This is a genomic window from Streptomyces graminofaciens (genome assembly GCF_030294945.1).
Classification (GTDB): Bacteria; Actinomycetota; Actinomycetes; order Streptomycetales; family Streptomycetaceae; genus Streptomyces; species Streptomyces graminofaciens.
This window is the reverse complement of record NZ_AP018448.1, coordinates 6,945,204-7,060,546: the sequence shown is the minus strand read 5'-3', so window position 1 is coordinate 7,060,546 and position 115,343 is coordinate 6,945,204. Positions and strand designations below refer to the sequence as shown.

The following is a 115,343-nucleotide window of genomic DNA, read 5'->3' as shown; positions in this document are numbered from 1 at the left end:
GGCCGAAGGACGCGCGTCCTCCGGCCCAATGGGAAAGCCCCAGGTCTCCGACCTGGGGCTTCCGTGTGAAGGACGACCGATCCGGCGTACTACTTGGCAGCCGTCACATCCGTCAGCTTCCAGCGCTGGTTGTAGCCCGAGTTGGGCCACCACACGCCCACACCCGCGCCGTCGTTCGTCGACTGGCCGTAGACGTCCGGGAGTTGGCCGGTGGCCGCGTTGACCAGGGTCCATGTGCCGTCACCCGTCGTGGACAGGATCCACTGGGTGGCCTTGTCGCGGGTGCCCTCGTCGGGCTCGGCCACCAGCGCGCCGTTGCGGAGCGCCAGGCGCTTGTCGGACGCCGTGTTGATGAAGGCGTACCGCGTGCGGTTGCCCGTGGCGCCCTTGCCGATGCGGTCCACGGTCCACTGCTGGGCAGTGGCGGAGGCGTCGGTCGTCTTGATGACCAGGCTCTTGCCGTCCGCCGCGATGGCCAGGTTCTTGCCGCTCTGGAAGCCGGTCAGGCTGTACGTGTGGGCGTCCTGCACCTCCGCCTTGCCCTTCGCCACACCGGAGACGCCCGCCACCAGGAAGGAGGTGACCGACTGGGCGGGGACGGTGATCGTGGCCTTGGCGCCCTTGACGCGGACCGCCTTCTTCTTCAGCAGCTTGCCCTTGGCGTCCGTCACCACCGGGGTCACCGTGGCGTGGGACGAGACCTTGCCGAACCTCGACAGGTCCAGGGTGACGTTGCGGGCCTCGGTCGTGCTGTTGACGTGGACGACCGTCGCCTTCTCGCCCTTGCGGGAGACCGCGGCCGTGCTGGACTCGTCGTCGGTCTTGATCAGACGGTCGCCGGGCTTGATGTAGTGCGTGAAGTTACGAGCCGTGTCGAACTTGGTGTTCGTGTAGATCGGGCACGACTTGAGGGTGTCCTTGGAGGTGCAGCTGAACGGGAGCTGGATCGAGCCCCAGTTGCCGCCCTTCGCGGACTCGCCGCCGGGCTTCATGTTGTCGTAGTCCTCGACCGGCTGCCAGAACACCCAGGCCTTGGGCTCCAGTTCGCGCAGGTCGTCGACCATGCGCTGGGCGAGGCCCAGGCCGGGACGCATGTCCGTGAAGCTCTGGCCGTCGCCCCAGTCGCCCTCGACCTCGCTCATCCACAGCGGCTTGCCGGCGCCCTTGGCCAGGTCGCGCACGGTGGTGCGCTGGCTGGTGCCGTATGTGTGGACGTTCATCTGGCCGACGTAGTCGCGCACGTCCTGGGGGTAGGAGTTCCAGTTCGTGGCGAAGGTGCCCGGGTTGGTCTCGTCCATCGCGGAGATCTCCGCGTTCGTCCTGGACTTGGCGAGGGCCGGGCCGAGTGCCTTGATCACCTTCTGCTGGAGCTCGGGGCCGATGTGGGCGCCCTCCTGGCGGCCGCCGGTCGGCTGGCCGTCCGCGCCGAGCTTGGTGCCCCAGTAGTTGGTGTTCGGCTCGTTGAACGGGTCGACGGTATCGACCTTGATGCCCTGCGCCTTCTCCAGCCGCTCGGTGGCGCCCACCAGGTACGCGGCGAAGTCGTCGACCGAGTCGGCCTTGAGCTGGTCCTTCGAGGAGTCGAAGCCGCCGGAGACGTAGCCGCTCTCCGTCATGAACCACGGCGGGGAGTTGCTGAACGTCTCCCAGTGGTCGATGTCGTTCTTGATGCGGTCCACCCACCAGCGCTGGGTGGCGTCGGCCTTCTTGTTCCAGTCCTTGGGGTCGTCGGCGCTCCACCAGTCGACGTCCTCGCGGGTGGTGCCCGCCGGGGCCTTCCACCAGCCCTCGACCGCGCCGCCGGGCCGCAGGTAGTCCTTGACGTCGGGGGCGTTGCCGCCGCCGATGTTGTAGCGGGCGATGTTGAGGTTGAGGCCCTTGTCACCGAAGAGGAGCTTGGCGAGCTTCTCACGTATCGGCTTCGGGTAGTCGCCGGTCGCGTTGGCGAACCAGACCAGGCTGGTGCCCCAGCCCTCGAAGCTCTGACCCTTGTAGGAGGGGTCGGGCCGTACGGTGACCGAGGCGGTGGCGGTGGTCGCGTCGGCGAACGCGATCGGCATGGACGTGGCGGCCATGACGGTTCCGGTCGCGAGGGCGGTCACGCCGATGGCCCCGAGGAGCCGTCTCGTGCGGGTGGGGTGTGCCATCTCGAGTACTCCAACTCTCCTGTGTGCCGCGTCCCGGCGAGACACAGAGATCGGGGCCCGCGTGGTGCGGTTCGTTGCGATTTGTTGCGCTCTCGTATGGTTCGTGTCAGGTGATGTTTACGTAAACATTCCCAGGCGCGATGTCTACACTGTCCGAATCTCGGCGGTCAAGGAGTCGTTCCGGACCGGCACTTGTCAGTCATGCGACCCCAGGGGACAAACGGTGGACGAGGTGGACACAGCCGACGGCCGTACCGACGGCGGTGCCGACACAGGCGCCGAAAGAGGTGCGGACGGTCGTACCCACGGCGGTGCCGACGGCCGTACGAGGAGGCGCGGCGGGCGGCCCCGGCAGGGCGGCGCCTCCATGGCCGACGTCGCCCGGCTCGCCGGTGTCTCCTCGCAGACCGTCTCCCGCGTCTCCAACGGGTTCCCCGGCGTGACCGAGGAGACCCGGCGGCAGGTCCTGGCCGCGATGCGGGAGCTGCACTACCGGCCCAACAGTGCCGCGCGGGCGCTGCGCCGGGGCGAGTTCCGCACCCTCGGCGTGATCACCTTCTCCCTCGCCACGATGGGCAACATCCGGACGCTGGAGGCGATCGCCACGTCCGCCGCCCAGCAGGGCTACGCCGTCACCCTCCTGCCCGTCGCCGTGCCCACCCAGGACGAGGTGAACGGGGCCTTCTCCCGTCTCGGGGAACTCGCCGTGGACGCCGTGATCGTCATCATGGAGGTCCATCTGCTCGACGCGGCGACCGTCTCACTGCCGCCCGGGGTGCAGGTCGTGGTCGCCGACTCGGACGCCGGTGACCGCTACACCGTCGTCGACACCGATCAGGCGGGGGGCGCGCGGGACGCCGTACGGCATCTGCTGTCGCTCGGGCACGAGACGGTGTGGCATCTGGCCGGGCCCGAGGATTCGTTCGCGGCGCAGCGGCGGGCGAACGCGTGGCGTGCCACGCTGGTCGAGGCGGGGCGGGTGCCGCCCGCGCCGGTGCGGGGTGACTGGTCGGCGGAGTCCGGGTATCGGGCCGGGTTGCGGATCGCCGAGCAGGCGGGGTGTACGGCGGTGTTCGTCGCCAATGATCAGATGGCGCTGGGGTTGCTGCGGGCGTTGCACGAGCGGGGGCTCCGGGTGCCCGAGGACGTGAGTGTCGTGGGATTCGACGACATCCCCGAGGCCGCGTCCTTCCTGCCGCCGCTCACCACGATTCGGCAGGACTTCGCCGAGGTGGGGCGGTTGTGTGTCGAGGGGGTCGTGGGAGAGATGCGGCGGGGTGGGGCGGGGCATGGGACGACGATCGTGCCCACGGTGCTCGTGCGGCGGGAGAGTACGGCTCCGCCGCCGGTCGCTCCGTAGTCGCGGAGGGCGTTCTTCGCGCAGGTCCGCGCGCCCGCCCCTGAAAGGCGGGGCCGCGGCCGTGTGTCACGTTCCTGGCGGCCGGGTCGTCCTGGCGCTGACACCGTCCAGCTCCCAGGGCAGAGGAGAGACCCCATGTCGGCAGCGGGGGCGACGAACCACGCAGCGACACAGCCGCCGTTGCGCCGTTCGACGCGGCCGGCACCGGGGCGGAGTCGACACGGCCGGGGCTCACGCGAGCCGGGGCTTACCCGGGCCGGGGCCGGCGCGGCAGTCGGCCCCCTCGCGGACCGACAGCCTCGACGTGCCGTTGTCAGTACCTCGGGCTAGTCTCCGCGCAACTGCCCCTTTGCCCCGTTCAGGGAGGTTTTCCGTGGCCTCGCGACTCAATCCGTACATCAGCTTCGCCGGTGACGCCCGGCAGGCGATGGAGTTCTACAAGGAAGTCTTCGGCGGCACGCTGGCGCTCAACACATACGGCGAGTACGGCGACTCCGACGCCCCGGAGGCCGCCAACATCATGCACGGCATGCTGGAGACCCCCGCCGGCTTCACCCTGATGGGCGCCGACTCCCCGCCCGGTATGGCGAGCACCCCCGGCACCAACATCTCCGTGAGCGTGAGCGGCGACGACGAGTCCGAGCTGCGCGGCTACTGGGAGAAGCTGTCCGCCGACGGCTCCGTGTCCGTGCCCCTGGAGAGACAGATGTGGGGCGACGTGTTCGGCATGTGCACGGACCGGTTCGGCATTGCGTGGATGGTGAACATCAGGGGGCAGCAGGGCTGAGCCCGCCGCGCCGACCGGAGCGCCCCGACGCCGGTGACGGCGGCCGGGGCGCGCGAGGCCGGGCGGTCGTCCCGGGGCGCTCTCCGGCTCCGGCTCAGCCGAACATGCCGGGCTGGTAGTCGCCCGCGGGCTGCTGGACGATGACGTTGAGGCGGTTGTAGGCGTTGATGAGGGCGATGATCGACACCAGCGCCATGAGCTGGTCCTCGTCGTAGTGCTTGGCGGCGTTCGCCCAGGCCTCGTCCGTGACGCCCCCGGCCCCGTCGGCGATACGGGTGCCCTGCTCGGCCAGTTCCAGCGCGGCGCGCTCGGCGTCGGTGAACACCTTGGCCTCCCGCCAGGCCGCGACCATGTGGAGGCGCTGCGCGGTCTCCCCCGCCTTCGCGGCGTCCTTGGTGTGCATGTCGAGGCAGAACCCGCAGCCATTGAGCTGGCTGGCGCGGATCTTCACCAGCTCCTGCGTCGCGGCGGGCAGCGTCGAGTCCGAGATGACCTTGCCCGCCGAGTTGATGTGCCGCAGGAACTTCGCCGCGACGGGGTTGCCGAAGGCGTTCAGTCGAGCGTCCATGGTGAGCTCCCGTGTGTTGTGGACGGTTACACCTCTCTGACAGAACGGGCCCGCGGAATGTGACAGGGCTGGGGTGTGGCGCGCGTCTCATCGGCCGACAGGACGGGAGGCGATGGACGGCCCTGCGCCGTATCGCCCAGCGCCCCGGCGACGAGGCGCGGCGCCCGCGCCGCTCGTCGGCGATCACGGCGGCCTGGGGCCTGCTGGTCTGCAGCCAGTTGCTCGGCGTCGTCGCGATGATCGCCGGTACGCTGACGAGCATGACCTGCGCCGCCACGGCGACCACCGCCGCCGCTCTGGCGGCCTACCCGCTGGGCCTGCTCGCCCTGATCACCCTGGCCTGGTGCCTGATCACCGTGGTCGCGCCCCGGGCGGCGGCGAGGCGATGACCGACCCCGTCGTCCGCGTCGACACGACCGGCCCGGTACCGCCGTACGAGCAGATCCGCGCCCAGCTCGCCGCCCTGATCCTCACCGGCCGGCTGTCCGAGGGCGAACGCCTGCCGACCGTACGGCAGCTCGCCGCGGACCTCGGTCTGGCCCCGGGCACCGTGGCCCGCGCGTACCGCGAGCTGGAGAGCGCCGAGCTGATCCGCACCAGACGCGGCGCGGGCACGCGGGTGGCGGCGCCACCGGCCGAGCCGAAGCGCCCGGACCCGTCCACACTGGCCACACTCGCCCGGGACTTCACGTCATCGGCCCGTGCGCTGGGCGCCGACACGGAGGCGATCCTGGCGGCGGTGCGCGAAGCGCTGTAGGCGTGCCGTGCGCGTGGCCCACCGAGGGGGGCGGCCCCTTCACCGATCTCTCACCCGCAACTCACCCACACCGCGCAACCGTTCGAACACCCCAGAAGTCACTTGCGTGAACGGATCTCCAATCTGAGGTGAAGAGGGAAGACGTGCGAAAGAGACTTCTGGCAACCGCGGTGGCGGCCACGATGGCCGCGGCCGGCCTGGCCCTTCCTCTCGCCGGCCCGGCGTCCGCCGCCCCCGCCACCGCGGACGACTTCAACGGCGACGGCTACAAGGACCTGGTGGTCGCCACGCCCAGGGCCACGGTGAAGGGCCTGAAGGAGGCGGGACAGGTGACCGTCCTGTACGGCTCGAAGTCCGGTGTCTCGACAAGCCGTTCCGCCACGATCACCCAGAACACCGCGGGTGTGCCGGGCGCGGCGGAGGCGTGGGACGGTTTCGGCGCCTCCTACACCACCGGGGACCTCGACGGCGACGGCTACACGGACCTGGCCGTAGGAGTGCCGAGCGAGAGGTCGACCGCTTCGCGCGACATCGGCATCGTCCAGATCCTGTGGGGCGGTTCCAAGGGCCTGGTGAACGGCGCGCTGACGGTGTACGGGCCGCCGGAGGGCACGCACGGCGCCTACCGGTTCGGCTCCGGCCTCGCGGTCGGCGACTTCGACGGCGACGGCAAGGACCAGCTGGTGGTGACGGGATACGCGGGCGGCCAGGTGTTCGCCGACGGATTCACCCGCTCCAAGGTCCCCGCGCGGACCTCTCTCTCCATGGGCCCGGACGACGCGTACCACGGCACCGGAATGGTCATGGCCGGCGACTTCGACGGCGACGGCGACGACGATCTGACCGTCGCCGGCACCAACGACATCGACGACGACGAGTACAGCGGCATCTGGCTCGGCTACTACACGGCGAGCGCGAAGGGCCTGAAGCTCACCGAGAACCCCTCGACGGTGGCGTCGAACGCCAGGTACCTCCGGGCCGCGGACGACATCGACAAGGACGGCTACGCCGACCTGATCACGTACAACACGGTCTCTTCGGGAGCGGGCGCGATCACCGTCCACTACGGCGCCCCCGGCGGCATCCCGAAGACCAGCCGCACCCAGGTCGTCGACCAGGACACGGAGGGCGTCCCGGGCACGAACGAGTCGGGCGACTCGTTCGGCACGGCCGTCTCCGTCGGCGACGTCGACGGCGACGGCTACGCGGACGTGGCGGTCGGCGCGCCGAGCCAGGACGTAGGCACTCTGGCGGGCGCCGGCTCGATCTGGCTCCTCAAGGGCTCGTCCTCCGGCCTGACCACGACGGGCGCCCAGTCCTTCACTCAGGACACGACCGGCGTCCCCGGCGCCGCCGAAGCCAACGACTGGTGGGGCTCGGCCCTGCGCCTCCAGGACCTCAACGCCGACAACCGCGCGGACCTCACCATCGCCGCGTCCGGCGAGGACATCTTCGACAACGGCGTGACGGAACGCGACGGCGCGGACTGGATCCTGCGGGGAAGCGCGTCGGGCCTGACGACGACGGGCGCGGTGTCCTTCAACGAGAAGGCGTTCGGCCTGACGTACCGGAGCAAGTCGTTCGGGTCGGTGCTGGGCGGCTGAGTGGGCCGAGGAGGTGGGGGCTCAAAATGCACTGCCCTCAGAACACCATGAACAAAAGAAAAAAATAAAGAAGACATAAGCCTTTGGCGCGAGTTCTCCGAATTATCAGAATCGGATCAGAGATATGGGGAGATCGCGTGCACGACATAGGCCGCCACCGATGGGTGGCGCTACGGTGAACTGGCCGACGGAGAAAGGAACTTCGGGACGGACGATCAATCCGAAGTTCAATGTCGCATCCGGTCCGGCTTTCACGCGAAATAAGGAGTAAGTAAATGAACACCATGGCGAGGAAGGCTCTTGTGGCGACGGCCCTTGCCGGTGCCGTCGCGTTCGGCGCGAGCGGTGTCGCGGTCGCGGCCGGCGTGGGCGCCGAGGTGACCGGCCGTGGCCACGCCTCGCAGGAGGGCGTGGCGTACACGATCGCGCGGGACGCCGCGCGGGACCAGTGCCCCAACCGCAACGACGTGGCCCTGGTCGACCGGTCCACCTGGCAGGAGAACGGCGGCTGGAGCGCTGAGGTCAAGCTTCGCTGCAACTGACAACCAGCGGCGACGGCGCCTGAAACAGTCCTCCGAAGCCCATCCACGCCACGGGATCCCAAGGCATCAAGAGCCGCATCCGCGCGTCATTCGACGCCAGCCACGAGGGCCTGATTGTGCTGCGCACGTCAGGCCCTTGGGTCATGCCCCGATCAAGCCGTTTCTTTGGCATGGACATAGCCTCGTGCGGCTTTCCTGACCGCCCTTCAATTCCTTTGATCCAATCGCTTCCAGGGCGTCGGAATCTCTCGGAGTTGGTGGCTCGTGTAACCTCCGAGAAACCAACGAAAGACGACCGGGGAATCACCGGGAATGAATTGACGTGACCATCATTCAGCAAGGCTGAAAAACGCTAATTCATGGCTGGAAAGGCTCAGTTCAGTCCCGGCGTTCGTCGCGGACCGGGACGGACGCGGGATTCTCGGGCTCTCCCCGGGGAGCGGGCAGGCGGGAAGCCGTCAGCTTCCCGCCTGCCGCCTGCCCGCAACAGATGTTGACCGATCCGGACAGGTCAGTCCGGACAGGTCAGTACAGAGCCACCCTCGGATGCACCGTCCCCCGCGCCTCCGGGTTCGTCACCGTGATCCGGTAGGCCTGCGTCAGCGTCTCGCTCTTGTGCAGCGTGCGCTGTGCGGTCGAGAGGTCCGTGAAGAGCGTGCCGGTCTGGGTGCCGAGTTGGACCGTCTCCCAGCAGCCGCTCGCCGTGCGGCGTTCGACCTTGATGTCCGACGGGGTCAGGAACGGCCCCTCGTCCGGGGACTCCACCAGGAGCTGAGGGGCGACCGTCCGGTCCGCCCCGGAGTCGTTGCGGTAGGCGATCTGGATCGTGTGCTGCTTCGCGTCGGCCGCCAGGGGCTTCGTGGGAAGGTCCACGAAGTCGATGGGTATGGCGGTCTCGGTCGCGGTGGCGACCTGCGAGGACGCGGTGGTGTGCGGTGCGGCCGCCGCGGCGGGGCCCGCCACGGCCAGACCGGTGACCGTCACGGCCAGAGCCACCAACGCGACCCTGAGACGACGGCTGTACTTGGAAGACACGTGCTGATCCTTCGCGTTCAGGTGGGGGAGCCGGTCTGCCACCTCAGCGGCCGCCGGCCAGTGAACACCGCCAGTATCGCCCAGCCCTTGGGGGAAGCGGAGGGCGGGCTTCTACCGGCGGGTAGCGGGGGTTGGCCGTCGTCCGGTCGTGAAGAGCTGTCGTAGAAAAGCGGCCACGCTGTCATCCGCCTCGCTATTCCCTCGCGTTTCAGCTAGACAGTCTCCCGACGCGACCCTCGAACTCGCCTTGACCAGTGGGTTCTTGGGTTCCTGGGTTCTTGCAGACACATCAGTCCCTACATCAGTTCCAGGGGGGAACGCCTCAGTGACCACACCACCTTCAGCCCGCCCGCCCCGGAGACGCTCCGCGCGGCTGAGAATCGCCGCCGCCGCGCTCACCGCCCTCTTCGTGGCCGGATCCGCTGCCACCCCGGCCCTCGCCGACGACCGGACCGCCTCCACCGACACGCCACCCGTCCCCACCCTCTCCTGGACCGAGTGCCAGGGCGGCGGCGGCTTCGAGTGTGCGAGTGCCGCCGTGCCGCTCGACTACCGGGAACCGCAGGGCCAGACGATCACCCTCGCCGTGGTCCGCAAGAAGGCCGCCGACCAGACGAAGCGCAAGGGCACCCTCTTCATGCAGCCCGGCGGACCGGGCAACTCGGGCGTGGACTTCGTCCGCAACAACTACGCCTCCCTGCCGTCCGCGCTCCGCGAGTCGTTCGACGTGTTCGGGTACGACGTACGCGGCGTGGGCCGTAGCTCCGCGCTCCAGTGCTGGGACGACGCCCGGTACACCCAGGCCGTCACCGACGCCAAGGGTGTTCCCAGCGGGCCGGACCTCTTCGGCGCCGCCATGAGCCAGGCCGCCGACTTCGACCAGGCCTGCGTGGACAACGCGGGCGCGCTGCTGCCGTACATCGGCACCGAGTACGTCGCCCGGGACATCGATCTGCTGCGTCAGGCTCTGGGGGAGGAGCAACTGACGTACTACGGGCGGTCCTTCGGTACGTACATCGGCACCGTCTACGCCGCCATGTTCCCGGAGCGGGTGCGGGCCCTCGCGCTGGACGGGGCGTACGACCCGGTGCACTACGCGAACCGGCCGTACGCCTACGACCGGCCCCAGTACCTGGCGCTCGACCGGTCCATGAGCCACTTCCTCGACTGGTGTGCCGCGGACCAGGCCATCTGCGGCTTCGGGGACGGGGACCCGCGGGGCGCGTTCGAGAAGCTCAAGGGTGACCTGGACGCCGAGCCGGTGACCACCGCGAGCGGCGGCAAGGCCAACGGCTACACCCTGGTCTACCGCCTGATGTTCAACCTCAACGAGGGCAAGGTCATCTGGCCCTCCCTCGGCGCAGCCCTGCGCAAGGCCCAGCTGCGCGACAACACCTCGTTCCTGCTGCGGCCGCCGTCCCCGGCGAGCTTCGACTTCCTCGGCCCGAACGTGGCCGTCGAGTGCGTCGACCGGGACTACCCGCAGAGCCGTCACCTGCTGAAGTGGAACGTCAAGGCCAACGCCGAGGCCGCACCGCTGCTCGGCCCGGCCATGGCGTACGGCCCGCCGACGTACGACCACCAGCACGCCACCGCCTGTGTCCAGTGGCCCGGCGAGCACGTCAGCCGCTACGACGGTTCCTACCGGGCCAGGGGTTCGGAGCCGATCCTCGTCATCGGCACCACCGGTGACCCGGACACCCCGTACCAGGACGCCGTGGCCCTCTCGCGGCGGCTCGACAACGCCGAGCTGCTCACGTTCGACGCCGAGGGGCACACCGCCTTCGGCCGCAGTGCCTGTGCGACGGACGCGGTCGTCGGGTATCTGGTCGATCTGAAGGTCCCCGCCAAGGGCACCACCTGCACCGACGAGACCCAGCCGCCGTCCTCCACCCCCAAGGTGGCCCCGCCCGGCACCACTCTCACCGAGATCCGCAACGGCGTGAACGAGCGCCAGGACCGGATCGGCAGCGTCAGCTGACGCATCGCCGACAGCGGCCCGCAACCGAACTTCCGGTTGCGGGCCGCTGTCACGTACGCGCCCGATCAGCCGCCGAACGTCACGACCAGTCGGCCGTCCGACGCGAACGACCAGTGCAGGCCCCCGGCGTACGACGAGCAGCGCGAACCGTTCGTGCCGGACCAGAACTGGTTGGTGCTGTTGGAGTCACCGATGATCCGGTCGTTCGTGCCGCTGCCGCTGCGGCAGGACGTGTTGTCGCGGAAGACCGACGTACCGCCGTCGAAGTTGAAGTTGCGCTCGGCGTTGTCGATGCTCACGTTGCCGGACACGGCCATCGTGCCGGGGTTGCTGTTCCACGTGAAACCATGCTTGCCGTTGTCGTAGGCGATGCTGCGCCGGACGATGTGGTTGACGGCGATGTCGTCGCCGCCGAGCTTGTAGCCGTTGCGGTCGCCGTTGCCGGCCTGGGAGCCGTCGGTGAGCGTGCCGTTCTCGTAGGCGAGGGAGTCCTCGATGGTCACCGGGCCGATGGCTCCGGTGTCCGTCTTGGTGTAGAGGTCCCAGCCGTCGTCGATGTTGTTGTGCGACACCGCGTAGCGGAAGACGTTGCCCGATCCTGTGGTGAGCTTTGCCGCGAAGCCGTCCGCGTCCTCACCGTCCGAGTCGGCGTTGTCGTGCGACTCGGCGCTCAGGATCAGGTTGTTGGCCGGCCAGTCGGCGGCCGGGGTGGTGGAGGCGATGCGGCCGAGCTGGAGGCCCGTGTCGCGGTTGAAGCGGGTCACCGTGCGCTCGACGACGTTGTTGCTGCCGCCGACGTAGATGCCGTTGTCACCGGCCCGCTCGACGACGAGGCCCTTGATGTGCCAGTAGTTGGCGTTCAGCTGGAGGCCTCGGTTCGACGAACTCTCGCTCTGGGCCGAGAAGTTGAGGACCGGGGTCTCGCCCGGGTAGGCGGACAGGGTCGTGCGGGCGGAGGCGGTGCCGTTTTTGCCGACCGGGATGGTCACTGTCGAGGAGTGGTTGTACGTGCCGCCGCGCAGATAGATCGTGCCGCCTGCGGTGATGCGGCTGATCGCCGAGGTGAGGGTGGTCGGGGCGGACTGGGTGCCGGCCGCGCCGTCGGTGCCGGACGGGGAGACGTAGAGCGCGGAGGACGAGGGGGGTGTGGTGCCGCCGTCCGGCGTGGTCGCGTCCAGGTAGTCGACGTTGGGGAGGCCCGCGGCGGCGGTGGGGGTGAGCCGGACGGTGTTGCTGCCCGCGACCACCGGCACGGTCAGCGTCTTCGTGGTCCAGCCCGTCCAGGTGCTGGTGCCCTCGAAGGAGACCGTGCTCACCGCGGTGCCGTTGACGACGACGCTCGCGGGGCGGGCGGTGGTGGTGCCGTTGGCGAAGCGGATCGCCAGGGTGGCCGTGCCGGCGGCGCCCGAGGTCACGGTGAACTGGGCATAGCCACTGGTCGAGTTGGCACCGTTGCAGAAACCGCTGCCCGAGTAGCCGGTCCAGTCGGAGTCGATCGTGCCGGAGCAGACGGCCGGGGAACTCTCGGCCTCGTAGCGCGCGGTCGCGGCCTGCGCGGTGGTGGCGCCGGTCAGCGCGACCAGGGTGCCGGACAGCAGGCCGGCTGCGGCCATGAGGGGTCTGAGACGCATCGTGCTCTCCCAACTGCGGAACTTCTGCGGGTACGCGGAGGGATGCGAAGGCCGTTCGGAAACGGGTTCGCAAGCGGGTTCGGAAAGCGCTTTCTCCGGCAAGGTAGGGAGGTGATCCGGACACGTCAAGGGTCTCGTACATGATTCATATTCATGTAGGTGAACGAAATGGCGCCCCAGCCGGTGGCTGGAGCGCCAGGAATCGGGGCCTTCGACCCTGCTGGTTCGACCTTGGGCCTGCTAGTCCCCCTTCGCGAACTCCGCCTCCATGAACGCCTTGCCGTCGAGCGTCTTGGTCGTGCCGTCTGCGAAGGTGAGGGTGAGGGTGCCGGTCAGCAGGCCGTCGGGGTCGCCCTGCGGCCACCAGGCGGACCACCAGCCGTTCTCGATCGTGGCCTGGACGGTGTGGCCGTGGTCGCGTACGACGATCTTCTCGACGTCGGACCCGACCCACCCGAGCACGTGGTTGACCTGGCCCGAGCCCTCGCCGCGCGCGCCGAGCGTGTCCAGCGCGATCTCCTTCGCGGGGACCTTCTCCGGCGCCGAGACGGCCATCGTCGAGCTGGAACCGTCCGAACCGGCCAGGCAGAGCGTCGAGTTGCCCGCCCGGGTGACGATCATGGAGGCGACGGTGCCGCGGATGTCGGCGTTGCTGATCTTGGCGGGCGCGTCGCCGTCGGAGCTCTGCTTCGTCGCGTCCAGGCACTGCTTCACGGCGGCGTCCCCCTCGGCGCCGGCGCTGCTCAGGCTGCTGGGCGTGCCGGTCCAACTCGCGAGCTGGGACGACGAGAGGGGGCCGCTGCCTCCGTCGAGGAGGTCGGTCGTGACGGCCAGGGCGGCCACGGCGGTCGCTCCGGCGACGAGCGCGCCGGTGAGGGTGAAGGCGAGGCGGCGTACGAGCGGGCGGCGGAACGCGGCGCCGATCGTACGGCCGGGCTTGGTGTCGTCCCGCAGGATCGAGCGCAGCAGGGTCTCCTCGCGGTCGATCTCGGAGGCGGAGGGCTCGGTGCGGGGTGCGGCGTCGAGTTCGGCGAGGCGGGACAGCACGTCGTTGTTCACAAGGACTCCTGAGGGGTGGCGATTCGTGCGGGGCATCGCGTACGGGTTCGCGTGTGGATTCGCATGCGGGCTCGCGTACGGGTTCGCGTACGGGTTCGCGTACGGGTTCGCGTACGGGTTCGCATGCGGGTCAGAGCGTCGCCGCGAGGGCGGGTGCGGCGGCGGCCGAGTGGCCGAGGCGGCCGGCGAGGCGTCGCTTGGCGCGGGTGAGGCGCATGGCGTAGGCGGCGCGGGTGCAGCCCATGACCTTCGCGGCGTCCTTGGCGATGAGCCCCTCCCACACGTGCAGGGCGAGGACTTCCTGGTCGGCCGGGGTGAGCTCCTGCCAGGCGGCGACGAGTTCCATCCGGCTGTCGATCTGGGCCGTCGGGTCGGTCGACAGGGCGTGCGGCGCGGTGGCGTCGTAGGACTGCTGGACGCGTACGGCGAGCGCTGACTGGCGGCGCATGCCACGGCCCGCGTTCAGCATCGCCTTGCGGGCCGTGCCGAAGAGCCAGGGCCGCGCGTCGTCGGGCAGCTCACTCCGTCGGCGCCACGCGGTGAGGAACGTCTCGCCGACGATGTCGTCGACGTTCATCGGGTGCGCCCGACGCCGTACGAACCTCAACACGTCCTCGTAGTGAGCCCTGTACACATCCGTGAACTGGGCCTCGGTATCGATGGGCATGGCTTCCTTCCGTAGCGTCTGCCCTTACGTGTCCGGCTGGGGGGTGGGTGCAACAGGCCTTGTTCACACGGCGGCCGTCAGCGTTCGAGGGCCGAGAAGAGCCTCGCGGCGATCTGAAGTTGCTCCATGCCCGCCTCGGGTCGGCCGGTCAGCGCGTAGAGCTGACCAAGATTCGCGTGGGCGTAAGCGGCGTCGATCGAGTCGGGGGTGCCCTGGACGGCTTCCAGGGCCTCCCTCAGGCGTTCCTCCGCCGGCTCGTACTCCAGCCTCGCCATATGAATCAGCCCGGCCTGGTTCAGGGCACGCGCCTGGCCGACCCGGTCGTCCGTCAGCACATGCAGTGCCACGGACTCGTTCACGGCGAGGACCGCTTCGTCGAGTCGACCCGCGCCCCGTAGCGAGTTGGCCAGGTTGTTGAGCGCGTGGGCCGCTTCGTTGAGCAGGCGGAGCTTCTTCAGGGCCGCGACGGATTCCTCGTGTGCCGTCACGGCGTCCGCGTATCTGCCCATGTCGTGCAAGGTGTTGCCCAGATGGGTGGAGATTCGGGCGGCGGTTTCCACGGCGCCGCGCTCCTTGCATTCCGCGATGGCCTTCTCGTGTCGCTGGAGAGCCTCGTCGAGAATTCCGAGTTCGCGGAGCGCACTGGCCGAGTTGTCGATGGCCCGGGCGAATCCGAGATGGTCGCCGTGTCGCTGGAAGATGTCGGCCGCCTCGTCGTGCGCGGCGAGGGCCTCGTCGTACGAGCGGAGTTGGAAGAGCGCGAGCCCCATGTTGTTCAGAAAGCGCGCGAGGAGTCTCTCGTCGCCCGACTCCCTGGCCTGCGCGACGGCTCGGCGATGGTGGTCGACGGAGTCGGCGTATCTGTGCAGCTCCCTGGCGACCATTCCCAGGCTGTCCAGCGCTCCGGCCTCGAACTCCACATACCCAGAGCCGTCGAGAATCGCGTGCGAGATCCGCATCGTCGCCTCCCAGTCGGTGAAGAGACGCCGTAGATCCAGATAGCGTGCGAGCCGGTGCGGGAGTTCTGCCGCGTAGTCGAGGAAATCCTCTTCATGGGCCAGGAAGACACTGGCGACCAGGCTCTCGCGCTCGGCGTCGAACCAGTCGAGGGCCGAGTCGCGCGTGGAGAACACTTCTCCGAACCGGCCGCTGATGATGGCTGTCGCGGCATTTCTGGAGAAGTGCCGGTAGAAGTCGAACAATCGCTCAAGAGCCGCCTGCCGCTCCGCCTGATCCTCGATCTTCTCGCGGGCGTAGAGGCGTACGAGATCGTGCATCCGCCAGCGGCCCCACACCTGCCCGGGCTCGACGAGATGGGCGTCGGCCAAGTGCTGGAGAAGCTCCTCCGCCCGGTCCGGGTCCGTGTCCGACAGGTGGCTCGCAGCCACGGAGGACACGTCCGGGCCGGGGTGGAGCGACAGCAGCCGGAACAGCCGTTCGTGCTCGTCGTCGAGCAGTTGGTACGACAGGTCGAACGCCGCGCGCACCGCTCGGTCGGCGCGGCTCAACTTGTCCAGCCGGCTGTGCTCGGCCCGCAGGGTGCCGGCGAGCGAGGCGACGGGGCGTGCGGGCGAGGCCGCCAGGAGGGCGGCGGCGATCCGCAATGCCAGCGGCAGTCCCGCGCAGAGTCTCGCGATCTCGCCCGCGGCCACGGGGTCGTCGGTGATCCGGGTGTCGTCGTCGCCGCGGGCGAGGCGCAGCGCCTGGTCGAGCAGGGCGACCGAGGCGGCCTCGTCCAAGGGGTCGAGGTCGTGGAGGCGGGCATCGAGGCCGTCGAGGGTGTGGCGGGAGGTCACCAGGGCCGCGGTCACACCGTCCGTGGGCAGCAGCGGGCGGGCCTGTTCGGCGGAGGAGGCGTTGTCGACGACGACCAGGATGCGTCGGCCTTCCTGCGCGTAGTGGGCCAGTACGGTGCGGTAGAGCCGTTGCCGGTCCTCCAGGGCGGCGGGGATGTGCGCGCCGGGTACGGCGAGGGCGCGGAGCAGGCTCTCCAGGGCGCGCTCGGGCGACAGCCGCAAGGCGGAGTCGTAGCCGAAGAGGTCGATGAACAGCACGCCGCCCGGGAACCAGCCGGGCTGTCGCAGCGCGTGGGTGGCGGCGTGGATCACCAACTCGGTCTTGCCGATACCGCCGAGTCCTGCGACGGCGCTCACCAGGACGGCTCGCTGATGCTGTGTCTGGTCTGGTGTCTGGCCTGGTGTCTGGCCTGGTGTCTGGCCTGGTGTCTGGCCTGGCTGTTCTGGCCTCTGTTCCGGCGTCCGGTCCGGCGTCCGGTCCGGCGTCCGTATCTTCTTCGGCGCGAGGTCCTTCAGGAGCGTGGCGATGTGCTCGTCGCGGCCGGTGAACGCCGGGGAAGGCGCCGGGAGCCCCGACAGAGCCGGGGTGATCCGGGGCGGTAGTTGCACGGTGACATCGCGGCCCTGGATGACGGTGTGGAAGAAGATTCCCCCGGTGATGGTGTTCTCGACATGGCCGTCGGCCTCGCTCATGTCGGTTCCCTCTTCCCGTACCGGTTCAGTAGCCTGCCGTCAACGTAACAAGAGGGGTGGGACGTTGAGCGACGGTCGACTCGGTGTGGTGATGATCCACGGGATCAGGTCCGACGCCAAGGCGTGGGCGCCCTTGCGGAAGCTGATCGCGAAGGACGACAAACTCGGTTTCGTCGAAACGCTGCCGTTCGAGTACGCGACCGGGGTCGCGCGCATCCATCCGCTGCGGGTCTTTCCGACGATCGACACGATCGCCGACAGCCTCAAGGAATTCCTGGTCACGGAGGCCGGCGACTTCGACAGGCTGATGCTCGTCACGCACAGCCAGGGCGGACTGGTGGCCCAGCGCTGTCTGGCCCGCATGCTGGGCGACGGGGCCGGTCACGACCTGGCCCGCATCCGTCGCATGGTGATGCTGGCCTGCCCCAACAACGGTTCCGAACTGCTGCTGTCGCTGCGCCGGAGCTTCCTCGGCCTCGGCCATCCCCAGGAGAAGGACCTGCGGCCGCTGAACGACCTGGTGACCGGGACCCTGCGCACGGTGCTCCGCGACGTTGTCCACGCCACCGCCGTGACCGACCGGACCTGCCCGATCGAGGTCAGCGTCTACGCCGGTGAGAGCGACGGTGTGGTGACTCCCGCGTCGGCGAAGTCGGTGTTCCCCAACAGCGCCGTCCTGCCTGGTGACCACTCCAGCATTCTCAAGGCGGAGACGGCCGACCACCGCACCTTCACCACCTTGCGTCGGCTCATGCTGGACATCCCCGAGCGCGCCGCCGCGCCAGAAGCCCCGTCGGCAGCCGCCGTACCCGAGGCTCCTCCCGCAGCACCTCCGACGGCTCCCCCGGGGACGGTCAACAACACCATCAGCGGGGGTGTCACCAACGGGCCCGTCATTCAGGCCGGTTCGGTGCAGAACGTGTACTACTCGGCGCCGCCTACGCCTCCTGCTGACGAGGAATAGCCCCGGTGCCAGGGCAGGAGGCGGCTCTCGTGCCTCCTGCCTCTTCGTGCTCCCTGCATCTTCGTGCTCCCTGCCTCCTTGCGCCCCTGCCTACTTGCGCCCCTCCCCTCTTGTGTCTCTCACCTCTCCCGCACCTATGAGACAGTGTGTATCGGAGAGGCCGGTGAGCCGACCGTCCCACACAGCCGCTCCGGATGACCGCAAGAGACCGGAAATGGTCAGAAGAGACCGGAAGGCAGGTGCCCGATGTCCCGTACCAGCGCCGATCCGCGCGCGCTGCGCAGCCGTGCCGCCGCCCTGGCCGCCGCCACCGAGCTCCTCGTCGAGGGAGGGCCGGAGCGTGTCACCCATGCCGCCGTCGCCGAGCGGGCCGGGGTCGGCCGGGCCACCGTCTACCGGCACTGGCCCGACCTGCAGACCCTGCTCCTCGACGCGCTGGCATCCGACGCCCGCCCCTTGTTCGCCCTGGACGACGGCCCGGTCCGCGACCAGTTGGTGAGCCAGCTACAGCAGCAGGCCGAGTGGCTCAACCAGCCGGTCTCGGCGTCGGTCATCGCCACGGTCATCGAGCGGGCGGAGCGGGACGAGGGCGTACGGCGTATCCGCGAGGAGATGTTCGGCCGCGCCGACGACCACTTCGCGGGCGTACTCGCCGCCGCCGTCGCACGCGGCGAGCTCCGCCCCGGCGTCGAGGACCACGCGAGAGACCTGGTCTCCCGGTTCCTCGGCCCCCTGATGTTCCAGCGGTTCATGCTCGGCCTGCGGCTGGACGAGGACATGGTGGCCGACTCGGTCGACACCGCGCTCGCGCCCTGGCTGCCGGACGCGTGAGACACCGGGGGAGGGAAGCCCGACGGAAGGCCTGGCCGGAGGAGGCCCTGCCGGAGGAGTGCCGACGGGAGGAGGGCCGGCCGGAGGAGCGCCGACGGGAGGAGGGCCTGGCCGGAGGAGGGCCTGGCCGCTGTCCGGCTCAGTCGCACTCGTTCCCGGCGGGGCGGTCCTTCTTCCGGAACGTCATCAGCGGAGTTCCGTCCTTCTTGAGTTCGTCGGCGATTCCGTCGATGTAATTGCCGTACGAATAGATCCGGCCATATCCACGACCGCGCCAGGAAGTGACGTCGACGACGTCCTCACGCTTTCCGGTGGAATTCCAGGTGTACGACTCGACCTTGAACACCGGATTCACCCGGACCACGCGCTTGGTGGGGCGCGCCTCGATCCACGCGGTCTTCTGCGGGCCGATGTCGATCACGTCGTTGTTGGTGACGGCGACGGAGTCCTCGATGGCCCAGGAGTAGCTGTAGGACGCCTCGGCCGAGACGCCGAACCAGTCGCCGATGGAGGCCTCGACGCTGGTGGAGCCGCCGACGGTGTGGGAGTACGACTTGGAGGTCGCGTACTCGCGGGCCAGCTCCAGGCCGTAGCCGGTGTCGGTGCAGTTGGTGCGGGTCTCGCTGATGGGGCGCCAGACGTCGCGGTAGGTCCAGCTGGAGGCCACGGGGTACTCGCAGCGGCCCTCGAACCGCTCCCAGCCGGGCTGGAGGGTCCACTTGCCGCCGTCCTTGTGCCAGACGGGCTGCTCGCGCCAGGACGAGTGGTCGCGGAGTTCGCCGGTCGTGACGTTGACGTACCAGTCCTCGTAGCCGGTGCCGCCGTCCGTGCCGCAGACCCGGGCGAGCATCTTGTCGGTGTTCCAGGGCTCCTGGCCCCGGATGTTCACGGCGCCGTTCGGGCCGGTGGCCTGGGGAGCGGCCGGGGCGGCCTGGGCCGGCTGCGCGGCGACGAGGCCGGCGACCGCGCCGAGCACGGCCGCGCCGAGCGCCGCCGCCCGCCGGGCGGACGAGACGTATAACCGGGACCGCGAGCGCTTCTTGTTCTCCGTCACGCGCAATGCACCTTTCTGGTCAGCCGGGAATCAACGGGAAGGCTCATCGGAAAATACGAGAGCAGCTTCCTTACCGGCGAGTAAGTCCACTATCGAATTCCGGTGCACCGCCTGTCAAACCTCCAGGATGAAGGTGAACAAGGAGGGGAAAGCGGACGGCAGGATTCCCCATTTGCCCCCGTCTGTCGTACAACCATTCGGCGCGTCAGACCGTCTCAACCGGCATCGACAACGTCACAGAACGACGACCGTGAATGACGTAGGGGGACATGATGCGACGTATCGGAGCGACAGCGGCGGTGCTCGTGCTGGCGGGCGCCACCCTGGGGGCGGCGGCGACCACCGCGGGCGCGGCGACGGCGGAGGCCTCGCGCGCGGCGACGGCCTGCCCGACCGGCTGGGGCAGCGGCGCCAAGGGCGGCGCCGCCCAGGGGGCCGACCACCTGGAGGACATCCGGACCGGAAAGCACGAGTGCTACGACCGCATCGTGTTCGACGTGCCCGGCGGCGGCAACGCGATCGGCTACCACGTGGCCTACGTGGACCGGTTCTACGCGGACCCCTCGGGCGAGTACATACCGGTCACCGGCGGGGCGATCCTGGACATCCGCATCGGCGCGTGGAGCTACGACCTGGAGGCCGGCGAGCCGACCTACCCGGGTGAGGTGGGCGAGACCCTGCCCGGCGTCAGCGTCAGCGGGTACAGCACCTTCCGGGACACCAAGTTCGGCGGCACCTTCGAGGGCCAGACCCAGGTCGGCCTCGGCGTCCGCGCCAGGCTGCCGTTCCGCGTGATCCAGCTGGCGGACCGCGTGGTCGTGGACGTGGCCCACACCTGGTGACGCACGGAGTGACACACCGGGCGCCCACCGAATGACACACCGGGTGCCCCCGATGGAGGAGCGGGTCGGACCGGGCAGGGCCGGTGTCGGACCGGGCAGGGCCGGTGTCAGACCGGGCAGGGCCGGTATCAGACCGGGCAGGGCCGGTACGCGAGGCTGAGCACCCGGACCTCCTCGGGGATCACGCGCGCACGGGTGGTCTCCTTTGGCCTCGTTGCGCATGTCGACCAGGGCCTGTCCGGCTCGCCCGCCCTGTGGGCGCGGTCCGTGGGCCCGTCGGAGTCGGATCACCGGCGTCCCGAGGTCGTTCCACGACCCGCGCCATCGGCCGGGGCTGGGGTGCCGCCCCGGCCTGGGGCCCTTCGGGTCAGTCGCCGATCCGCGGCAGAAGGGAGACGATCTTGCTGCCGTCCCGGGCGACCAGTACGTCCCCGTAGCTCAGGAGCTGGGGCGAGAGCCCGAAGCGGGGCCCCGGATCGGTCGTGCCGGTGTCGACGTGACCGCGCCAGACCTGCTCACCCGTGCGCAGATCGAGGCCGGACAGATCCCCGGCCGGGCTGAAGAAGTACACGACCCCCTGCTCCTCCGACACCACGGGAGGCGAGATGCCCGACACCGTGTCCTCGTCGGGCATCTCGACGCCCACCGGGCCGGTCCACAGCCTCTTTCCCGTGGTCAGCGAGTAGGCCGAGGCCTTGCCCTCCCAGGACACGGAGATCAGACGATCACCGACGACATCCAGGTTGGCCAGCCTCCCCTCGACCCGGTAGGGGTGTGAGGTCCGCTGCCCGGAGCCGCTCACGGTGGTCAGCCGCACGTCCTTGCCGGCCACGTCCTTGCCGGCCGCGTCCTTCACTCCCAACAGGACCATCCGGTCCCCCGAGGTCCCGACGAGCGCCTGCGCGCCGGGGAGGGTCATCACCTTCTCGGCACGTCCGGTGGCGGGATCGAGACGGAGGACGTCGGTGTCGCCCGGCTCCTTGGCGTCCCGCAGGCACAGGAGATGGGGCACACCGCTGAGCACCGCCCGTTGGCATGCGATGCCCTTGTCCCAGGTGTGGCGCCACTTCTCCTTGCCGGTCAGCGGATCGAGCGCCGACATCGTGCGCAGCGACGGCGTGTTCGCCAGCACCGCGCCGTCGATGAGCATGGCGGCCTGGCCGGTGCGATCGTCCTGCGGCATCTCGACCGTCCACAGCATCTCGCCGGTGTCGGCGTCCACCGCCATCAGATCGGTGCCGCCGTAGTAGTCCCCGCTCGGCTCGTTCTCCGCGGTGTGATTGCGGTAGGCATAGACCACGCCGTCGCGCACGGCGAACGGGTGGTCGATCCCAGAGCCCTCACGATTGACCTTGACGGTCCACAGCCGCTCACCGGTGTTGGCGTCCAACTTCGCGGCGTCGAACCTGGACCCGCCGCAGTACAGCGCGGAACCGTCCACCAGACAGCCCCGCTCGCTGACGCCCCGGGTGCTGCTCCGCCACGGCTGCCAGCCCTCCGGCGACGCCGCCGGCCGCACGGGTCGGTCCTGTTCGGCCGCACCGCCGCCGCCGAAGCCGAGCACCGCCCCCGCCGTGATCGCGGCAACGGCCACCGCCGTCCCCGCGGCCTGCGAGAAACGGCGCCGGCCGCGCCGCCGCACCACCTTCTCGGCCAGGTCCCCGGGCGCCCGCACCCGGTCCAGGGCGACCGCGCGCAGCGTGTCCCGGACCTTCTCCTCCACCTGCTCCGTCGTCATCCCCGGACCCCCTTCGGTGTGTAGCTGAGCGGCTGGACCTGTTTCGCGGGCCCCTCGGGCCCGAGCTCCGGTACGAGCACCCGGAGCTTGGCGAGCGACCGGTGCGCCGTACTGCGCACCGTGCCGACCGGGCACCCCAGCAGCGCCGCGACCTCGGCCTCCGGCAGGTCCTCGAAGTAGCGCAGTACGACCACGGCCCGCTGCCGCTTCGTCAGACGACCGAGCGCCGCCCACAGCGCGATCCGCAGCTCGGAGTCCGCCCCGGCGTCGGCGTCGCCGCCGGACTCCGGCAGTACGGGCACCGTCGTCTCGGCGCGGTGCCTGCGCAGCCGCCAGCGGTTGACCTGCTGGCGGTACATGACCTGGCGGACATACGCCTCGGGCTGCTCGATGCGCGCCCACCGCCCGTAGGCCTTCATCAACGCGATCTGCAGCAGATCCTCCGCGCCATGTCGGTCCCCGCCGGTGAGCAGCACCGCGAGCCGCAGCAGCGCGGTGGAGCGCATCGCCACGAACTCCCGGAACTCATCCTGACTCGAGGCCTTCATCGACCCTCCCCTTCTCGGCAACCGTCACGACGTGATGAGCCACCCACGGCTATCCCTCGGCAGGCGAGTTTGTGTGTTCACACCAAGTCGGTGGGCGCGCCGCGGTTGCTGCGGGCGGTGGATGAGGTCCGGCCCTTCCCGGAGGTCTGAGCAGACCATGCAGACCCGATCATGCGCGGCCCACAGTGTGCGTGGTGCCGGGTGAGGCCTGGACGGGCCGGCGGCAGTCGGGGGCGGCCGGGGGCGCGGGGTGGCCGTCGAGGACGCGGCACAGGGAGGCGTGCGGGTGCTCGGCGTCGACCAGGGAGAGCACAAGCACGGCGCCCGTGGCGTGCTCCCCCTGCCGGGACAGTCGTAGAGGAACGGCCACTCGGTCGTCGTCGGTACGGTGCACACGACTCCCCGGCGGGCGTTCGACTTGGGGCCCTAGCCTCCTGTCGCCAGCCCCGGCTCCGTCCCCGGCGGTACCCACGGCTCCCCGAGCATCCCCCTCGCCCGCAGCTCAGCCGCATGGCGCTCGTACCTCGTTCGTTCCTCGGTGTCGCGGAACCGGACCTCCTGCCAGCGGGTGGGGTCGTATCCGGGAACGTTCTTCCAGAAACCGGCGATGGCGCAGAGGTGGTTCCATGACTCCCGGATCTGGGTCAGGCGGTGTTCGGCGCGTAGTCGGAGTTCCTCCTCGGACGGTTTTCTGGGGGGCGGGGCGTCGGCGAGTACACGGACCCGGCCGTGGCCCCCGCCTCGGATGGCGTGTTCCAGGGTCAGGGTGAGCGCGGCCACCGATTCGGCGAGGGCCGAGGCGGTGCGGTGCTCCTCGGTGCCGGGGGCGTGGGAGCGTTCGGTGGCCTCCAGGAGGGGGAGGAGGAAGTCCGCTATCGCCCATACGTCGTCGGTGGTCAGCTCGGCGGCCAACCTCGGACCGCCCGCACGGCCCCCGCCACCCCCGCTGCCCTCGCCCCCGCTGCCGCCGTCCCCGCCGTCCGCGACTCCGCCGACTGCCTCCCCCGGTGCTCCGGCCGGTGCTTCGTCCCGTGCTCCGGCCGGTGCTTCGTTCGGTGCTTCGTCCGGTACTTCGTTCGGTGCTTCGTCCGGTACTTCGTCCGGGAGTGCGCTGTTCGTCATGCCGTACGTTCCCTTCGTCCGGGACCGTGAGTAACCGTGAGCCTATTCCCGCCCTGTCGCCGGACGACGCGAGGCCCTGCCGCTCCGGAGGGAGAGGCAGGGCCGTGTCGGTACAGGGGTCAGCCGACCGGGGAGATGAAGGCCAGGGCCGGGCCCGCGCCGACCGGGCTGGAGGCGGTGTCCCAGTTGAACCAGCCGTTCTTCTGGACCTCGTGGCTCTCGTTGCCGCCGACCGTCTGGATCTGCTTGCCGTCGGCGGAGACCGCGACGACGAGGTTCACATGGTCGGCCTCGCCGTCGGTGAGGCTGCCGTCCTTGTCGTAGAGGACGGCGTCGCCGACCTTGGGGGCGCCGGTCCGGTAGGTGCCGTGGGCCAGGCCGTACGTGCGGAAGCTGATGGCGCCCGCGTCGAGCTCGTTCGCGTAGTCGACGTCGTTGCCGGCCCAGATGTACTTGCCGAACTCGGCGCACCAGGCGCGGGCGTAGGTGAAGTCGTAGTCGGAGAAGTCGTTGCCGACCTCGTTGAGCGCGTCGCGGGCGATGTCCTGGCCGAGGGTGTTGACCACCTTGCAGCTGACCGTGCGGGGAGCGGCGGAGAGCAGCGTCTGGGTCCAGCCGGAGGCGTCGACCGGGTCGCTGTTGTGGTACGCGATGTCACTGCCGGAGCCGTCGGAGATGTTGGCGTCCTTGTACCAGTACATACCGCCGGCCGAGGTACGGCCGTAGTAGAAGCCGCCGCCGGGCGAGACGACCTGGTTGAAGCCCGACCAGCCGTCCGCCTTCAGGTTGTCCCGCTTCCAGGCGCCGCCGATGATCTTGTACGAGTAGAGCTGGCCGGCCTCGGTGGTGGCGAGCAGTCTGTCCTGGCCCACGGCGGTGAGGGTCTTGAGGACGAAGCCCGAGTCGATCTCCGTACGCACGCCGATGTGCTGGGAGCCGGCCGGCTTGTCCTCGGTGACGTTGTAGCGGAGCAGCAGCCCGGCCGAGGTGGTGCCGTAGAGGTGGCCCATGCCGTCGTAGGTGAGCTTGTCGTGGGTCCAGCCGCTGTCGGCGATCTTCTTGATGCCCTGCAGTTCGAGGGCGTTGTTGTTGGTGAGGACATCGACGCGGTACAGGGCGCCGGCGGTCGAGGTGACCAGGATCGTGTTGAAGTTCAGGGTGGCCATGGCCTTCGGCTCGAAGCCGAGGTTCGGGCCGATGAGGGTCTTGAGCCGGTTGCCGGATACGGCGTCGATGGCCGTGTAGGTGAGGCGGTTGTCGTCGAGCACACCGTAGACGGAGGCCGTGCCGGAGCAGACCTCGGCGGCCTGCGCGGTCCCGGCGGTCACGGTGAGCATTCCGGCGGAGAGGGCTCCGGCGGCGAGAGCGGTGGCGGCGGTACGCAGGGCCTTGGACGACGTGAACATGCGGAAGTCTCCTGGTGTTTGGCGCGTGGCAGGGCGGCCCGGGGCGTCACCGGGCGGAAGTCTGCTGGGAAAGGGGGGGTGGGGCGGGGACTCAGTACGAGGAAGGGGCTCAGCACGCGGAAGGGCGCGGTACGCGGAACGAGCTCAGTACCAGCCGTGGGACTCGGAGTGGTTCCAGGCGGCGCACGGGCTGCCGTAGCGGCCGTCGATGTAGCTCAGGCCCCACTTGATCTGGGTGAGCGGGTTGGTGCGCCAGTCGTCGCCGGCGGTGTCCATCTTGTCGCCGGGCAGGGACTGCGGGATTCCGTAGGCGCCGGAGGAGGGGTTCTGCGCGTTCCAGCGCCAGCCGCTCTCGCGGTCCCACAGGCGCTCCAGGCAGGACCACTGCGTGGAGTTGGCCCAGGCGGACTCGTGGTCGTTCATCAACTTCCGGCCCGCGTCCTTCACCGCGGCGATGTTGTCGCGGTCGACGGTGTCGACGGAGGTGGTACAGGTGTAGGTGTTGGGCTGGGCGGAGAGCAGCTTCTGCGACCAGCCGCTCGTGTTCACCGGGTCGTCGAGGTGGTACGAGATGTCGCTGCCGGAGCCGTCGGTGGGGTTGGCGTCCTTGTACCAGTACATGCCGCCGGCCGAGGTGCGGCCGTAGTAGAGGCCGCCGCCGGGCGAGACCAGCTGGTCGAAGCCGGACCAGCCGTCCGCCTTCAGCTTGTTGACCTTCCAGGAGTTCGCACCGGAGATCGTGTAGTCGAGGAGCCGGCCGTCCGAGGTGGTGGCGGTCAGCCGGTCGTCGCCGGTCGCCGTCAGCGTCTTGAGGACGAAGCCCGTGTCGATCTCTGTACGGGCGCCGATGTGCTGACTGCCGGCCGGCTTGGCCTCGGTAACGTTGTAGCGCAGCAGCAGCCCGGCCGCGGTGGTGCCGTAGAGGTGGCCGTGTCCGTCGTAGGTCAGCTTGTCGTGGGTCCAGCCGCTGTCGGCGATACGGACCGGCGCGTTCGCGAGGTCGAGACTGTCCTTGTTGGTGCGGATGTCCACCCGGTACAGGGCCCCGGACGTCGACGTCACCAGCACGGTGTTGAAGTTCAGGGTGGCGATGGCCTTCGGCTCGAAGCCGAGGTCCTGGCCGACGAGGACCTTGGCGAGGTCGCCGGTGGCCGGGTTGATCGCGCTGTACGTCAGCCTGCCGTCGTCGAGGACACCGTAGATCGACACGCCTCCGGCGCAGGTGGTGGCGGCCTCCGCCGGGCCCGTGGTGACCGAGACCAGCGTGGCGGTCAGGGTGGCGGTGACGGCCGCGCCGGCCAGCCTGCGGGCCGCTCTCGCGGGCGAACGGCGCCCGTTGTCGCGGTCGTTTCGGGTGGCCATATTACGGATGTTCTTCACGTTTCGATTCCCCCAGGGCAAGGCGTGGTGCTGACGGTGTCTCAGGCAGGTGGTCAGCGCGGTGCGCGTGTGGCGCGGCGTGATGCGCGTGCGGTGCGGCGTGATGCGCGTGTGGTGTGGTGCCGTCGTCGAGGCGGCGGCGGCCGGTCAGGAGCCGGTGTCGCTCACTGCCAGCCGGCGTCGGCGGGGGCGACCTGCCAGCCCGCGTCGGCGGTGACGGAGACCGGGGCGGTGCCGGAGTCGGACACGAGGGCCGGGGCGGCGAGCGCGGCGGCGAGGGCGAGGGTGGCGACCGCGGTGGCCTGGGCGATACGTGTGCGGGTCACGGCTGTTCGGGTCCTTCCGGCGACGACGAGGGGGTGCTGTGCGGGACTCCCCCAACACCCTTGGGTGACTCCGACCCGTTCTCGCGCCCCGCGGTGGCGCTTGTCCCGGCCGGTGATCAATAGCTTCGTCGCAGGCCAGGTGCGGCGGAAGGGTTTCCCGGTGGACGGAAGGGGACTTGGACGGTTGCGTCCACGGCGGCCCCGTACGGAAGTTGCCCGGCGGCCGGATCAGTGATCAGTCCCGTTCCCGTTCGAAGGCCAGCGGCATCAGGGGTACCGCCGCGTCGAGGAGGCGGGCGCCGCGCAGCACCGGAACGTCCCTCGACAGTCGGCGACTGACCCGTGCGGCCCGCTGTTCGGCCTCCTCCAGGCAGGCGGCGAGCAGATAGATGCCGAGGGTGAGCCGGGACGGCGACCGGGGATGCACGGACACATGCTCGACACGGTCGTCCGCCTCGGCGGCCGCGCGGATCATGTCCTTGGCCCCGCAGGGGAGTTGACCGGCGCTCGGAAGTTCCAGATGGGCGTGTACGAGATACATGCCTCCACCGTCCCAGCACCGGGACGCCCGCACGGCCGTCCGCTTTGACCGTTTCCGTCCTTGGCCGCTTCCGTCCACGGCATGGTCCTGTCAGTGTGCAGGTCTCGAAAGATCGTTCCGCTTTTTGAAATGGTTGTGGAAATTCTGCGGGGGAGCTGAGTATCACGGGGACTGGGGGGTCATCCATGCTGACGACACTGGGGCTGGACGCGGTCGCGGAGCGGGTCTACCGCGCGCTGCTGATGCGCCCGCAGGCGGGCGTCGCCGAGACCGCGGCGATGCTGGGTGTGCCGGAGGCGGAGGTGCGCGACGCGCTCGACACGCTCAGCGAACTGGCCCTCGTACGGGGGTCGGCCGAGGACGGGGGGCGGCCTCGCGCGGTATCGCCCGACATCGGGATGGAGATCCTGATGGCCCGCCAGCAGGCCGAACTCGCCGCGCAGCAGCAGCGCCTGGAGGCCTCCCGAGCGGCCGCGGCCCAGCTGATCTCCGAGTACGCCGAACTGCGCCCGGCCACCCGTCACCCCGAGGTGGAGCAGCTGGTGGGCCTGGACCAGATCCGCGACCGGCTGGCGGCCCTCACCCGGGAGGTGACCGAGGAGTTCCTCGCCTTCGCCCCCGGCGGACCGCAGACCACGGACAACATGGCCGCGTCCCGGCCCCTCAACGCGGCCCTTCTCGGTCGCAGGGTACGCATGCGCACGGTGTACCTGGACAGCGTCCGCGCCGACCGCCCCACCGTCGAGCACGCCAGATGGCTCACGTCACTGGGCGGCCAGGTCCGCACCGTGCCGTCCCTGCCCACCCGGATGATCATCATGGACCGCAGGACCGCGCTGATCCCGGTCAGCAGCGACGACACCTCGGCAGGAGCGGTGCTGCTCACCGGGCAGGGCACGCTGAGCGCGCTGCACGCGCTGTTCGAGACGACCTGGGTTGCGGCGCAACCACTGGGCGACGCCGTCCCCGTCGACGCCCACGGCCTCACCGGCCAGCAGGCCACCGTCGTACGCCTCCTCGCGGAGGGTCACACCGACGACGCGATCGCCAAGCGCCTCGGCGTCTCGCCCCGCACGGCCCGCCGTATCGCCTCCGAACTCATGGAACGCCTGGAGGCCCGCAGCCGCTTCGAGGCGGGCGTACGGGCCGTACAGCACGGCTGGCTCCCGGCGCGGGTCTAGCTCCCCCAAGGGCTTGGCGATGAGAATTCCCGGGCCTGGCGCGCTGAGAATTCCCGGGCCTGGCAAGGTCACAGGGAGGGCAGGGTGTTCGTCGCTGACCCACGTCGGAGGCCACGCGCAAGGGGGGTGGGCCGAGACCGGCCCACCCCCCTTGCGTCAGCCCTTTCGTCGGCCCTCGCGTCAGCCCTTTCGTCGGCCCTCGTGTCAGCCTTCCTTCGGCCCCTTCGCCGGTCCTTGTCAGCGCGCGAACACGTCCGCGAACTTCCGCCCCGCCACCACCGGGTACCCGAAGTCCGTCGCGTTGAAGGACGTCACCGAGGTCGTCGTCAGGCCGGAGGACGCGCCCCGCAGCACCCACGCCGCCCCGTCGTCGTAGCCGTCCGGCAGCACGTCCTCGCCGAACGCGCCGATCGCCAGGTCGGCCTTGCCGTTGGCGTTGATGTCGCGCAGGCGGAGCGAGGAGCCGAAGTGGTCGCCCGCCTCCGCGGCGCCCGGCACGCCCGCCGTGGCCTGGTGGAAGGACTGGGCGCCCGTGGTCGTCAGGCCGGCCGAACTGCCCTTGAGGAGCACGACGTTGCCGACGTTGCGCTTGCCGTTCACGTCCTCGTACGGGGCGCCGACCGCGAGGTCCGCGCGGCCGTCACCGGTCACGTCGCCCAGGGCGAGCGCCGAGCCGAAGTCGTCGTACTCCTCGTCGGTGCCGGGGACTCCGGGGCTGTCCTGCGTGTAGGTCTTGCCCTTGAGCGGCAGTCCGGACGCCGAGCCGTACCGGACGGTGAACGAACCGCCGTCGCCGCCCGCCGAGTCGCCGGTGGCCAGGTCCTCGTAGCCGTCGCCGTTGATGTCGCCCGTCGCGATGGCCGACGACCACCACGCGAGGGAGCCGGTCGTCCCGTCCTCGCTGAGGACCGAGTAGGAGGAGCCGATGTCGCCGGGGCCGCCGCGCAGCACGCCCAGGTGGCTGCCGGCCGGGAAGCCCTCCGGATCGGACTGGCGGCCGTGCAGGACGTACTCGAAGCCGTTGCTGCCGTCCTTGCTGGAGAAGTGGCCGGCGACGATGCCGTCCAACTGCACGCCGTCCGGCAGGAAGTCCATCTCGGGGCCGAACGCGCCGTCCTGCGTGGGCGTGCCGTCGGCGTACCACCAGAAGGTGTCGGTGCCGACGACGGTCAGGTTGCCGGTGCCGTCCCCGTCGAGGTCGGCGAAGGCCGCGCCCTCGCCGAAGCCGGCCGCCTCGGCGGTGGGCGCGGTGAGCGCGATGCCGCCGGAGGTGAACGGCCTCGCCCCGCCCCAGACGATCGTCACCGAGCCGCGCGGCTTGCCGGTGACCTCCTCGCCGGGGGCGCCGACGATCAGGTCGGCGTAGCCGTCGCCGTTCACGTCGCCGCTGGTGACGTTCTCGCCGAACTTGTCCACGCCCTCCGAGGTGCCGGGCACGCCGGGGGTGTTCTGGGTGACGTTCACGAAACGGGTGTGGCTGACGCCTGCGGCGGAGCCGAAGAGGACGGTGACCGTGCCACCGCTCGCCTTGGGCGTGCCGATGGCGAGGTCGCGGTAGCCGTCGCCGTTGAAGTCGTCCGCCAGACCGGAGGGCGCCGCGACGGCCGCGGGCGCGCCGAGCCCGGTGACAGCCAGGGCGAGGGCGGCGACAGCCGTGGCCACGGTCAGGGTGCGTCTGCGCAACGTAATGCTCCCGTCTGAGAATCCGACGCCCGTACGACCCCCTTGGTGCACAAAGGGTTGTACGGGACGGAAGACGGGGTGAACGGGGGCGCTCGACTCGACAGCCGCGCGCCCCCGTTCACCTGCGGGGCTCTCTCAGCGCACGGTGACCGCGGCCGTCGTCCCCGAACCGTTCGTCCAGCCGTACCGCTTGGCCGTCACCTTCGCGGTGATCTTGTGCCCCTTGTCGGCCTTCACCAGCACGTACGTCGACTTGGTGGCGCCGGTGATGGTCGTACCGTCGCGCTTCCAGACGTACGAGTACGAGGTGGCCGTCGGCGACCAGGTGCCGTGGGCGGCGGTGAGCTTGTAGCCGACCTTGGCCGTGCCGGTGATCGTCGGCGCCGTGGTGGCCTTCAGGGCGGGGCCGACCGCGACCGTGACGGCGGCGGAGGTGGAGCGCGTCGACCCGGCGTTGTTGGTGACCGTGGCCCGGCAGGACACCTTGTGCTTGTAGTCGGAGGCGGTCAGGGTGCGGGTCTTGCCCGTGGCACCCGAGATGACCGTGCCGTCGCGCAGCCAGGACCAGGCGACCTTGGCGCCGGTACCGGTCCAGGCGGCGTCGCAGGTCACCTTTGAGCCCGTACGGACGGTCCCGTTCAGCGTGGCCTTCGAGGTGATCGCCGGCTTGGTCAGCAGGGTCTGCCACTGGGCCGAGACCTGGCTGGTGTAGTCGCCGCTGCCCACGGCCTTGCGGGACAGGACGGTTGCCCGGCCGTCGGGGCCGGCGGCGATCTCGCCGGACAGCGCCTCCGTGCTGGAGACGTCGGGGACGGGCTCGCTGTTGAGGGCGGTCGCCTTGCTCCAGGTGCCGTCGGCGCGGACCGCCCACTGAAGGTAGTGGTCGTTGCCGTTGTCGATGCTCGGCGTCTGCGGCCAGACGACCTGGACGGTGCCGTCGGCGCCGATGGAGGCGTCCACGTCCCAGGTGACGTAACCGGTGGACAGCGTCTTCGGCGCGGACCAGGCGCCGGTGCTCGCGGAGCGGGTGACCGACCGTACGACCGGCTCGCCGTCGGCGCTGCTCCAGCCCACCCACACATAGGTGAGGTCGCCGTTGGGCGCGGTGAGCGGGTCGCTGCCGTCGCTGTAGTTGAAGGACGCGACCGCGGTCTGCACAGCGCCCCAGTTCGCGGACGGGGAGGTCCGGGTGACGGACTTCAGGTCGGTGCCGTTCTCGGCGGCGTTCGGGCCGCGCCACAGCACGGTGGTGGCGCCCTTGGCGTCCGACGTCACCTGTACGACACCGTCCGTGTAGCCGACGCCGGGCAGCACGGTCCCCTCGCTCCAACTGCCGTCGGCCGTGGCACGGGTGGCGGTGTAGGTGGTGTGCTGGTTGCCGTCGGCGGCCTGGTTGAAGACGTCCCACACCGCGGTGGCCGAGCCGTCGGGGGTGACGGCGACCGCGAGGTCGTAGACGGAACCGGAGGTGACCGAGGCGAGCGGCTGGGCCGTGGACCAGGTGGTGGCGCCCGGGGCTCGGGTGGCCGTCATGACCTTGTAGTCGTTGAACTCGCCCTGGTCCCACACGGCGGTGAGGGTGCCGTCGGCGGCCGAGGCGAGGCGGGGCAGGCCGAGGTAGGTGCCGTTCGGGTACGAGGCGATCGGGACCGGCTCCGACCAACTGGCCGCCGCCGGGGTCCAGGTGGCGGCGACGGCGGCCAGGTCGCCGTCCGCGTCCCGGCCCTCCACCCAGGTCACGACGGCCTGCCCGGTGGGCGTCACGGTCAGGACCGCCGGAGAGGTGCTCGCGCGGCCGGTGGCCAGGGTGTGGGAGGCGCCCCAGGTGCTGCTTCCCGCGGCCTTGACAGCGATGTCGTAGTCCCAGTGGGTGCCGTCGGCCGCCCGGTCGCGCCACAGCGCGAACGTGCTGCCGTCGCCGGCGGTCTTGACGTCGATCAGGGTCTGCTGCCCGTCGGCGCCGGTGAGCGTGGTGGCGGCGCTCCAGGGACCGGCCGCCGCGGTGTATCCGGCGGCGGCCGCGGGAAGCGCGGGGACCAGGGCGGTGACGGCGGCCACCGCGGCGGTGAGCGCCAGGGCGGCGGCTCTCGGTCGACGTATGTGTGCGGTACTCGGTGCCACGACGGCTCCTGTGTGTGGTGGGTGGTGCTGGTGGAACTCGACGTGGGGGGTGAAGCGTGGGGGGTGAAACTGGGGGGTGAAACTGGGGGTGACCTCGTGGGGAAGTCCGTCGTGGTGACGCTACCTGGCCTGGTTGAACGCCTTGCTGTCGGGATGGTCTAGAGACGATCAAGGTTTCCTCAGGTCTCCACCAGGCCCGGCTTGGCTCAGACGTCCGCCAAGCCCGGCTTCGCTCGGACTTCCGCCAAGCTCAGGCTTCGCTCGAACTGCCGCCAGGCCCGGCATCGCTCAGACCTCCGCCAAGCTCAGGCTTCGCTCGAACTGCCGCCAGGCCCGGCATCGCTCGGACTTCCGCCAAGCTCAGGCTTCGCTCGGACTTCCGCCAGGCCCGGCATCGCTCAGACCTCCGCCAGCCCGGTCGCCCACCCCTCCTCGTCCCACCGCACCTCCAGGACCCGCTCCACGGCATCGCGGTCGACGGGCCCGTACACGTGCGGGAACAGGGTGCCCTCCGGGACACCGGGCGGCGGGCCGGGAACCGCCGCCTCGAACACGCACTCCGAGATGAGCCTGTCCTCGTCGATGAGCAGCGCCAGCAGCGGCCGGGGCGCGTCGCGGTAGAAGTCGTTCACGATGACGAGGGTGATCTCCTCGTCCGGAGAACAGTGGACGAAACCGTCCTCGGCCAGGGAGGCCGGTGCGTAGGGGCGGTCGGGGTCGGCGTTCCAGGCGGCGAGGGGGACTATGTGGTAGATCATGCGCCGGTTATACCTGGTGGGGGACGCGCGGGGCAGGTCGGCTCGCAGGGATCGATGTTCATGGAGAGCGCGCGGCACTGGTTCGACTCCGTCTGGTGGCAGCTCGCCCACGACAACCGCTGACCCGGTCGTGAACGGCCAAGATCGGCCCCTCTTCCCAATCTACTTGCCTAACTTAAGCAATTCCAGTTATGATTGAGTAAGTCAAGCAACCTTGTGGCGGCGAAAGCCCCGCAGACATGCCAGAGGCCCGCCTCTCCCCCCGGAAGGAAACGCCATGAACGAGACCGCCGCGGCCCCCACCGCACCCGGTCCGCTCGCCTCCTTCGCCCGCTTCGTGCTGTTCGGCGGTGGGATCGGCGTCCTCTCCAGCGGTGCGGTGGCGCTGTTCGCCGGATGGATGCCCTGGGTGGTGGCGAACGCGGTGATCACCGTCGCCTCCACCGTCCTGTGCACCGAACTGCACGCCCGCTTCACCTTCGGGTCGGGGCGGCGGGCCGGCTGGCGCGAGCACTGGCAGTCGGCGGGCTCGGCGGCGGCCGCGTACGTGGTGACCAGCGTCGCGATGCTGATCCTGCACCTGGTGCAGTCGTCGCCCGGGATGCTGACCGAGCAGATCGTCTACCTCGGCGCCTCCGGCCTGGCCGGCACAGGCCGCTTCCTCGTCCTTCGCCTGTTCGTCTTCACCGCGGGCCGCAAGCCGAGCACCGAGCCGGTACGGCCCCAGGCCGCGTCCGGCGCTCGCCCCCAGCTCCAGCCCCTGCGCCTGAACGTCGGCCACGGCCTGGCACCCGTCTCCGCCGCCGCCTGAAGCCCCGCCCTGTCCACCGCCCCACCCCGAAAGAGAGCAGCCATGCCCGAGACGAAGTCGGCCCGGACCACCCGGACCACCCGGACCATCCACACCACCGGCACCACCAGCACCACCAGCACCACCAGCACCACCGGCGCGATCAGCGCGATCGGTGTGATCGACCTCCCCGACGCCGGACGGCCCATACCCGGGCCCCGACATTCGGTGGCCGGAGTCCGCGTCTTCCACCTGGACGGCACCCCGTACGGCCGACAGCCTCAGGCATAGGCCGGGCGCCAGGCGCATCGCGACCAGGACCCACACCATGACGCCCTCCACGCCCGCCACGCCCTCCACTCCCGCCACACCCCCGCCGGGCCGACGAAGCCCCACCCCCTCCCCCACCTCGTACGCCCCCTCCTCCTCCACCTCCCCAGGCGTGGCCCTGGCCGCGCGGGAGCCCGAGAACCGCCCCCGACTCGTCGACACGGTCGTCGCCGTCGCGCTCTTCGCCTGTTCGTTCCCCGGCAGTCTCATCACCTTTCCGGGGCAGGACCTGGAAGTGCCGTGGTGGCCCGGCGTGGTGCTGGCCGGGGTCGCCTGTGTGGCCCTGCTGTGGCATCGGAGCCATCCCCGTACGACGACCGCGCTGACCCTCCTCTGCGCGATCGCCGCGTCCGCGCTCGGCTACCTCCTCACCGTCCTGCTGCTGGCACCGCTGATGGTCTCGCTGTACTCGCTGGCCATCCGCACCGGCCGCAGGACCGCCAACACCTACGCCTTCACCGGCATCGCCCTGCTCGTGGCCACCGGCCTGATCGCGGGCCCGGTGGACGAGCCGCTCGTACTGAAGCTGCTCGGTCCCGCGGCCTGGCTGCTGCTGCCCACCGCCCTCGGTACCGCGGCCCGGCTGCGCGGCGCCTATATGGAGGCCGTGCAGGCACGGGCCGACCACGCGGAGCGGACACGGGAGGAGGAGGCGCGGCGGCGGGTCGCAGAAGAGCGGATGCGGATCGCCCGGGATCTGCACGACGTCGTGGCCCACCATCTCGTCCTCGCCAACCTCCAGGCCGGCGCCGTCGCCCGCCAACTGCCCGCCCGGCCGGCCGAGGCGGCGGCGCTGGTCACCGAGCTGACCGGCACCACCGCCTCGGCGCTGCGCGAACTCAAGGTCACGGTCGGACTGCTGCGCCAGGGCGACGACCCGGACAGACCCCTGGAACCCACCCCCGGTCTCGACCGACTTCCGGAGCTGGCGGCCTCGTTCGTGAACGCGGGGCTCGCGGTCGCCGTGATCGCCGCGGGAGAGGCGCGTCCGCTCTCCGCCGGCGCGGAACTCGCGGCATACCGCATCGTGCAGGAGGCGCTCACCAACGTCACCAAGCACGCCGCCGTCGACACGGCCGTCGTACGGCTCACCTACTTCTCGGACCGGCTGCGCATCACCGTCACCAATGACGCGGGTACGGCGGCGCCGGGCGGCCCGTCGTCGCCCCGGCCCGGCGGTGGCTACGGCCTCATCGGGATGCGGGAGCGGGCGCTCCTGGTCGGGGGCCATCTCAGGGTCGGGCCCCGTGCCCACGGGGGCTTCGAGGTGGCCACGGAGCTGCCACTGCTGCGGCCGTCGCCCTCTTCGGCGCTCTCCTCATCACCCGCTTCAGCGCCCTCTTCAGCGCCCTCTTCAGCGCCCTCCTCGGCGCCCTCCTCGGCGCGCCCCGTCCATCCGCGCCGCATTTAGCTTGCGTAAGTCAAGCAATCCGCATATCGTTGAGTGAGTCAAGCAAACAAGCGGGCCGGGGTCGCCCCGCGAGCCATCTGACTCCCCTCTCCAGTTCCTCGATCTCTCCCCTCTCCTGACGGAGGCAGTGCCATGTCCGACGCCCTTGCCCGACCCACCGACGCTGGAGCAGCCGGCCCGCCGAAGCCGAACGCCGTGGTGGCGGTGCTGGCCCTGGCCGGAATCGTCGTCTCGCTGATGCAGACCCTGGTCATCCCGATCGTCCCCGAGCTGCCGAGGCTGCTCGACGCCTCGGCGTCGAACACCGCGTGGGCGGTGACGGCCACCCTGCTCGCCGCGGCCGTGGCCACCCCGGTCGTCGGCCGGCTCGGCGACATGTTCGGCAAGCGGAAGATGCTGCTGGTCAGCATCGTGCTGCTGGTCTCCGGCTCGGTGGTGTGCGCGCTCGCCGACTCCCTGGTCCCGATGGTCGTCGGCCGTGCCCTACAGGGTCTGGCGGCGGCGGTCGTCCCGCTCGGCATCAGCATCATGCGTGACGTGATGCCCGCCGAGCGCCTCGCCGGCTCGACCGCGCTGATGAGCGCCTCGCTCGGTGTCGGCGGTGCCCTCGGTCTGCCGGCCGCGGCGTTCATAGCCGACAACTGGGACTGGCACATCCTGTTCTGGACCTCCGCCGTCCTCGGCGCCCTGTCCTTCCTGCTGGTCATGACGGTGATCCCGGAGTCCAAGGTCCGCACCGGCGGCCGCTTCGACCTGCTCGGTTCCCTCGGCCTCTCCGCCGGTCTCGTCTCCCTCCTGCTGACCGTCTCCAAGGGCGCCGACTGGGGCTGGACCAGCGCCACCACGCTCGGCCTCGGCACCGCCGCCGTCGCGATCCTGCTGGCCTGGGGCTTCTACGAGCTGCGCGCCAAGCAGCCGCTGGTCGACCTCCGTACGACCGCCCGCCCGCAGGTCCTCTTCACCAACCTGGCCTCGATCGCGCTCGGTTTCTCGATGTTCGCGATGTCCCTGGTCCTGCCGCAGCTGCTCCAGCTGCCCGAGCAGACCGGCTACGGCCTCGGCAAGTCCATGCTCACCGTCGGTCTGGTCCTCGCCCCGCAGGGCCTGGTGATGATGGCGATGTCGGCCGTGTCCGCGGGCATCACCAAGGCCAAGGGCCCGAAGGTCACGCTGATGATCGGCGCGCTGATCGTCGCCGCCGGCTACTCCCTGAACATCGTCCTGATGTCCGAGGTCTGGCACCTCATCCTGGTCTCCTGCGTCATCGGCGGCGGTGTCGGCTTCACCTACGGCGCGATGCCCGCGCTGATCATGGGCGCGGTGCCGGAGTCGGAGACGGCCGCGGCGAACAGCCTCAACACCCTGATGCGCTCCCTCGGCACGTCCTTCGCCAGCGCCATCGCGGGCGTCATCCTGGCCCAGATGACCACGGACTTCGGCGGCTACGCCCTCCCGTCCGAGAACGGCTTCAAGGTGGTCATGGCGATCGGCGCCGGAGCGGCCCTTCTCGCCTTCCTCCTCGCCTCCTTCATCCCCAAGCGCCGCGCGGCCACCGAGGTCCCGGCGTCCGAGGGCCCGGCGGAGCGGGCGGAACTCCCGGAGACAGCCAAGGCCTGACCCGACCCGAACCGAACCCGTAGGGCGAAGGCCCCGTGCGGCGCGTATGCCGTACGGGGCCTTCGCCATGAGCAATTCGTCGTTGACAGGCCACCACGGCCGGCCCGGCGTTGATCGGAGGTGATCAGGCGCCGGGCGGGCGAGGCCGTCTCACCTCGCGGTCGACGGCCCAGGCGTCCGCCACGGGGCCCAGGTGGCCGAGCTTGTCGGGGTTGATCACCGAGCGGATGGTCTGGATCCGGCCGTCGAGGATGTCGAGCGCCAGGGTGTGGAGGACCCTGCCGTCCCGGTCGCGGACGATCGCGCCCGGCCGGCCGTTGAGCTCGTGGCGTTCGAGCGTCACGTCGATCCGGATCATCCGGGGGAAGACGGAGGCGAGCAGCCCGGCCACGTTCCGGTCGCCGACGACCGCCCTGGACAACTGCGGGGCCTTGCCGCCGCCGTCGCCGACCATCGACACATCGGCGGCGAGCAGGTCCCGCAGGGCGACCACGTCACCTTCGCGGAGGGCGTCGAAGAACCGTGACGCCAGTTCCTCCCGCTCCTCGCGGTCCGCCTCGAAGCGGGGCCGGCCCGCGGCCATGTGGCGCCGCGCCCGCACCGCCAGCTGGCGGCACGCCGCCTCCGAGCGCCCCACCGCCGACGCGACCTCGGGAAACCCGAAGTCGAACACCTCCCGCAGCACGAAGACCGCCCGCTCCAGCGGACTGAGCCGTTCCAGCAGCAACAGGGCCGCCATCGACACCGAGTCGGCCAGCTCCGCCGACCGCGCCGGGTCCTCGTAGGGGTCGGCGAGCAGCGGCTCGGGGAACCACGGCCCGACGTACTCCTCCCGCCTGACGCGCGCCGAGCGCAGTACGTCGATCGCGACCCGGGTCACCGCGGCCGAGAGGTAGGCCCTGACCGACCTGGGCTCGGTCGGGGAGGCCTCGAAGCGCAGCCAGGTCTCCTGTACCGCGTCCTCGGCCTCGCTCACGCTGCCCAGGATCCGGTAGGCGATCGAGAACAACAGCGGCCGCAGCTCCTGGAACTCCTCGGTCCTGCTCAGACGTTCCCTCCTCGAACTCGAATCCGAACCCGAACCCGAACTCGCAGCCTCATCAGCCCGAAGTTGGTGGTCATCATCGAATCCCGCCCCGTTGCCCGTCATCCGGCGAAGGACTCGGGGCCGAAGCGACCCCACGCGACGAAGACCGCGAGCGCGAGATAGAAGAGGTTCAGCACCACGAGCCCGGCCTCACCGAGCCGACCGTGAGTGATCATCGCGCCGACCATCAGCGCGACCCAGCAGACGGCGGTCACCGGCACCAGGACCGGTGCGACGCCGAGCGCGGCGGGCAGGATCAGGCCCAGCGCGGCCAGGAGTTCGAGGACACCGAGGGTTTTGACGAACCCGGGGCCGAAGGCCTGCGTCCATCCCGCGCCGTTGAGCCCGGCCAGCTTCTCCTTGGGCACGAACGACTTGACGAGGCCGCCGGACAGAGCCACCACGGCCAGCACTCCGGCGGCGATCCACAGCCCGAGGTTCATCGTCGACTCCTTCATCGAGGTGTGTCTGTCACCTCGTACGACGAGACAGCGACCCCGCCTGTGACATCCCCCCGATCCCTGGTCATGTCGTTGACACCCCGCGCACCCCCTCCTAGGGTCACGCCAGCATTCCGACCATGTGGCGACATTTCGAACGGTGAAAGCGCAAGTGCCCTGCACAGCGCCGGAATCAGAAGCATCATCAGATGTGCCGTCCTCCTCTCAACGTCGAGAAGAACAAGGAACGATCAGCATGCCCAACCGAAGAACCGTCCTCGCCGCCATCGGGGCCGCCCCCCTCGCCCTCACCCTGTCCGCCTGCGGCCAGGACAGCGCGGACGGGTCCGGGAGCGACTCCGAGGGCGGCACCATCGGCGTCGCCCTGCCGACCCGGGCCTCCGAGCGCTGGCTCACCGACGGCAAGAGCGTCGTCGAGGACCTGCGGGACAAGGGGTACAAGTCCAAACTGGTCTACGGCGAGGACAACCCGGCCACCCAGGTCTCGCAGATAGCCAGCCTGATCAAGCAGGGCGTCGACGCACTGATCATCGCGGCCATCGACAACAGGTCGCTGAACGGCGTGCTCAAGCAGGCCGCCGCCGCGGACATCCCCGTGATCTCCTACGACCGCCTCATCCTCGACAGCAAGAACGTCGACTACTACGTCTCCTTCGACAACGAGCAGGTCGGCCGGCTCCAAGCCCGCTACATCATCGACGAACTCGGCCTGGAGGACGGCAAGGGACCGTTCAACATCGAGCTGTTCGCCGGCTCCGCCGACGACAACAACACCAAGTACTTCTTCGACGGCTCGATGCACCTCCTGCAGCCCTACCTGGACAACAAGCAGCTGGTCGTCCGGTCCGGCCAGACCGCGCTCAAGGAGGTCACCACCCTGCGCTGGGACGGACCCACCGCGCAGCGGCGCATGGACGCCGTCCTCTCCAAGTCGTACGGGACCGCGAAGGTCGACGCGGTCCTCTCCCCCTACGACGGCATCTCCATCGGCGTCCTGAACTCGCTGAAGTCGCACGGCTACGGCTCCGGCTCCACGGCTCTCCCGGTCGTCACCGGTCAGGACGCGGAGCTGGCCTCGGTGAAGTCGATCATCGCGGGCCAGCAGTCGCAGACGGTCTACAAGGACCTCCGCCAGCTCGCCTCGGTCGCGGCAAGCATGGTCGACGACATACTCAACGGCCAGACACCGAAGGTGAACAACAGAAGGGCCTACGACAACGGCGCCAAGGCCGTACCCGCCTACCTGCTCCAGCCGGAGAGCGTCGACAAGAGCAACTACGACCTGATCCTGGTCGCGGGCGGCTACTACACCGCCGCCGAACTCAAGTAGCCGGGAGGAGGCCGGGCCGCCGGGCAGTCCGGCGGCCGCCCGGGCTCCGGCTCGGCGAGTCGCCCCGCGGCGACTACGAGGCGGTGCACACTCAGTTCCAAGTCGAAGCCGAACTGATGATCATTGTGGTAGCTTCGGCGCCGCCATGTACCCCTGCGAAATCGAGGAGGTGAGACCGATCAACGCTGTCACAGGTCGGGGCTCCTTCCTCCACATGGCCTAGGGAGCGCCCGCAAAGGCATCCCGAAAGGCTTGAAACGCTGATGCGCTTCACCTCCCAGACGTCGTCGGACGGCGTCACCGAACAGTTCTTCACCCTGGACGAGATCCCCGGCGTGCTGTGGACGCCGGAAGCCCCCTGCCGTACTCGTCCCCTGATCCTGCTGGGCCACGGCGGCGGGCAGCACAAGACGGCCCCCGGCACCGCGTCCCGCGCGCGCCGCTACGCCGCCGAGGGTTTCGCGGTCGTCGCCATCGACGCGCCCAGCCACGGTGACCGGCCCAAGGACGAGGAGTTCGGCCGGATCGCGGCCGGGATGCGGGCCGGCCTGGCCGCCGGTGGGAATCCGGGCGTGCTGGTCGCCGGTATGCACAGCCATCTGGCCGGTCGGGCCGTCGCGGACTGGCAGACGGTCCTGACCGCGGTCCAGCGCCTCGACCAGGTCGGCCTCGGCCCCGTGGGCTACTGCGGCCTGTCGATGGGCTGCGGGCTCGGCATCCCGCTCATCGCCGCAGAGCCCCGGATCCGCGCCGCGGTGCTGGGCCTGCTCGGCGTGCACGGGCTGGCCGAGGACGCCGCGCGGATCACCGTGCCGGTGCAGTTCCTCGTCCAGTGGGACGACCAGATGGTGCCGCGGGACCAGAGCCTGGCCTTGTTCGACGCCCTGGCCTCGGCCGAGAAGACGCTGCACGCCAACCCCGGCAGGCACGGGGACGTGCCGCCGTTCGAAGTGGACGATTCGCTGCGGTTCTTCGCCCGGCATCTGACCTGACAGCGGACAGCGGACAGCGGATAGCGGATAGCGGATAGCGGACAGCGGCGCGGCCCGGGACGGTCCTGCAATCGGCGTGATGACGCAGTGGCGTACCGATCCCGGACGGCCCCCAGCGCGGCCGAGGTGGTGGGCCGGACCGCGCGCGCTCACCGCCGTCACTCACTCGCTCACCTCACCGCCGGGTGAGTGGCGGCGGCTCAAGCGAGGCGCTTCAGGATCACGTACCCCTGGGCCGTGCGCGCCACCGTGTAGCGGGCCTTCGGGTGGAGCTGGCGGGCGTAGCCGTCGATGTCTCTGTAGCGGCCCGTGGAGTTGTCGAGGGCTATGTAGTCGGGGGCGAGGCCCTTGGTTCTGCCGATCCAGAAGACGCGGCAGCGGGAGGTCAGCCGGGTCAGCGGGCCGATGTTGGCCTCGACCGTCGCGCCGTCCGGGATCTCGGACAGGAGCCGTTCGACGGCGGTGGTGCGCTCGGGCGTGCGGTACGCCTCGGGTTCCGTGAGCGCGGCGAGGGGGAGGGACGTCGTCAGCGCCAGCGCCGCCGCCACGGCCGCCGTGGGCAGTCGGGCGGCGTACGAGCGCAGCCAGGGGCGCGGGCTGTGCCGGGTGACGGTGAGCGCGTCGACGAGGGCAAGGGTGACGACCGGCATCAGGACGGCGCTGTAGTGCCAGTCCGTGCCCCAGTAGTGGTCGTCGCCGGAGAGGAAGCGCCAGCCCAGCGTCGGCAGGGCGACGGCCACGAGCGGTGAGCGCAGGGCCAGCAGGCCGCTGGTCGGGATCAGCAGCCAGGCGAGGGTGCGGAGTTTGACGTCGAAGCTGGCGAAGAGGCCGAAGCCCGCGTCGACCTTGTTCCAGTAGTCGTAGCCGCCCGTCGTGTTGAAGGCCGGGATCACGGTCGTGAGCGTGACGAACGTGGCCGCGACGCCGAAGGCCGCCATGCCGAGGGCGTACGGGACCGTCGGCGGGGAGGTGCGCCGGGCGCGTACGGCGACGACGAGCGCGATGGCCGCCACCGTGACGCCGAGGTCCTCCTTGACCAGGACCAGCGGCAGGGCGAGGAGCAGCGCCCGGCGCCAGCGGCGTTCCAGGACCGCCTCCAGGCTGAACGCGATCAGCGGTACGGCGAACGCGATCTCGTGGAAGTCGAAGTCCACCGCCCGCTGCAGACCCCACGACAGTCCGTACGCGACGCCGAGCGCGAGTCCGCTGCGGCGGCCGAGCAGGGTCGCGGCCACGCGCGTGACCGGTACGGCGGACAGCGCGAAGAGCGCCGCCTGGGCGACGAGGAGGGTGACCGGGGACGGGAAGAGGCGGTAGAGGGGGGCGAGGAGGGCCGTGACGGGGCTGAAGTGGTCGCCGAGGACGTTGTAGCCCGGCCCCTTCAAGTCGACGATCGGCGCCTGGAGGTGCGCGTACGCCCGGACGGCCTGCTCGAAGATGCCGAGGTCCCAGGAGCGGGTGGCGAGGTGCCGGTAGCGGGCGTAGGAGGTGGTGGCGTACGCGACGAAGAGGACGACCGCGAGGAGGTACGGGTCGCGGTGGCCCGCGCGGCGTTCGGGGCGGGGGCCGTCGAAGGACTGGGGGCGCCGGTCACACGGGGGGAAGGTCGTGACCGGCGCCGTCCGGGGTTCGGTGCTCGCCGGTGTCGGGGACGTGGGCATGGATGCTGGGCCTTACGAGCCGGAGGACTGGACGTGGGTGGCGGGGACGGACGACGCCTTCACCGTGCCCGACGACGAACCGGTCGCCTCAGCCGACTCCTCGGGGACCGCCGTCCCCTCTGGGTCCGCCGACTGCTCGGGATCCGGCGACTCCTCGGGATCCGGCGACGCGTCGGCCGGGTCGCGGCCGGGGACATGGCTCTCGGGGCCAGAGTACGAGGGGGTGGGGTCCGACGAGGAGACCGGGGGACCGGAGGAGGCGTCGCCGCCGGGGTCGCCGGAGCCGCTCGGGGTCTCCACCGGCCCCGACGGGGACGAGTCGGGCCCGGACGGCGACGGCGAGGCGGTGCCGCCGCTGACCCTCGGGCTCGGCGTGAACACCGGCGCGGCGGGGCGCGGCTCCGGCGCGAGCCGTACGGCCGCGAACGCGCCCCCCGCGCCCAGCACACACACCGCGCACACGGCCACGACTGCCAGGTTCCGGCGGCGCCGGCGTACGCCGAGGGCCGCGATCCGGGCGACGGGAACGGGGGTCAGCCGGGCGCGCACATCGGTGGCCGCGTGCTTGAGGGCGACGGCGAGGGCGGCGTCCTGGGCCTGGGTCTGGGCCTGGTCCTGGGCCTGGGCCTGGGCCCCTGCGGGACCGCCCGTGCCGCCCCGGGCCTCGGTGGGTTCAGACACCTTGGTCCTCCTTCAGGACTCCGCCGGACAGTTCGGACACATCGGCCAGTTGGGGAGCGAGGGCCGCGCGGGCCCGGTGGAGGTGGGTCTTGACCGTGCCCGGGGAGATACCCGTCTCGGCGGCGACCTGGTCGACGCTCAGATCGCAGACGTAGTGCAGGACCGCGACCCGCCGCTGCCGCTCCGAGAGCCGCCGGAGCGCGGCGACCAGGGCGACCGTGCCGGGCTCGGGCGCCGGGGCGCTGTCGGCCTGCCCGCTCGCGCGCCGCCGCCAGGCGTCCAGGGAGCGGCCCCGGCGCCGCCAGCGGCTGATCGCCAGCCGCCAGGCGACCGTGCGTATCCAGGCCTCGGGCCCGGCGTCCCGGTCGAGCCGCGCCCGCCGGGTCCAGGCACGGACGTACGCCTCCTGCACCACGTCCTGCGCCTCGTACAGGTCACCGGTCATCAGGTACAGCTGTCCCACCAGAGACTGCCGGGAGTACGTGTAGAACTCCTCGAACTCCTCGTCGGTCATAGGGCTCCCCGGTGGGTGGTCACATTCCATGTGCTGTACGCCGGGGACGGGCGGGACGGTTGACACGCCACCGGACTTTTCTCACCGGGGAGAACGCCCGGAGACGACACGGTGCCCCCGGGGTCCGCGCCGAAGCACGGAGCCCAGGGGCACCACAGTGTCGTACAGACCGCCGGGGCCGACTACGACCTATTTGGCGTTGATCAGGTCGTGCGGCGGGACCTTCACCGTGCGCTTGCCCGGCGTGCCGCCCAGGACGACCTTGCGGAGCGCGACGTTGTTCTTGTAGTTGGTCTCCTTGAGCCGCTTCTCCGGGTTGGCGATGACCTCGATGTAGTACGTGCCGTTCGGCAGGTCCGTGACGTCGAAGGACTGGCCGGGGCGGTACTGGGTGTACGTGTCGCCGGAGCCGACGTCGAGGACCTCGCGCACGGAGATGGAGTTCTGCTCACCGCAGGCGCTCTCCAGGTCCGTGTTGAACGGGTGCCAGTTGGCGTTCTTCACCGTGTAGTCGACGGCGTCGGTGTTGGCGAGGCAGAACGCCTCCTTGCCGCTCTTGACGATGTCCTTCTTGTCCGCGCTCAGCAGGCGGTAGCTGGCGAAGTCGGTGAAGTGCCAGTGCTCGTGGCCGACGCGCGGGTCCCACTCCATGGTGCCCGCCGGGGCGTACCCGACCTGCTTGCCCTTGGCGTCGTAGAAGTACTGGTACGAGTCCATCAGCTCGGCGCCCGGCTTGCGGAAGCCGTCCACGACGAGGGGCGCCGGGCCCGCGTTCCAGACGTTGGCGGCGAAGGCGAGGTAGTCCTTGCCCGGTACGTCGCCGTCCTCGCCGTCGGTGACGGCGATCTCCCAGGCCGGCAGCGAGCGCAGGTCCGGCATCGGGATGTTCTTCGGGGCGCCCGCCTTGCCGGTGGGGCGCTGGGCGGCCGGCTTGAGCGCGGGCGCGATGCGCGAGCCGTCGGTGTGGCCCTTCCCGTCGCCCAGGTGGACGGCCTGACCGAGGTCCTCCAGCGCGTGGGAGAGCGCCGGGGCCGTGGGCGCGTCGGCGCCTCTCGGGCCGTAGGAGTGGGCGCCGTGGCCGGAGGCGGGCGCGTCGGCACCGCCGTGGTGGGCGGAGGACTGCGGGGCCACGCCGACACCGCCCCCACCGCCCTCGCCCTCGTCGACCTGCTTCACCGTCAGCTTGATCGTCGGCCGGTCGTCGGGGATGCCGAACAGGTCGCGGTACTTCTTGGCGACCCCGACCTTCGCCGTGTACTCACCCGCCGGGATGTCCACCGGCTTGTCGTAGTCGATCGCGCTGGTGTTGGCCGCCCAGCCCTTCTCCACGCCCCACACCGAACCCAGCGTGAACGGGTTGGTCGGGCAGCTCTGCGGGTAGTGCGGGGTCGCCGGGGCGTCCGGGCGGATACGGCCGGAGGCGTTGTTCGGACAGAAGGTGCCCTTCTGCTTGACGACCTCCTTGCCGGACGCGTCCTTGATCGACACCTCCAGGAAGCCGGCCAGCCCGGAGAAGTCCTTCACCAGCCCGGCGGGCAGCTTCTTCGCCGTCGTCGTCTTGCCCTTGTGGAAGATCTGCTGGGCGACCACGGGGTCCTTGTAGGACTTCCGGGTCACCTTGAACTCCAGCGGCGCGCCGTCGACGGTGAGGTACGTGCCGAGGTCCAGGCCGACCTCGGGGCCGTTCTCCCCGTTCCAGCGCCAGGCCGTCACGGACTTCGACGCGGCGATCATCTTGAGCTTCGGCGTACCGGCCGCGGCCTTGGCCTTGCCGGCCGCTCCGGCGCCGGGAGCGGCTCCGGCCACGGCGGCCACGACGGTGAGCGCCGCGAGCGCGGCCAGGCCCGAACGCCTGGCGCGGCCGCGGTCCCCACCCTGGTGGTGAGCGTTGTGGTGACTGTCCTGGTGACGGTCGTACTGGCTGTCGTGGTGACTCGTCTTCTGACTGGTCATCGATTCCTCGTCTGCGAGTGCCATGGTCAATGGCATCGGACTGGGCAACCCACGACCGGCGCGGCCGGGACGGTACGGGCACTCCCCCAAGCACCCCGCGTGCACCGAAGCCGAAGCCGAACCAGGCCTGTGGGCGACCTGTGAGAGTGGTGAATGCCGTGCGTGGGTTGCCTGTTGGGTAAGAAAATCACCAGAACGGGTGTGGCGTGAGGGCCACGGTCTCTCAGGAGAAGCCCCGAATCCGCGCAGGAGCGTCACACGTACTCCACAGTCTCCGGAGAAAGGCTCGTTAGCGTGACAGGCCGCTCGATCCCACGAACGAACTTGCGAAACCGCAAGGTTCGCGCGTGACATGTGACCGGGCCGCGGTCCGGTGGGCCGACGGCATGTCGACTCAGGAAGACAGCGATGGACTACTGCACCTCGTGCCGTCGGCACCTCAACGGCGCCCTGGTGTGCCCCGGGTGCGGCGCGTACGCCCCGGACATAGCCCCGGCGCCGATCGCCGTGGCCCCGATCGCCATGGCGGCGCCGACGTGGGAGTTCACCGCCGTACCGGAGACGCCGAGGGTGCCGGACACCTGGCACGACGGCGCTCCGCCGACCGATGCGGGCGACACCCATGCCGACGTGGACACCGGTGTCGATGTCGAAGGCGCGCCCTCCGCGCCCCAGGGCCGGGCCGCCCGCCGGCGCCAGGTGGCCCGTTGGAAGAAGAACAAGCGCAAGGCCGTGCTCGCGACCGCCGTGGCGCTGGTCGGGGGCGGTCTGACGCTGGCCTCGATGGACCGGCAGGGCAGCGGCGGCGGCCGTACGCAGGCGGCCACGGCTCCCGACACCACCGGCATGGGCGGCATCGAGGACGAGGCGGACCAGTACACCCCGCCGTCGTCGTCCGGCTCCGGCGACGGATCCCCGGACACGGGGCGGGCGCGGAACACCGACACGGGCGCCCCGCAGGGCCGTTACCCCGACGGCCGCCCCCGCACGACCCTGCCGCTCGTGGAGCGGGACTCCGAGGCCTCCACGCAGTCGACGAACACCCCGTCCTCGCGGCAGGCACAGAGCGCCGACCAGTCCTCGGGCGGCAGCGGCAGCGGAACCAGCGCCGACACGGGCGTGGGGTCGGGTGCGGATTCCGGCACCGGCTCGGACACGGCTACGGACGGGACGACGACGCCCCCCGCCACCGACGACAGCACCGGATCAGGCACCGGCTCCGGCACCGGGGACAGCGCCAGCGACGGCACCGGCTCGACCGGCTCGGACTCGGGTACGTCGGATTCGGGCAGCGACTCGTCCGACTCCTCGTCCTCGTCGGGGCTCTGCCTGCTCGTGATCTGCATCAGCTGACGTCAGGTGACACCGGCTGACGACAGGTGACACAGGGCCCTGCGGCCGTTGCGGGGCCGCTCTCCTGGGAGCCGGAGCCCCGGCTCGGGCGCCGGGGACGACTGACCGCGCGTCCTCAGGGCCTTCCGCGGCGGCAGGACACTCTTCAGCCGGCGCCGCTGACCAGGGTTTCACGCTGGACGGGTTCGGACTTCGGGAAGATCAGCATGTAGAGGCCGGCGGCCAGGATGCCACCCATGAGGGGGGCGATGATGAAGAGCCAGACCTGGGAAAGGGCTGTCCCGCCGACGATGAGGGCGGGACCGAGACTGCGGGCGGGGTTCACCGACGTTCCAGTGATCGGAATCCCGATGAGGTGACATACGGAGAGCGCCAGCCCGATCGTCAGTCCTGCGACGGTGTCATTCGAGGTCTTGCTTGTCGCGCCGAGGGCGATGAAGACAAAGAGAGTGGTCAGCACGACCTCGGTCAGGAAGGCGCCGCCTCCATTGATGTGGATGGTGCTGGCGGCACCCCAGCCGTCGGCCCCAAGGCCGATGGTCGAACGGTTGTAGCCGGGTGAACCGGCGAACGTACCCCACAGGAGCAAAGCCCCGAGGATGCCGCCGGTGAACTGCGCAAGCCAGTAACCGACCGCCTCGACCAGCGGAATTCGGCCGGCCACCAGGGCTCCGACGGTGACGGCTGGATTGACGTGGCAGCCGGAGACGGGCCCGAGCACGTATGCCAGTGCCAGTAGGACAAGACCGAACGCGAGCGCGGTGGCGACCACGCCGGCGGCGTAACTGTCCCCCGCAGTGCCGAAGCCGAACGACAGGGTTGCCACCCCGACGGCGAAATACACGAGCATTCCTGTTCCCAGCAGTTCCGCGGCCAATTTACGGACCATGTCGTTCCTTTCCCGGATGGGCACCCGGTGACCACTGCGGTCTGTGAAGTCCCGTACTCGCCAGATCCTCCACTCTATACATAGAGTTACCGAAAAGTTGCATAGGGTAATGCAGGATCAACCCGTCACGTAAAGGCCGGTCTGGAGAGCGCGACGGCAAGCACCCAAGGTGACGCCCGGCAGGCACAGCCCGATACGGGCCCCGGCCATGAGTCTTCGCCATTTCGCCATTTCGCCCGCAGTCGTCTCACCTCTCCGAGCTGCGCGCTACCCCCGACTGAAGGCCCCCGCCACTCAGCCGCGCTCGCGGGGCGCTCTGTGTGGCCCCAACTCCCCCAATACGTCGCCGAGTTGCGCCTCCGTGAGGGCGTGGCCCGGGAGCGGCGGGGGCGGGGCCGAGGTGGCGCGCAGGCCGTCGAGGAGGAGGGCCAGGGGGCGGCGCCAGGCGTCGGGCGTGGTCGCGGCGGTCAGCGCGGGGACGGCGCGGGCGGGATACGAGCAGGGGCGAGCGGCGGCGGGAACGCTGCCGAAGACGTGGCGCGACAGGCCCTGGTAGGGCCCTGTGTTCGCCAACCGGGACTGCGGCACCGTCGCCGACTCCGGCCCGCACGGAAGACACCCTCGCCCTGTCCCCGCGGAAGACACCCTCGCCCTGTCCCCCTGGACGCGTCAGCCCCCTCGTCCGAGGGGGCTGACGGATCCACCGGCAGTCCGCCGCCGAGGGCCGGGCCGGCGACATGAACTCCGCCCCGGTGCAAACCCCCCACACCCCTCGGGAGAAGCTTGGGATCAACGGTGTCTCACCCCCCAACTTCCAAGGAGACGACCGAAGATGACGAACCATCTGACGCGCCGATCCCAGTCGGACCGATCCCAGTCGCGCCGATTCCTGTCGCGCAGGACCCTGCTGAGCGGGACCGCGCTGAGTGGGCTGGCCCTCACCGCCGGTACGGCCGGAACCGCGCGGGCCGCGGCGGCCACCACTCCCCACCGCACGGCCCCGACCCCCACCTCCGCTCCCACCCACCGAGCCGCCACCCCCGAGACGTACACCGCGATACCCGTCGCCCCCGGCGGCGGACCCGCCGCCGCCGACCGTGTCCACGTGCTCAAGATCGGACCCCGCGACGCCGGTACGGTCCTCGTGCTGGTGCCGGGGATGTTCGGGGCCGCCAACGACTTCCGGCTGATGGCCCGGGATCTGGTCGCGGCCGTGCCCGGGGTGCAGGTGTGGGCGTTCGACCGGCGGGAGGAGAACCTCGCGGACCGAAGCGGGTTCAACGCCGCCTCCACCTTCACCTCCGCCCCCACCTCCTCCCCCGACCCCGCCGCCTACTACCTCGACGGCCACTACCGCGCCCAGGACCCCGCCTCCTCCCCCTTCGCCGCCGACTGGGGGCTGCCGCTCACGCTCGACGACCTCCGTGCGGTGGTGCTGGCCGCCGCGGGCGGTGGTCGGCGACGGGTCGTGCTCGGAGGGCACTCCTGGGGTGCGACCACCGCGCTGGCGTACGCCGCCTGGGACTTCGGCGGGCGGCCCGGGTTCCGGGACCTCGTCGGGCTCGCGGTGATCGACGGCGGGGTGCTGGGGGCGTTCGACGGGAACGGTACGCCCGTGCAGGACTCGCCCGAGGAGGTCCGGCAGCGGCTCGCGGCGATCGAGGGCGGGGCCGTGTTCGACATGACCATCAGCGGGGTCGGACTGGGCAGCCGGGCCGAGAGCACCCAGATCTGGTACCAGCTCGCCGGGTGGTACGCCCACCACGACCCCGCGGGCCGTTCCGTGCTTCAGCCCCGGCTGCCGGACGCCCTGCGGCCCGCCGCACCGATCAGCAACGCGGCCCTGCTCGGCCTCCTCGTCGACACCGGGTTCGGCTGGCCGAACGACATCAGCGTCCACTCGGGGCACTTCGCCGAGAACGCGGACGGCAACGGCGTACGGGGGTGGGTCGATGACGGGATCACGCCCATCTCCCGTGTCGCCGAGGCCTACGCCGGGCCCGTGCCCGGGGTCTGGGAGTGGTACTGGCCCGCCCGGCTCTCCGTGGACCTCGATGTCGCCGACGTCTACGCCGACACCGACCTCGCCCGCTCACTGGGCCTGCGGCTGCGCCACGGCGCCGGGCTCGACGTACCGCTCTACGCCTTCGGGACCAGCTACTCCAAGGGCACGGTCCTGGAGGGGGCCCGCAAGGTCGCGGCCGGCTCCCGGGTGCCGTACGGCGTCTACGAGTCGGACAACGGCATGAACCACCTCGACCCGCTGTTCGCCGCGACCGCCCACAACACGGCCACGCGGTCGCTGGCACAGTTCCTGCGCAAGGTGGTCGGCGGCAGCGCCTGAGGCGGACCCACACGGGTCCACATACCGAGGCGGATCGTCCGCTTCCATTACACGTACATCTAATCCCCTCAACTCACCTTCGTAACAAGGTAGTTGTTCCTACGCTGAGCCGAGGCCCGCATGATCAGCGGGCCCCGGTTCAGTCAACAGGGGGTACGACATGCGGCATCACCAGACGCGTCTGAGACATCCCGCTCGCTCCACCGCGCTCCTCGCCGTCACGGTCGCGCTCGCCTCGGGCGCGGCCGTGACCCTGCCGACGGCCACGGCCACCGCGGCCACCGCGGCCACCGCGGCCGAAGTAGTCATCCCCGCGCCCGACGAATACGGCGACCGCGCCGAGACCCTCCTCTCCACCGGCGACAACGGCGTGCTCCACCAGGAGCAGGGCTCCAACAGCTACCTGTGGACCAACACGTACAACAGCCGCACCAAGTCGGTGACCGCGCTGGACGGCGTACCGCGCGAGTCGATCTTCACCATGCACGACACGGCCAACCGCGTCGCCTACGCCGGCACCGACGCCGAGGGCAGGACCACGATCACGCTGCTGGGCATGGAGGACACGAGCAGGACGACCGTGCCGCTGCCGACCGGTTACCTGCACCCCGAGGTGCACGGCGGTTTCATCCTCGTCAGCCATGCCGTGGACGGCGGCGACGCGGAGAACCCCGCGTACGAACTGCGCGTCGTGCGCGGGCGCGGTACGAGTGTCACCAGCGACATCCCGGTGCGGCTCCCCGCCGACGCCACCGCCGAGGCCGAACCGGTGCTGCTCGGCGGCGAAGGAACGTCCCTCCTCATCCGCTACCGCACCGGGGACACCCACGGCTACGGCCTCCTCAACGGCATCACCGGCGCGGTCTCCCCGCTCCCCGTCACCGGCACGGCGAGCAGCTTCCGGCTCACCCGGGACACGGTGACCTGGTTCACCCGGGACGACAACCAGGGCGTCCGACAGGTCAACGTCCTGCCCCGCGACGGCAGTTCGACGACCCCGGCCGTCGTCCCGCTCGAGTCGGACTCCCCCGACACCGAGATCACCACGTACGTCGTGGGCGCCAACGTCCTCTGGTACGAGGGCGAACGCGGCCCCCTGCGTCTCGTCCCCCTGAGCGGGGCGGAGAGCCCGCGCGTCCTGCTCGCCCGGACGGAACAGGCCCTGCAGGGCTCCGGCGGCACGCTCGTCGCGCTCGGCCGCGACGCGGACGGCGGCCGGGCCATCCACCACTTCTCGATCGACGGCAACGGCCTCGTCTCCGATCTGCCCCTGCGCGAGGTCACCCCGGTGAAGGTGGCCGAGGGAGAGCTGCTGGCGGTGGGCCTGGACCGGGGCACGGTCCGGTACGTCAACAACCTGCGGGGCGTCGTACGACTCCACGGCAAGGACATCGGCACCGGCCTCGACCCGGCCGCCGGCGACGACCTCCCCGTCCACGGCCTCGCCCCGACCCCGGCCGGCCGGTTCGCCGACGGCGGCGACGAGGGCCTGGTCCGCCTGGTCACGGAGACGGACGACGGCAACGACGTACTCGTCACCGGGGACGAGCAGGGCCCCTCCGACGGCATCCCGCTCCCCGGCCGCGACGGGCGGATCGCGGACATCTCCCCCGAGTACGTCCTCTACGAAGCCGGGGACGGGAACGGGGAAGGCGACGGCGACGGCGACGGCGACGGCGACGGCGACGGTCGGCAGTACGTCGTCGATGTCGTCCGCGGCCGGATCGTCGACGAACGGCCCGCCGGTACCGCCGCCGCCCTCGACTTCTCCACCCTCTGGACCCCGTCCCCGGACGACCCCGGCAAGGTCGTCGCCACCGACCTGCGCACGGGTGACACCGCCGCCCCCGTGTCCCTCGGCGCCGACTGCACGCCCGAGGAACTGCAGAGCAACGGCACGCTGCTGTACTGGAGTTGCCCGGACCAGGACACAGCCGGCGTCCTCGACCCGGTCACCGGCACGGACTACCCGGCCCCCACCGACGACGTCCTCCTCGGCGACGGCTTCCTCGCCTCGTACACGCCGAACACCAGCGGCAGCACGATCCGTCTGACCCGCCTCGACGCGGACGGCACGACCGCCGACCTCGGCACGGTCACCGGCGTGAAGTACACCTCCGCCGCCGACAGCCGTGGCGTCACCTGGGCGGTGGACCGCCGCGCGGGCAAGCTCGCGTACATCGACACGAGTACGACCGTGCACGTCGTCGCACCCCAGCAGAGCATCTCCGCCCTGTCGGTCCCGGACAGCGCGGTCCCCGCCGGTCTGGTCCGGGGCGAGACCTGGCACCCCCGATGGTGGCTGTCCAAACCCGCCGCCTCCTGGGAACTGACCCTGCGCCACGGGGACACCGAGGTGCGTACGTGGACGGGCGACGAGACCCGCAGCAGGGCCGGGGTGAGCTGGGACGGCACGACGTCCGACGGCGCCCAGGCCCCGAACGGCACCTACACCTGGACCCTGACCGCCACCCCGGCGGACGGGACGGGTGACCCGGTGACGGTCAGCGGGGAACTCACGGTCAGCGGTTCCTGAGCCGTTCGACACCGCCCGGCGATGAGGACGTCAACAGCAGGGCGGTGTCGCCCGGTTCAGGTATTCAGAGGCTGCGGCCCAGCAGGTCGAGAACCGCGGCCCAGTGCCGTTCCGTCGCCTCCGCGCTGTGCATCGCCGTGTCGGCCTGGGTGAAGCCGTGATGGGCGCCGGTGTAGACCTCGGTGCGGTGGCGGACGCCGGCCGCCGCGAGGGCCTTGTCGAGGCGGGCCACGTCCTCGGCGGGGTTGGTGCCGTCGTTGTCGGCGTGGCCGAAGTACAGCTCGGCGGTGATGTGTTCGGCGAGCCGGTGGGGGCTGTCCGGCGACTCGGTCGCGAGGTGGGCGCCGTGGAACCCGGCCGCCGCGGCGACCCGCTCCGGGTACGTGCCCGCCGCGCGCAGGGCGAGGCCCGCGCCCATGCAGTACCCGGTGACCCCGGCCGGACCGTCGGTCGTCAGCGGGGACGCGGCCAGCCAGTCGAGGTACGCGGCGGCGTCCCGCATGGATGCCTCGGGCGTCAGCCCCAGCATGTGCGGGCGGATCCGCTCGATGATCTCCGGGCGCTCGACCGGGTCGATGAACTCGGGCAGTTCCACCAGGGGCGCCCGCCCGCTGCGGTACATGACGTTGGGGACGAGGACCGTGTACCCGGCCGCCGCCAGCCGGTCCGCCATCCCCTTCAGGTGCGGGCGGAGCCCGAAGGCGTCCATGTACATCAGTACGGCGGGGTGCGGGGCGTTGTCGTCGGGGTGGGCGAGATAGGCGTCGGCGGTCCCGTCGGGGGTGGGGATGTCGACGGGGGTGCCGAGTACGGGGGGCATGGGGTTGCTCGCTCCTTGCGTGCGGTGTGGCTGTCGTAGGTCGTGACTCCCGGCTGGTGCAGGGATCCGTCCCTTCAGTCCCCGAGCGCGCCCGCCGGGAGCGTTCCGCCCGCCGGGCCGCGTACGGCCTGGGCGAGCAGTTCCTCGACTCGGGCGGCGGGCAGCGGGGCGATCGGCGACTCGAAGAACCAGCGCCCCGCCTCCTCCTGGCTCAGCCCCTCCGGCTGCCGCGGGATGTACGGCTGGACGTAGACCGGGGTGCCGGGCTCGCTCCGCCAGCTCTCGGCGAGGGTGCCGAGGTCGACGGCGTCGTAGCCGAGGGTGTCGAGCAGCGCGGTGACCTCCGCCTTGGCGGCCGGGTCGTCGCCCGCGATCGGCAGGGCGCTGCGGTCGGGGGCGCCGACGGGGCGGGCGCCGATGAACAGGTGGTGGAAGTCGATGCTGTTGAACGCCTTGACCACCCGGGAGTCGGCCAGATGCCGCTGGACGAGGGTGCTTGAGGTCGTCCCGCCCTCGTCCAGCTCGGGCAGGCGGCCGTCGCGCTCCGGGTAGTAGTTCATGGTGTCGATCACCGTCCGGCCGGCCAGGGCTGCGGCGGGCAGCCGGTCGTACGCGCGCAACGGGATCGTCGCCACGACGAGGTCACCGGCCTCGGCGGCCTCGGCGGGCGTGGCGGCGCGGGCGCGCGGGCCCAGTTCGGCGACGAGGTCGGCGAGCGACTGGGGGCCGCGCGAGTTGCTGACGACGACATCCAGCCCGGCGGCGACGGCCAGCCGGGAGAGGGCACCGCCGATCATGCCGGTGCCGATGAGTCCGAGGGTCTTGGTCATGGGGGTCCGCTCCGAAGTCACTGGCCGAGGGATTGGCAACTGAAGTCGAGATTTGTATGTGAAACTGAGTGTCACGCTAGCCACTGAGAACCACTCCTGCAAGCGAGCGTCGAGTGGGAGGTAGCCTGGGCGGGTGAGCGGAGCAGGACATACGAACACCGGGGCCGAACGCACGAACACCGAGGCGAGACGCACCAGCTCCGAGGCCGGGCGCACCAGCACCAGGGACATCGCCCGGGCCGCCGTACGGGCCCAACTGGCCCAGGTGGCCTTCGAGTTGTTCCGTCGCGAGGGCTTCGACAAGGTCACCCTCGACGACCTGGCGGCAGCCGCCGGCGTCTCCCGGAGCACCTTCCTGCGCTACTTCGGCACGAAGGAGGACGCGGTCCTCGGCGCCTTCGACGCCCACGGCACCCGGCTCGCCGACGCCCTGCGCGCCCGCCCCGCCGCCGAGGACGACTGGACGGCGCTACGGCACGCGATGGACACCGTCATCGCCCGCTACCACGAGGACCCGGTCGCCTCGCTCGCCACGGCCGTACTCGTACGGGACACGCCCCAGTTGTGCGCACGCCAGCGGGAGAAGCAGCACGGCTGGCGTCCCGCCCTGGCCCAGGCCCTCGCCGAACGCCACGCCCGGCCGGGCTCCGCGCCGCAGCCCCCCACCCTCGCCGAAACGGTACGGGCCGCCGCCGCCCTCGACTGCCTCATGGTGGCGCTCGACCACTGGACGGACTCCGACGGCGACCTCGACCTGGTCGCGCTCCTGGACGAGGCCTTCACCACGCTCGCGCCGCGCTGAGCACCCCTTCGACGGTGTAGCCGGCTACACCCCGGGGTCGGGAGAGCACTCCCTCGTTCCGTCGCGCGCCGGACGGAATCGTAGAGGTCACAAGGTCAGCGACTCCCCGCCGGGGAGGTCCGCGACTCTCCGAGAACCTCCCCGAAAGGTAACTCCCATGAAGGCGCTGCTCGGCTCGAAGCCCGTCCTGTGGTTCCTGTTCCTGTTCAACCTGGCCGTCGCAGCGGTCGCCCCGTTCGTGGTCGACGGCGCCCAGGGCATAGCCACGGCGGTCGGCATGGGCGTCGTCTCGCTGGGGGCGGGCGTCAGCCTTCTGCGGGGGCGGGGGCAGCGCGCCTGAGCCGCGGGCGACTTCCATTCAGCACGACCCGCCCCGCCGGGTGCACCTCCGGGCTCCCCTTCCGGAGGTGCACCCGGCGTCGTCCCCGGTCACGCACCCGTCCTCGGTCGCCGTCCCCGGTCACGCACCCGTCCTCGGTCACCCGTCCTCGGTCACCCGTCCTCGGTCACCCGTCCTCTTCCGTGGCGGCGTCCCAGTCCTCCAGCGTGCGTCCGCCCACGGTGGTGATCTCCAGCACCCGGCAGCCCATGTCCCGGACGGCGGCGAGGATCCGTCGCCGGGCCCGTCCTCGGTGCTCCGGCGGGAAACTGATCCGGATCTGATGCGGGCGGGCCATGTCGTACGTGATCAGCCAGTCGCTGTCGACGGTCGCGAAGTGGTCCTGCGCCGACTCGTAGCCGCTCGCGTACCCGCTCTCGTGGGCGCTCTCGTGGGCGCTCTCGTGAGGCTCGGACCTCCACGAACCCCGGTCCACGGTGGGAGCCAGGGCCGCGCGCAGCCGCCGTAGTCGCTCGGGGTGGGCGTACGGCCCCTCGGACAGCCGCAGGCACCGGTGGAGGCGCGGCCGGAAGGCGTTGAACCATGGCGCGAGGTCCGGCTCCATGTCCACGAGCAAGGGGGAGGTGAGGGTCGCGCCGGCCCAGCCCCCGACGAACCCGGCCGCGCCCGTCGCGTGGGTCTCGTACCAGCCGTCCCTGCTCCACACGACCACAGGCCACTCCTCGGGCTCCCCCTCGGTGAGCCAGCAGAGCCGGTCGGCGTCCATCGTGCGGCCCCAGAGCAGCAGCGCGCCCGGAGCGGGGCGCAGCGGATACGGGTAGCGCTCCCGGTCCCACTCGGGCACCCCCGTCTCCCGCCCGGCCTGCCACGCCAGCCCGTTGTGCGCACTCGTCCCGAACGGCGTCCGCAGATACAGGAAGTCGCAGAACTCCCCCCACCCGTACGTCTCGACCATCCGCCGGTAGTCCCCGGGCAGCCGCACCCCGAGCGAGCTCTCGACGGCGTCCCAGTCCCCATGGGCTTCGACGGCCACGGCAGGCGGCGCGACGAGCCGTACGAGCCGGTCGTACGCGTCCGCACTCGGCCCGCCCCACCGCCTGCCGGGTGTCACAACGCCACCGCTCCCACGACGACCGCCGCCACTCCGATGAGTACGGCCACGACGCTGAAGGTGAGGTCCAGCCTCCGGGAGCGGTGTTCGTCCGCGAGGTCCGGGGTGAAGACGGCCGGGTCGTCGGGCGCGTGGTGGATCGTGATGTCCCGGTCGTACGCGTCGGCGGGGTTCCGCAGCCCGGAGTCGCAGTAGGCGGTGACGGCCGTGCCCTCGCGGGTGGTGAAGGCGACGACCGGTGTGTGGCTGGTGGAGGTGTGGCCGTCCTCGTCGGTGCTGACGTCCTCGAGTACGGCGACGACGCGGCCCTGGACGGGGACCGCGGAGGTGAGCCTGTCGATACGGCGGCTCGTGTGGCGGGCGTTCTGGGGCAGGTAGTACGCGATGAGGAGGGTCCAGGGCCCGCCGAAGCCGAGCAGGGCCCATGGCCAGCCCCAGTCGACCGTGGCGACGACCACCAGCCCGACGTAGATCAGGAAGACCGCGAAGTTCGGCCACCCTAGTCCGTACCGGCCGTCCTGGAGGTCGCCGGTGAACCGGAAGGCGTGGGGGCTCCCGGGCGGGTAACAGACCCCGATCTCGCGGCCCGGCCACGCCGTGGTGACCTTCTCGCCGCGCTCACCGTCGTTCGTCACGGTGAACTCCTGCCCGGTGGACGGGTCGCGGAAGGAGACGACCACGGGTATCCCGTCCTTCTGGGAGGTTCCGTGTCTGGGCTCCCGCACCCGCTCGATGCGTCCCATGACCCGGATCATGCGCTGGGCCCGGGTCTTCCCGGCCAGCGACCGCCCGTAGGCGAGCAGCGCCAGCGTGCCGAACACCCCGCGCCACAGCGCCAGATACCCGTGCAGGCCCATGCGCCTTCCTTCCTCCTGCCGTTGCTCCTGGCGTTGCTCATGCCGTTGCTGATGCCGTTTGTATGCCGGTCAGCGAGCCGGGGTGCGTCGCAGCACCTTGCCCTTCGCGTCCGCCTCCAGCGAGGCCGTGCCCTCGGGGCCGGTCACCCCGACCCTGGCGGTGAGGGGGCCGGTGAGGTTGTCGAAAGTGATCTGCCAGGTCCGCGGCGAGTCGACGCCGAGGGTGGTGGTGGCCTCCTCGACCAGGGCCGGCAAACGGTCGTAGGGCAGGGAACGCGGGTCGAACCGCGGGGCCTGCGAGCCGCTGGGGGAGAACACGACCGACAGCAGGCGCTCCTGCACGACGACGGTGAGCGCCAGGCGCGCGCCCTCGCCCTCGCCCTCGCTCTTGCCCTTGCCCTTGCCCTCGCCCTCGCCCTTGGTGAGCGCGTCGACGGCCCGGCGCAGCTCGCCCTTGTCGAGGAACGACTGGTCCGGGCCGAGGGTGACCGTGCCGGTCGCCGACGACACGACCGTGGTCGACGACGAGGAGGAGACGGACGGCTTCGGGGAGGAGGACGACTGCGCGCCGGCGTCCTCCCCGAACAGGTCCGCGCGGAACAGCACGATCACGGCGGCCGCGCCGAGCAGCAGCCCGAGGAGTGCGACGAAGCCGAAGGCACGGCCCTCCGGGGGCTCCTTCACCAGCGTCGGCCCGGGCGCCGAGTCGAGGCGGGCCCCGGCCACCCGGTCCTCCCACTCCGGCGTCGGCCGCTTCACGATCCGCACCCGCCACGGCCGGTCCGGCGGATACTCGACCACCAGGACCCCGCGCGGCCGGTAGTCGGGCAGATCGACGAGGTTGATGTCCTGTGTGATCTCGACGCGGTACGCCGGCGCGTCGTCCGGCGCGACGGTGAGATCGAACCGCACCGGCACATCGCTCGACTCACCCCCGACGGCGTGCAGGCTCTCGATCATCGCGAGCGCCGTACGGGGTACGACGGCCGCCTCCCGAGCACGCCTCGGCGCACCGGCGAGGAAGAAGAGCAGCCCATAGACCACGGGCAGGCTCAGCCCCGCGACGAACAACGGCACGTTCTCGATGACGACGCCGACGACGAAAGCGGCCAGCGATGTCCCGATCACCCCACCCGTCAGCAACCCCCGGACGAGTGCGACGGGCGTGTGGTGCGTGGGCGACGACATGCCCGTGGTGATCGTCATACCGGTGATTGTGCGGGGCCCGGGGTGACGGCCGGTAGACCTGAGGGGGGTCGGGGGGCGAACCGGGTCGGGGGGCGAACCGGGTCGGCGGCTGCTCGGCCCGCTGTATCCGCCTCAGCCGACTGGCGGGTGCTGCGGCCCAACCGGATGCGCGCAATAGGCAACCGTGGGCACGCCCACGACGACAGCCGTGGCGAGGACGGCGCTGATCATCACATGCGAACTTCGGAAAGTATTCGGATCGACGAACCACCTTGGACGGGCCTTGTGACGGCCGGCCCGTCAGCGGCATCGGCGGGTGTTGAGCCGGGCGGCCTGGCGGGTCAGGTGGTCGCGTTCGGCGAGGTTGGGTGCCTTTCGGGCCGCCTCGGCGTACAGCCGTGCCGCCGTCGCCAGGTCGCCGTCGCGTTCGTGGAGGTGTGCGGCCACCGCGGTGTGGCGGGGCAGTGAGGCGTCCAGCGCGGCGAGCGCCGCCAGGCCCGCGCGCGGTCCGTCGGCCTCGCCGACGGCCACCGCGCGGTTGAGCCGGACGACCGGGCTGTCGGTCAGGCGCGCGAGCTCGTCGTACCACTCGACGATCTGCACCCAGTCGGTCTCCTCGGCGGTGGGCGCGTCCGCGTGGAGGGCGGCGATGGCGGCCTGGGCCTGGAACTCGCCCAGCCGGTCGCGGGCGAGGGCCTCCTGGAGGATCTCGACGCCCTCGGCGATCGCTTTCGTGTCCCAGCGGCCGCGGTCCTGCTCGGCGAGCGGTACCAGGCTGCCGTCGGGCGCGGTCCGGGCGGCGCGACGGGCGTGGTGGAGCAGCATGAGGGCGAGCAGCCCCGCCACCTCGGGGTGGTCGATCGCGGTCGCGAGCTGCCGGGTGAGGCGGATGGCCTCGGCGGCGAGGTCGACGTCGCCGGAGTAGCCCTCGTTGAAGACCAGGTAGAGGACGCGCAGCACGGTGGCGACGTCGCCGGGCCGGTCGAAGCGTACGCCGGAGACGGTGCGCTTGGCCCGGCTGATGCTCCCCCACTGCCTTAAGGGCGTGGGAGGTACCCCCACGCCATGGTCGCCTCGGGCACGAGGTAGGCCTGGGCGATCTGGCGGGTGGTCAGCCCGCCGACAGCCCGCAGGGTGAGCGCGACCGCGGACGACGGCGTCAGCGAGGGGTGGGCGCACAGGAAGTAGAGCTGGAGCGTGTCGTCGGCCGCGGGCGCGGGCCCGGGTGCCGGCTCCTCCTCGATGCGGTCCTCCCGCCGACGGCGGGCGGTGTCCGCGCGTGCCGCGTCGAGGAACTTGCGCCAGGCCACGGTGACCAGCCAGCCCTTGGCATCCCGCGGCGGGTCGGCCGGCCAGACGCGCAGTGCCTCGACGAGCGCGTCCTGCACGGCGTCCTCGGCCGCCGCGAAGTCGGCTCCGCGGCGGACGAGGACGGTGAGCACGCTCGGTGTGAGGCCGCGCAGCAGGGCCTCGTCCATCGGGGAGGTCACTCCGTGATCGTGGGCGGGGCGGTCAGGAACGGGCGCAGCTCCAGCCACTCGTGGATCGGCTTGCCGCCCGCCCCGGGGGCGGCCGACAGCTCCCCGGCCAGCTCGACGGCGCGCTCGTAGCTGTCGACGTCGATGATCATCCAGCCGGCGATGAGGTCCTTGGTCTCGGCGAACGGGCCGTCGGTGACCCAGAGGCGCCCTGGCCGGTGAAGCACTGCCTGCCGCGGCCGACGCCGTCTTCGACACCTTTGAGAGTGGGCTTCCTGGGCTTGGCAAGGACCGCGACGAGCAGGTTTTCGCTGTGCTGGAGCGCGCCGCCCTCACCATGGCGTGCCAGATCCAGCGGACGAGCACGGTTGATCAAGGTGGCCGGCGGGTGCGTCCCTGCCTCCGCGCCGGCCAAGGAAACCGCAGGTCACACCGGTGAGCGGCCCAGTGCCTCTCCTCAAGCGGCTCCCGCCGTCCGAGCCTGTGACAAACAACGGAACGCAGACGGTTGCGGCGAGCGGTACACGCGGGCCCATACTGGTGACGATGACAAAGCCACCTGCACCGAAGCGCTATCTGCCCACCAGCCCCTTCAAAGCCCCGGTCGCGCCGTCTCCGAAGCATTTCGCCGTGGGCGACCAGGTCACACATGACATGTACGGCCTCGGCCGAGTGATCGGCATCGAGGACGGGATCGCCGCCCTCGTGGACTTCGGTTCGGTCCAGCAGCGGATCCTGAGCCCGTACTCCAAGATGAGCAAGCTGTAGGACCACCGCTGTGCCCGGTCACGGCACGCCAGGTCCGTTCACGGTCCTGTACCGAATGGGAGACCTCTCATCGACCTGACTTCACTGTTCTCCGCTCCGGAAGGGGCGCCCAGCTCTGCCACGGCGGCCTCGCCGCCGCCGGCGACGAACCCGTTCCAGGCCCCGGACTTCGGGGAGGACGAGACCTTGCTGTTCGAGGACGCGCACGCCTCCTTCTCGGACATGGGTAGGGCCTCGGACATGGGTACGGCCCGACGCAAGGCAGGCTAGCTCCGGCCCAAAACAGGTGACGTCGGCGGCCGGTCACGCGGCCGTCTCGGCTTCCGGACGGTGAGCGAGCGACTACCGGCCGGGTGGACTCCGGGGGAGATCCGCGACGTCTCCGGCGACCGAAAATGCCGCGACGCCCGCATGCGGCCAGTACCTCTGAGATGTGCTGCTCGGCCCAGTGTCTCCATGCCCGCAGCGGCGCTGCCTCGCCGCGAGCCTCCTCTCGGATTCCGCTTCGGTGCTCCGCCGGGCGGCGGTCGGTGAGGCCGTGGCCCGGACACCGAGTCGTGCTCCGACGTGCCTGCGGTCGCCGTCCCGGTATTCCCTCCGCACGCCCCCCTCACTTCCAGGGAGCCGGCCCGACCCGCTTGGCCCACCGGTCGAGTCGTTCGGCGTCCACCGTTCGGATACCCACCTGGTGCGCGTAGTCGGCGGCCGGGGCAGTGAGCCGTGACGTCGTCACGAGCAGAGCGACGTCGGCACGATGATGGTGAAAGACCGTGCCCGCGAACTTCTGCACATCGGGGCTGCCGACCTTGTTGATGTACTGCTTGCACTGGATGACCAGCTTGCGCCCGTCCGGTGTGCGGGCGATGACGTCGGCACCGAGGTCACCCGGCCCACCGGACGTCCGGACCTGAGTGCATCCGTCCCTTCGGCACAGGGCCGCTATGGCGTGCTCGAATTCCGTGGGGGTCAGGCGGAACCAGCCCGCGTGCCCCAACGACTCCGGGGAGGAGGGTGAAGGCCACCCATCGGCCTGGCGGGCGGGGGGCTGTCGGGGGGTGGGGACCGGTGCGGCTGGTTCGGGCACTCGCTTCACCTCGATCTCGCCCACCACCACGTCGTGGAACAGCCTTCGCAGATTCAGGTAGCTGGTCACCTCGCAGGTGGTGACGGTCCCGGCGATGACGTACTCGACCACAGACACCTTGGCGATACCGTCGTCCACCGACGAAACACCGGTATTCACCCCTGGCGGCATGCGCCATTCGCTGTACTTCCTGTCGTACGTTCCCCTGCGTTCCGTGGTCGACAGCACCACGCCCTCGCCGAGGATGTCTTCCTTCACCTCCTCCAACTCCTCCTCCCACGCAGCGCGATGCGCCTCCGACATCGACCTCAGCACCCTCTTGGCCTTCAGCCGAATATCGACCTGCCCGACATGACCCGGCGACGGAAACAGCACGCCCGCTTCCAACTCCTCACGCGGACGCAGCATGGCGAGGGGATGTCCGCCGCCGCCGGGAGACTCTGGGTCTGGGTCTGGGTCTGGGTCTGGGTCTGGGTCTGGGTCTGGGTCTGGGTCTGGGACTGGCGCTGGGACTGGTACTGGGACTGGTACTGGGACTGGCGCTGAAGTGATGGGCGCGACCGGTTCGGTTGTCTCCTTCACGGCGATTTCTCCGACCACCACTTCGTGGAACAGACTTCGCCCGCTCAGATAACTGGTCACCTCGCACGTGGTGACGGTCCCGGCAAGGGCGTACTCGACCACGGACACCCTGGCGATACCGTCGTCCACCGACGAAACACCGGTATTCACCCCTGGCGGCATGCGCCATTCGCTGTATTTCCTGTCGTACGTTCCCCTGTGCTCCGTGGTCGACAGCACCGCGCCCTCGCCGAGAATGTCTTCCTTCGCCTCCTCCAACTCCTCCTCCCACGCAGCACGGCGCGTCTCCGACATCGACCTCAGCACCCTCTTGGCCTTCAGCCGAATATCGACCTGCCCGACATGACCCGGCGACGGAAACAGCACCCTTACCCTCAACTCCTCATTGCCCAAGTCCAAGCGCTGACAGGGAGTCACCCGTGATGACGCCGTGGGAAGTGGCCATCGCACAGGCCGAAGTGACCAGCCAAATGATCCTCTACACGCAGGCACCGATCGCCAGGAAGACGCGCGTGCGTGGGGTTCTCCCGGCCCCGCGTCGATCGGCGGCCGTACGGATCGCCCTCGGTGGGCGGAAATCAGGCCTCGGCGATCTCTCCACCATCTATGAGATCCCTCTTCTGCGAGGGGACGAGGAGGAGCTGGTTCCGTGGGACGTGGTCAGCCGGGTGCGGCACGCGGCGGCTGGCGTGCGCCTCTACTCCAGCGACCAGGTGGACACCGTCCTCGACACCACTCTGGTCAGGCTCGTGGAGGACGTGCCCGGCAAGGAGCGCCGCGAGGACCGGGCGCACACCCTGCTGACCGTGTTGAGCTGTCCGACTCCGACGTACGAGGAGCGGGAGAAGGAGTCGTCACTGCTGGTCGGCTTCCTGTACCTGCGCAAGGGCCGCATGCGGCTGTATGTGCGCCACCAGGGCGATCCCGATGTGGTGGGCTGCGATGTCCGGCTGGCGGAGGCTGGACCGGCCGTGATGGCCGAGGTGTTCTCCCGCTCGCAGGACCGCGAACTCTTCGAGGAACCCGCCGACGATCCGCACTGTGCGGCTGTGCTGGACCTGGCCCACTGACGGGACCTGGCGCACTGAACGGATCACACAGCCTTGCCCGCCGCACGTAGGAGATCAGGCCGCCGCCTCCGCCAGTCGGTGCCAACGGCGGGGTGTGCCCGATCCCAGGCGGTGCGCGAAGGGGGAGGTAGCTGCACCCCAGAGCACCGCGGAATCAGACGGCGGGACCGCCTGCCGAGGACGAAGCGTGAACCGCCGATGCCTGGAGACCGGGGATCAGGGCGGCGATGCGCACCTGATGACGACCGTGACGACGTTCGCCACGGCGATCGACGTGACCCTCACCGAGCTGAAACTGGAGGCGTTCCTCCCGGTGGACTCGGCAACCGCCGAGGCGCTGCAGGCGGCCGCCGACGGAGGTCACGGCTGGTAGCAGGTCTTGAACAATACTCGGGACGTGGAGACCATCATCGCCAGCGCCATAGCCGTGCTAGGGACTCTGCTCGGCTCGGGAATCACCCTGGCGTTTCAGCAGCGCACCACCGACAGAAGCCACCAGTTGGCCCGCCGCGAGAAGCTTCGGCAGGAACGGCTCGACGCCTACGCCGCCTACGCCGGCGCGCTGCTCAACTACCGGCGCTGTTTGGTCCATCTGTGGTTCTGCGAGCACGAACAACCACCGCCCGAAGACCCCGACGCCGTCCGCATCCGCGGATACGACCTGCGCTCCCACGCGCAAGAGGCACTGTTCCGGGTGCAGATGCTCACCGACGACCAGACCCTGAGCCGGACCGCGGAAGCCGTCCTCTCCGATGTCACGGCGCTGGCCAAGGCGGAAACGCGAACGCGGCTCGACGAGCGCAGAGTACGAACCCGGGACGACATCGGCCGACTCGTCAGGGACGCCAAGCAACATCTCTGAGAACCGGGCCTACGGCCCCTCCTCCCCCTGCGCCGCCTTCAAGTCCGCCAGGAGTTCCGCCTGGCCCGTCAGTACCCCGGAGAGGATCGTGCGGGCCACGCGGAGGAGTTCGGCGATGTGGGGGCTGGTGAGGGAGTAGTGGACCGTGGAGCCTTCCTTGCGGGTGACCACCAGGTTGGCTCGGCGTAGTACCGCCAGTTGTTGCGACAGGTGGGCCGGTTCGATGCCGACCTCGGGGAGCATCTCCGCGACCGCGTGTTCGCGTTCGCTGAGCAGTTCCAGGACGCGGATGCGGGCCGGGTGGCCGAGGGTTTTGAAGAACTCGGCCTTCAGTTGGTACAGCGGGGTGGTCATCGTGCCGTCCCCTCGGCATGGAGCGGGCGACTCCCGCTCCTCGCCTCGCTCGCCCTGCGCGTCCCGCTCATCCCACTCGTCAAGCACATGCCGTCCATCCTCGCGTGCGGTGCCGGTTCCGCCGAACCGGCGTCACGGAATCCGGCCGCCCACGCCCGCCCGTTCGGCGCCGGTCGGCACGGGCAGCACCCCGGCCCCCCGCAGATGGTCCCGCGCCGCGCGGATCGCCTCCGGTGTGCTGCCGTAGCCGTACTCCGGGCCCTCGTGCCGCAGCAGTTCCAGCGCGCCCACGGAGTCCAGGACCTGGCGCTGGCCGGGGCGGATGCCCGAGGCCAGGACGAGGATGCCGCGGCGGCTCAGCTTCTCCACCGCGTCCTTGAGGACCAGGGCGCCCGTGGCGTCCATCGTCGACACCCTCGACATGCGCAGGATGACGACGCTGACGTCGGCCACATCCGTCAGCTCCAGCAGGAAGCGGTGCGCGGCGGCGAAGAACAGCGGGCCGTCGATGCGGTACGCGACGATGTGCTCGGCGAGCAGGGCGTGTTCCTCGGCCGCGTGGTCCCCCCGGTCCAGCGGTACCTGGTCGAAGCGGGCCTGCTTGGCCACCGCGCGCAGCGCCAGGGCGCCCGCCACCGCCAGGCCGATGATCACGGCGTAGACCAGGTCAAGGGCGAGGGTCGCGACGGCGGTCAGTACGAGGATCAGCGCGTCGGAGCGGGTGGCCTTCGCCATCGCCCGCAGCGAGCCGACCTCGACCATGCGGACGGCCGTGGCGAGCAGTACGCCGGCGAGGGCGGCCAGCGGGATCCTGGAGACGAGGGGCGCGGCCGCGAAGACGACGACCGCCAGGATCGCCGCGTGGGTGAGCGCGGCCAGGCGGGAGTTCGCGCCCGTGCGGACGTTGACGGCCGTACGGGCGATGGCACCCGTGGCGGGTACGCCGCCGAAGAGCGGGGCCGCGATGTTGGCGAGGCCCTGGCCGAACAACTCCCGGTCGGGATCGTGCTGTTGACCGACCGTCATGCCGTCGGCCACCGAGGCGGACAGCAAGGACTCCAGGGCGGCCAGGGCCGCGACCGCCACCGCCGGGGCGAGCAGGGAGCCCAGCCCACCCAGATCCAGGAAGGACAGCGACGGCGCGGGCAGCCCGGCCGGCAGGTCGCCGATCGGCTTCGCCTCGTCCAGGCCGGCCGCCTGCGCCACCACCGTCGCCGCGATCACCGCGACGATGGAGAAGGGGATCGTCGGCCTCCACCGCGCCCCCGCCAGCATCACCGCGGCCACCGCGAGCGCGAGGCCGACGGCGGTCCAGTTCGGGTGCCGTACGAACTCCTCGACCGCCCGCCAGGTCACCACCAGTACGCGGTCGCCCTCCGGCTTCGGTACGCCGAGTGCGCCCGGGAGCTGCTGGAGGCCGATCACGCACGCGATGCCGAGCGTGAAGCCCTCGACGACCGGCGCGGGCACGTACTGCATATAGCGCCCGGCGCGCAGTGCGGCCAGGGCGACGAGCATCAGTCCGGCCATGAGCCCGACGGTGAGGACGCCGGTCGGGCCGTACGCGCCCACGATGGGGACGAGGACCACCGTCATCGCACCCGTCGGGCCGGACACCTGGAGGTTCGACCCGCCGAACACTGCGGCGAACGCGCCCGCGACCACCGCGGTCGCCAGCCCGGCCTCGGCGCCCAGCCCGGAGGAGACCCCGAAGCCGAGCGCGAGCGGCAGCGCGACGATCGCCACGGTCAGCCCGGCCAGCAGGTCCCGCCGGGGCGCGCGCCCCATCTCCACGACGTCCGCGCGGGTGGGCAGCAGTGACGAGACCCGTCGGGTCAGGGCGGACATAGCGGTTGATATTGCGGACATGGCGGACAAGGTGGCAGGCACAGCAACCAAGCATCTAACCAATTGCTAAATTACGCAATTGCGCAGACCGCGCCCGGACCACCCATCCGCGTCAGGGCATGACGGCCGGGCTCCCGGTCGTCAGGTCCACGCCCCGCAGCCCGTCCGGCAGGGCCGCCTTCTCCGGCGTACGGGACTGCGCGGTCACCGAAGGCGACTGCGACCGCGGCTGCGACGACGACAGCGACTGCGACTGCGACTGCGACTGCGACTGCGACTGCGACTGCGACTGCGACTGCGACTGCGACTGCGACTGCGACTGCGACTGCGACTGCGACTGCTGCGGCGCATCGCACAGCGCCGCGACGATGTGCGTGTTGATCGCCGCGTCGATCGGGCTCGGTTCGAAGGCCGTGCCGTCCTCGTTCAGGCGCTGGTACTTCATGAGGTTGAGGCCGATGGAGAGCTGGCGGTCGGCGTCGGGGCTGGAGAGGCTGATCGTGCCGGCGCCGAAGACCGCGCCGTCGTGGCCCCAGAAGCGGCCGCAGCCGGGAAGGTCGACGGCGTAGAGGCCGAGGCCGTACTCCATGCCGGGCGCGGAGACCGTCTTCTGCATCTCGGCCAGCGACGTACGGCTCATCAGCCTGCCGGTGAGCAGCTTGCGGTAGAAGCGGTTCAGGTCGTCCGTCGTCGAGACGATCGCGCCCGCCGTGCCGCCCCAGGACATGTCGTAGACGCTGTAGTCGCGGGGCGGGTCGATCACGCCGTACCACGACTCGTACATCTTCGAGTGCGGGCCCTTGATGTACGGGGTCCGGGGGTACGTGGTGTGGCGCAGGCCCGCTCTGTCGATCACGTGCCGTGTGATGTACCGGCCGGCCTCCTGGCCCGTCACCTTCTCGAGGAGCAGGCCCGCGACGATGTAGTTCGTGTTCGAGTACGACCAGCGGGCGCCCGGCTCGCCGGTGGAGGGGGCCGTGAGGCCCAGGCGTACCAGTTCCTCCGGCGCTATCCGGCGGAAGCGTTCCTCGTCGAGGCTCGCCGTGGAGCCCTGGGCGAGGGACGGGAAGGCGCCGAGGACGTAGTCGCCGATGCCGCTGGTGTGGTTGAGGAGCATGCGTACGGTGATGGTCTCGCCGCGCTGACGGTCGGCGCCCTGGAAGAGCTCCGGGAGGTACGTGGCGATGGGCGCGTCCAGGTCGACGCGGCCCCGGTCCACCTGCTGGAGGATCGCCACCGCCGTGAACGTCTTGCTGATGCTGCCCACGCGGTGCCGCATGTTCGGGGTGACCTCGCGGCCCGTGTCCACGTCGGCGACACCGGAGGCGCCGGTCCAGCGTTCGCCGCCCTCGCGGACGGAGGAGTACGTGCCGTACATGCCCGCGTCATGGACGGCGTCGAGGGTGCCGTCCAGGACCTGGCGGTCTAACGGCGCGGGGGGCGAGGCGGTCTTGGCGGATGTGGATGCGGACGCCGCGGGGGCAGCGGTGATGAGGAGGAGCGTGGTGCCGAGGGCCGTCCCGACGAGGCGCTTGACGCGCATGGTGTGTTCCCTTCCCGGTGGCGGTTGTCGATCTTGTCGGGTGATTCTCACCGGGTGCGGGGAGCGCTTGCATCGTTCCACCGGACGATCATGTTCACGACGGTGCCATGACAGATGTCATCCGTCATGGCACCGCCCGCGTGCTACGACGTGCTCAGAGGCCCCACCGGTACTTCAGATGCCGCCAGAAGTCCCGGAACATCCACTTGTCGAACTCCGTGATCTGGGCGGCGCTGCCCGCGTTCATGAGGAAGCAGCACTGGCCGGTCGGCGTCCAGTCGTAGAAGTCGTCGAGGCCGAAGGTGTGGCCGACCTCGTGCAGATAGATGTGGATGTTCTCCTGGTTGAGGGCGCCGGTGAAGTACGAACGGCCCACGCGCTGGCCCCAGTCGCCGCCCGCGCCGCCCTGGAAGCCCTCGGTCAGCCACAGCGACTGGTCGTAGTGGCGGGCCGCGCCGCCGGGGCAGCGGGAGTAGTTGCCGTCCTGGTGGAAGAAACGGCCGCAGTCAGGGGCGCACTGCGGGGCGCCCGCGCCGTCGAGGTTGTTGGTGTAGATGTCGACGGAGTTGTCGGTCCACTGGAGGGTGGAGCGGTTCTTCACCGCCCAGCCGACGATGTTGACGGGGACGGAGGTGTACGGCCAGGCGTTGTGGCCCCTGCCGTTCTCGACCATGGCCGCCATCCACTTGCCGAACTGCTTCTTCAGCGCGGCGTGGATCTGGTCGCGCAGCGACGCCGAGACCGGGGCGTCGGACTCCCAGCGGACGCAGTAGTTGACGCTGCCCCGGTTGGCCATGATCTGGTCCCAGCCGTAGTTCCGGAAGCCGTAGAGGTCGGGGTAGGTGGACGAGACGTGGTTCCAGACCTGGTTGAGGGGCTGGACGAGGTTGGAGGGCGGGTTCCAGTCCTCCGCCGCGGCCGACACCGCGGCCCGGAGCTGGGCCTGTTCCGTCGCCTCGGCCCGGGCGGAGTCGATGGCCGACTGGGCTACGGAGGGGGTCGTCATACCGGGTGCGAGAAGCAGGGCGGCGATGGCGACGAGGAGGGTGAGTAGTCGTGCCGTACGCGTGCGCATGGTGAACTCCCTTGGTGGGGGCGGGATTTCACGTGCTCGGTTGCCACGTTGTGGCTACTTGCGTGGTGTGGTCGCCGCAGGGGCGGGAGGGGGTTGCCGCGCGGAAGGTAAAATCTGACGGAGCGTCATATGCCACCGCCGTCGAACCCGCGCATCCCCGCTCACACCCCCTGTTCCTGGCGCTCACCCCCGATCACACCCCCTGCCCCTGCCCCTCGCCCTCCGCCTCCGCCTCCCCGAACCGCGCCAACGCCACCGCCCCCGCCACACAGCCCACGAACCCCGCCACCGCCAGGCCCCCGTACCCGTGCCGGGTCGTGTCGCCGAGCCAGAGCACCCCGAACGCCCCCGGCCAGACCGTCTCGCAGATCACCATCGCCGCCGTCGCGGCCGTGACCGAGCCGGACTGGAGTGCCTGGACGAGGAGGAGGTAGCCGCCGAGGCCGGAGACGACCACGGCGTACGCGGTCGGCTCGGCAGCGACGCCGGGGAACGTCACCTCCGGCAGCAGCCGGACCCCGATCGCGGTCACGCCGAAGCTGAGGCCCGAGGCGGCGCCCAGGACGACGGCCCGGCCGCGCCGCAGCCGGCCTCCGGCCACCCACCCGATCACCACGACCGCCAGCGCCACGCCCAGCACGGTCCACCGCATCCGGGCGTCCCCGTCCCCCTCCCCCTCACGCCCGGCGGCGACGGCCAGCGTCGCGAGGCCCAGGCATACGACGGCCACCGCGCCCCACTCCGCGCGCCGCAACCGCAGGCCGAGCACAGCCGTACCCACCACCGCCGTCACCGCCAACGACGCGGCGACCGCCGCCTCCACCAGAAACAGGGGGACGAGCCGCAACGCGACGACCTCCGCCGCGAAACCGAGCGTGTCGAGCCCGGCCCCGGCCAGGAAGGGCCAGCCGCGCAGGGCCGCGACGACGGCCCTCGCACGGGCACGTTCCGGGCCGGCCGGCGCACGTACCTGGCCCACCGGCGTAACCGGTTTAACCGGTTTCCGTTCCTGGGCAGCTCCGACGGGTTCCCGGCCTCCCCGCCCGGGCTCGACCACCATCGCCCGCCGCGCGCCCAGCGCCTGAAGCACCGTCGCCGACCCCATGCACACCGCCGCGCACAGCGCCAGCGCCAGACCCGCCACCATGCGGGCACGGTAACGGCAGGACCCAAGCCGACCCGGGCGACACCACGCGCCGCCCCGCACCGAAACGGGTCAACCACCCCTTCTCAAGAGAGGGCCTCCCCCAACGCCTTCTCGATCCGCGCCCGATGCGCGGCCTCCCAGGCGTCGAGGGACTCGGCGGCCTCCTTCGCCAGCTTCGCCCGCGCCACGCCGAGCACCTCCTCCCGGCGGCCACCGGGCACGACCACGACACCCTCCTCGTCGGCGACCACCATGTCCCCGGGGGCCACCCGCACCCCGCCGCACCACACCGGAACATCGACCGGCTCCACGGCCGCCTTGGTCCCGGGGATCGGGATCACCCCCCGCGCGAACACCGGGAACCCCGCCTCCCGCACCTCCGCCGCATCACGGATCAGCCCGTCCAGCACGAACCCGGCGACACCGCGCCGCTGGGCGACCGCGCAGACATTGCCCCCGGCGAGCGCGTAGTCCAGGTCGCCCGACTCGACCACGATCACCGAGCCCGGCGCCGCGCGGTAGATCGCCGCGTGCAGCATCAGGTTGTCCCCGGGAGGGCACCGCACGGTGAACGCCGGCCCGGCCAGACGGGGCATCGAGGGCCACAGCGGACGGATCCCGATGTCCATGACCTGTTCCCGTCCGAGGACGTCGGCGACGGTGGTCGTAGGGATGCTGTCGAACCCGCGAGCGTCACTCATGATGCCCCTCCAGACATCTCGGCACGTTCCCCATATGTCTCGACGTCAAGATACATGACATCAAGACACCCTCACCCGCCGCGAGCCACAAAACCTCACGACCACACAAAGTCCGACAGAATCATTGCTCCGCTTCTGTTCGAGTCCTTAGGGTGACCCTGGCTCAACGACCCCTCTCACCACAGGAGTTGTCCGGTTTCCCAACAACATCGGACAACGTCCGACCCGAGGAAGGCCACGGTCATGCCCCACCCGCACCCGCATCCCCACCCCCACCCCGAACCCCGGTCCCGCCCCGTCGTCAGCCGCCGTCGGCTGCTGGAGGGCGGGGCCGCCGTACTCGGTGCCCTCGCCCTCTCCGGAAGCGGCGCCGGCATCGGCCCCGGCACCGCGTTCGCCGCCGCACCGGACGCCGACACCGCCGGAAACCCCGAGTGGAACGGCAACATGGCCCTCTTCCGGGTCGGCACCGAACCGGCCCACACCACTCTCATGCCGTACGCGGACGTCAGACAGGCGCTCAAGGCCGACCGCACCGACTCCCCGTACCGGCTGAGCCTCGACGGCAAGTGGAAGTTCGCGTACGCGGACCGGCCCGACGACCGGGACCCCGACTTCTACGGCACCGACGTCGACGACAGCGACTGGGACACCATCCCCGTGCCGGCCGTCTGGCAGCTGCACGGCTACGACTTCCCGATCTACATCAACATCACGTACCCGTGGTGGGGGCCCAACGGGAAGGGCCAGGACGCCCAGCCGCCCGCCGCGCCGACCACGTACAACCCCGTCGGGCAGTACCGGCGTACCTTCACCGTCCCGAAGGACTGGGACGGGCGTCGTACGTTCCTGCACTTCGAGGGCGTGAAGTCCGCGCACTACGTCTGGGTCAACGGCGAACTCGTCGGCTATCACGAGGACTCGTACACGCCCGCCGAGTACGACATCACCCCGCATCTCAAGCCGGGCCGGAAGAACCACCTCGCCGTCGAGGTGTACCGCTACTCGGACGGGGACTGGCTGGAGGACCAGGACATGATCCGGCTGAGCGGGATCTTCCGCTCGGTCTACCTCTACTCCACGCCCGCCGTCCACCTACGCGACTTCAAGCTCGACACCCCGCTCAGCGACGACTACAAGGCCGCCGAGCTGTCCGTCACCGCGAGCGTGCGCAGCTACAAGGACGGTCAGGACGGCTCGTCGTACTCCGTCGAGACGCAGCTCTACGACGACCGCGGGCACCCCGTCTGGTCCCGGCCGCTCCAGCAGAGCGTCTCCGTCGGAGCGGTCGGCAAGGACGTGACCGTACAGAAAAGCAAATCCGTACCCTCCCCCTCCCTCTGGTCCGCCGAGCATCCGAACCTCTACACGGCCGTGCTGCGGCTGCGCGATCCACGCGGGAAGGTCGTCGAGACGCTCTCGCACCGCGTCGGGTTCCGGGAGTTCGCGCTCAAGGACGGGCGGATGCGGATCAACGGGCGGCCGGTCTCCTTCCGGGGCACCAACCGGCACGAGATGCACCCTGACCGTGGCACCGCCCTCACCCGCGCGGACATGGTGAAGGACATCGGGATCATCAAGCGGATGAACATCAACTCCGTCCGCACCTCCCACTACCCGAACAACCCGATCTGGTACGAACTCGCGGACGAGTACGGCATCTACCTCGTCGACGAGACGAACCTCGAAACACACGGCATTCGCGATCGCTACCCCGGAAACGACCCCGACTGGTCCGCCGCCTGTGTCGCCCGCGCGCAGAACATGGTCCACCGCGACAAGAACCACGCCTCGGTCGTCATCTGGTCGCTCGGCAACGAGGCGGGCGGCGGCAGCACGTTCGTCAACATGCGGGACTGGATCAAGTCGTACGACACGACGCGCGTCGTCCAGTACGAGGGCGACGACCGGCCGACGATCAGCGACATCCGCTCGGAGATGTACGACAGCCCGGGGCGGGTCGAGCAGCGGGCGAAGGACACCGCCGACACCCGGCCTTACGTGATGATCGAGTACTCGCACTCGATGGGTAACTCGACCGGCAACTTCAAGAAGTACTGGGACCTGATACGCCGCCACGACGTCCTCCAGGGCGGCTGGATCTGGGACTTCGTCGACCAGTCGCTGACCACCCCGACCCCGACGCGGAAGCTGTTCACCGAGTCCGGGCCGAAGGGGCTGCGCGGCGAGATCGTCAACGGCTCGGGCACGTTCGACCGGGACAAGGGCGTCACGTACGCGACCGTCTTCGCCCGCGACACCTCCCTCGACCTCACCGGCTCACTCACCCTCGAAGCCTGGGTCACCCCGCACTTCACCGGCTACCACCAGCCGATCCTCGCCAAGGGCGACACCCAGTACGCGCTGAAGCAGACCAACAACAGCGTCGAGTTCTTCATCTACGGCGGCGGGCAGTGGGTGAGCGCCACCTGGGCCCTCCCGGCCGACGGCTGGACCGGCGCCGAGCACCACATCGCCGGTGTCTTCGACGCCGACTCCGGCACGCTCACCCTCTACGTCGACGGCGAGGCGAAGGCCACCCGGACGACCACCCGCAAGCCCGCGAACAACACCGCCCCGCTCGCCCTCGGCACCGACACCGACAACCCGACCCGCGAGTTCAGCGGCACGATCCGCCGGGCCCGGGTGTACGCCCGCGCCCTCGGCGCCACCGAGCTGGCGTCCAGCAGCCGGGGCCCGAAGGACGAGGGGGTCCGCTTCTGGTTCGACGCGGCCACGGTCGGCGTCGAGGAGAAGAAGCCCAAGGACCGCACCTTCTTCGCGTACGGCGGCGACTGGGGCGACCACCCCAACGACGGGGCCTTCGTCGCCGACGGCATCGTCACCGCCGACCGCGCCCACACGGGCAAGGCCGCCGAGGTCAAGCAGATCTACCAGGCGATCAATGTCGCGCGGAGGTCAGGGGGCCTCGGCGCGATCACCCTCACGAACGAGTACCTCTTCACCAACATCCGTGAGTTCAACGGCAGTTGGGAGCTGGTCGCCGACGGCAAGGTCGTCCGACGCGGCAAGCTCACTCGCGCCCAGCTCGACGTCCCCCCGCTCTCCAGCAAGGACATCACGGTCCCGGTGAAGCCGCCGGCTGCCCCCGCCCCCGGCACCGAGTACTTCCTCCAGCTCTCCTTCACCACCAAGGAGCGCACCCCATGGGCGAAGGCCGGCTTCGAGGTCGCCAAGCAGCAGCTCGCCCTCGACGCGGGCGGCCCGGCGGTGAAGCCGGTACCGCTGGCGAAGGTGCCGACCCTGTCGTACGAGGACACGACGGCGTCGGTCAAGGTCACCGGTAAGCACTTCTCCGTCGCGGTCGACAAGAAGACCGGGACGATCACCTCGTACAAGGCCGGCGGGACCCGGCTCATCGACTCCGGGCCCGTGCCCAACTACTGGCGGGCGCCCACCGACAACGACAACGGCAACGGGCAGCACACCCGCAACCAGACCTGGCGGGACGCGGGCGCACGGCGCGAGGTGAAGGGCGTCGAGGTGCGCGCGCTGGCCGGCCGGGCCGTGATCGTCGAGGTCAAGGGCACACTGCCGACGACCACCGAGTCCACGTACACGACGACGTACACCGTGTTCGGCAACGGTGAGATCAAGGTGGACCACACCCTCCACCCGGGCGCGTCCTCGCTGCCGTACATCCCCGAGGTCGGCGGCATGCTCTTCCTCCCCCGCCGCCTGGACCGGCTGCACTACTACGGCCGGGGCCCGGAGGAGAACCACTGGGACCGCAACGACGGCACCGACGTGGGCCTGTACTCCGGGACCGTCGCCGAGCAGTGGTCCTCGTACATCCGCCCCCAGGAGAACGGCAACAAGACGGACGTCCGCTGGGTCGCCCTCACGGGCCGCACCGGCTCCGGGCTGCTGGTCTCCGCCGAGCCCGGGACGCTGCTGGAGTTCAACGCCTCGCACTTCACCCCCGAGGACCTGTCGGCCGGTGTCCGCCACGACTTCCAGCTCACCCCGCGCGACGCGGTGGTGCTCCGCGTCAACCACCGCCAGATGGGCATCGGCGGCGACAACAGCTGGGGCGCCCACACCCACGACGAGTACAAGCTCTTCGCCAACCGCGACTACACGTACACGTATCGGATCTGCCCCCTGGACGACGTCGAGGAGGCGATGAAGGCCTCGCGGCGGCCCACGGCCACGGAGTAGCCGGGTAGGCGACAGAAGGTGGTGAGAAGCGGCCCCGGAGCAGCACTCCGGGGCCGCTTCTTGTGCGCCCACTGTGAGTCGCTGTGTGTCGACGATGAATGACACAAGATTGTTGACGATTTTGCCGCCACCGCTGTTACGTTCGCCGCATCGCAGCAGAGAACAGTCGAGTGAGTGGCGAGGAGAGAGCCGTGAAGCACCGGGCAGTCAAGCGCAGGAACGTGATCGTGGGACTCGGCGCGACCGCGGGGGTCGCGGCGATCGGCGGCTTCGCCCTCGACGCGCAGGCGTCGGGCGGCAGCGGCACGAAGGCCTCGGGGTCGACGGGTTCCGCCGTCGCCCTCACCTTCGACAAGGACGACTACACCGAGGTGACGACGACGATCACCACGGACGACGGCGACAAGACGGTCAAGTACCACTTCTACAAGGCGATCACGTACGTCACGAAGCCGGTCGACGAGAAGTACCAGTCGCTGAACGTCAGCGTCCCGGTCGAGATCGACGGCAAGACCGTCGACGCCACGGACGCGCCGATCCTCTTCGCCAACTCGGTCGGCGGTTACATGCCGTCGTCCGTGGCCGACGCGACGGGCGTGGGCGGCGCCGCGATGACGGGCATGCCGGGCAGCGCGGCCCCCAGCGCATCCGCCTCCACGGGAACCGGCTCCGGCGAGGTCGACTCCGGCGGGAACGGCCAGGTCGACGGCCAGGGCGAGACGGTCAGCAACGCCAAGCTCGCGCTCGCGGCCGGGTACGTCGTCGTGGAGCCGGGCGCCCGCGGCCGTACCCTCGTCGACTCGGACGGCGTCTACTACGGGGTCGCCCCGGCCGCCATCGTGGACCTCAAGGCGGCCGTGCGGTACGTCCGTGCCAACAAGGGCGTCATCCCCGGCGACACCGACCGCATCGTGTCGTCCGGGACCAGTGCGGGGGGTGCGCTGTCCGCGCTCCTTGGCGCGTCCGGCGACAGCCCGCTGTACGACTCGTACCTGGCGGAGACGGGCGCGGCCGACGCCTCCGACGCGATCTTCGCCAGCGGCGACTGGTGTCCGATCACCGACCTCGAACACGCGGACATGGCGTACGAGTGGAACTGGGGCTCCAACAAGCTCGGTTCGGGTTCGCTCGTCGACCAGACGGTGTCGAAGGAGCTGAGGACGGCGTTCGCCGACTACCAGGCCTCCCTGAAGCTGAAGGCCAAGGGGCTCGGCACACTGACCGTACGGAACCTCGACGAGTACCTGGTCAGGACGTTCCTGGAGCCGTCCGCCACCGCGTATCTGGCCGCGCTCTCCGACACCGACCGTACGACGTATCTGGCGAGCAACACCTTCATCACCTGGAAGAACGGCAAGGCGACCCTCTCCTGGGAGGACTTCCTCACGCATGTGGGGGCGCGGAAGAAGGACACCCCGGCCTTCGACGCCTTCGACCTGTCCGCCGGTGAGAACAACCTCTTCGGGAAGGGCACCACCGAAGCCCGTCACTTCACCCTCTACAGCCTCCGCCACGAGGGCAGTTCCAGCGCCCGGCTCGACAGCGACCTGCCCGCGACCCTGAAGCTGATGAACCCGATGCCCTTCCTCGCCAAGGCCAACCCGGGGCGGGCCAAGCACTGGTGGATCCGCGTCGGCACCAAGGACAGCGACACCTCGCTCACGGTCGTCGGCAACCTCGCCGCGAAGCTGGAGAACCTCGGTGACGACGTCGACGCCGCCATGTACTGGGACGCCGGCCACGGGGCCAACGAGGACGCGGCCGACTTCATCAAGTGGATCGCAAAGGTGACGGGTTACAGGAAGTAACACCACCCTACCGACTCGGCGTGCCCCGGTTCCCGTCATAAATCCGGTCCGTCGAAGCGCGATACCGAGCCCACCCCGGGCTCGGCATCGTCTTGTTCTGTCACATCCGTTGACTTCCACCCCTCACGGCTCTACTTTCAGCCGCGCCGATACGTTCGGCGAGCCGATCCTTGTTCGAGATATCGATCCCCCCGGATATCTGCCGTAGGAGCCGCATGTCCCCCTCTTTCCGCCGCCGTTGCAGATCTGCCGGTATCCGCGCCCTCGCCCTGGCGACCACCGCGACCGCAGCTCTCCTCCTCGCCCAGCCGAGCGGCGCGACCCCCGCGGTCGACACCGAGATCAATGCCGAACCGGTGGCCGTGACAAGCCGTCAAATCCCGGTTCCCGAAGCACCCATGGGCTGGGCCTCCTGGAACGCGTTCGCCGCCAAGGTGGACTACAACGTCATCAAGAAGCAGGTCGACGCGTTCGTGGCCGCCGGGCTGCCGGCCGCCGGGTACGACCACATCAACATCGATGAGGGCTGGTGGCAGGGCACCCGTGACAGCGCGGGCAACATCACCGTCGACGAGGCCGAGTGGCCCGGCGGGATGAAGGCCATCGCCGACTACATCCACAGCAAGGGCCTGAAGGCGGGCATCTACACCGACGCCGGCAAGGACGGCTGCGGGTACTACTTCCCGACGGGCCGCCCCGCCGCGCCCGGCAGTGGCAGCGAGGGCCACTACGAGCAGGACATGACGCAGTTCTCCCAGTGGGGCTTCGACTTCGTGAAGGTCGACTGGTGCGGCGGCGACGCCGAGGGCCTCAACGCGAAGACGACCTACCAGGCGATCAGCGACGCCGTGGCGAAGGCGACCGCCACCACCGGCCGCCCGCTCACCCTGTCCCTGTGCAACTGGGGCTACCAGAACCCCTGGAACTGGGCCCCGGGCATGGGCCCCATGTGGCGGACGAACACGGACATCTTCTACCACGGCCAGACCCTGTCGTACGCCAGCATGCTGACGAACTACGACCGGAACGTGCACCCCACGGCCCAGCACACCGGCTACTACAACGACCCCGACATGCTGATGGCCGGCATGGGTCTCACCGCCGCCCAGGACCGCACCCACATGAACCTGTGGGCGGTCTCCGGCGCCCCGCTGCTGGCCGGCAACGACCTCACCACCATGACCACCGAGACGGCCAACATCCTCAAGAACACCGAGGTCATCGCCGTCGACCAGGACCCGCGCGGCCTCCAGGGCGTCAAGGTCGCCGAGGACACCACCGGCCTCCAGGTCTACGGCAAGGTCCTGTCCGGCAGCGGCAACCGCGCGGTCGTCCTCCTCAACCGCACCAACACCACGCAGAACATGACCGTCCGCTGGTCCGACCTGGGGCTCACCAACGCGGCCGCGACGGTCCGGGACCTCTGGTCGCACAGCAACGTCGGTACGCCCGGCACCAGTCACACCACCAGCGTCCCGGCGAACGGCTCGGTGATGCTCACGATCACCGGCGGCACCGAGCAGTCGGCGAGCACGTACAACGGCACGGCGAGCTTCTCCGGGGTCGTCGCCGGTAACACCGGGCTGAAGACGGTCGACGTCTCCTACACGAACAACACCTCCGCCGCCCGCGTCGGCACCCTCACGGTCAACGGCCAGACCTCCACCAAGGTCTCCTTCCCGCCGACCGGCTCGAGCCCCGGCAACATCTCGGTCCAGGTGAGCCTCACCAAGGGCAGCGCCAACACGATCGCCTTCTCCGGCGCCCCGACCCTCGAAGGCATCGTCGTACGACCGCTGCCCGGCACGAACGGCACGCTGATCACCGGCACCGGCTCCGGCCGCTGCGCGGACCTCAACGACAACACCATCACCAACGGCACCGACGCCCAGCTGTGGGACTGCTCCGGCGGCCAGAACCAGGTCTTCACCCACACCTCCCGCAAGGAACTCGTGGTGTACGGCAACAAGTGCCTGGACGCCTGGGACCGCGGCACCTCAAACGGCACCCGCGTCGTCATCTGGGACTGCCACGGCGGCACCAACCAGCAGTGGAACGTGAACAGCGACGGCACGATCGTCAACGTCAACTCCGGTCTCTGCCTGGACGCCTACAACGCGGCCACCACCAACGGCACGAAGCTCGTCCTGTGGACCTGCAACGGCCAGAACAACCAGAAGTGGAGCCTGACGTGAACGACGTGACCCCTGGGGCCGGCCCCTCCCGCCGCACGTTCCTCGGCATGGCCGCGACCGTCCCGCTGGCCGCCACCGGCGCGCTGACCCTCGGCGCCGGCACCGCCCACGCCGCCGACTCGGCGTACGCGATGGTCTACTTCACCGAGTCCAACACCATGCTCGAGGCCAACTACGGCCTGCACCTGGCCGTCAGCCAGGACGGGCTGAACTGGATGCCGCTGAACCAGAACGCCCCCGTGGTCACCCCGACCCTGGGCGCCGGCGGACTGCGCGACCCCTTCGTCATGCGCAAGCAGGACGGCACCTTCGTCGTACTGGCGACGGACCTGTCGGGCACCGACTGGACCCGCACCAGCGTGAACATCCACGTCTGGGACTCGACCGACCTGCGCACCTTCACCGGCTACCGGCTGCTGAAGCTGCACGACATGAGCAACACCCACAGCTGGGCGCCGGAGGCCTACTGGGACGCCTCGCGCGGCCTGTACGGCATCCTCTACTCGTCGGTGAACAGCAGCGGCCACAACGTGATCATGGTCAGCTACACGACCGACTTCAAAACGACCGCGAACCCCCAGGTCTTCTTCGACCCCGGCTACGACGTCATCGACGGCAACCTCACGGTCGGCGTGAACGGCGTCAACTACCTCTACTTCAAGAAGGACCAGACCCTCGTGGGGGCCCGGTCTACGTCCCTCACCCCCGGCAGCTTCACCCCGTTCAGCACGGCGGTCGCGCACGGTGGCACGGAGGCGCCGACGGTGGTGAAGTCCCTGACGTCGAACTCGTGGTACCTCTGGGGCGACACCTACACCCCGAACGGCGTCTTCTACGTCTGGCAGTCCGGCGACCTGGCCTCCGGCACCTGGACGGCACTCGACCAGAAGCTCTACACCCAGCCGCTCAACTCCAAGCACTGCGGCATCCACCCGATCACCTCGACCGAGTACACCAACCTGCTCGCGAAGTGGGGCGCGCCCGCCTGGAACCGCCTCAAGTCGTACAACTACCCGTCCCGCTACGTCCGCCACGCCGGCTTCGTGGGCCGGATCGACGAGTACCCCTTCGACCCGTTCCCCGACTCCCAGTGGAAGCTGGTCCCGGGCCTCGCCGACTCCTCGGCGATCTCCTTCCAGTCGGTGAACTACCCCACCCGCTATCTGCGCCACTACAGCTACAACCTGCGGGTGGACGAGAACGACGGCACGTCGTCGTTCGCCGGGGACGCCACGTTCTACCGCACGGCGGGCCTCGCGGACTCCTCCTGGGCGTCCTTCCGCTCGTACAACTTCCCGACCCGCTACATCAGACACTCCAACTACGCGCTGCGGATCGACCCCATCTCCACGACGACGGAGAAGGCGGACGCGACGTTCCGCGTCGGCTACTAGACCCTGGGGGCGGCGGGGGGGGCGGGACCACTCAGTCCCGCGCCAACTCCGCCGCCCCGAAGGACACATTGAACCGCTCGCACCAGATGCTGACGCTCGTGTACGCGGTCGGGTCGACATCGGCGGGCAGCTGGTAGTTCTGGTCGCCCTTGTTGCCCTTGAGGCCGCCGAGGCTGACGTGTTCGTACCCGTCGTCGTCGAAGACGTGCCAGCCGTCCCTGCCCTTCTCCACCGGCGCGTCGCTCAACCACACCCGCAGATCGGGCCCGTTGCTGGTGTCGAGGTCCACCAGCCGCAGCACATACGAGCCATCGGCCAGCCGCAGCAGCCGTACCGAGCCGGAGGTGTCGTGCTCGTGGCTGATCAGCTCGCCGCGCGCGACGGTACGCGGCCCGGCGGTCGATGTCGCCGCCGGCGTCGGCACCGGCTCCCGTACCGTGTCGTCCGTCCACAGCTTCCACGGCTGGAACCAGTACAGCCCCAGGCCGACCGCGACAACGACCAGGCCCAGCACCGCGACGACGACCGGCTTGGTCACGAACCCGCGCACTCTCCCGATTCCCATGGGCGGTACAACTCCCCGACCCGCGAAGAATCACGCACCGGAACCGAACCCTTGGGCCCTCTCGTACGTCCCAGTACCGTTCGGGCTAGAGACAGCGGGCCGGAGGGTCACATGGACAAGCAAGTGCGATTCAGGGGCGCGGTGGCCGTGGTGGGGCTGGTGGTGCTCGGCGCGGTGCAGGGGTCCGCCTCCGGGGCGCAGACCGTCGAGGCGGTGTCGGCGCCGACCGCCAAGGTGTGCGTGGGCAAGCAGCCGAAGGGCGGCGACGAGGGCTACGGCAGCCCGAACAACCCACTGGAACGGCTTCTGACGTACGTGGAGAAGGCGGTCGAGGGCAAGGGCCGCCACGCCGCCGTCTACACGGCCCTCTCCGTCGGTGACGACTACCGGTCCACGGACATCTACCGCATCCCGTCCGCCGCCTTCGACGAGGACATCTGCGGGACCGCCGAGCAGGGCGTGACCGTCCGCCTGCACGACAGCGACATCAACGAACAGGACCTGTCCGCCCTGGCCGACCGGATCACCGACGACATGACCCGCTGGGACGGCACGTTCGACATGCGTTCGGTGGGTCTGGACGGCATGGGACACGTACGCGTGGGCGTGGACGACCCCGAGACCGCCGAATCGATCATCCACGAGGCGTACGGCGAGAAACACATCAGGGTGGAGTACATGCCGCAGGCGGAGCTGCAATGACGGCTGATGTGACGGCTGATGTGACGGTGTATTCGACACCCGAAAAGATCCGCTAAGATGATCTCAGAGCGTTCGGCCGGGAACTCCCGGCGGATCTCGATGCGTTGGTGGTCCAAGGAAAGACGTCCCGCTTCCTGCGGGGAGATGCAGGTGCAAGGCCTGCCCGGCGCTCCGATACGAACCCCACTCCGCTACGGCGGGGTGGGGTTCGTTGTTTGTCGTTGTCTGCCGGGCCCCGGTGAACGTTCCCCCGCCGTACGGCGTCCTAGGAGAGACCGTTTTCTGAAGGGGGACCTCCATGACCACGCCCGCCGTACGAACCCGACCTCGCGCCCTGGCTCTCACCGCCCTGGCCGCAGCGCTGATGTGGGCCACCGCCGCGTGCGAGGACGGCTCCCCGGCGGCGAAGGTGAACGACCCCGCGTGGCAGGAGCCCTCCTCGTACACCTACACGCTGGAGTCGAGCGAGGGGGAACGGTCCCTGATCGGCAGGTTCGAGGTGACCGTCCGGGGCGGCGAAGTCGTGAAGTCGGTGGGGCTGGACGAGGCGGGGCGACGGCTGGTGGACCGCAGGCCGGAGGAGGTCCCCACGATCGGGGAGCTGCTGGACGAGGCGGAGGCGGCCCGGAAGGACGACGCCGACAAGGTGGAGATCACCTACGCGTCCGACGGGCACCCCACGCGGATCTGCCTGGACTGGGAGGAGAACGCGGTCGACGACGAGGCGCTCTACGCCATCACCGGCTACGCGGCCACCGGCTGAGCGTCCGTCGGTCAGGAGCCGGACACCTTGCTCAGGTCGTGGACCGTGCCGCCGACCTTGGCCTTCATGCCCTTCAGAGCCTTCGGTGGTGCGGTGATGACCCACTGGGGCCCGACGAGGTACTTGCCGCCGTAGATGGACGCGGCGTCGAGCCAGGTGTCCTTCAGCTCCTCCTTGGGGAAGGTCGTGATGAGGTAGTCCCCGGCGGTGGTGTGGCAGACGCCCTCGCGGAGCTCCTCCGCCTCGGTGCGGATCTTCACCTTGCACCCCGTGAGCTGGGCGAGCACCTCGACCTTGGCGGGCGCGACGACCGCGGCGACGGGACTGGACTCGTCGCCGCCCGACTTCCCGGACGCCTTGTCGTCGTCCCCGTCACCACCACTGCACCCCGCCACGAGGGGCAGGGCGACCAGGCCGACGACCAGGGCGGCAGCACCGCGCGACAGTTTCCTCACCACGTTCCGTACTCCGTTCCGCCCTGCTCCGCGACTCCGTAGCTCTGTGACTCCGTGGCTTCGCACAGAGTGCACTCGGTACGAAGTACGGACGGGGGGCGCGGGATGCTCAATCGGTGGCCGCGCGGAGCACTACTGGCCCCAGCCGCCCAGTGATATGCCCGGGCCGCCTTCCAAATAGCAGCGCAGGGCGCTCGCGGTGGTGGGTACGAAGTGCTCGGGGACGGCCGTGGTGTCGATCCAACTGACTTTGGCGTGCTTGTGAGGCTCACGGTTCTCTGGGGCACCCGTCCACTCGTGGGCGGCGAAGACGACGGTGAGGAAGCCGCCGGGGGCGTCGACGCCTCGGGCGCCGTGGATGATGTGGGCGAGCTTCAGCGCCTCCGGCTTCACGATCAGGCCGGTCTCCTCGTACAGCTCGCGTACGGCGGTTTCGGTGATCGGCTCGCCGGGCTCGCTCTTGCCCACGGGGAGGTCCCACATGCCCTGCGCGAACTTGGCGTTCGGGCCGCGCTGGAGGAGGACGACACGGTTGCCGGTCCGGTCGTGGACGATGACCGCGGCGACCAGCACGGTCATGGAGCCGAGGGCGGGAGGGAGGGCTCGGGGTTGCTCGTCGGTATTCGGAGCCACGGTTGAGTCCCTTCGTCGTCCGGCCTCGCCGCGAGTTGATCGTCGGCGGGGGCCGCGCGGTCCCGCAGGACGCAGAGATGGCGGCTGAGCGCCGTGGTGAACTGCCGGGCGTCCCTGTGGAGTTCCGCGTAGCAGCCGCGGCGCGGTTCGTGGCCGCACCGACATCCATCGGATCACCCTAACGGCGCACCCCTGGCCAGAACACCGGGGAGGCGTTGGCGGCCCGTGTGCCCGGGGTGGCTCGAGCCACTGACCTCGGATACAGCGGTAACCGGTTTAACCGGTTACCGAAGCGCCCGAGGCCCCCTCCTGCGGGGCCTCGGGCGTCACTGTGGCTCAGGGCCGGTTCGTCGGTGTCAGGAGCCGTTCCTCGTCGCGCCCTTGCGGCGGGTGATCACGAAGATCGCGCCGCCCGCCGCCACGAGGGCCGCCGCGCCGATCGCGAGCGGGATGGCGTTGCCGCCGCCCGTCTCCGCGAGGTCGCCGGGGTTGCCGCCGTTCGGGGTGGGGGCCGCCGGGGTCGAGTCCGACGGGCTGGGCTTCGGGGCGTCCTCGACCGGGGTCTTCGGGGACTCCGAGGGGGTGGTCTCGTCCGCCGGGGGCTTCTCCTCCGACGGGGGCTTCTCCTCGGACGGCGGCTTCTCCTCACTCGGCGGGGGCTCCTCCGAGGTCGGCGTGCAGTCCTTCGTGCCGCCGTTCCAGGCCGCGATCAGCTTGTCCTTGATGACCGGGCCGTCCGGGCCCCTGGGGACGTCGCCGTGCTCGAAGCCGTCGTTCGCGTCGAGGTCGCCGTCGAACTTCTTGGCACCGCGGTAGAGGTCGATCTGCGCGAAGCAGCCGGCGTCCGGGACGGCGATGTCCAAGGAGTCCGTCGCGCCCGGCTTCACCGTGACCGTGTCGAAGTCGATGAGGACCTGCTCGCCCGAGGTCGCGAAGTCCGGGCCGTGGGCGAGGTAGGAGGCGAGGGAGACCGTGCAGGTCGTGGCGTCGGCGGCGGTACGGACCTTGATGTGGACCTTGCCGTCGTCGGTGGGCTTGAGGTTCTGGTCGTCGAGCTTGACCCAGTCGGCGAAGTTCACGCCGTCCAGGGAGAACTGGCAGCGGTCGGTCTCGGTGGGAGTGCCCGCGCCCTCGCCGGGGGCGTAGCTCTTCCTGCCCCAGCCGTCGCCGCCGGGCGTGCCGGTGGCCCAGGCGGAACCGGTCGCGGCCGCCGTGAGTGCGAGTGCGGCGACGCCGGTCCCCAGCAGGCGGCGCGCGGTGACTCGTCTCGCTATGGACATGCAGATCCCATTTCGGTCTTGAAGGTCATGCCTGAGGCTCGGCAGTACCCGGGGCACGGCGGCGGGCAGCGCAAGGCGACCGGGGCCGTACCGGGGTGCGAGTGGTGATGTGGGCAATCCAGAAAACTCCGGGCTCATCAGTCACATGAGCCGCACAGTGAGCACATGTTTTACCACTGAGTAGGGGCTGTCAACCTCGGTGAACGCACTGGCGAACGCACTGGTGAGCGCGCCGGAATCAGGTACTCCGCGTCCACCCCAAGCCCGCAAAAAGTCGGTCAACTCACGGCACGCCCCGAGGCGTTGAACACCCGTGGCCCGGCCCCGATTTGACACCGCCTCAGCCGCTCCGCAACCTATGCTCATGACACCCATTTTCATTAAGATCCGGGTCGCAGGGGGTGCACGCCCATGCGTGTCGCCTTCGTAGGCAAGGGCGGCAGCGGCAAGACGACCCTGTCCGCGCTCTTCGCCCGGCATCTCGCCGGCTCCGGCGCCCCGCTCGTCGCCATCGACGGCGACATCAACCAGCACCTCGCGCACGCCCTCGGCCTCGACGAGGACGCGGTCTTCGGCGCCCCGCCGCTCAGCGCCCGCACCGGCGAGATCAAGGACCACCTGCGCGGCACCAACCCCCGGATCGCCTCCCGCGAGGCCATGGTCAAGACGACGCCGCCCGGCCGGGGTTCACGGCTGCTGACGCTGCTCGGCGACGACGACGTCCACCGGCACCACGTCCAGCACGTCGACGGCGTCCCCCTCATGGTCACAGGCGCCTTCGGCGAGAGCGACCTCGGCGTGGCCTGCTACCACTCCAAGCTCGGCGCGGTGGAGCTGTATCTCAACCACCTCGTCGACGGGCCCGGCGAGTACGTCGTCGTCGACATGACCGCCGGCGCCGACGCCTTCGCCTCGGGACTGTTCACCCGGTTCGACCTGACCTTCCTCGTCGTCGAACCGACCCGGAAGTCCGTCTCCGTGTACCGGCAGTACCAGGAGCACGCCGCCGAGTTCGGCATCCCGATCGCCGTCGTCGGCAACAAGGTCACCGGCGAGGACGACCTGCTCTTCCTCAAGGAGCACATCGGCGACGACCTGCTGGCCCACTGTGTGCTGTCCGACTTCGTCCGCGCCCAGGAACAGGGCCGGGAACCGGGCGAGTTGGAGGGGCACAACCTCCGGACGCTGGAGCGGCTGAAGGCCGCCGTCGACGGTCGTACGAAGGACTGGGCCGCCTTCCAGCGCCACGCCGTCGAGTTCCACCTCCGAAACGCCGCCGCCTGGGCCAACGCGGCCACCGGCCAGGACCTCGGCGCCCAGGTCGACCCCGAGTTCCGGCACGGCCCGCAGTCGCTCGCGGCCGCCGCGGACACCGCCGCCGTCTCCTTCTGAACCACCGCCCACAAAGAACAGCGCACGTCCACAGAACAGGAACACCCATGTCGCTCGACGTTTCCCCGCAGTTGCTCGCCGAAGCCGAGAAGGGCGAGGTGCGCGAGGCGGACTTCGTCGAAACGGTCCGTACGTCCCTGCCGTACGCCTACGACCTGATCGCCTCGCTCGTCGGTGAGCTGAAGACCTCCGTCGCCGGGTTCGCCGACAACCAGACGCCGCCGCCGTCGGAGAAGGAGCGCGGGCAGCTGCTGCGGGCGCTGTCCAGCGACGCGATCCGGGGAAGCCTGGAGCGGCACTTCGGGGTGGCGCTCGCCTTCCAGAACTGCCACCGGGTCGCGGTGTTCCCGACCGAGGCGCGCGGCGGCGAGACGTACGCCAAGTTCACGTCCCTGCGCTCGCAGATCCTCAACCAGTCGCCGGAGTTCCGCGACTGCTGAGCGCCGCACCGCATGCCGTACGGGCGTGCGAATGCCCGGCTCGCCCCACGGCGCCCCCTCTGCCCGTCCCTCGCGCACCCCCCGGTTCACGGAAGTCGTCACGAGTTGGCCTGCTTGCGATCACACAAGGTGAATAATGGGGCCAGAGGGCGTCTCAGCGACAGAGAGGGTCGCCGTGGGGACGGACAGAGGCAGTAACGCCAGTGGCGTCGCCCGTCAGCGCTTCGACGTGGCCGACGCCGCGCCGCTGCTGATCGACGTACGCGGGATGGTCACGAGCTGGACCCGCGACGCCGAGCGTCTCTTCGGGTATCCGGCGGCCGAGATCCTGGGCCGCAGTGTGCGTACGCTGCTGACCCCCGAGGACGGGGACCGGGTCGGCGCTCTCGCCGAGTCCCATCGCCATCTGGGCGGCTGGTCCGGCATCCTCGCCGGGCGCCACCGGGAAGGACGCGTCTTCAAGGTGATGGTCCGGGTCGTGCCGACCCGGGAGGCCGAGCGGCTCGCCTTCGGCACCGCGAGCCCCGCCCACTGGATCGCCCTCGTCTCCGACGCCACCGACGCGCCCGGCTGGGACATGAGCCGGCCCGTGCTGGAGCAGATGACGGCCCGGTCGCCCGTCGGCATCGCCATCGTCGACACCGATCTGCGGTTCGTGTGGTCCAACGAGGCGCTGAGCCGGTACGGCGGCGGCCCGGCCCATGAGCGGGTCGGGCGAAGGCTCGCCGAGGTGCAGCCGGGGCTCGACGCCGAGCGCATCGAGGCGCAGATGCGCATGGTGCTCACGACCGGGGAGCCCGTCCTCGACTACGAACACGTGGGCCGGTTCCGCTCGGCACCGCACCGCGAGACCGCGCACGCCATGTCGTTCACCCGGCTGGAGGACGACCAGGGCCGGCCCATCGGCGTCTACTACACGGTCGTCGATGTCTCCGAGCGCCATCGCGCCCGCGTCCGGCTCGCCCTGCTGGACCGGGCCGGCGAGCAGATCGGCCGCACTCTGGACGTGTCGCGGACCGCGCAGGAGCTGGTCGACGTGGCCGTACCGGCGCTCGCCGACTTCGTCACCGTCGATCTGCTGGAGTCGGTGCTCCGGGGTGCGGAGCCCCTGTCCCTCGCCGGCGCCGGCGCCTGGGCCAGCACGGGCGAGGGTTCCGTCGTGCTGCGCCGCACCGCCCAGCAGTCCGTCAACCCCGGTGTGCCCGAGGCCGTCGTCGAGGTCGGCGGTGTGGCCGCGTACCGGGCCGGGTCGCCACCGGCGCGGGCGCTGGCCAACGGCCGGTCGTGGTGCGAGCCGACGCTGGACCCGCTGTCGGAGGAGTGGGCGACGGCCGTGCCGGGCCACCGCGCGCTGTCGATGTCGGCGCTCGGGCTGCACAGCGTGATGATCGTGCCGGTGCGGGCCCGCGGAATCACCCTCGGCATCACCACGTTCTTCCGGCGCGACCGCCAGGACCCCTTCGACACCGTCGATCTCGGTCTCGCCGAGGAGCTGGTCGGCCGGGCCGCCGTCTGTGTCGACAACGCCCGCCGGTACACCCGCGAGCGTGAGGCCGCCCTCGTCCTCCAGCGCAGTCTGCTGCCGCGCCGGCTGCCCGAGCAGGACGCGGCCGAGGTCGCCGTGCGCTACCGCCCCGCCGACGAGCTGACCGGCCTCGGCGGCGACTGGTACGACGTCATCCCGCTCTCCGGCGCCCGGCTCGCCCTCGTCGTCGGCGAGGTCGCCGGGCACGGCATCGACGGGGCCGCCGCGATGGGCCGCCTGCGGACGGCCGTACGGACCCTCGCCGATCTCGATCTGCCGCCGGACGAGGTGCTCGCCCACCTCGACGACATGGTCGCCAAGTCGGCGCGGCAGGAAGGCGCGGAGCCGGGCGGGGGCAGTGTCCAGACGGTCGGGGCGCGCTGTCTCTACGCCGTCCTGGACCCGGTCGACGGCGCCTGTTCCCTCGCCGCCGCCGGGCACTTCGCCCCGGCCCTGGTCGCCCCCGACGGCGCGGTCGACTTCGTCGAGCTGCCCGAGGGGCCCCGACTCGGCGTCGACGGCCACCCCTTCGAGGTGCTGGAGCTGAACCTCCCCGAGGGCACGGTCATCGCCCTCCACACGGACGGTCTGCTCGCCGAGTCGAGCCCGGACGCCCTGCGCCGGGCCCTCTCCTTCCAGGCCGCGCAGCCGCCCGTACGACAGCCCGCGCGCCCCGACCATCAGGCGCTGCGGCAGCCCCCGCAGCAACTGGCCCCGCCCGCCGCTTTCCTGGACCGGCTCTGCGGTTCCGTCCTCGACGCCCTCGCCCCGGCCCGCCCCATCGACGACGTGGCCCTCCTCCTCGCCCGCACCCGGCGCCTCAGCGCGGACCGGGTCGCCTCCTGGGAGCTGCCGGCCGATCCGGCGCTGGTCGCCGAGGCCCGCAAGACGACCGCACGGCAGCTCGGCCTGTGGGGGCTGGAGGACCTGGCGTTCACCACCGAACTGGTCGTCAGCGAGCTGGTCACCAACGCGATCCGGCACGCCGCCGGGCCGATCCGGCTCCGGTTGATCCTCGAACGCACGCTGATCTGCGAAGTGTTCGACGGCGGCGCCACCGCGCCCCACCTCCGGCATCCCCGGACGACGGACGAGGGCGGCCGCGGGCTGTTCCTGATCTCCCAGTTCACCCAGCGCTGGGGCACCCGGTTCCTGCCCGAGGGCAAGGTGATCTGGGCGGAGCAGTCGCTGGTGAATCCGCTGGCCTGAGCCCACCGTGTACCGGCCCCGCCCTGCTCCGGGCGGGCACACCCGCGCCGACCCGTCAGGGAGAAATGCCGACGCTCTGGCCCGGGAGGGTGATCCGGGGCGGGCCGTCCACCGGTCGACACCGGTCACGGCCCGTTCGCGTGTAGAGACGGGGCATGAGACGACGGAACAGGGTCAGCGGCCGGTTCAAGGGCGGATTCAGGTCCGGGCGGACGCGGTGGGCGTGGGGCGCCGCCGGGGCGGCCCTGGGAGTCGCCGTCACAGGGCTGGTCCTCGCGCTGGTGAGCGGCGGTGACGGTGCGCCGGAACCCCGGGCGGTCTCCGCCGACGAGGCGCGACGGATGGCGCTGGCCCGGTTCCGCACGTACGAGGCGAGCCCCTCGGAGGTGGTGGTGCGGCTGCCGTCCGGTGACGGGGAGGGCGGAACGGTCGCCGTACGGGCGGTCGTCGACCACCGCACCCACCGGGCGGTCGGCGCCTACGAGGTGGCCGAGGGCGGGCGGACCATGCGGGGGCTGCTGGCCTGGGACATGGCCGGCATGGCGGTGGCCCGGCCGCCCCGCGCCTCGACAGCCGTCGCCCCGGCCGCGCCGGCCCGCACCGCCGCCCAGGCCGTGAGCCGGGCCGCCGGTCTCGACGCCGGGCAGTGGGCCCGGCGCGGCTACCGCACGGCCGCCCCGCTGGACCGTTCGCTGAGGCTGGTCCTGGCGGTCGCCGCCGACCGGCCCGACAACGCCCGGCTCCTTGCCCGGTCGGGGCCGTTGTGGCTGCGCGACGAACGGCTCGACGGCCATGGCTACGGCGTCTTCGCGGGCCCTCGCCCCCACCCCCGCTCCGGTGGGAATGCGGGCCCCGAGCGCCCGGCCTCGGATGCCTCCGGCCGCTCCCCGCTGACGTACTGGATCGACGCCGACGGCAACCTCCGCCGCATCCGGGCCCGCCTCGCCCCCGGCCGCGAGACGACGGTCGACTTCGTGGCGGGCCGGGTGAAGTACGGGGTGCCGGCGGCGCCGTGGCGGGAGGCCGGATGAGGCTGAACGGCCGGCCGGCCGCTGCCGCACGTGGGCGACGCTTCGCGGGTGGCGGGTCAGTCATACGCCGAAACCGAGGAGCACTCCGGCGCCCGTGACCGGCCCCAGCACCTGCCACCACCGCGCGAGGCACTGGCTCAGACGATGTCCGTGCTCGTGGTTCAGGGCCGTCGGACCGGTTGGTCCGACGGCCCTGTTCAGCCGGTTCACGGTCAGGCCTTGTTGAAGATGTTCTTGGCCCAGAGGTAGCCGACGACGGCGGTGCCTGCGCACCAGGCGGTGGCGAGGGCGGCGCTGTTGCCGATCTCGGTGCCGAGGAGGAGGCCGCGGACGGTTTCCATGATCGGGGTGAAGGGCTGGTACTCGGCGAACCAGCGCAGGACGGTGGGCATGGAGTCGGTGGGGACGAAGCCGCTGCCGAGGAAGGGCAGCAGGACCAGGGGCATCGGGGCGTTGCTCGCGGCCTCGGGCGTCGGGGACTTCAGGCCGAGGGCGACCGACAGCCAGCTGACGGCCACGGCGAACAGGGTGAGCAGCCCGGTGACGGCCAGCCATTCGGCGGCGGTGGCGTTCGGGCGGAAGCCGATCGCCAGGGCGATGCCGATGAGGACGGCCATGCCGAGGAGCTGCTGGACGACGCTGGCGACGACATGGCCGGTGAGGACCGAGGCCCGGGAGATCCGCATGGTGCGGAAGCGGGCGACGATGCCTTCGGTCATGTCGGTGGCGACCATGACGGCGGTTCCGGTCGCGGCCATGGCGGCCGTCATGAGCAGGATGCCGGGGACGACGTAGTTGACGTAGGCGTCGCGGTCGCCGCCGAGTCCGCCGCCGAGGGTGCCGCCGAGGACGTAGACGAACAGGAACAGGATGATGACGGGCGTGACGACCAGCTGCACGGTCATGGCCGGGTAGCGCAGCAGTCGCTTGAGCTGGCGCCGGACCATGGTGGAGGAGTCGCGCATGGCGAGGCTGAGGGTGCTCATCGGGAGGTCTCCTTCTGCTGGCCGGTGAGGGTGAGGAAGACGTCGTCGAGGTCGGGGGTGTGGACGCTCATGTCGGCGACGTCGATGGAGCGTTCGTCCAGGCGGACGAGCAGTTCGCGGATCGCGCGGACACCGCCGTCGCTCGGCACCTGAAGGGTGAGCGCCTCGGGGTCGGCGTGCCCCGCGCCGAGGAGCCGGCGGGCGGCGTCGAGCAGGTGCGTGTCGGCGAAGGTGAGCTTGATGTGGCCGCCGGGGATGAGCCGCTTGAGCTCTTCGGCGGTGCCTTCGGCGATCAGCCGGCCGTGGTCGAGGAGGGCGATGCGGTCGGCGAGCTCGTCGGCCTCCTCCAGGTACTGGGTGGTGAGGAAGATGGTGACGCCGCTCGCGACGAGTTCCCGCACGATCTGCCACATCGAGCGGCGGCTGCGCGGGTCGAGGCCGGTGGTGGGCTCGTCCAGGAAGATCAGGCGGGGGTCGCCGACCAGGGTCATCGCCAGGTCGAGTCGGCGCTGCATACCGCCGGAGTAGGTTCCGGCCGGTTTGGCCGCCGCGTCGACCAGGTCGAAGCGGTCGAGCAGTTCGGCGGCCCTGCGCTTGCCGTCCGCACGGGACAGGTGCTTGAGGTCGGCCATGAGGAGCAGGTTCTCCTCGCCGGTGAGCAGCTTGTCGACGGCCGAGTACTGGCCGGTGACGCCGATCGCGCCGCGTACGTCGTCCGGTCTGCGGGCCAGGTCGTGGCCGGCGACCTGGACGGTGCCGCCGTCGGCCGCGGTCAGGGTGGACAGGATCTGGACGGTGGTGGTCTTGCCGGCGCCGTTCGGGCCGAGCAGGGAGAAGATCGTTCCCTCGGGTACGGCCAGGTCGACGCCGTCGAGCACGACCTTGTCGCCGTATGCCTTGCGCAGCTCGTTCGCCGCGATGGCCAGGTTCGTCATGTGGGTGCTCCTCCAGAGCTGCGGATCAGAGGGTGCGGATCAGACGCTGCGGGTCAGAGGCGTCGGGTCAGAGGCGTCGGGTCAGAGGCTGCGGGTCAGAGGCTGCGGGCGGTGATGTCGCCGTGGGCGGTGGTGGCGTGGATGGCGAGCCGGGCGGCGGCGCCGTCGGCGTTCAGAAGCGCGTTGCTGATGCGGCCGTAGGAGGTGCCGGCGTCCAGGGAGGCGGAGACTCCGCGGGCGGCGTCGATCGAGATGTCCCCCTGCTGGGTGCTCAGGGTGACCGCGCCGCCCAGGGCCTCGGTGATACGGATGCTGCCCCTCTGGGTGCTGATCTCGGCGGGGCCGCCCAGGCGGCCGACCGTGATGTCGCCGTCGAGGACGGCGAGGCGGGCGCCCGCGGTCTCGTCGAGCTTGACCGGGCCCTGCGCGCCTTCGAAGGCGACGTCGCCGAGCCGCCCGACGCCGCGGAACTCGGCGCCGGCCGCCTTTGCCTCGACGCGGGAGCCGGCGGGCAGCTGGACGGTCACCTCCACGGTGCCGGAGGGGCCGAAGAGCTGGTTCTTCGCCTCCCGGGCCGCGATCCGCAGGACCCCGTCGCCGTACTCGACCGTGATCTGCTCCGCCGCCTTCACATCGCGGCCCTTGGAGGCGTCGGCGGGCAGGACCTCGACTGTGGTGTCGGCGCGGTCGGCGGCGATGAAGCGGACGCGTCCCGCGGGGATGGAGAGGACGGCGGAGATCGGGGCGGGGGTGTCGAACTTCTGCATTGTGCTCTCCCAAGCGAGTCGTTGTTTCGAACGATGGAAAAGCTACGTTGCCTTTACAGATCACTCAAGTAGTTCGTTGCGCATGAGATGCATTTACGCAGGTGACAGCCTTTAAATCGTTGCACTGATTTCGCGCTTAACGCAACGTCAGACGCCGCGTTCGTTGCAATCGATTGAGAGTGAACGCTATGCTGGAGACACCCAAGGACCACGAAGGAGACCGCGATGCCGGGAGGCAGACTCACTCAGCCCGAACGCCAGCAGATCGCACTGGGACTGGCCGACGGCCTCGCCTACGCGGAGATCGCCAGACGCCTCGATCGCCCGACCTCGACGATCACGCGTGAGGTGATGCGCAACGGCGGCCCCACCACCTACCGCGCCGACCTCGCCCACCGCGCCACCGAACGCCGCGCCCACCGGCGCCAGGCCGCGCCCCGGGGGCCGGAGGCGCCCGCGCAGGCCCATGGACGTGACCCCGAGGCGGTGCGCGAGTACGAGGAGACGCTCACCACCGTCTTCATGCAATCGGGGATGCCCAAGATGATGGCCCGGGTGATGGTCTGCCTCTACACCACCGACGCGGGCAGCCTCACCGCGTCCGAACTCGTGCAGCGCCTCCAGGTCAGCCCGGCGTCCATCTCCAAGGCGGTCGCGTTCCTGGAGAGCCAGGACCTCGTCCGCCGGGAACGCGACGAACGCCGCCGCGAGCGCTACATCGTGGACGACGACGTCTGGTACCAGTCCCTGCTCGCCAGCGCCCGGGCCCTCACCCAGATCGTCGAGACCTCACGGCAGGGCGTGGGCATCCTCGGCCCCGGCACCCCGGCCGCCGTCCGTCTCGAGAACATCGCCCGCTTCCTCGACTTCGTCAGCGAGAGCACGCTGCGGGCCGCGGAGCAGGCCCGCGAGGTCCTCCACACGAAAGCCGAAGCGACCTCGGACGCGACCTCGGAAGCGACCTCGGAAGCGACCTCGGGCGACACCGCCGGGCCGGGTCCGGATCACGGATAGACGGCCGAGCCTCGCGGACAGACGCCGGCTCGTCACGGACGGACGCCCGTCCCGACGGGACGGACAGACGCCGGTCCCGTCACGGACAGACGCCCGTCGGGACGGGACGGACAGACGCCCCGTCCCGACGGTCACGCGACAAAACGGCGCGGCACCTCAGGGGCGGCCCTGACCAGGGACCGGAGGTGCCGCGCCGCTTGGTTCCCTCACCTCCCAGGGGGGCGGGAAGGGCGGGAACGTCAGCCGTTCAGGATCGACGCGCCCCACGTCTTGGGCTGGCCCTTGACGGCCTGATCCTTGTTGACGGCCTTGCCGAACGCGGCGACCTTCGGGACCGCCTTCCACGTGACGTCGGCGCGGGCGATGCCCTTGATGCCGATCTTCACCGGGCCGCCCTTGATGGCGACCGCGGCGTTGACGTTCGTCACCTTGGCGGCGGCACGGCCCGTGCGCGGCACGGCCTGGGTGCCCTTGAAGCTGTAGCTGAGGCTCAGCTTCTCGCTGGTGACCGGGATGCCGTAGATCGTCTCGGTCACGGTGTAGGCCACCGAGGCCGAGCCCTTCTGCTCCTTGACGTTCTTCTTGGACGTCACGGTGTGGACGAACTTCACATCCGCGTTGTACGACTGGACGTTACGGCCCAGAACGTTGAAGGGACCGCCCAGCTCCTTGTGCAGGGCGCCGTAGACCTTCGCGTCCTGGAGGTAGGAGACGAACTTGGCCTTCTTGGCCGCCGGGAGGGCGGCGAAGCCCTTGAGGGCGGTCCGCGCCTCGGGCGTCTTCTGCGACTTCAGGTACGCGAGGTAGCCGTTGACCGTGAGCTTCGCCGGCAGCTTCGCGGCGGCCTGGGCGGCGACGGGCCGGGCGTCCTGATGGGCGTCCGCGGCGGAGGCGACCGGGGCCAGCACGGCCAGGGTCGCGGCGCCCGCGACGGCGACGGTGGCGAGACGACGCGTGGTGAGACGGCTGTGCACGGTGGTTTCTCCCTGTGGGTGAAGTGCGGTGGGGTGTCTGTCGATGCGCACCATCAACCTATGAATCCGCGAAGGCCGCCGGAACTGTCTCTTGGGGCAGTGCACTTGAGGGGGGTGGGCTTGGGCTCCTTGGTGTGCTCATGGGGTTTTCGGGGGGCTTGCAAGGGAGTTGCGGAGGTGTATTTGAGGTGTTCTTGAGGTTGGGGAGTTCGCTCATGTGATCGTTGCTATCTGGCGTTCCTGTTGTCAGTGGGGCCCGCTAGGTTGAAACAAGTGAACGCCGCCGCACCCGGGGCACGGGGCTCTGTCGGGAGAAGCGGCGTCAGGAGGTTCCGACCATGACCAAGCACATCGACGCAGAAGACTCCGCTTGCGCCTACCGGCGTACGGGCGCCGACCCGGTGCGCGACATCAGCCGGCTCAAGACACTGACCGACCGTGAGAAGGAAGTCCTGCTCCTGCTGGGCACGGGCCTGGGCAACAGGCAGCTCGCCCGCGAACTGGGCATCGCGGAGCGGACGGTGAAGGCCCATGTCGCCCGCATAGTGGAGAAGCTGGAGCAGCAGACCCGCCTCCAGGTCGCCGTACTGTCCGTACTCGCCCATGAACTGCTCTGCGCGGACCCGCATTGCGCCTGCGGCTCCGCCACCCCGATATCCCCCAGGTCCTCGATGTCCTCCCGGCTCGTGGGCGCCGTCGCCATGTGACGCACCCCTGCATGCCGGTGCAAGGGGCTCGCCGCGTGGCGGGCCCCTTGCACCGGGGCGGGCCTCTTCGCCCGCTGCCGCTTCCTGTGCCCGATCCGAACCTAGGCAGGGATCACCCCTGTTCGCGACGTCTCTTCGGGAGGTGTCCCCGGGGCCACTGCCCCGATGGACGACACCCCCTGATGCGATCCGGACCGCCCTCTCGCGTAGCGTCGACCGGGCAACCGGAAGACGTACGGGGGTTGAGTGCGATGAGGAGACCGTCCAAACGCGGGCTGGCCGCCATCGGTCTCGTGGGAGGCGCGGCGGCGGTCACCGCCGCCGTCGTGGCGCAGCGGTCCACCTCGCCCGCCGTCCGGGTCGAGCCCGCCGCGCGGGCCGACGACCCCGCGTGCGCCCGGATCGCCGACCACTACCCCGACCGGATCGCCGGCCACGAGCGCGACGACACCTCCACCCCGGGCGTGGCCGTCTGGGGCGACGGCACGGTGGTGCTGCGCTGCGGCCTGGAGCCGCCCGCCCGGACCACGGACCCGTGTTTCGGCGTCAACGGTGTCGACTGGGTGTTCCGCGAGTCCCGGTCCGCCGAGCAGGGCCGGAAGATCCTCATCACCTACGGGCGGAACCCGGCCGTGGAGGCCTTCGTCTCCGACCGGATCACGGAGATCGACAGTGTCCTGGTGAGCCTCAGCGACGTGGTGAAACCGATCGAGCGGAAGGACGGCAAGTGCATCCTCCCCAACGGCCGGTGAGCCCGGCCGACCGCATGCCGCCGAAGAGGCTTCCCCGAGACCGAGGCCAGGCCCGAGCCAGGACCCGAGGCCATGGGCAAGGCCAAAGCCAAGGGCAACTCCGAGACCAAGGCCAAGTCCGAGACCAAGGGCAAGTCCGAGACCAAGGGCAAGGGCAAGGGCAAGGCCAAGTCCGAGACCAAGGGCAAGGCCGAGGCCGGGCACAGGCCCGAGCCGTCACCGCCACCACCGGTCTCACCCTCGCCCTCGCCCTCACCCTCGTGCTCACGGCCTGCGCCTCCCCCGAGACGATCCCGCTGGACGCCGGGCAGGACGGCACGTCGAGCCGGTCGGGCGCCACGCTGCTCAAGAGCTTCGCGCCCGGTGACCGCGTCGACGCCCCCGACTTCTCCGGCACCACCCTGACCGGCGACAAGGTGCGCCTCTCCGACTACCGGGGCGAGATCGTCGTGGTCAACGCCTGGGCCTCCTTCTGCGGCCCCTGCCGCGCGGAGTCCCCCGCCCTGGACCGTACGCAGAAGAAGTTGCGCGACCAGGGCGTACGGGTGCTGGGCATCGACACGGACAACGACAGCGGCAGCGGCCTCGCGTTCCAGAAGGAGTACGGCCTGTCGTACCCGAGCCTGCACGACCCGGGCGGCAAGCAGTTCCTCGAACTGCCGGCCGGGCTCGTGAACCCCCAGGTACTCCCCTTCACCCTGTTCGTCGACCGGGAGGGCAGGATCGCCAGGTCCATCCAGGCGCCGGTGTCCGAGAAGGCGTTGACGCAGATCCTCACTCCACTGCTGAAGGAGGCGGCGAAGCCGGCACCGACGGCGACCCCGACGGCGACCCCGACGCCCGCCGCGAAGCGGAAGTGACCGCTTCCTTCAGCCGCTTCGCCCCGACCCGGGCCGCCTCCCGCGTGGTCGAGTCGTCGATGCCGTAGAGACCGCCGTGGGTGAGGAGGGCCGCGTTGTCGCCGACACGTACGGTGGCCAGGTCGAGGGTCAGGGCACCCTCCTCGCCGTCGACGTCGAACCCGCTCACGATCAGCCTCAGGCCCTGGCGCGCGTCACCGAGCGAGCCCGGGAGTTCCACGGGCTCGACCTGCGCGGCGTACTCCGCGCCCCGCACACTGGTGATGGTGAACTCACCGCAGCTGCCGAGGAGTTGACGGACCTTCTCCAGGCGGGCGTCGACGTCACGCGGCTCGTACGCGCCCACCTGGTAGCGCAGTTGGGCGCCGTACTCGTCGTCGTCGAAGCCGGTGACCGCCGTGCCGCCCGTCGGCTCGCCGAGCAGGTCCTCGGCGTAGAAGGTGTCGAGGAGCTGCTGGCACTCGGGGCGGTCGGTCCGGCCCTTGAGCAGCCCGTCGCGCCAGGTCGCCGCGCCCTGTGTATCGGCCCAGGTCCCGCCGAGGTCCTTGACGCGCAACAGGGCTTTCCTCGCGCCGTCGTCGGTGAGGGCGGGGGTGGTGGGCGGGGCGGCGGGTGTCGAGGGCCGCGGCGCCGCAGGCGAGGCGGTGCCCGCGCCCCGCCCCTTCTCCGTACCCATGCCGGTACCCGTACCCGTATCCACGTCCCCTCCCCCGCCCCCGTCGCCGACCGTGCAGGCCGCAGCCCCCACGAGCACTGCGGCACCCACGACCTGGGCGATGACACGGTACGGACGACGCATGGCGGAGCCTCCCGAGAGCACGATGTTTGCTCCACGGCAACACCGGCCGGGCCCGCCGACCAGCGCAGCGGGGGCGTACGGGTGAGCAGATCCCTCACTCGGCGCAGCGCACTGCTCCGGACGAGGCGGTCGGGACCGCGTCGGGGTGGCCGACCCGTCCGGCGGGCCGGGGTGCATGATGGGCACGCGGGAGTCCGCGATCATCCCCACGATCGTTCCCGCGCAACGGGGAACGCCCACGACCGACGGCGAGGTATCCGACATGACGACCGAATCGAGCACCCCCAGCGCACCCAACGGATCCACCGCATCCGCCACGTCCGCCATGTCCACCGTGTCCACCACCTCCGCCGCGTCCATGGACAGCCCCGCGAGCCTCTACGGCCCCGTCTCCGTCGGGTTCGGGGTCCTCGCCCTGGTCACCTCGCTGTTCGCCGGTGTCCTCGCGATCCTGTTCGGCGTCCTCGCCGTCACCTTCGCCGCCCTCGGCCTGGGCCGCCGTCTCAACCGCGGCAAGTGCGCCATCGGTCTCGTCACCGGCGCGATCGGCGCGCTCTACCCGCTCTTCGCGATCGTCGCCCTCAGCACCTGAAACCCCTGAGCCCCCAGCCCTCAGCCCCCAGTCCCTGGGTTCCTGAGCTCCCAGTCCCTGGTCCCTGGGTCCCTGGGTTCCCAAATCCCTGTCACGAGCGCCCTCCCTCTGGGGCACTGCCCTTCCGGGCACTGCCCCAGGAGTCACTTACGCCCCGGCACCCCTGATTCCTAAGGTCGTCGGCAGTGCTTGGCGCAGACGAAAGGGAATGAATCGTGCAGGTTTCTCGTGTGGCGAAGGTAGCGGCGCTGTCCCTGGCCCCGCTGACCCTCGTGGGCGCGGCCTTCCAGGCGTCCGCTTCGACCGGCACCACCGCAGACCAGGGCGTACGGCCGGCCGCCGCGGCGTTCTCCGTCTCCGCGCTCTCCGCCGACAAGCTGACGGACGTGTCCGGCTTCGACGCGAAGAGCGCCCAGGGCAAGGTCCTCGACGCGCAGGGCTTCGGCGTCGCACGGGCGGCCTCGGGCGAGACCGCGGTCGTCGACACCTCCATGGCCGACCAGGGCGTCACCGCCGCGGCCGGCAAGGGCTTCGTCGAACTGTCCTGGAAGGGCTACGCGAAGGACGCCCGCTACGTCGTCGTCCGCGACGGCAAGGACATAGCCACGCTGGGCGCGGGCGTGACCTCCTTCCGCGACACCGCGGTGAAGGCCGGCGCCGAGTACGGCTACCAGGTCGTGCCGGTGCTGCCAAAGAGCGGCGCCCCGAACTCCCGGCTGTACGGCATGAAGGTCGCCGTCCCGGCCTCCGGGTCGCTGACCGGGCTGCGCCAGGAGGCCGTCGAGCGGGCGACCGCCGCCGGCGCGGCCAGCACGACCACGCTGACCTGGACCGGCTTCATCCCGGACAAGTACGTCAGCGCCCCCCTCGCGGGCTGTGAGTACGGCAAGAACTTCAAGTTCGGCGGCGACGCCCACACCGACTTCAACTGGAAGTCGAGCAAGTACCGCTTCGCGCTGCACGCCACCATCACCTGGAGCAACAAGAAGGTGGTGTTCAACAAGCACATCAACCCCACCACCGTGTACCGCAAGGACAACGGCAAGCTGGTCGCCAAGAAGACCGCCACCGCCAAGGACACCTACGGCAAGCGGCTGGGCGCGAGCGGCAACTCCGTGGACCTCCGGATGGTCGTCCACGCCACCAACCCGTTCTGCAAGGGCCTCGGCGGGGTCAAGGGCGCGGCCGACGGCGCCTTCACCATCAACATGACCAAGAGCGGCAACTACACCATCCGCTCCGGCAAGCACCGCCTGTTCCCGAACAACTTCATCTACATCTACGACGGCGGCCAGGTCACCAAGGTCTACACCCGCAAGCACGCCGGCACCGCCTGCCTGATCGGCTCGGCCACCTGCCCCGAGGCGGACCTCACCGGCCGCTACGGCAAGTTCTGATCCGACCTTCCCTCCCCGAGAGGGCGTCCCCAGGGGGCGTGCCCGGCGTCACATACGCCGGGCACGCCCCTGCGGCGTACGTGAAGCCTGAAAAAATCGGGGCGCGTGTGTCATCCGTTCCCCGACGCCCGGGGTTTACAGGGGTGTTCGACGCCTCCGGCCGACCACCGGGGGCCCACCGGCACAGCACACACCACACACCACTGGGGGTTGTCCGTTCATGGCACGGATGCAGTCTCGAACACGGTCAAGGACCTATGGATACGTCGCCGCCGCCGCGCTCACCGCGCTGCTCGCGGGGGCGCCGACCGCGTCGTACGCCGTCTCGCGGGGGGAGACGGCGCACGGCACGGCGGTGGCCGCCGCGTACCAGGCCAAGAAGGCGGACGCCAAAAAGGCGCCGACGCCGCGTATCGTCGCGGCCGGTGAGCATGTCGTCGCCGCGCCCGGCTTCGAGCTGTGGCTCACGGCGGAGGGCAAGCACTGGATCGAGCCGACGCTGCCCGACGAGCCGCAGTTCCGCAGCGTCGTCGACGGCAACGTCGACCTGAGCCAGCCCGGCGTGACCATGCAGTCTTCGGGCACCGACAGCCGCTACTACCTCTCCGGCCTCTACTACGGCGGCAAGGGCACCGCCTCCCGCGTGGAGATCGAGACCAGCGCGGGGACCGTGATCCGAGGCAAGCTGCTGCAACTGGCCGGAAAGCCCGGCTGGGGCGTCTGGTACGCCACGGCCAAGGTGCCGGCCGGCGGGGACACCGGGGACTATCTCGGGGCGGTGACCGTCTACGACACCAAGGGCCGGGTCTACGCCCAGCTGCCGAGGTTCTGACCAGAAGACGAGAAGGGGTGGGGTGCCGTCCGGTGCCCCATCCCCCTTCCACCCCACGTTCCCGACCCGAGGACCGTCGTCCGTGCCGCACACGACATCCGGATCGCCTGAGGCGACCGCCGCCGCCGGCGGCGACTTCGCCGCGTACGCCACCGCGGCCTGGCCCCGTCTGGTGCGCACCGCGCACATGCTGACCGGCGACTTCCACGAGGCCGAGGACCTCGTGCAGACCACGCTGGCGAAGGTGTACTCCCGCTGGCGGCGCATACCGCGCGACGAGGTCGACTTCTACGTACGGCGGTCGCTGGTCAACAACAACATCAGCCGCGTACGGAAGAGACGGGTCGCCCATCTGCTGATGCCGTTCCTGCCGGAGCGGGTGCACGAGCCCCAGGCCGGGCACGCCGAGTCGATCGCCCAGCGGGCCGCGCTCACCCAGGCCCTCACGGAACTCTCGGCCCGGCAGCGGTCCGTGCTGGTGCTGCGTTACTGGGAGGACCTGGGCGAGAACGAGATCGCCGAACTGCTCGGCTGCTCGCTCGGCACGGTCAAGACCCACCTCCGCCGCGGCCTGACGGCCCTGCGCGCCCACCCTTCGTTCACCACCACCCCGTCGTTCGCCCCGGCGCCCCCCTCGCCCGTCCCCGGAGCCCGCCCATGAACCACCCGACCCCCGGGACCGACGGCACCCTCGACGACGACGGCACCGCCGCCACCGACACGGGGGAGCTGCTGCGCGAGGCGTTCTCCGAGGCCGCGTACGCCTTCACCCCGCCGCCGGTCCCGCTGGCCGCGATCGAACGCGACGGGCGCAGGCGTCGGCGCCTCCGCCGGGCCACCACGCTGAGCAGCGGCTGCGCCCTGCTGCTGGCCCCGCTGATGGTGCTGGCCTTCCGCCCGGACGGCCCCTCGGAGTCGGTCCAGCCGATGTCACCCCCGGCGACGGCCCCCCGCACGACACCCTCGCCCACCCCGACCGGCCCCCCGGCCGGGAAGGTACGGCTCGTGACTCCGGGCGAGCGGGTGACCTCCGAGGACGGTACGGAGTTCTGGCTGACGGCGGACGGCAAGCACTGGCGGCAGCCGGACCCCGACACGGGCGCCCTCACACTGGAGGAGTTCCGCAGCGTCGTCGACGGCAACCTCGACACGACCGAGCCCGGTATCTCCATGCAGGGCGGCGGCGGGATCTCGGACGGCTACCTCGTCTCCGGCCTCTTCTACGGCGTGCGGTCCGCGGCCGCCCGCGTGGAGATCACGACCTTCGACGGCAAGGCGGTGGGCGGCACGGTCCTGCGGCTGAAGGGCAACACCAGCTGGGGCGTCTGGTACGGCGAGGTGGAGGTCCCGGAGAAACTCAAACACTCCCTCGACTTCCGCGACCCCGTGGACAAGGTCACGGTCTACGGCACCGACGGCGAGGTGCTCGCGGAGATGGACTTCGGCATTTGAATCCTCCCCTTTCTGAAGGGAAGGGGATTCCTGGCTCAGGCCGCCTCCCGGAGCAGCGCTCCAGGAGGTCTTCCGCCATCAGCACCAGCCGGGTTGAGACCAGCCCGGACGAGGACACGCAGGCCGAGCCGTACGCCGTCGATGACACCCCTCTTCTGCCGGCTCCGCACTGTGCGGAGGCCGGCCAGCGGGGCTGTGCTGGGGCCCGGAATCGTCAAAGAGGCGGCTGTGCGGGGGCCGGGCCGAGGGTCGTGGTGCCCGGGGTGGTCCGGTGGCCGAGGCCGGTGCGGTACGCGTCGAGCGCGGCCTCGACCCGGCCCGTGCGCCGGAACAGATCACCCAGCAGCCGGCACAGGTCGGCCAGGTCGCCGGCGGCCCCCGCCCGTTCCAGCAGGCTGAGCGCGCGGACGTAGTGCTCCTCGGCGACCTCGGTGTCGCGGGCGTCCTCGGCGATGATGCCGAGGAGGCGGTGGGCGGCGGCGGAGTGCAGGGCGCCGCGTTCCGGGCTGAGGTCGCTCAGCACCTCGCGCAGCAGATCGGCGGCCTCGTCGGACTTCTCTCTCCGGTGGAGCACGTCGGCCAGCTCGACGGCGACCTGGCTGGTGTAGAGGGCGGCGCGCTTGGCGGAGAGCATGCGGCGGGCCTCCCGCAGTTCCTCCTCGGCACGCTCGTACTCGCCGTTCTGGGCGTACAGATATCCGCGCATCCAGTGGCAGTTGGCGAGCTCGGTGCGGATCTGGAGCTGCCGGTACAGCTCGGAGGCCTTGGCGAGCGAGGCATCGGCCTCCGCGATCCGCCCCTCCGCGATCATCGTGCGGGCGACGGACCGGTGCATACGGGCGACGAGGGCCGGGTCACCGGACCGCGGCGCGAGAGCGAGGGCCAGCTCGGCGGCCTGGGCGGCACGGGCGTGGGCGCCCATGTCCATGTAGGGGCCGATGACGCCGGTGTAGAGCAGCAGCAGCGCATCCGGATCATGCATCCCGCTCCGGTTGAGCTCGTCGAGCGTGGACTCGAACAGATAGCAGGAGTAACGGAGTTCACCGGCGAGGTAGTGGGCGACGGCCCGGCCGCGCAGTGCGGGGACCCGGCTCGGCAGCGGGGCGTCACCCAGGCGCTGCTCGGCCTGCTCGAACCGTGACCGGGCGGCTTCCAGATCCCCGTTCTCCAGGGCGCACTCGCCGAGCCCGAGCAGCGCGTCCGCCTCCTCCGCGACCAGCCCGTGCTCCTCGGCCTCGGCGAGCACGACCGCGAACCCCTGCGCGGCGGCCTCGGTGGCACCGGTGGCGAGGGTGCGCTGGGCGCCGGTGAGCCGCAGCCGCACCTCGGTGGCGAACCCGGCGGGCCGCCCCGTGACCAGTTCCTCGTACTCCACGCCGAGCCGCTCGGCGATATGCCGCAGGGCGGATTCGGAGGCCCGTACGCGGCCGGCCTCCAGTGTGGAGACATAGGCGGGCGTGTACACCGGCTCCGCCAACTGCCGCTGTGTCAGCCCGCGTTCGGCCCGCAGCCGCTGCACCCTTCGCCCGATGACTTCGGGGTCGTCACGCTCGGCCATGCCCACCATGACGCAAGCATGCCAGTAAGCCCGGTCACGTCGGCCTTTTCATCCCAACTCCCCACCCTTCTCTTGCAGTTGACACCCCCACCGCTTACGTTGAGCGACACGTCAACCACGCAGGACGAACCAGCCGGCCACCGCCGCCGCCGTTGTGAGGTCCCCGTGCTCCGAGACCTGCTCACCCGCCACGCCCGCTCCTTCGCCGCCGCGTTCCTGACGGTGGTGGCGCTGATGACGGTGGCTCATGTGTTTCCCGTCTGAGTCCCGCTCGGAGATCCGCCTCAGGGCTTCGGGCGCCTCACACGTGCCGCATGTCCCTCTCGCTGTACCGAGGTAGATCACCGGTCTCGATCGTCCATTCGCCCAGCTCGGTGGTGATGGTGACGGTGTTTTTGTACGACAGGTGCAACCGGTTCTCGTACGCCACCAAGCCGCCTACCTTGCCGATCTGCCACTGATACGTCCACGTGCCGTTGCGCGGGTCGACGATCAGATAGTGGGGGATACCCATGGCGGGGTAGTCGGAGGTCTTGTCGCGGTAGTCGTTGTCCGGGTTGGAGGGGGACACGATCTCGATGGCGAGGGTGATCTCGCGGGGGTCCAGCGGATCGTCGGTCATCATCGCCTCCCGGGAGGTGACGATGATGTCGGGGACCCGGAGCTTGCCGAGATTCTCGTCGTCGACGTCGGTGCTCTCATAGGCGAAGATCCCTTCGGGAAGCTGTGGATCGAGCTGACGCGTGATGTCCTTGGCCGTGAGCTGATGCCGAGGACGCGGGCTCATCATCATGACGATCTGCTCGTCACTGATCTCCGGGTACGTCAGACCAGGCGGCGGGGTGAAGTCGTCACGGAGCTCGCGCAAGTGCCGGTAGATGGCCTGTTTGGTCATGCCGACGTCTCCTCGGTCTGCCACGGGTGCGAGATCCGCGGTGTCCGGCGGCTCGGGCTCAGGAGTCTCAGCCGGCAGCACCGTCTCGCTCAGCGTACGCTCCGGCTTCCAGGTATAGGCGTCGGGCGGCGAGACGAAGTGCGCGGTTTTCTCGTCCTGCCGCCCCGGCATGATGATCGGCTCCGCTGTCGACATGACAGACCTCCTTCGTTCGGAATGACCATCACAGCGAGGACCGATGACTCACGCCGGACATCCGGAGCCGTTCACTAGAACGAGTGTGCTGTTACGTTTCTGTGCGAGGTGGGCGGCGTCTGTGAGCGCGCGGACCAGGGCATCGGCATGCGACCCGGGGCCGCTGTCTTGCCTCCACGCCCGGTGCTGTGCTGCGGCGATCAGCTCTCACATGCCTGTTGTACGCGGACGCCGGGACGCGGCCGGATGCGGACCGTGCCACCACGGCAGCGACAGCCACTGACCCTGCTTCCACCGTGCCCCTCCTCCCGGCGGGGCACGGCCCTCGCGGTCCCTCTCGACAGTGTGCCTTCGGGTGCAACCGGCGGGACGACCTCGGTGATCACTCCTGACCCAGCAGGACGGGCCCGTGACGCCTTCCTCAACCATCACCCGGCAACCAGCAGTAGGCCCCGTCGTCCACCGCTTCCGTTGAGACTGGTACCAGCGCGTGGAGCCCGATCCGGAACTCCTCGGCGACCTCGATGGCAGCGGCGCCGCCGAGGCCGGTGCCGGCTCCGGGCGCCAGGCCGCGTACGTCGCCCGGTCCCAACCCGTCGCATCCGTCGTGGCCATCGACCGCGATCCACTGCGGCAGGAACGCGGCCTCGAACGGTACGGGGACCTGCCCTCGCTGCGGCTGGTCTGCACCGACGCCGCCACGTACCTGCGCGAACGCTCGTCCGGCTACGACGTGGTCCACAGCGTGTTCGGCGCCCTCGACTTCACCGACCCGCACGCTCCGTTGCCCGCCATCGCCGAGGGGCTGCATCCCCGGCGGACGGCTCACCTTCTCCACTCCCGCCCACTACCACGGCGGCGAAGCCGCTGGACCAGTACGGGTTCGAGGTGCCCTCCACGGACACAGTTCGCGATCCTGGCGGCGATGGTGAACCGCCGGTGGCCGACGAATGTCTTCTGCGACGCGATGCGACGCCGAAAGCCGCCGACCCGATCCAGTAGCAGGACGGCTCATGCACGCCGATACGCCTGCTATAGCGGGAGTGAGGACCGATCCCCGAGGATACGCGGATGGCCAACTCGGGGAACTCACGTCGCCTTCTCGTACTCATCGGCACGTGGCTGACGACCTTTTTCGTCCTGATCCTGGGCTTGAAACTGTGGGAGTTCCACACCGGCCGAGTGAACGGAATCGTTATGTCCGGCGGGCTGGGCGCACTCTGCCTGGGTGGGGCGATCACCTCCTTTTGGGCAGCAAGAAGCCGAGGCCGCCGGCCCGATCGTGGGTCTCCCTCCTCCGACCTACTCCTGCGGCGTGTCCGATCGGTGGAGTCGGATCAGCTCCGGCAAGTGGAAGAGGCGCTGCGCCCGCCGATCAGCGGGCCGCCATGGGCGGTGACCGACGGGAGTTTGGCAGAGCTGTACGAAAGCCTGCCCCAGGCCTCCGGGCGTCTCGTGATCATCGGCGCCCCGGGCTCGGGCAGGACGACCACCGCCCGCAGGCTCGTCGCCGAGCTGGCGGAAGGCGATGTGCCGACGGAACGCCCCGTGCCCGTCCTGGCCGACCTCTCCTCATGGAATCCGGCGTCGGAGGGCGTGGAGGGCTGGTTCGTCTCCCGTCTCTCCAACCGGTACAGCGTCGACGAGACGGCGGTGCGTCGGTTGGTGACGGGACGGAACGTACTGCCCGTACTCGACGGCCTCGACGAACTTCCCTCCTCCCAACACACCCGTGCCATAGCGGTGTTGTCGCGCTGGCTCTTGGGGTTTCCCGGGTACGTACTGACCTGCCGACCGTCCGTCCACGAAGACATGACGGACCTCCTCGGCACGAGTCCCGGCATGACAGCGACGCTGCTTCCCCTCCCCGCATCCGCCGTCTCCACCTATCTACGCGAGGCCGACGCGCAACGCTGGGCACCGGTCGCGGACACCGTCGAACAGGACGTGCAGGGACGGCTGGCCGAGGCGCTCTCCTCGCCTTGGTTCCTGTCCCTCGCGGTCGACGGATACGAAGGCCCCGAGGACCGCGACCCGGCCGAGCTGACCGACAGCTCGCGATTCCCCGATGCCGAATCCGTACGCGACCGGATCGCCGGCATCGCCGACCAGACGGCCCGTATCGAGAGCGGCGAGGAGGACGCGCAGGACGGCGGCAGACGCAAACGCCAACTCGAGTTACTCACCGACGCGATGGGGCACGAGGAAGACGGTCTGCTGCTGTGGTGGCGGATGGCGGAGAGGTACGGATCACAGCGTGTGCTCTGGGGCGTAACAGCCGCGCTGCTGGGGATTCCGGTGATCCTGGCCGCGGAGACGAATCGGAAACTCGGGCTCACGATGCTCGCTTTGACGGCGGGGTACCTGGTGTTCTGCCGACTGGCCGAGATCTCGACGTTCAGTCAGACCGGGCAACTGCCGCGTCGCATCGGGCGACTCAGTAGGATGCTTACGCACCCCCACCGTGACCTTGGCGACCGCTCGATCTATGTCTTCTTGTTCTGCGCGTGGTACATCGTCCTGTCCATCTCCGCGGTAAAACCGACGGGGGTCTCCGCCACCACCATCACCTTGTTGACGGCATGTGTCCTCACAGGACTCGTGATCCTGTTCACAGGACCAGACACCGACACCCGCCGGGCTCGTCCGGTCGGCGATCGGCGCGGCGACCTGTGGGCAGCGCTGCTTGTATCCGCTGTGGTCACGTTCCTCGTCTGCCTCAGCTTCTACCGGCTCCGGGCCGATGTCGACCCGACCGGCCGGGGCCTTCCCTGGTACATCTGGGCTGCGCTGGCCGTCGGCTTCTTCAGCGCCACGCTCCTGCACGGCAGCGCCTGGGGCCGCTACCGTCTCACTCACCTCGGTCTCGTTCTCGCGGGAGAACTGCCACCACGTCTCGACCGCTTCCTGGCCGACGCCCAGAAATGGAGGCCCCTCGTACCGGCCGACGGATATGGCGCAGGCTGCTACTCCTTCCGCCACGACCAGGTCCGCAGGGCTCTCGGCGCCCGGGTGACAGGCCGTCTGCCACACGTCCGCACCACGGAACGGTTCGAGAAGGACATACACGCCGAGGTCCTGCTCCTACCGGAGTCCGTCGCCTATCTCGCCCACATGTCGGACGGTTCCCCCGAGACCTACGAGCAGGAGGCCGGCCACGTCTCCGAACTGGCCCAGCGGGCGCTGACCGGGGATCTGCGAGCAGTCGCAGACCGTGGCTTCGCGTCCTACGAACGCCGTCAAAGGGCTCGGGGGCGGATGAGCGACGCTGTGCGCGTTCCTCGTTGGGCAAGGCCGAGAGCGGCACGCTTCTACAGCGTTCTGGCTCTGGTGGCCGGAGGCATCACTGCCAGAGGCGTCGGCCTGTGGCTCGACCTGGATCTACGACGTCCCGAGGTGGTGACCGGGGCAGTCGTGGCGGTTGTCGCCCCGCTCGCCTACATGGGGTACAGGACAGATTCCCTGTCGGATGAGGAAATCTATGACTACTTCCGATCGGCCTTCAGCAAAGGCCGGTCTGTCGTCTTCATCGTGTTCTGGTGCCTGGTGGGCTTCCTGGAAGCCAGGTACACCGAAGCCTTCGTCCCGGAGCACACCCTCACCACCGTCGCCTGGGCCACCGCCTTCCTTGCCGTCCTCGCCCTCGTCGCCTGGGCCCTCGCGCGCCCCCACGTCACCCGCGCCCGTGCCGTCGAGGACGACGACCCCTCGGTCTGGCCCGTCCTCCCCGTGCCCCACGACCGCCACCGTGACGCCGCCCTCCAGGCCCACCGGGACTGGCTGACGATCGTGGCCCGGGATGGCGTGATGCCGCTCATCCGAAGCCGTCTGCGGGTGAGTGAGGACACCGCGGAATCGCCGGACCTACCGGCCATCGCTCCCTCCCGTCTTACCGGAACGCGCAGCTCCGACCAGTTCGTCGATACCGCCGCAGCCGACGAGATCGCCTTCCACCTGCGCGAACTGGAGAGCGCCAGCATCGGCGTCAGCGGTCCGCGTGGCGCGGGCAAGTCCAGCCTCATGCAGCGGTTCTGCACGCCCGGTCCGACATCCGCCGCCGACGATCTGCTGGTGTTGGTGCCCGCTCCGACCTCGTACGATCCCAGGGAATTCCTGATCCACCTGTTCGCGGAGGTGTGCCGCCGCATCATCGGCGAGGAACCGACGGCCGACGGACGCCCCGGAGCCGATACAGCACGCCGCACAGCCCTGGGCCACCGTCTGGGCGGCTTCCTGATCCTGGTCGCGGGCTTCATCGTCGTCCTCACCACGTTGCTGTGGCCGCATCGCACGGCCGCCACAGACGTGATCACCGGGCACGCCGAGGCCCTGCTGCTCAGCGGTGGCGCCCTGCTCATCGTGGCCGGCCTCGCATGGATCCTGACCCTGCCCGGACGAGCGGAACGCCAGGCCGTCGCGCCGGCCGACAGCGCCGAAGCCTCGGCCGCCGCCCATCTGCGCACTCTGCACTACCAGTTGACCTTGATGCGCACCCGCAGTGCCCAATTCGCTCTGCCGGGCGGGCTCGGACTCCAGCTCGCCGACGGGCAGCAGGTCCAGCACACCCAGCAGATCCTCACCTATCCCGAACTGGTCGCCCGTTTCCGTGGGTTCCTCGACCAGGTTTCCCTGGAACGGCGGGCACTGGGCGGACGTGTCGTCATCGGGATCGACGAACTCGACAAGCTCGGCAGCGCGCAGGAGACCGAGCGGTTCCTCAACGATCTCAAGGTCGTCTTCGGCATCCGAGGCTGCCATTTCCTCGTCGCCGTCTCCGAGGACGCGCTGACCGCCTTCGGAAGGCACGTTCTCGACGTACGCACAGTCTTCGACAGCGCCTTCGATCGAGTTGTCGCCCTAAACCCCCTGGGCCTCCCCCAGGCACGCGAACTCCTCGAGTTGCGGGGTGTCCGACTGCCCGAGCCGTACCTGTGGCTGTGCCAGGTGTTGTCCGGCGGGCTCCCTCGCGATCTGCTGCGCGCGGTGATGAGCCTCGCCGTGGAGCGTACGGTGCGCAACACCGCTGATCTGCGGTCGCTGGCAAGAAAGTTGATCGAGGAGGACGCCCGCGCCGTACTCTCCGCCCAGACTCGTTACACAGCCACGCTCACCGGTGAACAGGCCCCTGCCGCCGCGCGCTGGATCGCGGAGGCGTTCCAGGCCCCGGTCACTTCCGACGACTGGACGGCCATCACGAACAACGCCCCGGACATCCACCCCGACGAGTACGGCACGGCGCGTGTGGTGGCCCAGGTGCGGGCCTACTTGGTTCTCGGTGCCACACTCACGCGGATCTTCGCTGAGGAGGATGCTCGCCCCGACTCGATCGAGCTTCTCACCACCGCCCGCGGCCTACTCGCCACCGAGCCGGAGTCAGCCTTGGCTGCGGTGACGCGCTACCGAAGGGAGGTGCTGGGCTGGCTGACGTAGGCGATAAAGGCGGGGAAGGCCTCCGGAGCGACGATGAAGGCTCCGGCTCCGCCTACCTTGGAGTGGTGCCCCTGTCCCCGCAACCCTCTCCGTCCCCGTTGGCGCGGATCAGCAGCGCGTTCGCGCCCCGTTTCGCGGAGTTCGCCGATGAGCCCGCGTTCACGACCGCCGTGCATCAGCATGTGGCGGAGATCAGGGAGCGGCTGGCGGTGAATTCGTCGGGGCTGATCCCACGGCCGGCCCACCATGAGGACCTCGCCGACCACACCCTCGGGTTCCTGGACGCCCTCGCCGAACTCGACCGGCGCGAGCCCGTCGGTCACGACTACGCCGTGTGCTGGCTCACCGCCATCAGCTGGCCTGTCCAACGCCACGGCCTGCTCACCGAACACCGCGGCCGCCGACGGAATCCCCCTCCGCCGACGGCCGCCTCCGTGTCCGGGTCACCCCGTCATGCGTCGGTCGTGCGTGGCAGGTCAGTCCGCTCCCGGACCTGCTGGTGGGGGAGGGCGTCGCCGTGGCCCACCCGGGCCGTCTCCCGCTCGACGGTCGTCAGTGCCCGCTCCCAGCGCTGGCGCATCGGGGCGATCAGGCCGCCGCCGACGCCGACGATCAGGATGCCGACGACGGTGGCGAGGGCCGCGTAGAGGACGGGGCGGGTGACGTCACGGGCGATGCCCGCCTGGCCGAGCGCGGCGATGACGCCCAGGCCCAGGACGCAGGCCCAGACGACGGTCGCGAGCGTCCTGCCGTACGAGACCGACGACAGGGCGGTGGCGACGAGGCCGCGTACCGCGTTCGCGATGGCCATCGCCACGACGACGAGGACGACGGCGACGAGGCCGCGCGGCAGCCAGGCCACGATGGCGTTGATCAGCTCGCTGACCGGATTGGCGCCGAAGACGCCGAGGGCGAGCTGGAGGGTGATCAGCGTCAGCGCGTAATAGACGATCCTGCAGATGATGCCGGTCAGGTCGTACGAGGAGTCGCGGAGGAGTCGGCTCGTGCCCGCGCGCTCGGAGAGCTTCTCGGTGCCGAGCTTGCGCAGGACGCGGCCGAGGACCCGGGCGACCAGTTTCGCGACGAACCAGCCGACGACCAGGATCACCAGGAAGGCGAGGAGTCTCGGTACGAACTGCGCGATCTTCGACCAGGCGTCGTCGAGGCCCTGGGTGAAGTCGATGGACAGGGTGACCATGGGGGTGGTTATTCCCTTCATTTCATTGGCTTCATAACTTCTGACCTTTATGTCTCCCCTTGTGAATAGCAGTGCGCCGACCGGGTGACGGTGTCGCGCAGGGCCGTTCGGGTGACGGCGCGTGAGGTGGGGCCACGGCGTGTGACGTGCGAGTACGTCCCCTCCGGACCCGCGCGGCGTCAAGCACCCCCTGTGCACTCCCTGTCATTTGGGTGACCTACTCTTCGCTCATTCGCTCGCGTACAGCACAGGCGTACGCGACGCTCATCTGCTTTTCGTTCCGGGGGGTTCGAAACACCGTGCGCGAAACTCTGCGCGTCCGCGCTCTTCCGGCTGCCACCGCGCTGGCCGTCCTCTTCGGTTCGGCCGCGCTCGCGGTCGGCACGGCCGCCCCGGCGGTGGCCGACACCAGCACACCCCTGCCCGTGCAGTCGTCGGGCGACATCGTCGTGGACGGCGTCCACCAGCGGGTCTTCGTCTCCGACCCGACCGGCGGCCAGGTCGTGGCCACGGACTACGCGGGCAAGGTCGTCGGCAGCGTGCCCTCGCTGCCCGGCGCCAAGGGGCTCGAACTGTCGCCGGACTCGGGCACGCTCTACGCGGCCGTGCCGGGCGACGACGCGATCGTGGCCATCGACACGGCGACCGTCACCGAGGCCGAGCGGTACCCGACGGGCGAGGGCACCGACCCGCAGTACCCGGCGTGGGCCGGCGGCAAGCTGTGGTTCGGCTACGGCGGCGCGGCCCAGGGCAACCTCGGCTCACTGGACGTGTCCGGCGCCGACCCGGTGGTCACGCTCAAGCAGGACGGCGGCTGGTACGCGGCCCCGACCCTGACCTCCACCCCGGGCGCCCCGAACACCCTGGCGGCGGGCATCGAGGGCGTGAGCCCGATCAGCGTGGCCGTCTACGACGTGTCGTCGGGGACGGCGAAGCGGACGGCGAGCGGCCCGAACACCGACGAGTACACGGCGAGCAACCTGCGCGACCTCGCCCTCACCCCCGACGGCTCCCACCTGGTGGTGGCCAGCGGCGCCCCGTACTTCCACCAGGTGTACAGGACCTCGGACCTGACGCCGGACGGCAAGTACCCGACCGACTCGTACCCGAACGCGGTCGAGATCGCCCCCGACGGCACGGTCGCCGCGGGCATCGACGGCGCGTACTCGCCGGACGTGTGGGTCTACGAGCCGGGCGCGGCCACGGCCGAGCACATCTACGACTTCACGAACACGGCCGACGGCACGGGCGCGGGCTCCCTCGCGGCCGGGGCCCTGGCCTGGGCGCCGGACGAGTCGCACCTGTTCGCGGTCGTCGCCCTCGGCACGGGCGGGTACGCGCTGCGCGACCTGAACGACGTCGTGCAGTCCCCGACGAGCCTGACGGTGAACGCGCCCGCGACCGCCACCCGCGCCAAGGAACTGACCGTCACCGGCAAGCTGACGTCGGACGCGGCCTTCCCGTCCGGGGCGACGCTCACGGTCACCCGCACCGACCTGGAGTTCGCGGCCGGCAAGGCGCTCGCCCCTGTCACGGTCGCGGCGGACGGCACGTACTCCTTCAAGGACACCCCGCCGAACGGTGGTCCGGTGACGTACACCGTCTCCTACGCGGGCGACACCACGCACGAGTCGGCCTCCGCGTACGACACGGTCGAGGTCTCTCGCACGGCGACCTCACTGACGCTGAACAAGAACGGCACGACGTACGCGTACGGCGCCGACGTCACGTTCACCGCGCACCTCGGGACGACGTACAAGAACCGCGAGGTCGAGATCTGGGCCGACCCCTACGGCTCCGACAAGCCGAACAGGCTGGTGAAGTCCGGCAACGTGAACTCGTCCGGGAACCTGTCCGTCACGCTGGACCTGACCCGGGACACCAAGCTCACGGCGAAGTTCGCGGGCGACTTGCGCAGCGCGCCGACGTCGGTGACGAGCCGCGTCTACACCAAGGTGCAGGTGTCGACGACGCCGAGCCGCCACTACAAGACCAAGTACGCCTGGAACCACACGTATTACTACTTCCGGAAGTCCGTGGACCCGCTGTTCACGACGAAGATGACGTACTACCCGGGCCGCGAGTACCGCGTCGAGGTGCAGGCGTACTACGGCGACGCCTGGCACTCCGGCGACAAGGACTACTTCGAGCTGGAGTCGGACGGTGTGGGCGCGATCGAGCTGACCGGCACGCCGAGCACGGGCGTCCGCTTCCGGCTCCGGTCGTCGTACATCGACACCGACTCCGGCGACAACGTGAACACGACTACGCACAGCTCCTGGAAATACTTCACCTTCACCAGCTGAGGTCCAGCGGTATTCAGCCAGAAGCCAGTAGAAATTACGTCGCAGAGCGCGTCCGGGGCTACGACCGGGCGCGCTCTTCGCTGTTTTGCCGCAAATCCGGCGGGGAGCGGCAGGGCGCGTGCGTGACTAGGGGCAAACATCCCGACGGTTGCTTTCAACCCCCGTGAAAAAAGCCTCAGTCGGAAAGCGCTCTCGCTTACCTGCCGGTATGTGTGACGATACGACCTCTCAGTACTTGAGACCTCAAAGTGAGGTCACGGTCGCAAAGGAACAGGACATGACCACGCCTGTGCCCTCTGTCGTTGTCCCCTCCATGCCGGCACTGTCCGCGCCACCGATACCCACGCTGCCCCTCTCGACCGGCCGTCTGCTCGTCGTGGACGACGAGGAGGGCATCCGCTCGATGCTCTCCATGGCTCTGGAGTTCCTCGGCTACCAGGTGACCACCGCGTCCACCGGACGCCAGGCACTCCAGGCCGTCACCCGGCTCAACCCCGACCTCGTCCTGCTCGACGTCAACCTCCCCGACCTCAGCGGCTTCGAGGTCTGCCGGACGCTGCGCGAACGCGGCAACGACGTGCCGGTGCTG

General features: G+C 70.4%; 99 protein-coding genes and 4 pseudogenes (1 of these 103 only partly in view). 50 read left to right on the top strand and 53 right to left on the bottom strand.

All coding sequences use genetic code 11. From position 1 onward, the window contains the following. Positions 1–89: 89 nt before the first annotated feature. Positions 90–2,147: an RICIN domain-containing protein gene (locus SGFS_RS30525; protein WP_286255028.1), complete on the bottom strand. Its 2,058-nt coding sequence runs from the start codon at positions 2,145–2,147 to the stop codon at positions 90–92. A 367-nt stretch (positions 2,148–2,514) separates the two neighbouring features. Between SGFS_RS30525 and SGFS_RS30520 the strand changes: the two genes are divergently transcribed. Further along, positions 2,515–3,507 carry a LacI family DNA-binding transcriptional regulator gene (locus SGFS_RS30520; RefSeq protein WP_350284094.1) on the top strand — a complete coding sequence of 331 codons (993 nt, stop codon included), beginning with the start codon at positions 2,515–2,517 and terminating at the stop codon, positions 3,505–3,507. Between the two features lie 373 nt (positions 3,508–3,880). Next, the gene (locus SGFS_RS30515; RefSeq protein WP_286255021.1) at positions 3,881–4,294 is read left to right on the top strand and encodes a VOC family protein; all 414 of its coding nucleotides are present in this window, start codon (positions 3,881–3,883) and stop codon (positions 4,292–4,294) included. 94 nt (positions 4,295–4,388) lie between these two features. Here SGFS_RS30515 and SGFS_RS30510 read toward each other — a convergent pair whose 3' ends face one another. Then, the gene (locus tag SGFS_RS30510) at positions 4,389–4,862 is read right to left on the bottom strand and encodes a carboxymuconolactone decarboxylase family protein (protein WP_286255020.1); all 474 of its coding nucleotides are present in this window, start codon (positions 4,860–4,862) and stop codon (positions 4,389–4,391) included. Between the two features lie 59 nt (positions 4,863–4,921). On the opposite strand from SGFS_RS30510, the gene SGFS_RS30505 reads away from it, so the two are divergent. From SGFS_RS30505 to SGFS_RS30490, 4 genes are all read left to right on the top strand, one after another. Beyond that, positions 4,922–5,251 (top strand): hypothetical protein, encoded by a 330-nt coding sequence (locus SGFS_RS30505; RefSeq protein WP_286255017.1) that lies wholly within the window; start codon positions 4,922–4,924, stop codon positions 5,249–5,251. After that, positions 5,248–5,619 carry a GntR family transcriptional regulator gene (locus SGFS_RS30500; RefSeq protein ID WP_286260145.1) on the top strand — a complete coding sequence of 124 codons (372 nt, stop codon included), beginning with the start codon at positions 5,248–5,250 and terminating at the stop codon, positions 5,617–5,619. The genes SGFS_RS30505 and SGFS_RS30500 overlap by 4 nt, the downstream gene beginning before the upstream one ends. Positions 5,620–5,762: 143 nt before the next feature. After that, positions 5,763–7,223, top strand: a complete 1,461-nt coding sequence (locus SGFS_RS30495; protein WP_286255015.1) for an FG-GAP and VCBS repeat-containing protein — start codon at positions 5,763–5,765, stop codon at positions 7,221–7,223. Between the two features lie 275 nt (positions 7,224–7,498). Beyond that, positions 7,499–7,765, top strand: a complete 267-nt coding sequence (locus SGFS_RS30490) for a hypothetical protein (protein WP_286255013.1) — start codon at positions 7,499–7,501, stop codon at positions 7,763–7,765. A gap of 525 nt (positions 7,766–8,290) precedes the next feature. Here SGFS_RS30490 and SGFS_RS30485 read toward each other — a convergent pair. Further along, positions 8,291–8,800, bottom strand: coding sequence for a signal peptide protein (locus SGFS_RS30485; protein WP_286255011.1), 510 nt, complete (start codon positions 8,798–8,800; stop codon positions 8,291–8,293). Between the two features lie 325 nt (positions 8,801–9,125). Here SGFS_RS30485 and SGFS_RS30480 point away from each other — a divergent pair, with 325 nt between their 5' ends. After that, positions 9,126–10,781 carry an alpha/beta hydrolase gene (locus tag SGFS_RS30480; RefSeq protein WP_286255008.1) on the top strand — a complete coding sequence of 552 codons (1,656 nt, stop codon included), beginning with the start codon at positions 9,126–9,128 and terminating at the stop codon, positions 10,779–10,781. Positions 10,782–10,846: 65 nt separating this feature from the next. Here the strand turns inward: SGFS_RS30480 and SGFS_RS30475 are convergent, their stop codons facing one another. From SGFS_RS30475 to SGFS_RS30460, 4 genes are all read right to left on the bottom strand, one after another. After that, on the bottom strand, positions 10,847–12,412 hold the full coding sequence (locus SGFS_RS30475) for a carbohydrate-binding protein (protein ID WP_286255006.1): 1,566 nt from the start codon (positions 12,410–12,412) through the stop codon (positions 10,847–10,849). A 240-nt stretch (positions 12,413–12,652) separates the two neighbouring features. Then, positions 12,653–13,471, bottom strand: a complete 819-nt coding sequence (locus tag SGFS_RS30470) for a hypothetical protein (protein ID WP_286255004.1) — start codon at positions 13,469–13,471, stop codon at positions 12,653–12,655. A gap of 130 nt (positions 13,472–13,601) precedes the next feature. Further along, complete coding sequence (locus SGFS_RS30465; RefSeq protein ID WP_286255002.1) at positions 13,602–14,138, bottom strand: RNA polymerase sigma factor; 537 nt, start codon at positions 14,136–14,138, stop codon at positions 13,602–13,604. Positions 14,139–14,215: 77 nt separating this feature from the next. Then, positions 14,216–16,627: a tetratricopeptide repeat protein gene (locus tag SGFS_RS30460; RefSeq protein ID WP_286255000.1), complete on the bottom strand. Its 2,412-nt coding sequence runs from the start codon at positions 16,625–16,627 to the stop codon at positions 14,216–14,218. 64 nt (positions 16,628–16,691) lie between these two features. Between SGFS_RS30460 and SGFS_RS30455 the strand changes: the two genes are divergently transcribed. Both SGFS_RS30455 and SGFS_RS30450 read left to right on the top strand, forming a co-directional pair. Beyond that, positions 16,692–17,591 (top strand): esterase/lipase family protein, encoded by a 900-nt coding sequence (locus tag SGFS_RS30455; protein ID WP_286254998.1) that lies wholly within the window; start codon positions 16,692–16,694, stop codon positions 17,589–17,591. Positions 17,592–17,837: 246 nt separating this feature from the next. Continuing rightward, positions 17,838–18,422: a TetR/AcrR family transcriptional regulator gene (locus SGFS_RS30450; RefSeq protein ID WP_286254996.1), complete on the top strand. Its 585-nt coding sequence runs from the start codon at positions 17,838–17,840 to the stop codon at positions 18,420–18,422. A gap of 139 nt (positions 18,423–18,561) precedes the next feature. Here SGFS_RS30450 and SGFS_RS30445 read toward each other — a convergent pair whose 3' ends face one another. Then, positions 18,562–19,476, bottom strand: coding sequence for a hypothetical protein (locus tag SGFS_RS30445; protein WP_286254994.1), 915 nt, complete (start codon positions 19,474–19,476; stop codon positions 18,562–18,564). A gap of 272 nt (positions 19,477–19,748) precedes the next feature. Here SGFS_RS30445 and SGFS_RS30440 point away from each other — a divergent pair, with 272 nt between their 5' ends. Then, positions 19,749–20,318: an AMIN-like domain-containing (lipo)protein gene (locus tag SGFS_RS30440; RefSeq protein WP_286260144.1), complete on the top strand. Its 570-nt coding sequence runs from the start codon at positions 19,749–19,751 to the stop codon at positions 20,316–20,318. A gap of 367 nt (positions 20,319–20,685) precedes the next feature. On the opposite strand, the gene SGFS_RS30435 is transcribed toward SGFS_RS30440, so the two are convergent. The 8 genes from SGFS_RS30435 to SGFS_RS30400 form a co-directional block, all read right to left on the bottom strand. Next, positions 20,686–22,056: an outer membrane protein assembly factor BamB family protein gene (locus SGFS_RS30435; RefSeq protein WP_286254993.1), complete on the bottom strand. Its 1,371-nt coding sequence runs from the start codon at positions 22,054–22,056 to the stop codon at positions 20,686–20,688. Beyond that, positions 22,053–22,604: a SigE family RNA polymerase sigma factor gene (locus SGFS_RS30430; protein ID WP_286254992.1), complete on the bottom strand. Its 552-nt coding sequence runs from the start codon at positions 22,602–22,604 to the stop codon at positions 22,053–22,055. Before SGFS_RS30430 ends, SGFS_RS30435 begins: the two co-directional genes overlap by 4 nt. A gap of 169 nt (positions 22,605–22,773) precedes the next feature. Next, positions 22,774–22,998, bottom strand: coding sequence for a hypothetical protein (locus SGFS_RS30425; protein WP_286254991.1), 225 nt, complete (start codon positions 22,996–22,998; stop codon positions 22,774–22,776). Positions 22,999–23,030: 32 nt separating this feature from the next. Next, positions 23,031–23,726: a hypothetical protein gene (locus SGFS_RS30420; protein WP_286254989.1), complete on the bottom strand. Its 696-nt coding sequence runs from the start codon at positions 23,724–23,726 to the stop codon at positions 23,031–23,033. Between the two features lie 119 nt (positions 23,727–23,845). Next, positions 23,846–25,132, bottom strand: coding sequence for a CHAP domain-containing protein (locus tag SGFS_RS30415; protein ID WP_286254988.1), 1,287 nt, complete (start codon positions 25,130–25,132; stop codon positions 23,846–23,848). A 144-nt stretch (positions 25,133–25,276) separates the two neighbouring features. After that, on the bottom strand, positions 25,277–26,494 hold the full coding sequence (locus SGFS_RS30410) for an aggregation-promoting factor C-terminal-like domain-containing protein (protein ID WP_286254986.1): 1,218 nt from the start codon (positions 26,492–26,494) through the stop codon (positions 25,277–25,279). A gap of 182 nt (positions 26,495–26,676) precedes the next feature. Next, positions 26,677–26,838 (bottom strand): hypothetical protein, encoded by a 162-nt coding sequence (locus SGFS_RS30405; RefSeq protein WP_286254985.1) that lies wholly within the window; start codon positions 26,836–26,838, stop codon positions 26,677–26,679. Between the two features lie 235 nt (positions 26,839–27,073). Next, positions 27,074–27,379 (bottom strand): hypothetical protein, encoded by a 306-nt coding sequence (locus SGFS_RS30400; RefSeq protein WP_286254983.1) that lies wholly within the window; start codon positions 27,377–27,379, stop codon positions 27,074–27,076. A 185-nt stretch (positions 27,380–27,564) separates the two neighbouring features. On the opposite strand from SGFS_RS30400, the gene SGFS_RS30395 reads away from it, so the two are divergent. Continuing rightward, a complete protein-coding gene (locus tag SGFS_RS30395; protein WP_286254981.1) occupies positions 27,565–28,560 on the top strand; it encodes a helix-turn-helix transcriptional regulator in 996 nt (331 codons plus the stop codon). Between the two features lie 237 nt (positions 28,561–28,797). Here SGFS_RS30395 and SGFS_RS30390 read toward each other — a convergent pair whose 3' ends face one another. The 3 genes from SGFS_RS30390 to SGFS_RS30380 all read right to left on the bottom strand — a co-directional run bounded on the left by SGFS_RS30390 (position 28,798) and on the right by SGFS_RS30380 (position 33,122). Next, the gene (locus tag SGFS_RS30390; protein ID WP_286254980.1) at positions 28,798–30,243 is read right to left on the bottom strand and encodes an FG-GAP-like repeat-containing protein; all 1,446 of its coding nucleotides are present in this window, start codon (positions 30,241–30,243) and stop codon (positions 28,798–28,800) included. 135 nt (positions 30,244–30,378) lie between these two features. Next, on the bottom strand, positions 30,379–32,364 hold the full coding sequence (locus SGFS_RS30385; protein ID WP_286254979.1) for a hypothetical protein: 1,986 nt from the start codon (positions 32,362–32,364) through the stop codon (positions 30,379–30,381). A 398-nt stretch (positions 32,365–32,762) separates the two neighbouring features. Further along, on the bottom strand, positions 32,763–33,122 hold the full coding sequence (locus tag SGFS_RS30380) for a DUF952 domain-containing protein (protein WP_286254977.1): 360 nt from the start codon (positions 33,120–33,122) through the stop codon (positions 32,763–32,765). 277 nt (positions 33,123–33,399) lie between these two features. Here SGFS_RS30380 and SGFS_RS30375 point away from each other — a divergent pair, with 277 nt between their 5' ends. The 4 genes from SGFS_RS30375 (at position 33,400) to SGFS_RS30360 (ending at position 37,270) form a co-directional block, all read left to right on the top strand. Further along, positions 33,400–33,933 carry a GtrA family protein gene (locus SGFS_RS30375; RefSeq protein WP_286254975.1) on the top strand — a complete coding sequence of 178 codons (534 nt, stop codon included), beginning with the start codon at positions 33,400–33,402 and terminating at the stop codon, positions 33,931–33,933. 42 nt (positions 33,934–33,975) lie between these two features. Continuing rightward, positions 33,976–34,203 (top strand): hypothetical protein, encoded by a 228-nt coding sequence (locus tag SGFS_RS30370; protein WP_286254973.1) that lies wholly within the window; start codon positions 33,976–33,978, stop codon positions 34,201–34,203. Positions 34,204–34,240: 37 nt separating this feature from the next. Then, entirely contained in the window at positions 34,241–35,653 is a 1,413-nt protein-coding gene (locus tag SGFS_RS30365; protein WP_286254972.1) for a sensor histidine kinase, read from the top strand. 132 nt (positions 35,654–35,785) lie between these two features. Further along, positions 35,786–37,270 (top strand): MFS transporter, encoded by a 1,485-nt coding sequence (locus SGFS_RS30360; protein ID WP_286254969.1) that lies wholly within the window; start codon positions 35,786–35,788, stop codon positions 37,268–37,270. A gap of 124 nt (positions 37,271–37,394) precedes the next feature. Here the strand turns inward: SGFS_RS30360 and SGFS_RS30355 are convergent, their stop codons facing one another. Beyond that, on the bottom strand, positions 37,395–38,318 hold the full coding sequence (locus SGFS_RS30355) for an RNA polymerase sigma-70 factor (RefSeq protein WP_286260142.1): 924 nt from the start codon (positions 38,316–38,318) through the stop codon (positions 37,395–37,397). 98 nt (positions 38,319–38,416) lie between these two features. Then, positions 38,417–38,800, bottom strand: a complete 384-nt coding sequence (locus SGFS_RS30350) for a DoxX family protein (protein WP_286254968.1) — start codon at positions 38,798–38,800, stop codon at positions 38,417–38,419. 253 nt (positions 38,801–39,053) lie between these two features. Here SGFS_RS30350 and chvE point away from each other — a divergent pair, with 253 nt between their 5' ends. Together chvE and SGFS_RS30340 are read left to right on the top strand one after the other, a co-directional pair. Then, entirely contained in the window at positions 39,054–40,148 is a 1,095-nt protein-coding gene (chvE, locus tag SGFS_RS30345; protein ID WP_286254967.1) for a multiple monosaccharide ABC transporter substrate-binding protein, read from the top strand. Between the two features lie 263 nt (positions 40,149–40,411). Beyond that, positions 40,412–41,140, top strand: a complete 729-nt coding sequence (locus tag SGFS_RS30340) for a dienelactone hydrolase family protein (RefSeq protein WP_286254966.1) — start codon at positions 40,412–40,414, stop codon at positions 41,138–41,140. A 200-nt stretch (positions 41,141–41,340) separates the two neighbouring features. Here the strand turns inward: SGFS_RS30340 and SGFS_RS30335 are convergent, their stop codons facing one another. The 4 genes from SGFS_RS30335 to SGFS_RS30320 form a co-directional block, all read right to left on the bottom strand. Further along, entirely contained in the window at positions 41,341–42,801 is a 1,461-nt protein-coding gene (locus SGFS_RS30335) for a DUF2079 domain-containing protein (protein ID WP_286254965.1), read from the bottom strand. 12 nt (positions 42,802–42,813) lie between these two features. Beyond that, entirely contained in the window at positions 42,814–43,482 is a 669-nt protein-coding gene (locus SGFS_RS30330) for a hypothetical protein (RefSeq protein ID WP_286254963.1), read from the bottom strand. Then, positions 43,475–43,996 carry a SigE family RNA polymerase sigma factor gene (locus SGFS_RS30325; RefSeq protein WP_286254961.1) on the bottom strand — a complete coding sequence of 174 codons (522 nt, stop codon included), beginning with the start codon at positions 43,994–43,996 and terminating at the stop codon, positions 43,475–43,477. Before SGFS_RS30325 ends, SGFS_RS30330 begins: the two co-directional genes overlap by 8 nt. 189 nt (positions 43,997–44,185) lie before the next feature. Then, complete coding sequence (locus SGFS_RS30320) at positions 44,186–45,973, bottom strand: lysyl oxidase family protein (protein ID WP_286254959.1); 1,788 nt, start codon at positions 45,971–45,973, stop codon at positions 44,186–44,188. Positions 45,974–46,357: 384 nt separating this feature from the next. On the opposite strand from SGFS_RS30320, the gene SGFS_RS30315 reads away from it, so the two are divergent. Then, positions 46,358–47,302, top strand: coding sequence for an SCO2400 family protein (locus SGFS_RS30315; RefSeq protein WP_286254958.1), 945 nt, complete (start codon positions 46,358–46,360; stop codon positions 47,300–47,302). 145 nt (positions 47,303–47,447) lie between these two features. Here the strand turns inward: SGFS_RS30315 and SGFS_RS30310 are convergent, their stop codons facing one another. Both SGFS_RS30310 and SGFS_RS30305 read right to left on the bottom strand, forming a co-directional pair. After that, positions 47,448–48,191, bottom strand: coding sequence for an aquaporin (locus SGFS_RS30310; protein ID WP_286254957.1), 744 nt, complete (start codon positions 48,189–48,191; stop codon positions 47,448–47,450). Between the two features lie 294 nt (positions 48,192–48,485). Continuing rightward, positions 48,486–48,677, bottom strand: a pseudogene (locus SGFS_RS30305) (TetR/AcrR family transcriptional regulator); the annotation flags it as partial. A gap of 346 nt (positions 48,678–49,023) precedes the next feature. Here SGFS_RS30305 and SGFS_RS30300 point away from each other — a divergent pair. Continuing rightward, entirely contained in the window at positions 49,024–50,535 is a 1,512-nt protein-coding gene (locus SGFS_RS30300; RefSeq protein ID WP_286254956.1) for an alpha/beta hydrolase, read from the top strand. A 160-nt stretch (positions 50,536–50,695) separates the two neighbouring features. Then, positions 50,696–53,071, top strand: coding sequence for a flagellar hook assembly protein FlgD (locus SGFS_RS30295; protein WP_286254955.1), 2,376 nt, complete (start codon positions 50,696–50,698; stop codon positions 53,069–53,071). A 64-nt stretch (positions 53,072–53,135) separates the two neighbouring features. Here SGFS_RS30295 and SGFS_RS30290 read toward each other — a convergent pair whose 3' ends face one another. Continuing rightward, positions 53,136–53,891: a dienelactone hydrolase family protein gene (locus SGFS_RS30290; RefSeq protein WP_286254954.1), complete on the bottom strand. Its 756-nt coding sequence runs from the start codon at positions 53,889–53,891 to the stop codon at positions 53,136–53,138. A 74-nt stretch (positions 53,892–53,965) separates the two neighbouring features. Continuing rightward, complete coding sequence (locus SGFS_RS30285; protein ID WP_286254953.1) at positions 53,966–54,721, bottom strand: NADPH-dependent F420 reductase; 756 nt, start codon at positions 54,719–54,721, stop codon at positions 53,966–53,968. A gap of 133 nt (positions 54,722–54,854) precedes the next feature. Here SGFS_RS30285 and SGFS_RS30280 point away from each other — a divergent pair, with 133 nt between their 5' ends. Both SGFS_RS30280 and SGFS_RS30275 read left to right on the top strand, forming a co-directional pair. Beyond that, positions 54,855–55,523, top strand: coding sequence for a TetR family transcriptional regulator (locus SGFS_RS30280; protein ID WP_286254952.1), 669 nt, complete (start codon positions 54,855–54,857; stop codon positions 55,521–55,523). 157 nt (positions 55,524–55,680) lie between these two features. Further along, entirely contained in the window at positions 55,681–55,863 is a 183-nt protein-coding gene (locus SGFS_RS30275) for a hypothetical protein (protein WP_286254950.1), read from the top strand. Positions 55,864–56,029: 166 nt separating this feature from the next. On the opposite strand, the gene SGFS_RS30270 is transcribed toward SGFS_RS30275, so the two are convergent. The 5 genes and pseudogenes from SGFS_RS30270 to SGFS_RS30250 form a co-directional block, all read right to left on the bottom strand. After that, positions 56,030–56,974 (bottom strand): SMI1/KNR4 family protein, encoded by a 945-nt coding sequence (locus tag SGFS_RS30270; protein WP_286254949.1) that lies wholly within the window; start codon positions 56,972–56,974, stop codon positions 56,030–56,032. Next, on the bottom strand, positions 56,971–57,831 hold the full coding sequence (locus SGFS_RS30265) for a DUF3592 domain-containing protein (RefSeq protein ID WP_286254948.1): 861 nt from the start codon (positions 57,829–57,831) through the stop codon (positions 56,971–56,973). Before SGFS_RS30265 ends, SGFS_RS30270 begins: the two co-directional genes overlap by 4 nt. Positions 57,832–57,900: 69 nt before the next feature. Beyond that, positions 57,901–59,037 (bottom strand): hypothetical protein, encoded by a 1,137-nt coding sequence (locus SGFS_RS30260; protein ID WP_286254947.1) that lies wholly within the window; start codon positions 59,035–59,037, stop codon positions 57,901–57,903. 282 nt (positions 59,038–59,319) lie between these two features. After that, positions 59,320–60,497 (bottom strand): annotated as a pseudogene (locus tag SGFS_RS30255) (RNA polymerase sigma factor). 8 nt (positions 60,498–60,505) lie between these two features. Next, positions 60,506–60,760: pseudogene (locus SGFS_RS30250) on the bottom strand (YciI family protein); the annotation flags it as partial. Between the two features lie 283 nt (positions 60,761–61,043). Between SGFS_RS30250 and SGFS_RS30245 the strand changes: the two are divergent. Further along, positions 61,044–61,265 carry a hypothetical protein gene (locus tag SGFS_RS30245; RefSeq protein WP_286254945.1) on the top strand — a complete coding sequence of 74 codons (222 nt, stop codon included), beginning with the start codon at positions 61,044–61,046 and terminating at the stop codon, positions 61,263–61,265. 610 nt (positions 61,266–61,875) lie between these two features. Here SGFS_RS30245 and SGFS_RS51510 read toward each other — a convergent pair. Further along, positions 61,876–63,324 (bottom strand): restriction endonuclease, encoded by a 1,449-nt coding sequence (locus SGFS_RS51510; protein WP_350284025.1) that lies wholly within the window; start codon positions 63,322–63,324, stop codon positions 61,876–61,878. 29 nt (positions 63,325–63,353) lie between these two features. Here SGFS_RS51510 and SGFS_RS30235 point away from each other — a divergent pair, with 29 nt between their 5' ends. The 3 genes from SGFS_RS30235 (at position 63,354) to SGFS_RS30225 (ending at position 64,863) form a co-directional block, all read left to right on the top strand. Further along, complete coding sequence (locus SGFS_RS30235; RefSeq protein WP_286254944.1) at positions 63,354–64,001, top strand: hypothetical protein; 648 nt, start codon at positions 63,354–63,356, stop codon at positions 63,999–64,001. 187 nt (positions 64,002–64,188) lie between these two features. Beyond that, entirely contained in the window at positions 64,189–64,374 is a 186-nt protein-coding gene (locus tag SGFS_RS30230) for a hypothetical protein (protein ID WP_286254942.1), read from the top strand. Between the two features lie 24 nt (positions 64,375–64,398). Continuing rightward, positions 64,399–64,863, top strand: coding sequence for a hypothetical protein (locus SGFS_RS30225; RefSeq protein ID WP_286254940.1), 465 nt, complete (start codon positions 64,399–64,401; stop codon positions 64,861–64,863). Between the two features lie 9 nt (positions 64,864–64,872). Here the strand turns inward: SGFS_RS30225 and SGFS_RS30220 are convergent, their stop codons facing one another. From SGFS_RS30220 to SGFS_RS30195, 6 genes are all read right to left on the bottom strand, one after another. After that, positions 64,873–65,217, bottom strand: a complete 345-nt coding sequence (locus SGFS_RS30220; protein ID WP_286260141.1) for an ArsR/SmtB family transcription factor — start codon at positions 65,215–65,217, stop codon at positions 64,873–64,875. 132 nt (positions 65,218–65,349) lie between these two features. Then, complete coding sequence (locus SGFS_RS30215) at positions 65,350–67,086, bottom strand: SulP family inorganic anion transporter (RefSeq protein WP_286254939.1); 1,737 nt, start codon at positions 67,084–67,086, stop codon at positions 65,350–65,352. Positions 67,087–67,177: 91 nt separating this feature from the next. Then, complete coding sequence (locus SGFS_RS30210) at positions 67,178–68,608, bottom strand: serine hydrolase domain-containing protein (protein WP_286254938.1); 1,431 nt, start codon at positions 68,606–68,608, stop codon at positions 67,178–67,180. 154 nt (positions 68,609–68,762) lie between these two features. Continuing rightward, on the bottom strand, positions 68,763–69,683 hold the full coding sequence (locus SGFS_RS30205) for a hypothetical protein (RefSeq protein WP_286254936.1): 921 nt from the start codon (positions 69,681–69,683) through the stop codon (positions 68,763–68,765). A 193-nt stretch (positions 69,684–69,876) separates the two neighbouring features. Beyond that, entirely contained in the window at positions 69,877–70,830 is a 954-nt protein-coding gene (locus tag SGFS_RS30200) for a hypothetical protein (RefSeq protein ID WP_286254935.1), read from the bottom strand. Positions 70,831–70,913: 83 nt separating this feature from the next. Further along, entirely contained in the window at positions 70,914–71,531 is a 618-nt protein-coding gene (locus SGFS_RS30195; RefSeq protein WP_286254934.1) for an RraA family protein, read from the bottom strand. Positions 71,532–71,774: 243 nt separating this feature from the next. On the opposite strand from SGFS_RS30195, the gene SGFS_RS30190 reads away from it, so the two are divergent. The 4 genes from SGFS_RS30190 to SGFS_RS30175 all read left to right on the top strand — a co-directional run bounded on the left by SGFS_RS30190 (position 71,775) and on the right by SGFS_RS30175 (position 81,110). Continuing rightward, positions 71,775–75,713 (top strand): glycoside hydrolase family 2 TIM barrel-domain containing protein, encoded by a 3,939-nt coding sequence (locus SGFS_RS30190; RefSeq protein ID WP_286254932.1) that lies wholly within the window; start codon positions 71,775–71,777, stop codon positions 75,711–75,713. A gap of 191 nt (positions 75,714–75,904) precedes the next feature. Continuing rightward, a complete protein-coding gene (locus tag SGFS_RS30185; protein WP_286254931.1) occupies positions 75,905–77,521 on the top strand; it encodes a subtype B tannase in 1,617 nt (538 codons plus the stop codon). A gap of 215 nt (positions 77,522–77,736) precedes the next feature. Next, a complete protein-coding gene (locus SGFS_RS30180; protein WP_286254930.1) occupies positions 77,737–79,716 on the top strand; it encodes an RICIN domain-containing protein in 1,980 nt (659 codons plus the stop codon). 47 nt (positions 79,717–79,763) lie between these two features. Next, positions 79,764–81,110: a glycoside hydrolase family 43 protein gene (locus SGFS_RS30175; protein ID WP_286260140.1), complete on the top strand. Its 1,347-nt coding sequence runs from the start codon at positions 79,764–79,766 to the stop codon at positions 81,108–81,110. A gap of 31 nt (positions 81,111–81,141) precedes the next feature. On the opposite strand, the gene SGFS_RS30170 is transcribed toward SGFS_RS30175, so the two are convergent. Then, a complete protein-coding gene (locus SGFS_RS30170) occupies positions 81,142–81,669 on the bottom strand; it encodes a DM13 domain-containing protein (protein WP_286260139.1) in 528 nt (175 codons plus the stop codon). Between the two features lie 117 nt (positions 81,670–81,786). Between SGFS_RS30170 and SGFS_RS30165 the strand changes: the two genes are divergently transcribed. Continuing rightward, positions 81,787–82,377 (top strand): hypothetical protein, encoded by a 591-nt coding sequence (locus SGFS_RS30165; protein WP_286254929.1) that lies wholly within the window; start codon positions 81,787–81,789, stop codon positions 82,375–82,377. A 298-nt stretch (positions 82,378–82,675) separates the two neighbouring features. Further along, positions 82,676–83,140: a DUF6174 domain-containing protein gene (locus tag SGFS_RS30160; protein WP_286254927.1), complete on the top strand. Its 465-nt coding sequence runs from the start codon at positions 82,676–82,678 to the stop codon at positions 83,138–83,140. Between the two features lie 11 nt (positions 83,141–83,151). On the opposite strand, the gene SGFS_RS30155 is transcribed toward SGFS_RS30160, so the two are convergent. The 3 genes from SGFS_RS30155 to SGFS_RS30145 form a co-directional block, all read right to left on the bottom strand. Beyond that, positions 83,152–83,598 (bottom strand): hypothetical protein, encoded by a 447-nt coding sequence (locus tag SGFS_RS30155; RefSeq protein WP_286254926.1) that lies wholly within the window; start codon positions 83,596–83,598, stop codon positions 83,152–83,154. Between the two features lie 129 nt (positions 83,599–83,727). Beyond that, a complete protein-coding gene (locus SGFS_RS30150) occupies positions 83,728–84,174 on the bottom strand; it encodes an NUDIX domain-containing protein (protein ID WP_286260138.1) in 447 nt (148 codons plus the stop codon). A 410-nt stretch (positions 84,175–84,584) separates the two neighbouring features. Next, a complete protein-coding gene (locus SGFS_RS30145; protein WP_286254924.1) occupies positions 84,585–85,508 on the bottom strand; it encodes an LAETG motif-containing sortase-dependent surface protein in 924 nt (307 codons plus the stop codon). Positions 85,509–85,919: 411 nt separating this feature from the next. Here SGFS_RS30145 and SGFS_RS30140 point away from each other — a divergent pair, with 411 nt between their 5' ends. The 4 genes from SGFS_RS30140 to SGFS_RS30125 all read left to right on the top strand — a co-directional run bounded on the left by SGFS_RS30140 (position 85,920) and on the right by SGFS_RS30125 (position 91,105). Then, entirely contained in the window at positions 85,920–86,900 is a 981-nt protein-coding gene (locus SGFS_RS30140) for an ATP-binding protein (RefSeq protein WP_286254922.1), read from the top strand. Positions 86,901–86,947: 47 nt separating this feature from the next. After that, the gene (locus SGFS_RS30135; RefSeq protein ID WP_286254921.1) at positions 86,948–87,340 is read left to right on the top strand and encodes an SCO5389 family protein; all 393 of its coding nucleotides are present in this window, start codon (positions 86,948–86,950) and stop codon (positions 87,338–87,340) included. Between the two features lie 175 nt (positions 87,341–87,515). Beyond that, on the top strand, positions 87,516–90,074 hold the full coding sequence (locus SGFS_RS30130) for a SpoIIE family protein phosphatase (protein WP_286254919.1): 2,559 nt from the start codon (positions 87,516–87,518) through the stop codon (positions 90,072–90,074). Between the two features lie 155 nt (positions 90,075–90,229). Further along, positions 90,230–91,105, top strand: coding sequence for a hypothetical protein (locus SGFS_RS30125; protein ID WP_286254918.1), 876 nt, complete (start codon positions 90,230–90,232; stop codon positions 91,103–91,105). A gap of 212 nt (positions 91,106–91,317) precedes the next feature. Here SGFS_RS30125 and SGFS_RS30120 read toward each other — a convergent pair whose 3' ends face one another. The 3 genes from SGFS_RS30120 to SGFS_RS30110 form a co-directional block, all read right to left on the bottom strand. Next, a complete protein-coding gene (locus tag SGFS_RS30120) occupies positions 91,318–92,091 on the bottom strand; it encodes an ABC transporter permease (protein ID WP_286254917.1) in 774 nt (257 codons plus the stop codon). Beyond that, positions 92,088–93,026 (bottom strand): ATP-binding cassette domain-containing protein, encoded by a 939-nt coding sequence (locus tag SGFS_RS30115; protein WP_286254916.1) that lies wholly within the window; start codon positions 93,024–93,026, stop codon positions 92,088–92,090. The genes SGFS_RS30120 and SGFS_RS30115 overlap by 4 nt, the downstream gene beginning before the upstream one ends. A 95-nt stretch (positions 93,027–93,121) precedes the next feature. Then, positions 93,122–93,793 (bottom strand): DUF4097 family beta strand repeat-containing protein, encoded by a 672-nt coding sequence (locus SGFS_RS30110; protein ID WP_286254915.1) that lies wholly within the window; start codon positions 93,791–93,793, stop codon positions 93,122–93,124. Positions 93,794–94,018: 225 nt separating this feature from the next. Here SGFS_RS30110 and SGFS_RS30105 point away from each other — a divergent pair, with 225 nt between their 5' ends. After that, positions 94,019–94,807, top strand: coding sequence for a helix-turn-helix domain-containing protein (locus SGFS_RS30105; RefSeq protein WP_286254914.1), 789 nt, complete (start codon positions 94,019–94,021; stop codon positions 94,805–94,807). Between the two features lie 239 nt (positions 94,808–95,046). Here SGFS_RS30105 and SGFS_RS30100 read toward each other — a convergent pair whose 3' ends face one another. Then, on the bottom strand, positions 95,047–95,781 hold the full coding sequence (locus SGFS_RS30100) for a hypothetical protein (RefSeq protein WP_286254913.1): 735 nt from the start codon (positions 95,779–95,781) through the stop codon (positions 95,047–95,049). Between the two features lie 338 nt (positions 95,782–96,119). On the opposite strand from SGFS_RS30100, the gene SGFS_RS30095 reads away from it, so the two are divergent. From SGFS_RS30095 to SGFS_RS30085, 3 genes are all read left to right on the top strand, one after another. After that, positions 96,120–96,488, top strand: a complete 369-nt coding sequence (locus SGFS_RS30095) for a LuxR C-terminal-related transcriptional regulator (RefSeq protein WP_286254912.1) — start codon at positions 96,120–96,122, stop codon at positions 96,486–96,488. Positions 96,489–96,739: 251 nt separating this feature from the next. After that, positions 96,740–97,240, top strand: a complete 501-nt coding sequence (locus SGFS_RS30090) for a DUF3515 domain-containing protein (protein ID WP_286254911.1) — start codon at positions 96,740–96,742, stop codon at positions 97,238–97,240. A 260-nt stretch (positions 97,241–97,500) separates the two neighbouring features. After that, complete coding sequence (locus SGFS_RS30085) at positions 97,501–98,100, top strand: TlpA family protein disulfide reductase (RefSeq protein ID WP_286254910.1); 600 nt, start codon at positions 97,501–97,503, stop codon at positions 98,098–98,100. Here the strand turns inward: SGFS_RS30085 and SGFS_RS30080 are convergent. After that, a complete protein-coding gene (locus tag SGFS_RS30080; protein WP_286254909.1) occupies positions 98,015–98,899 on the bottom strand; it encodes a hypothetical protein in 885 nt (294 codons plus the stop codon). The two genes, SGFS_RS30085 and SGFS_RS30080, sit on opposite strands and share 86 nt — an antisense overlap. A gap of 262 nt (positions 98,900–99,161) precedes the next feature. On the opposite strand from SGFS_RS30080, the gene SGFS_RS30075 reads away from it, so the two are divergent. The 5 genes from SGFS_RS30075 (at position 99,162) to SGFS_RS30055 (ending at position 103,172) form a co-directional block, all read left to right on the top strand. Then, positions 99,162–99,491 (top strand): hypothetical protein, encoded by a 330-nt coding sequence (locus SGFS_RS30075; RefSeq protein ID WP_286254908.1) that lies wholly within the window; start codon positions 99,162–99,164, stop codon positions 99,489–99,491. A 230-nt stretch (positions 99,492–99,721) separates the two neighbouring features. Then, the gene (locus tag SGFS_RS30070) at positions 99,722–100,888 is read left to right on the top strand and encodes a hypothetical protein (protein ID WP_286254907.1); all 1,167 of its coding nucleotides are present in this window, start codon (positions 99,722–99,724) and stop codon (positions 100,886–100,888) included. Between the two features lie 229 nt (positions 100,889–101,117). After that, a complete protein-coding gene (locus tag SGFS_RS30065) occupies positions 101,118–101,720 on the top strand; it encodes a hypothetical protein (protein WP_286254906.1) in 603 nt (200 codons plus the stop codon). A gap of 82 nt (positions 101,721–101,802) precedes the next feature. Then, positions 101,803–102,381 carry a SigE family RNA polymerase sigma factor gene (locus SGFS_RS30060; RefSeq protein WP_286254905.1) on the top strand — a complete coding sequence of 193 codons (579 nt, stop codon included), beginning with the start codon at positions 101,803–101,805 and terminating at the stop codon, positions 102,379–102,381. Then, positions 102,378–103,172, top strand: coding sequence for a hypothetical protein (locus tag SGFS_RS30055; RefSeq protein ID WP_286254904.1), 795 nt, complete (start codon positions 102,378–102,380; stop codon positions 103,170–103,172). The genes SGFS_RS30060 and SGFS_RS30055 overlap by 4 nt, the downstream gene beginning before the upstream one ends. Positions 103,173–103,386: 214 nt before the next feature. Here the strand turns inward: SGFS_RS30055 and SGFS_RS30050 are convergent, their stop codons facing one another. Then, complete coding sequence (locus SGFS_RS30050) at positions 103,387–104,730, bottom strand: helix-turn-helix domain-containing protein (RefSeq protein ID WP_286260137.1); 1,344 nt, start codon at positions 104,728–104,730, stop codon at positions 103,387–103,389. Positions 104,731–105,031: 301 nt separating this feature from the next. Next, a complete protein-coding gene (locus SGFS_RS30045; RefSeq protein WP_286254903.1) occupies positions 105,032–105,820 on the bottom strand; it encodes a Uma2 family endonuclease in 789 nt (262 codons plus the stop codon). A 490-nt stretch (positions 105,821–106,310) separates the two neighbouring features. On the opposite strand from SGFS_RS30045, the gene SGFS_RS51505 reads away from it, so the two are divergent. The 3 genes and pseudogenes from SGFS_RS51505 to SGFS_RS51500 form a co-directional block, all read left to right on the top strand. Further along, entirely contained in the window at positions 106,311–106,946 is a 636-nt protein-coding gene (locus SGFS_RS51505) for a class I SAM-dependent methyltransferase (RefSeq protein WP_350284024.1), read from the top strand. A 284-nt stretch (positions 106,947–107,230) separates the two neighbouring features. Then, positions 107,231–111,250 carry an NACHT domain-containing protein gene (locus SGFS_RS30035; RefSeq protein ID WP_286254901.1) on the top strand — a complete coding sequence of 1,340 codons (4,020 nt, stop codon included), beginning with the start codon at positions 107,231–107,233 and terminating at the stop codon, positions 111,248–111,250. A gap of 62 nt (positions 111,251–111,312) precedes the next feature. Then, positions 111,313–111,567 (top strand): annotated as a pseudogene (locus SGFS_RS51500) (DUF6401 family natural product biosynthesis protein); the annotation flags it as partial. Between the two features lie 134 nt (positions 111,568–111,701). Here the strand turns inward: SGFS_RS51500 and SGFS_RS30025 are convergent. Continuing rightward, positions 111,702–112,469, bottom strand: a complete 768-nt coding sequence (locus tag SGFS_RS30025; RefSeq protein WP_286254900.1) for a mechanosensitive ion channel family protein — start codon at positions 112,467–112,469, stop codon at positions 111,702–111,704. Positions 112,470–112,759: 290 nt separating this feature from the next. On the opposite strand from SGFS_RS30025, the gene SGFS_RS30020 reads away from it, so the two are divergent. Further along, positions 112,760–114,754: an Ig-like domain repeat protein gene (locus tag SGFS_RS30020; RefSeq protein ID WP_286260136.1), complete on the top strand. Its 1,995-nt coding sequence runs from the start codon at positions 112,760–112,762 to the stop codon at positions 114,752–114,754. A 277-nt stretch (positions 114,755–115,031) separates the two neighbouring features. Further along, a protein-coding gene (locus tag SGFS_RS30015; protein WP_434028091.1) for a response regulator transcription factor crosses the window boundary here: on the top strand, positions 115,032–115,343 show its 5' end (the start). The gene runs 450 nt beyond the window's last position; 312 of the gene's 762 nt are visible here — the first part of the coding sequence; its start codon is at positions 115,032–115,034; its stop codon lies off the right edge, out of view.

Bases quoted from the DNA above. Each gene is read 5' to 3' on its own strand.
- SGFS_RS30525 (WP_286255028.1), bottom strand. From the start codon at position 2,147: ATGGCACACCCCACCCGCACGAGACGGCTCCTCGGGGCCATCGGCGTG.
- SGFS_RS30520 (WP_350284094.1), top strand. From the start codon at position 2,515: ATGGCCGACGTCGCCCGGCTCGCCGGTGTCTCCTCGCAGACCGTCTCC.
- SGFS_RS30510 (WP_286255020.1), bottom strand. From the start codon at position 4,862: ATGGACGCTCGACTGAACGCCTTCGGCAACCCCGTCGCGGCGAAGTTC.
- SGFS_RS30500 (WP_286260145.1), top strand. From the start codon at position 5,248: ATGACCGACCCCGTCGTCCGCGTCGACACGACCGGCCCGGTACCGCCG.
- SGFS_RS30490 (WP_286255013.1), top strand. From the start codon at position 7,499: ATGAACACCATGGCGAGGAAGGCTCTTGTGGCGACGGCCCTTGCCGGT.
- SGFS_RS30475 (WP_286255006.1), bottom strand. From the start codon at position 12,412: ATGCGTCTCAGACCCCTCATGGCCGCAGCCGGCCTGCTGTCCGGCACC.
- SGFS_RS30465 (WP_286255002.1), bottom strand. From the start codon at position 14,138: ATGCCCATCGATACCGAGGCCCAGTTCACGGATGTGTACAGGGCTCAC.
- SGFS_RS30460 (WP_286255000.1), bottom strand. From the start codon at position 16,627: ATGAGCGAGGCCGACGGCCATGTCGAGAACACCATCACCGGGGGAATC.
- SGFS_RS30450 (WP_286254996.1), top strand. From the start codon at position 17,838: ATGTCCCGTACCAGCGCCGATCCGCGCGCGCTGCGCAGCCGTGCCGCC.
- SGFS_RS30440 (WP_286260144.1), top strand. From the start codon at position 19,749: ATGCGACGTATCGGAGCGACAGCGGCGGTGCTCGTGCTGGCGGGCGCC.
- SGFS_RS30435 (WP_286254993.1), bottom strand. From the start codon at position 22,056: ATGACGACGGAGCAGGTGGAGGAGAAGGTCCGGGACACGCTGCGCGCG.
- SGFS_RS30430 (WP_286254992.1), bottom strand. From the start codon at position 22,604: ATGAAGGCCTCGAGTCAGGATGAGTTCCGGGAGTTCGTGGCGATGCGC.
- SGFS_RS30420 (WP_286254989.1), bottom strand. From the start codon at position 23,726: ATGACGAACAGCGCACTCCCGGACGAAGTACCGGACGAAGCACCGAAC.
- SGFS_RS30415 (WP_286254988.1), bottom strand. From the start codon at position 25,132: ATGTTCACGTCGTCCAAGGCCCTGCGTACCGCCGCCACCGCTCTCGCC.
- SGFS_RS30410 (WP_286254986.1), bottom strand. From the start codon at position 26,494: ATGGCCACCCGAAACGACCGCGACAACGGGCGCCGTTCGCCCGCGAGA.
- SGFS_RS30400 (WP_286254983.1), bottom strand. From the start codon at position 27,379: ATGTATCTCGTACACGCCCATCTGGAACTTCCGAGCGCCGGTCAACTC.
- SGFS_RS30395 (WP_286254981.1), top strand. From the start codon at position 27,565: ATGCTGACGACACTGGGGCTGGACGCGGTCGCGGAGCGGGTCTACCGC.
- SGFS_RS30380 (WP_286254977.1), bottom strand. From the start codon at position 33,122: ATGATCTACCACATAGTCCCCCTCGCCGCCTGGAACGCCGACCCCGAC.
- SGFS_RS30375 (WP_286254975.1), top strand. From the start codon at position 33,400: ATGAACGAGACCGCCGCGGCCCCCACCGCACCCGGTCCGCTCGCCTCC.
- SGFS_RS30370 (WP_286254973.1), top strand. From the start codon at position 33,976: ATGCCCGAGACGAAGTCGGCCCGGACCACCCGGACCACCCGGACCATC.
- SGFS_RS30365 (WP_286254972.1), top strand. From the start codon at position 34,241: ATGACGCCCTCCACGCCCGCCACGCCCTCCACTCCCGCCACACCCCCG.
- SGFS_RS30360 (WP_286254969.1), top strand. From the start codon at position 35,786: ATGTCCGACGCCCTTGCCCGACCCACCGACGCTGGAGCAGCCGGCCCG.
- SGFS_RS30350 (WP_286254968.1), bottom strand. From the start codon at position 38,800: ATGAACCTCGGGCTGTGGATCGCCGCCGGAGTGCTGGCCGTGGTGGCT.
- chvE (WP_286254967.1), top strand. From the start codon at position 39,054: ATGCCCAACCGAAGAACCGTCCTCGCCGCCATCGGGGCCGCCCCCCTC.
- SGFS_RS30340 (WP_286254966.1), top strand. From the start codon at position 40,412: ATGCGCTTCACCTCCCAGACGTCGTCGGACGGCGTCACCGAACAGTTC.
- SGFS_RS30335 (WP_286254965.1), bottom strand. From the start codon at position 42,801: ATGCCCACGTCCCCGACACCGGCGAGCACCGAACCCCGGACGGCGCCG.
- SGFS_RS30325 (WP_286254961.1), bottom strand. From the start codon at position 43,996: ATGACCGACGAGGAGTTCGAGGAGTTCTACACGTACTCCCGGCAGTCT.
- SGFS_RS30320 (WP_286254959.1), bottom strand. From the start codon at position 45,973: ATGGCACTCGCAGACGAGGAATCGATGACCAGTCAGAAGACGAGTCAC.
- SGFS_RS30315 (WP_286254958.1), top strand. From the start codon at position 46,358: ATGGACTACTGCACCTCGTGCCGTCGGCACCTCAACGGCGCCCTGGTG.
- SGFS_RS30310 (WP_286254957.1), bottom strand. From the start codon at position 48,191: ATGGTCCGTAAATTGGCCGCGGAACTGCTGGGAACAGGAATGCTCGTG.
- SGFS_RS30300 (WP_286254956.1), top strand. From the start codon at position 49,024: ATGACGAACCATCTGACGCGCCGATCCCAGTCGGACCGATCCCAGTCG.
- SGFS_RS30295 (WP_286254955.1), top strand. From the start codon at position 50,696: ATGCGGCATCACCAGACGCGTCTGAGACATCCCGCTCGCTCCACCGCG.
- SGFS_RS30290 (WP_286254954.1), bottom strand. From the start codon at position 53,891: ATGCCCCCCGTACTCGGCACCCCCGTCGACATCCCCACCCCCGACGGG.
- SGFS_RS30285 (WP_286254953.1), bottom strand. From the start codon at position 54,721: ATGACCAAGACCCTCGGACTCATCGGCACCGGCATGATCGGCGGTGCC.
- SGFS_RS30275 (WP_286254950.1), top strand. From the start codon at position 55,681: ATGAAGGCGCTGCTCGGCTCGAAGCCCGTCCTGTGGTTCCTGTTCCTG.
- SGFS_RS30265 (WP_286254948.1), bottom strand. From the start codon at position 57,831: ATGGGCCTGCACGGGTATCTGGCGCTGTGGCGCGGGGTGTTCGGCACG.
- SGFS_RS30260 (WP_286254947.1), bottom strand. From the start codon at position 59,037: ATGACGATCACCACGGGCATGTCGTCGCCCACGCACCACACGCCCGTC.
- SGFS_RS30245 (WP_286254945.1), top strand. From the start codon at position 61,044: ATGACAAAGCCACCTGCACCGAAGCGCTATCTGCCCACCAGCCCCTTC.
- SGFS_RS30235 (WP_286254944.1), top strand. From the start codon at position 63,354: ATGACGCCGTGGGAAGTGGCCATCGCACAGGCCGAAGTGACCAGCCAA.
- SGFS_RS30220 (WP_286260141.1), bottom strand. From the start codon at position 65,217: ATGACCACCCCGCTGTACCAACTGAAGGCCGAGTTCTTCAAAACCCTC.
- SGFS_RS30215 (WP_286254939.1), bottom strand. From the start codon at position 67,086: ATGTCCGCAATATCAACCGCTATGTCCGCCCTGACCCGACGGGTCTCG.
- SGFS_RS30210 (WP_286254938.1), bottom strand. From the start codon at position 68,608: ATGCGCGTCAAGCGCCTCGTCGGGACGGCCCTCGGCACCACGCTCCTC.
- SGFS_RS30205 (WP_286254936.1), bottom strand. From the start codon at position 69,683: ATGCGCACGCGTACGGCACGACTACTCACCCTCCTCGTCGCCATCGCC.
- SGFS_RS30200 (WP_286254935.1), bottom strand. From the start codon at position 70,830: ATGGTGGCGGGTCTGGCGCTGGCGCTGTGCGCGGCGGTGTGCATGGGG.
- SGFS_RS30195 (WP_286254934.1), bottom strand. From the start codon at position 71,531: ATGAGTGACGCTCGCGGGTTCGACAGCATCCCTACGACCACCGTCGCC.
- SGFS_RS30190 (WP_286254932.1), top strand. From the start codon at position 71,775: ATGCCCCACCCGCACCCGCATCCCCACCCCCACCCCGAACCCCGGTCC.
- SGFS_RS30180 (WP_286254930.1), top strand. From the start codon at position 77,737: ATGTCCCCCTCTTTCCGCCGCCGTTGCAGATCTGCCGGTATCCGCGCC.
- SGFS_RS30175 (WP_286260140.1), top strand. From the start codon at position 79,764: ATGGCCGCGACCGTCCCGCTGGCCGCCACCGGCGCGCTGACCCTCGGC.
- SGFS_RS30165 (WP_286254929.1), top strand. From the start codon at position 81,787: ATGGACAAGCAAGTGCGATTCAGGGGCGCGGTGGCCGTGGTGGGGCTG.
- SGFS_RS30160 (WP_286254927.1), top strand. From the start codon at position 82,676: ATGACCACGCCCGCCGTACGAACCCGACCTCGCGCCCTGGCTCTCACC.
- SGFS_RS30150 (WP_286260138.1), bottom strand. From the start codon at position 84,174: ATGACCGTGCTGGTCGCCGCGGTCATCGTCCACGACCGGACCGGCAAC.
- SGFS_RS30145 (WP_286254924.1), bottom strand. From the start codon at position 85,508: ATGTCCATAGCGAGACGAGTCACCGCGCGCCGCCTGCTGGGGACCGGC.
- SGFS_RS30140 (WP_286254922.1), top strand. From the start codon at position 85,920: ATGCGTGTCGCCTTCGTAGGCAAGGGCGGCAGCGGCAAGACGACCCTG.
- SGFS_RS30135 (WP_286254921.1), top strand. From the start codon at position 86,948: ATGTCGCTCGACGTTTCCCCGCAGTTGCTCGCCGAAGCCGAGAAGGGC.
- SGFS_RS30125 (WP_286254918.1), top strand. From the start codon at position 90,230: ATGAGACGACGGAACAGGGTCAGCGGCCGGTTCAAGGGCGGATTCAGG.
- SGFS_RS30120 (WP_286254917.1), bottom strand. From the start codon at position 92,091: ATGAGCACCCTCAGCCTCGCCATGCGCGACTCCTCCACCATGGTCCGG.
- SGFS_RS30115 (WP_286254916.1), bottom strand. From the start codon at position 93,026: ATGACGAACCTGGCCATCGCGGCGAACGAGCTGCGCAAGGCATACGGC.
- SGFS_RS30110 (WP_286254915.1), bottom strand. From the start codon at position 93,793: ATGCAGAAGTTCGACACCCCCGCCCCGATCTCCGCCGTCCTCTCCATC.
- SGFS_RS30105 (WP_286254914.1), top strand. From the start codon at position 94,019: ATGCCGGGAGGCAGACTCACTCAGCCCGAACGCCAGCAGATCGCACTG.
- SGFS_RS30095 (WP_286254912.1), top strand. From the start codon at position 96,120: ATGACCAAGCACATCGACGCAGAAGACTCCGCTTGCGCCTACCGGCGT.
- SGFS_RS30090 (WP_286254911.1), top strand. From the start codon at position 96,740: ATGAGGAGACCGTCCAAACGCGGGCTGGCCGCCATCGGTCTCGTGGGA.
- SGFS_RS30080 (WP_286254909.1), bottom strand. From the start codon at position 98,899: ATGCGTCGTCCGTACCGTGTCATCGCCCAGGTCGTGGGTGCCGCAGTG.
- SGFS_RS30075 (WP_286254908.1), top strand. From the start codon at position 99,162: ATGACGACCGAATCGAGCACCCCCAGCGCACCCAACGGATCCACCGCA.
- SGFS_RS30065 (WP_286254906.1), top strand. From the start codon at position 101,118: ATGCAGTCTCGAACACGGTCAAGGACCTATGGATACGTCGCCGCCGCC.
- SGFS_RS30055 (WP_286254904.1), top strand. From the start codon at position 102,378: ATGAACCACCCGACCCCCGGGACCGACGGCACCCTCGACGACGACGGC.
- SGFS_RS30050 (WP_286260137.1), bottom strand. From the start codon at position 104,730: ATGGCCGAGCGTGACGACCCCGAAGTCATCGGGCGAAGGGTGCAGCGG.
- SGFS_RS30045 (WP_286254903.1), bottom strand. From the start codon at position 105,820: ATGTCGACAGCGGAGCCGATCATCATGCCGGGGCGGCAGGACGAGAAA.
- SGFS_RS30025 (WP_286254900.1), bottom strand. From the start codon at position 112,469: ATGAAGGGAATAACCACCCCCATGGTCACCCTGTCCATCGACTTCACC.